The 115,343-nt window shown below is 67.9% G+C and carries 89 protein-coding genes, 3 pseudogenes and 1 riboswitch (2 of these 93 running past the window's edge); of the genes and pseudogenes, 52 read left to right on the top strand and 40 right to left on the bottom strand.

The window, feature by feature from the left end:
- On the top strand, positions 1–385 hold the end of the coding sequence (gene hflC / locus HS104_17060; protein MBE7481676.1) for a protease modulator HflC. 467 nt of this gene lie to the left of the window's left edge; only the last 385 of its 852 coding nucleotides appear in the window; its start codon lies beyond the left edge, outside the window; it ends in the stop codon at positions 383–385.
- A gap of 10 nt (positions 386–395) precedes the next feature.
- Here hflC and HS104_17055 read toward each other — a convergent pair whose 3' ends face one another.
- The 4 genes and pseudogenes from HS104_17055 to HS104_17040 form a co-directional block, all read right to left on the bottom strand.
- The gene (locus tag HS104_17055; GenBank protein MBE7481675.1) at positions 396–1,169 is read right to left on the bottom strand and encodes a hypothetical protein; all 774 of its coding nucleotides are present in this window, start codon (positions 1,167–1,169) and stop codon (positions 396–398) included.
- Between the two features lie 134 nt (positions 1,170–1,303).
- Positions 1,304–2,449 (bottom strand): sigma-70 family RNA polymerase sigma factor, encoded by a 1,146-nt coding sequence (locus tag HS104_17050; GenBank protein ID MBE7481674.1) that lies wholly within the window; start codon positions 2,447–2,449, stop codon positions 1,304–1,306.
- A gap of 6 nt (positions 2,450–2,455) precedes the next feature.
- Positions 2,456–2,596, bottom strand: a pseudogene (locus tag HS104_17045) (hypothetical protein).
- Positions 2,593–2,958: a hypothetical protein gene (locus tag HS104_17040; GenBank protein ID MBE7481673.1), complete on the bottom strand. Its 366-nt coding sequence runs from the start codon at positions 2,956–2,958 to the stop codon at positions 2,593–2,595. Before HS104_17040 ends, HS104_17045 begins: the two are co-directional and overlap by 4 nt.
- 167 nt (positions 2,959–3,125) lie before the next feature.
- Between HS104_17040 and HS104_17035 the strand changes: the two genes are divergently transcribed.
- The 4 genes from HS104_17035 to HS104_17020 all read left to right on the top strand — a co-directional run bounded on the left by HS104_17035 (position 3,126) and on the right by HS104_17020 (position 5,903).
- Positions 3,126–3,470, top strand: a complete 345-nt coding sequence (locus HS104_17035) for a hypothetical protein (GenBank protein ID MBE7481672.1) — start codon at positions 3,126–3,128, stop codon at positions 3,468–3,470.
- Positions 3,471–3,499: 29 nt separating this feature from the next.
- On the top strand, positions 3,500–4,471 hold the full coding sequence (locus HS104_17030; GenBank protein MBE7481671.1) for a creatininase family protein: 972 nt from the start codon (positions 3,500–3,502) through the stop codon (positions 4,469–4,471).
- An 89-nt stretch (positions 4,472–4,560) separates the two neighbouring features.
- Entirely contained in the window at positions 4,561–4,920 is a 360-nt protein-coding gene (locus HS104_17025; GenBank protein ID MBE7481670.1) for a DUF4398 domain-containing protein, read from the top strand.
- 23 nt (positions 4,921–4,943) lie between these two features.
- The gene (locus tag HS104_17020) at positions 4,944–5,903 is read left to right on the top strand and encodes an OmpA family protein (GenBank protein ID MBE7481669.1); all 960 of its coding nucleotides are present in this window, start codon (positions 4,944–4,946) and stop codon (positions 5,901–5,903) included.
- Positions 5,904–5,906: 3 nt separating this feature from the next.
- Here the strand turns inward: HS104_17020 and HS104_17015 are convergent, their stop codons facing one another.
- The 5 genes from HS104_17015 to HS104_16995 all read right to left on the bottom strand — a co-directional run bounded on the left by HS104_17015 (position 5,907) and on the right by HS104_16995 (position 10,851).
- The gene (locus HS104_17015; GenBank protein ID MBE7481668.1) at positions 5,907–7,058 is read right to left on the bottom strand and encodes a hypothetical protein; all 1,152 of its coding nucleotides are present in this window, start codon (positions 7,056–7,058) and stop codon (positions 5,907–5,909) included.
- Positions 7,046–8,029 carry a hypothetical protein gene (locus HS104_17010; protein ID MBE7481667.1) on the bottom strand — a complete coding sequence of 328 codons (984 nt, stop codon included), beginning with the start codon at positions 8,027–8,029 and terminating at the stop codon, positions 7,046–7,048. The genes HS104_17015 and HS104_17010 overlap by 13 nt, the downstream gene beginning before the upstream one ends.
- A gap of 16 nt (positions 8,030–8,045) precedes the next feature.
- Positions 8,046–9,425 carry a serine/threonine protein kinase gene (locus HS104_17005; GenBank protein MBE7481666.1) on the bottom strand — a complete coding sequence of 460 codons (1,380 nt, stop codon included), beginning with the start codon at positions 9,423–9,425 and terminating at the stop codon, positions 8,046–8,048.
- Between the two features lie 63 nt (positions 9,426–9,488).
- Positions 9,489–10,499 (bottom strand): zinc-binding dehydrogenase, encoded by a 1,011-nt coding sequence (locus HS104_17000; protein ID MBE7481665.1) that lies wholly within the window; start codon positions 10,497–10,499, stop codon positions 9,489–9,491.
- Positions 10,500–10,557: 58 nt separating this feature from the next.
- Positions 10,558–10,851: a winged helix-turn-helix transcriptional regulator gene (locus HS104_16995; GenBank protein MBE7481664.1), complete on the bottom strand. Its 294-nt coding sequence runs from the start codon at positions 10,849–10,851 to the stop codon at positions 10,558–10,560.
- 81 nt (positions 10,852–10,932) lie between these two features.
- Between HS104_16995 and HS104_16990 the strand changes: the two genes are divergently transcribed.
- A complete protein-coding gene (locus HS104_16990; GenBank protein ID MBE7481663.1) occupies positions 10,933–12,096 on the top strand; it encodes a hypothetical protein in 1,164 nt (387 codons plus the stop codon).
- Here HS104_16990 and HS104_16985 read toward each other — a convergent pair whose 3' ends face one another.
- Genes HS104_16985 through HS104_16975 form a run of 3 tightly spaced genes read right to left on the bottom strand, consistent with a single transcriptional unit; the run spans position 12,097 to position 16,883 of the window.
- The gene (locus tag HS104_16985) at positions 12,097–13,254 is read right to left on the bottom strand and encodes an FAD-binding oxidoreductase (protein ID MBE7481662.1); all 1,158 of its coding nucleotides are present in this window, start codon (positions 13,252–13,254) and stop codon (positions 12,097–12,099) included. It abuts the gene before it with no gap.
- Positions 13,247–15,349, bottom strand: coding sequence for an FAD-dependent oxidoreductase (locus HS104_16980; GenBank protein MBE7481661.1), 2,103 nt, complete (start codon positions 15,347–15,349; stop codon positions 13,247–13,249). Before HS104_16980 ends, HS104_16985 begins: the two co-directional genes overlap by 8 nt.
- The gene (locus HS104_16975) at positions 15,333–16,883 is read right to left on the bottom strand and encodes a response regulator (GenBank protein MBE7481660.1); all 1,551 of its coding nucleotides are present in this window, start codon (positions 16,881–16,883) and stop codon (positions 15,333–15,335) included. Before HS104_16975 ends, HS104_16980 begins: the two co-directional genes overlap by 17 nt.
- 113 nt (positions 16,884–16,996) lie before the next feature.
- Between HS104_16975 and HS104_16970 the strand changes: the two genes are divergently transcribed.
- The 6 genes from HS104_16970 (at position 16,997) to HS104_16945 (ending at position 25,933) form a co-directional block, all read left to right on the top strand.
- Positions 16,997–17,854: a hypothetical protein gene (locus tag HS104_16970; protein MBE7481659.1), complete on the top strand. Its 858-nt coding sequence runs from the start codon at positions 16,997–16,999 to the stop codon at positions 17,852–17,854.
- A 76-nt stretch (positions 17,855–17,930) separates the two neighbouring features.
- On the top strand, positions 17,931–19,685 hold the full coding sequence (locus HS104_16965) for an IgGFc-binding protein (protein ID MBE7481658.1): 1,755 nt from the start codon (positions 17,931–17,933) through the stop codon (positions 19,683–19,685).
- 412 nt (positions 19,686–20,097) lie between these two features.
- Positions 20,098–20,457, top strand: a complete 360-nt coding sequence (locus HS104_16960; protein ID MBE7481657.1) for a DUF559 domain-containing protein — start codon at positions 20,098–20,100, stop codon at positions 20,455–20,457.
- Positions 20,458–20,662: 205 nt separating this feature from the next.
- Entirely contained in the window at positions 20,663–22,144 is a 1,482-nt protein-coding gene (locus HS104_16955; GenBank protein MBE7481656.1) for a transposase, read from the top strand.
- Positions 22,145–22,301: 157 nt separating this feature from the next.
- On the top strand, positions 22,302–24,623 hold the full coding sequence (locus HS104_16950) for a VWA domain-containing protein (protein MBE7481655.1): 2,322 nt from the start codon (positions 22,302–22,304) through the stop codon (positions 24,621–24,623).
- On the top strand, positions 24,620–25,933 hold the full coding sequence (locus HS104_16945) for a hypothetical protein (protein ID MBE7481654.1): 1,314 nt from the start codon (positions 24,620–24,622) through the stop codon (positions 25,931–25,933). Before HS104_16950 ends, HS104_16945 begins: the two co-directional genes overlap by 4 nt.
- Positions 25,934–25,981: 48 nt before the next feature.
- Here HS104_16945 and HS104_16940 read toward each other — a convergent pair whose 3' ends face one another.
- From HS104_16940 to HS104_16930, 3 genes are all read right to left on the bottom strand, one after another.
- Positions 25,982–26,629, bottom strand: coding sequence for a recombinase family protein (locus tag HS104_16940; protein MBE7481653.1), 648 nt, complete (start codon positions 26,627–26,629; stop codon positions 25,982–25,984).
- A 45-nt stretch (positions 26,630–26,674) separates the two neighbouring features.
- Positions 26,675–26,935, bottom strand: coding sequence for a hypothetical protein (locus HS104_16935; GenBank protein ID MBE7481652.1), 261 nt, complete (start codon positions 26,933–26,935; stop codon positions 26,675–26,677).
- Positions 26,936–27,026: 91 nt separating this feature from the next.
- Complete coding sequence (locus HS104_16930) at positions 27,027–27,314, bottom strand: hypothetical protein (GenBank protein ID MBE7481651.1); 288 nt, start codon at positions 27,312–27,314, stop codon at positions 27,027–27,029.
- Positions 27,315–27,625: 311 nt separating this feature from the next.
- Between HS104_16930 and HS104_16925 the strand changes: the two genes are divergently transcribed.
- The 3 genes from HS104_16925 to HS104_16915 all read left to right on the top strand — a co-directional run bounded on the left by HS104_16925 (position 27,626) and on the right by HS104_16915 (position 30,910).
- On the top strand, positions 27,626–28,435 hold the full coding sequence (locus HS104_16925) for a hypothetical protein (GenBank protein MBE7481650.1): 810 nt from the start codon (positions 27,626–27,628) through the stop codon (positions 28,433–28,435).
- Between the two features lie 290 nt (positions 28,436–28,725).
- The gene (locus HS104_16920) at positions 28,726–30,207 is read left to right on the top strand and encodes a transposase (GenBank protein MBE7481649.1); all 1,482 of its coding nucleotides are present in this window, start codon (positions 28,726–28,728) and stop codon (positions 30,205–30,207) included.
- A 244-nt stretch (positions 30,208–30,451) separates the two neighbouring features.
- Positions 30,452–30,910 carry a hypothetical protein gene (locus tag HS104_16915; protein ID MBE7481648.1) on the top strand — a complete coding sequence of 153 codons (459 nt, stop codon included), beginning with the start codon at positions 30,452–30,454 and terminating at the stop codon, positions 30,908–30,910.
- A gap of 156 nt (positions 30,911–31,066) precedes the next feature.
- Here the strand turns inward: HS104_16915 and HS104_16910 are convergent, their stop codons facing one another.
- Positions 31,067–35,545 carry an ATP-binding protein gene (locus HS104_16910; GenBank protein MBE7481647.1) on the bottom strand — a complete coding sequence of 1,493 codons (4,479 nt, stop codon included), beginning with the start codon at positions 35,543–35,545 and terminating at the stop codon, positions 31,067–31,069.
- A 160-nt stretch (positions 35,546–35,705) separates the two neighbouring features.
- Between HS104_16910 and HS104_16905 the strand changes: the two genes are divergently transcribed.
- From HS104_16905 to HS104_16895, 3 genes are all read left to right on the top strand, one after another.
- Positions 35,706–37,187, top strand: coding sequence for a transposase (locus HS104_16905; protein ID MBE7481646.1), 1,482 nt, complete (start codon positions 35,706–35,708; stop codon positions 37,185–37,187).
- Between the two features lie 331 nt (positions 37,188–37,518).
- A complete protein-coding gene (locus tag HS104_16900) occupies positions 37,519–38,994 on the top strand; it encodes a hypothetical protein (protein MBE7481645.1) in 1,476 nt (491 codons plus the stop codon).
- Positions 38,995–39,054: 60 nt separating this feature from the next.
- On the top strand, positions 39,055–40,167 hold the full coding sequence (locus HS104_16895; protein ID MBE7481644.1) for a hypothetical protein: 1,113 nt from the start codon (positions 39,055–39,057) through the stop codon (positions 40,165–40,167).
- A gap of 5 nt (positions 40,168–40,172) precedes the next feature.
- On the opposite strand, the gene HS104_16890 is transcribed toward HS104_16895, so the two are convergent.
- Positions 40,173–41,768 carry a hypothetical protein gene (locus tag HS104_16890; protein ID MBE7481643.1) on the bottom strand — a complete coding sequence of 532 codons (1,596 nt, stop codon included), beginning with the start codon at positions 41,766–41,768 and terminating at the stop codon, positions 40,173–40,175.
- A gap of 231 nt (positions 41,769–41,999) precedes the next feature.
- Between HS104_16890 and HS104_16885 the strand changes: the two genes are divergently transcribed.
- Complete coding sequence (locus tag HS104_16885; protein MBE7481642.1) at positions 42,000–42,539, top strand: lecithin retinol acyltransferase family protein; 540 nt, start codon at positions 42,000–42,002, stop codon at positions 42,537–42,539.
- Between the two features lie 8 nt (positions 42,540–42,547).
- Positions 42,548–43,537, top strand: coding sequence for a hypothetical protein (locus HS104_16880; GenBank protein ID MBE7481641.1), 990 nt, complete (start codon positions 42,548–42,550; stop codon positions 43,535–43,537).
- Positions 43,538–43,560: 23 nt separating this feature from the next.
- Here the strand turns inward: HS104_16880 and HS104_16875 are convergent, their stop codons facing one another.
- Positions 43,561–43,884: a hypothetical protein gene (locus HS104_16875; GenBank protein ID MBE7481640.1), complete on the bottom strand. Its 324-nt coding sequence runs from the start codon at positions 43,882–43,884 to the stop codon at positions 43,561–43,563.
- Between the two features lie 155 nt (positions 43,885–44,039).
- Here HS104_16875 and HS104_16870 point away from each other — a divergent pair, with 155 nt between their 5' ends.
- The 8 genes and pseudogenes from HS104_16870 (at position 44,040) to HS104_16835 (ending at position 50,650) form a co-directional block, all read left to right on the top strand.
- The gene (locus HS104_16870; protein MBE7481639.1) at positions 44,040–44,195 is read left to right on the top strand and encodes a hypothetical protein; all 156 of its coding nucleotides are present in this window, start codon (positions 44,040–44,042) and stop codon (positions 44,193–44,195) included.
- Between the two features lie 1,329 nt (positions 44,196–45,524).
- Positions 45,525–46,484, top strand: a pseudogene (locus tag HS104_16865) (transcription elongation factor GreAB).
- 147 nt (positions 46,485–46,631) lie between these two features.
- A complete protein-coding gene (locus HS104_16860) occupies positions 46,632–46,991 on the top strand; it encodes a DUF559 domain-containing protein (GenBank protein MBE7481638.1) in 360 nt (119 codons plus the stop codon).
- A gap of 127 nt (positions 46,992–47,118) precedes the next feature.
- Complete coding sequence (locus HS104_16855) at positions 47,119–48,231, top strand: transposase zinc-binding domain-containing protein (GenBank protein ID MBE7481637.1); 1,113 nt, start codon at positions 47,119–47,121, stop codon at positions 48,229–48,231.
- The gene (locus HS104_16850) at positions 48,215–48,646 is read left to right on the top strand and encodes a hypothetical protein (protein MBE7481636.1); all 432 of its coding nucleotides are present in this window, start codon (positions 48,215–48,217) and stop codon (positions 48,644–48,646) included. The genes HS104_16855 and HS104_16850 overlap by 17 nt, the downstream gene beginning before the upstream one ends.
- A 183-nt stretch (positions 48,647–48,829) precedes the next feature.
- On the top strand, positions 48,830–49,039 hold the full coding sequence (locus HS104_16845; protein MBE7481635.1) for a hypothetical protein: 210 nt from the start codon (positions 48,830–48,832) through the stop codon (positions 49,037–49,039).
- 194 nt (positions 49,040–49,233) lie between these two features.
- On the top strand, positions 49,234–49,641 hold the full coding sequence (locus HS104_16840; protein ID MBE7481634.1) for a hypothetical protein: 408 nt from the start codon (positions 49,234–49,236) through the stop codon (positions 49,639–49,641).
- A complete protein-coding gene (locus HS104_16835; GenBank protein MBE7481633.1) occupies positions 49,622–50,650 on the top strand; it encodes a WYL domain-containing protein in 1,029 nt (342 codons plus the stop codon). The genes HS104_16840 and HS104_16835 overlap by 20 nt, the downstream gene beginning before the upstream one ends.
- Positions 50,651–50,892: 242 nt before the next feature.
- Positions 50,893–51,002, top strand: a riboswitch (SAM riboswitch).
- Between the two features lie 153 nt (positions 51,003–51,155).
- Here the strand turns inward: HS104_16835 and HS104_16830 are convergent.
- Genes HS104_16830 through HS104_16820 form a run of 3 tightly spaced genes read right to left on the bottom strand, consistent with a single transcriptional unit; the run spans position 51,156 to position 53,347 of the window.
- Complete coding sequence (locus tag HS104_16830; protein MBE7481632.1) at positions 51,156–52,640, bottom strand: IS66 family transposase; 1,485 nt, start codon at positions 52,638–52,640, stop codon at positions 51,156–51,158.
- Positions 52,641–52,694: 54 nt separating this feature from the next.
- Complete coding sequence (gene tnpB / locus HS104_16825; protein ID MBE7481631.1) at positions 52,695–53,030, bottom strand: IS66 family insertion sequence element accessory protein TnpB; 336 nt, start codon at positions 53,028–53,030, stop codon at positions 52,695–52,697.
- Between the two features lie 50 nt (positions 53,031–53,080).
- Positions 53,081–53,347: a hypothetical protein gene (locus tag HS104_16820; GenBank protein MBE7481630.1), complete on the bottom strand. Its 267-nt coding sequence runs from the start codon at positions 53,345–53,347 to the stop codon at positions 53,081–53,083.
- Between the two features lie 79 nt (positions 53,348–53,426).
- Here HS104_16820 and HS104_16815 point away from each other — a divergent pair, with 79 nt between their 5' ends.
- On the top strand, positions 53,427–53,846 hold the full coding sequence (locus tag HS104_16815) for a hypothetical protein (protein ID MBE7481629.1): 420 nt from the start codon (positions 53,427–53,429) through the stop codon (positions 53,844–53,846).
- Positions 53,847–54,122: 276 nt separating this feature from the next.
- Here the strand turns inward: HS104_16815 and HS104_16810 are convergent, their stop codons facing one another.
- The 8 genes from HS104_16810 to HS104_16775 form a co-directional block, all read right to left on the bottom strand.
- Positions 54,123–54,497: a hypothetical protein gene (locus HS104_16810; protein ID MBE7481628.1), complete on the bottom strand. Its 375-nt coding sequence runs from the start codon at positions 54,495–54,497 to the stop codon at positions 54,123–54,125.
- A gap of 22 nt (positions 54,498–54,519) precedes the next feature.
- Positions 54,520–62,025 carry a hypothetical protein gene (locus HS104_16805; GenBank protein MBE7481627.1) on the bottom strand — a complete coding sequence of 2,502 codons (7,506 nt, stop codon included), beginning with the start codon at positions 62,023–62,025 and terminating at the stop codon, positions 54,520–54,522.
- Complete coding sequence (locus HS104_16800) at positions 62,022–63,644, bottom strand: hypothetical protein (GenBank protein MBE7481626.1); 1,623 nt, start codon at positions 63,642–63,644, stop codon at positions 62,022–62,024. Before HS104_16800 ends, HS104_16805 begins: the two co-directional genes overlap by 4 nt.
- A 64-nt stretch (positions 63,645–63,708) precedes the next feature.
- Positions 63,709–68,427 (bottom strand): hypothetical protein, encoded by a 4,719-nt coding sequence (locus tag HS104_16795; protein ID MBE7481625.1) that lies wholly within the window; start codon positions 68,425–68,427, stop codon positions 63,709–63,711.
- A 12-nt stretch (positions 68,428–68,439) separates the two neighbouring features.
- Positions 68,440–69,351, bottom strand: a complete 912-nt coding sequence (locus tag HS104_16790; protein MBE7481624.1) for an SUMF1/EgtB/PvdO family nonheme iron enzyme — start codon at positions 69,349–69,351, stop codon at positions 68,440–68,442.
- 5 nt (positions 69,352–69,356) lie between these two features.
- Complete coding sequence (locus HS104_16785; protein ID MBE7481623.1) at positions 69,357–70,088, bottom strand: SUMF1/EgtB/PvdO family nonheme iron enzyme; 732 nt, start codon at positions 70,086–70,088, stop codon at positions 69,357–69,359.
- Positions 70,089–70,577: 489 nt separating this feature from the next.
- A complete protein-coding gene (locus HS104_16780) occupies positions 70,578–71,462 on the bottom strand; it encodes a hypothetical protein (protein MBE7481622.1) in 885 nt (294 codons plus the stop codon).
- A 45-nt stretch (positions 71,463–71,507) separates the two neighbouring features.
- Complete coding sequence (locus HS104_16775) at positions 71,508–71,765, bottom strand: hypothetical protein (GenBank protein MBE7481621.1); 258 nt, start codon at positions 71,763–71,765, stop codon at positions 71,508–71,510.
- A gap of 347 nt (positions 71,766–72,112) precedes the next feature.
- Here HS104_16775 and HS104_16770 point away from each other — a divergent pair, with 347 nt between their 5' ends.
- The gene (locus HS104_16770) at positions 72,113–72,472 is read left to right on the top strand and encodes a DUF559 domain-containing protein (GenBank protein MBE7481620.1); all 360 of its coding nucleotides are present in this window, start codon (positions 72,113–72,115) and stop codon (positions 72,470–72,472) included.
- Between the two features lie 205 nt (positions 72,473–72,677).
- Positions 72,678–74,159, top strand: a complete 1,482-nt coding sequence (locus HS104_16765) for a transposase (protein ID MBE7481619.1) — start codon at positions 72,678–72,680, stop codon at positions 74,157–74,159.
- Here the strand turns inward: HS104_16765 and HS104_16760 are convergent.
- From HS104_16760 to HS104_16745, 4 genes are read right to left on the bottom strand one after another with little or no spacing between them, the layout of a single operon-like run.
- Positions 74,116–75,390 carry an SUMF1/EgtB/PvdO family nonheme iron enzyme gene (locus HS104_16760; GenBank protein MBE7481618.1) on the bottom strand — a complete coding sequence of 425 codons (1,275 nt, stop codon included), beginning with the start codon at positions 75,388–75,390 and terminating at the stop codon, positions 74,116–74,118. The genes HS104_16765 and HS104_16760 overlap by 44 nt on opposite strands.
- Before the next feature lie 52 nt (positions 75,391–75,442).
- A complete protein-coding gene (locus HS104_16755) occupies positions 75,443–78,463 on the bottom strand; it encodes a hypothetical protein (GenBank protein MBE7481617.1) in 3,021 nt (1,006 codons plus the stop codon).
- 13 nt (positions 78,464–78,476) lie between these two features.
- Complete coding sequence (locus HS104_16750) at positions 78,477–79,310, bottom strand: hypothetical protein (GenBank protein MBE7481616.1); 834 nt, start codon at positions 79,308–79,310, stop codon at positions 78,477–78,479.
- Positions 79,307–79,627: a hypothetical protein gene (locus HS104_16745; GenBank protein MBE7481615.1), complete on the bottom strand. Its 321-nt coding sequence runs from the start codon at positions 79,625–79,627 to the stop codon at positions 79,307–79,309. The genes HS104_16750 and HS104_16745 overlap by 4 nt, the downstream gene beginning before the upstream one ends.
- Positions 79,628–79,896: 269 nt before the next feature.
- On the opposite strand from HS104_16745, the gene HS104_16740 reads away from it, so the two are divergent.
- Complete coding sequence (locus HS104_16740; protein ID MBE7481614.1) at positions 79,897–81,285, top strand: sigma-54-dependent Fis family transcriptional regulator; 1,389 nt, start codon at positions 79,897–79,899, stop codon at positions 81,283–81,285.
- Between the two features lie 18 nt (positions 81,286–81,303).
- Positions 81,304–83,202 carry a response regulator gene (locus tag HS104_16735; protein MBE7481613.1) on the top strand — a complete coding sequence of 633 codons (1,899 nt, stop codon included), beginning with the start codon at positions 81,304–81,306 and terminating at the stop codon, positions 83,200–83,202.
- Here HS104_16735 and HS104_16730 read toward each other — a convergent pair.
- Positions 83,199–84,206 carry a PDZ domain-containing protein gene (locus tag HS104_16730; GenBank protein ID MBE7481612.1) on the bottom strand — a complete coding sequence of 336 codons (1,008 nt, stop codon included), beginning with the start codon at positions 84,204–84,206 and terminating at the stop codon, positions 83,199–83,201. The two genes, HS104_16735 and HS104_16730, sit on opposite strands and share 4 nt — an antisense overlap.
- A gap of 569 nt (positions 84,207–84,775) precedes the next feature.
- Here HS104_16730 and HS104_16725 point away from each other — a divergent pair.
- The 7 genes from HS104_16725 (at position 84,776) to HS104_16695 (ending at position 92,662) form a co-directional block, all read left to right on the top strand.
- Positions 84,776–85,252, top strand: coding sequence for a transposase (locus HS104_16725; GenBank protein MBE7481611.1), 477 nt, complete (start codon positions 84,776–84,778; stop codon positions 85,250–85,252).
- A gap of 253 nt (positions 85,253–85,505) precedes the next feature.
- Positions 85,506–85,718, top strand: coding sequence for a transposase (locus HS104_16720; protein MBE7481610.1), 213 nt, complete (start codon positions 85,506–85,508; stop codon positions 85,716–85,718).
- A gap of 104 nt (positions 85,719–85,822) precedes the next feature.
- A complete protein-coding gene (locus HS104_16715; protein MBE7481609.1) occupies positions 85,823–85,966 on the top strand; it encodes a hypothetical protein in 144 nt (47 codons plus the stop codon).
- A 164-nt stretch (positions 85,967–86,130) separates the two neighbouring features.
- Positions 86,131–86,550, top strand: a complete 420-nt coding sequence (locus HS104_16710) for a hypothetical protein (protein ID MBE7481608.1) — start codon at positions 86,131–86,133, stop codon at positions 86,548–86,550.
- A 2,266-nt stretch (positions 86,551–88,816) separates the two neighbouring features.
- Positions 88,817–89,815: a hypothetical protein gene (locus HS104_16705; GenBank protein ID MBE7481607.1), complete on the top strand. Its 999-nt coding sequence runs from the start codon at positions 88,817–88,819 to the stop codon at positions 89,813–89,815.
- Positions 89,816–89,919: 104 nt separating this feature from the next.
- Positions 89,920–91,506: a hypothetical protein gene (locus HS104_16700; GenBank protein MBE7481606.1), complete on the top strand. Its 1,587-nt coding sequence runs from the start codon at positions 89,920–89,922 to the stop codon at positions 91,504–91,506.
- A 442-nt stretch (positions 91,507–91,948) separates the two neighbouring features.
- On the top strand, positions 91,949–92,662 hold the full coding sequence (locus tag HS104_16695; protein ID MBE7481605.1) for a response regulator: 714 nt from the start codon (positions 91,949–91,951) through the stop codon (positions 92,660–92,662).
- Here HS104_16695 and HS104_16690 read toward each other — a convergent pair.
- Together HS104_16690 and HS104_16685 are read right to left on the bottom strand one after the other, a co-directional pair.
- Complete coding sequence (locus HS104_16690; protein MBE7481604.1) at positions 92,627–93,043, bottom strand: PDZ domain-containing protein; 417 nt, start codon at positions 93,041–93,043, stop codon at positions 92,627–92,629. The two genes, HS104_16695 and HS104_16690, sit on opposite strands and share 36 nt — an antisense overlap.
- Positions 93,040–93,513, bottom strand: coding sequence for a hypothetical protein (locus HS104_16685; GenBank protein MBE7481603.1), 474 nt, complete (start codon positions 93,511–93,513; stop codon positions 93,040–93,042). The genes HS104_16690 and HS104_16685 overlap by 4 nt, the downstream gene beginning before the upstream one ends.
- A gap of 453 nt (positions 93,514–93,966) precedes the next feature.
- Here HS104_16685 and HS104_16680 point away from each other — a divergent pair, with 453 nt between their 5' ends.
- Positions 93,967–94,254, top strand: coding sequence for a transposase zinc-binding domain-containing protein (locus tag HS104_16680; GenBank protein ID MBE7481602.1), 288 nt, complete (start codon positions 93,967–93,969; stop codon positions 94,252–94,254).
- Positions 94,251–95,024: a transposase gene (locus HS104_16675; protein ID MBE7481601.1), complete on the top strand. Its 774-nt coding sequence runs from the start codon at positions 94,251–94,253 to the stop codon at positions 95,022–95,024. Before HS104_16680 ends, HS104_16675 begins: the two co-directional genes overlap by 4 nt.
- 220 nt (positions 95,025–95,244) lie before the next feature.
- On the opposite strand, the gene HS104_16670 is transcribed toward HS104_16675, so the two are convergent.
- Positions 95,245–96,489: a serine/threonine protein kinase gene (locus HS104_16670; GenBank protein MBE7481600.1), complete on the bottom strand. Its 1,245-nt coding sequence runs from the start codon at positions 96,487–96,489 to the stop codon at positions 95,245–95,247.
- Between the two features lie 450 nt (positions 96,490–96,939).
- Between HS104_16670 and HS104_16665 the strand changes: the two genes are divergently transcribed.
- Positions 96,940–97,626: a hypothetical protein gene (locus tag HS104_16665; protein ID MBE7481599.1), complete on the top strand. Its 687-nt coding sequence runs from the start codon at positions 96,940–96,942 to the stop codon at positions 97,624–97,626.
- Positions 97,627–97,750: 124 nt separating this feature from the next.
- Here the strand turns inward: HS104_16665 and HS104_16660 are convergent, their stop codons facing one another.
- Complete coding sequence (locus tag HS104_16660) at positions 97,751–98,044, bottom strand: tyrosine-type recombinase/integrase (GenBank protein ID MBE7481598.1); 294 nt, start codon at positions 98,042–98,044, stop codon at positions 97,751–97,753.
- Between the two features lie 20 nt (positions 98,045–98,064).
- Here HS104_16660 and HS104_16655 point away from each other — a divergent pair, with 20 nt between their 5' ends.
- Positions 98,065–99,228, top strand: a complete 1,164-nt coding sequence (locus tag HS104_16655) for a transposase (GenBank protein ID MBE7481597.1) — start codon at positions 98,065–98,067, stop codon at positions 99,226–99,228.
- Positions 99,229–99,385: 157 nt separating this feature from the next.
- Positions 99,386–99,790, top strand: coding sequence for a hypothetical protein (locus tag HS104_16650; protein MBE7481596.1), 405 nt, complete (start codon positions 99,386–99,388; stop codon positions 99,788–99,790).
- Between the two features lie 10 nt (positions 99,791–99,800).
- Here HS104_16650 and HS104_16645 read toward each other — a convergent pair whose 3' ends face one another.
- Together HS104_16645 and HS104_16640 are read right to left on the bottom strand one after the other, a co-directional pair.
- On the bottom strand, positions 99,801–100,982 hold the full coding sequence (locus HS104_16645) for a hypothetical protein (GenBank protein ID MBE7481595.1): 1,182 nt from the start codon (positions 100,980–100,982) through the stop codon (positions 99,801–99,803).
- Between the two features lie 14 nt (positions 100,983–100,996).
- Positions 100,997–102,478 carry a hypothetical protein gene (locus tag HS104_16640; GenBank protein MBE7481594.1) on the bottom strand — a complete coding sequence of 494 codons (1,482 nt, stop codon included), beginning with the start codon at positions 102,476–102,478 and terminating at the stop codon, positions 100,997–100,999.
- Between the two features lie 279 nt (positions 102,479–102,757).
- Here HS104_16640 and HS104_16635 point away from each other — a divergent pair, with 279 nt between their 5' ends.
- From HS104_16635 to tgt, 7 genes and pseudogenes are all read left to right on the top strand, one after another.
- The gene (locus HS104_16635) at positions 102,758–104,833 is read left to right on the top strand and encodes a transposase (protein MBE7481593.1); all 2,076 of its coding nucleotides are present in this window, start codon (positions 102,758–102,760) and stop codon (positions 104,831–104,833) included.
- Between the two features lie 2,035 nt (positions 104,834–106,868).
- Positions 106,869–107,225, top strand: a complete 357-nt coding sequence (locus HS104_16630) for a hypothetical protein (protein ID MBE7481592.1) — start codon at positions 106,869–106,871, stop codon at positions 107,223–107,225.
- 85 nt (positions 107,226–107,310) lie between these two features.
- Entirely contained in the window at positions 107,311–108,555 is a 1,245-nt protein-coding gene (locus tag HS104_16625) for a TolC family protein (protein ID MBE7481591.1), read from the top strand.
- Positions 108,552–109,721, top strand: coding sequence for an efflux RND transporter periplasmic adaptor subunit (locus HS104_16620; GenBank protein ID MBE7481590.1), 1,170 nt, complete (start codon positions 108,552–108,554; stop codon positions 109,719–109,721). The genes HS104_16625 and HS104_16620 overlap by 4 nt, the downstream gene beginning before the upstream one ends.
- Position 109,722: 1 nt before the next feature.
- Positions 109,723–112,824, top strand: coding sequence for an efflux RND transporter permease subunit (locus tag HS104_16615; GenBank protein ID MBE7481589.1), 3,102 nt, complete (start codon positions 109,723–109,725; stop codon positions 112,822–112,824).
- 37 nt (positions 112,825–112,861) lie between these two features.
- A complete protein-coding gene (locus HS104_16610; protein ID MBE7481588.1) occupies positions 112,862–113,359 on the top strand; it encodes a hypothetical protein in 498 nt (165 codons plus the stop codon).
- A gap of 19 nt (positions 113,360–113,378) precedes the next feature.
- Positions 113,379–115,343: pseudogene (gene tgt, locus HS104_16605) on the top strand (tRNA guanosine(34) transglycosylase Tgt) (it continues 11 nt past the right edge of the window).

Genomic DNA, 115,343 nt, shown 5'->3' with positions numbered 1-115,343 from the left:
CGAGATCGTGGACGTGCGCATCAAGCGCGCGGATCTGCCCAAGGAGGTCCAGGAGAGCGTGTTCGCCCGCATGCGCGCCGAGCGCGATCGGGTCGCCAAGCAGTACCGCTCGGAGGGCGAGGAGGAGGCCGCCAAGATCCGCGCGGACTCCGACAAGGAAAAGACCATCTTGCTGGCGAAGGCCTACGAGACGTCGCAGAAGCTGCGAGGCGAAGGCGACGCAGAGAGCACGAAGATCTACGCGCAGGCCTTCGGCAAGTCGCCCGAGTTCTACTCCTTCGTCCGCAGCCTGGAGACCTACGAGAAGGCCCTTGGCGAGCAGTCGAGCCTGGTGCTCTCCACGGGCTCGGACCTGTTCCGCTACCTGGGGCAGCCGAAGGAGTGACAGCCGCGAATCAGTACGAGCCACGGGCCAGGCCGAGTACCACCAACACGAAGCCCGACGCCGCCACGCCCAGGAACACCAGCGTCAAGACCAGGGCCAGCTTGCCTTCGCTTCGGGTGAGCCGGCGCAGGTCCGGTTCGGAGTAGGTCGAGAGCACCAGCTCGTGAGCGACGCTCGAGCGCAGGACCAGCGTGCCGTCCGCTGCTCGCTCTCCCAGGCCGACCGCGAGCAGCCGCTCGCCAGGCGCGATCAGCTGCTCCTCCACCAGCAACGGCCGATCTCCTCCCACCTCCGCACGCATCCGGGCGTACAGCTCGTCGGACATCTGCGTGAGGCGGTACCGACCCTGGAGGGTGTCGCCGCCGAGATGTCCCGGGGCGTAGCGCGTGATGGGGACGACGACCCTCCCCCGCTCGGGCAAGATGCGCGCGCGCGATCCGAGCTGGTCATCGAGCCAGAACTCGCGGCGATCCTGGAGCGTCTTCTCCAGTGAGACGGTGCCGGCGGTGTCGTAGATCTCGGTCGAAAACACCACGGCCGGCCGCTCACTCGCTGGCGCGATGCTGGTGCCTTGCTCACTCGGCACCACGGTGCCTTCTAGCTCGACGAGCTTGCCGTGCGCGGCGCTCGCGATGGGAGTCGTCGGCGTGACGACCAGCAGGCGGTGCTCCTTCCGCGCGCGGAGCAGCTGGAGGAGCGCGATGACGGCGAGCGGCGTACCCACCCCGAGCAAGATGACGCCGAGCACCAGCATGCGGGTCCAGAACGTAAGCGTTGGGGTCACGCCGCGTCCAGGGGCTTCGAGCATCCCTCCATCGGCGCGCCTTGGCGGCGAAGGAGGCTCGCAATGACCCGACACGTCGAGGAAAAGAGATGGACTTCACGGGCATTGGCGCGGGCATCGGTGCTCCAGGCGCGCTAGCCGTCGAGCAACGTGCGACAGCGACGGGCCGCGCTGCGCACGCGCAGTCGGCTCAAGGCCTTGGACTCGATCTGGCGGATCCGTTCTCGCGTGACGGAGAAGCGCTGGCCCACCTCCTCGAGCGTGCTCTCACCGTGCTCGTCGACGCCGAAGCGCATGCACAACACCTTGGCTTCGCGCGGACTGAGCGTCTCGAGCAGCCGCTTGGTCTGCGCCGCGAGGGTCGCGCGCATCGCCGCATCGAGCGGCGATGCGGCCGCGCGGTCTTCGACGAAGTCGCCGAGCGTCGCGCCCTGATCCTCGCCCACCGGGGTCTCCAGGCTCAGGGGCTGTCGCGCGCTGGCTTGGGCCGCCTCCACCCGCCCGGCGTCGATGCCGAGCCTCTCGGCGATTTCCTGCGCCGAAGGCTCGCGTCCGAGCTCCTGGACCAGCCCGCGGCTCACTCGCGTGATGCGCCGCACCAGTTCGAAGACGTTCACCGGCACGCGAATCGTCTGCGATTGGTCGGCGATCGACCGCGCGATCGACTGGCGTACCCACCAGGTCGCGTAGGTGCTGAACTTGTAGCCGCGCCGGTAGTCGAATTTCTCCACCGCCCGCATCAACCCGATGTTGCCCTCCTGGATCAAATCCAGGAACGGCATGCCGGCGCTCGAGTAGCGCTTCGCGATGGATACCACCAGGCGCAGGTTGGCCTCGACCAGCTCGGCCGACGCACGCGACTTGAGCTGGCTCGCTTCCGTGGCGGTGGCTAGCGCGGCGCGCAGGCTCTCGGCTTCGGCACGGGCGGTCCGGCTTGGCTCGTCGCCCTCGTCGAGGCTCGTCAGGCGCGCGCGCAGCGCGCTGATCCATCCGTCCACGACGCCGGGTCGGAGATCGGCCCGAGTCAGCTCCACGAACATCCCGTCCTCGAGCTTGGTGGCGTCAGCCGCGCGATCGAGCAGGCTCTCGCGCTGGCCGAGGCGGAGTAGCTTCGCCCAGAGCCTGTCGAGGCGCTTGCGCTGGGCGGCTTCCCACGCGGGGTCGTCGTCGGAAGCCGAGCGCAAGATCTCCGAGAGGCGCGTCGCCGGATCCCGCGCGAGGGCGGCGAACGCGCGCACCTCGTCCCGGCCCTCCGGGCACTTCACCACCGCGCGGAGCATGGCGTGCTCGGCGACCTCGATGCGCTTCGCGATCTCGACCTCGCCTTCGCGGGTCAAGAGCGGCACGCGCCCGATGCGTTGCAGGTAGATCTCGAGGGGGTCGCCCGCGCTGCCGCGGGAACGCCTCGCCTGAGGGCCCGCGCTCACCCAGCCCCAAGAGCGTGCGTCTTCACGTCGTCGAGAACCGAGCTGAGCTCTGCGCCTGCCTCACCCGCCGCGAAGCCGGTGGCGCCGACCTTCTTTCGGTATCCGAGGTAAGCGGTCTCGAGTCGGCGCATCGCGTCCGTCAGGGCGACTACGCGCGCCGTGTCTCCGACGGAGCCCTTGAACACGCCAGCCGCGAGTCGGTCTGCAGTCCCCAGTCGCGCGACCAGGCTGGAGGCGCTCTTCTCCAGCGGCTCCGGCACCGCCTCCACCGCGTCCCAGCTGGCCAGTCGAAGCGTTGCCTCGAGCGACTCGACGAGCTCCGCCAGGGCCGTGCGGAAGACCACAATCCGTTTGTCCTTCATATTCGTCTGGGACTCGTAGCACCGAATCGGCCAAAGTTCGCTCAATTCACCGGTCGTCACGCCGTCGTGACCGGCGCGCTGGTTGCAGCAGCTCGCTCCGCGGCCTATACCTCTGGAGCATCGAGAGCCGGCTCGTCGTCCTTCCGGAGCCATCGAAGGAGGCGATCATGCGGAATCATCGACAAACCGAGGCGGAGCGCGAAGCCGGCCTCGCGGCGCGGATAACCACACAGTTCCGTGATCATCGCAGCATGGTCTACGAGCTCGACTGCGGCACCGCGAAGCTCGCGCTGACCATGTCGGACGCGCCGCCGCACGGCGGGCTCTGGCAGGCCGGAGCGAGCGTGCGGCATGCCGACTCTGCGCCGGCGCTCAGCGCCTCGGGGCCGAGCCGCGGCGAAGCGCTCAGCGCCGTCGCGGCAGAGTGGCAAAAATTGGGCGAGCGGGCCGGCTACCCGCACCTGGACTGGACGGCGATCCGCGCCGCGCTGGTCGCGGTCCGCGCCGTCTGAGCGGCGGCTTCTGCTAACGTGGCTGCACGTTGGAAGTCGTCCCGCTCCTCGATCTGCCGCACTCCGAGATGATGCGGCTCTTGGCCAGCGGCGCGCCGGTGTACCTGCCGGTCAACCCGGTCGAGTACCACGGCCCGCACCTGTCGCTGCACAACGATCACCTGATCAGCATGGCCCTGGCCCGCGACGCGCACCGCGTGCTCGGCAAGGAAGAGGGCTGGCCCATGCTGGTGGCGGCCAGCATCGAGGCCGGCGCGGAGCCCGCGGCTGGTCCTGGCACTCGGGTCACGCCCTACCCGCTGGTGAAGGCGCTGGTGGAGCGCGCCTGCTCCGCGCTCGCCGATCTGGGCGTGCGGCGCGTCGTCCTGGCGACCTTCCACGGCTCTCCGCTGCACGCCGTCGCGCTGGACGCCGGAGTGAGGCTGCTCGAGCGGCGAGGCGTGCGAGCGGTGCAGCCGCTCAACCTGCTGATGGACCGCTTGGTGCGGTTGGACGTGTCCGAGCTCGGCGACGCGCTCGCCGCCCTGTCGGACGAAGAACGGCACGCGGTGACGCAGCTCTTTCCCCAGGACTTCCACGCAGGCTTCTTCGAGACCTCGCTGGCGCTCCACTACGTTCCCGAGACCGTGTCGCCCATCTACCGCGAGTTGCCGCCGTGCCCGGAGATCGAGCCGAATGCTGCCGTCGAGCGCCTCTCGGCGTTGGCGCGGCGAGCGGGGCGAGCGCGCTTGTCGGACGAGCTGCACCTGGCGGCGCTCGGTCTCGGTTGGGCCGCGCTGCGTCCGTTCCCGGGCTACACCAGCATGCCTGCGCTAGCGCGCGCCGACGTCGGCGCGTCTCTCGCCGCGCGCATCATGGAAGACTACGTCGAGTGCGTGCGGAGCGTGTTCGCCGGCGCCCCCGGCCCGCGCCCGGTGCTCGGTTGGCTCAAGACCGTGACGCTCGGCGGCCGCATCCCGACGCTCGGCGTTCCGCCCGAAGAGGTCGCTCGGTTCGACTGAGCTCGGAGTTCTCGCCCGAGGGGGACTACCCCATTGTGCGCCCGCGCAATCCCCACCTATAGTCCTCTCGGACCCGCCAGGGAGGTGACATGTCTATCCGCGTCGTCTGTTTTGGCTTGGCGCTCGCCTTGTTCGGCGCCGCTTGCGGAGGAGCCGCCGCGCCGAACGAGCGCGTGACGTCGGCGACCGCTGCCGTACGCGCCGCGGAGGTGGCTGGCGCGCCGGGCAACCCCGAGGCCAACCTGATGTTGAAGCGCGCCAAGGAGGGGCTGGCGCGAGCCAAGGAGCTCATGAGCGCCGGCGACAACGAGGAAGCGAGCTGGGTCTTGCAGCGTGCGGAGGCGGACGCTGACCTGGCGCTGCACATGGCGCGCGAGGCCGCCGCCAAGGCGGAGGCGCAAGCGGCCGTCGATCAAGTGAAGGCCTTCAAGGCGAAGGCGAACGAGTAGGCAGGGCGAGGAGGAGCAGCAGCATGACTCGAATTTCCAGGACCTTCGCTGGGCTGACGCTGAGCGCGGCTCTCGGCTCGCTCGCTTGTGGCACCACGTTGGCTCCGAAGGAGCTGATGGACGCGCGAGACGCCTACGATCGTGCCGCCAAGGGCCCAGCCGCGAAGCTGACTCCGGCGCAACTCGACACCGCGAAGCAGGCGCTCGACCAGGCCGAGACTTCGTTCAAGGACGACGGGGACGAAGAGGTCACCAAGACCTTGGCGTACATCGCCATGCGCAAGGCGCAGGTCGCCGCAGCACAAGGCGAGGTGGCCGCCGCGGCTCAGCGGCGCGACCAAGCAGCCCGGGATCTTCAGGCCGCTCAGCTGGCCGAAGGGGACAAGGCCAAGAAGAGCCTGGCCAAGACCAAGGCGGAGCTCGAAGAGGAGAAGCGCAAGCTGGATGCCGAGCGCAAGCAGGCCGAGGCCGACCGCAAGCTGACCGCCGCGGAGCTGGCGAAGAAGGACCAAGAGGTCAAGAAGACCCAGAAGCAGCTGGAGGAAGAGCAGAAGAAGCGCGCCGAGACCGAGAAGCGCCTGTCCGCCGCGATGGCCAGCCTGGCCGAGGTCGCGAAGATCAAGGAAGAGAAGCGCGGCGTGGTGATCACCATCTCCGGTGAGGTGCTGTTCGCTTCGGGCAAGTACGAGCTCTTGCCGATCGCGAAGTCGAAGCTCGACGACGTGGCGAAGGCGCTGAAGGAGCAGGGATTCAAGGCGATCTTGGTCGAGGGGCACACGGACTCGCGCGGCACCGCCAAGAAGAACGAGGAGCTTTCGTTCCAGCGCGCCGACGCGGTGCGCGCCTACCTGGTGTCGCAGGGGATCCCCTCGGACAAGATCAAGGCCACCGGCATCGGGCCCTCGCGGCCCATCGCGACGAACGACACGGCCGAAGGGCGCGCGAACAACCGGCGCGTCGAGCTCATCGTCACGCCGGAGTGAGGCTCAGCCGCCGTCGGCCGGCGCGCAGGTGTCCACCGCGGGGTCGGCGCCGGGGGGGCAGAGCTCCGGCTCGGGGGGAGTGTGCGCTTCGCCGAGCTTCACCTCGACGCCGTTGAAGCCGACGCCGACGCTCATGGCGTTGCAGCCGCTGCCCGCAGGAGTGCCGGGCAAGAGCGCCTCCGCCGAGGCGCAGACCCACGGCTTGATCTGCTGCGAGTAGGTCGAGATGTTCGCGCAGAGCGGGAATCCCAGGAGCGCCTGCGTGAACTTGGGCATCAGCCGCAGCATTTCGTCCGCCGCCGTGATGCCCGCGATCATGCCGCCCGAGAGCGTCCACTTGCCGTCCTGGCCGAGCTGGAGCTGGCCGGTGACGATCGCGTCCTGCAAGTCGAAGAAGGCGGTGGTGAGCGGGATCTTCGCCGTCGGGAAGCGCGCCACCAGGACGCGACCGGTCACGTAGGCCTTCTCGTCCACGAACTTGAGCGGCTCGCTCGAGCCCGTCGATTTCGAGAGCACCGGCCAGGTGTCGGAGCCGTCGAACTCCGGAGCGAAGGCTCCACTGGGCGCCAGGTTCGCCGGCAGCGCCACGTACCACTCGACGGTGACCTGCTCGTCGTCGTAGCCAGCGACCCAGTCCAGGACGCGCAAGATCAGCAGCGGGGAGAACTTCCCGCTCTTGACACCCGCCGTCGCGATGGCGCTGGTCAGCGGTGGATCTTGTTGCCCGAGCACCGACCACTGGTCTCCGACCATGGCGCAAGTGGCGTTGTCTTCGCCCTTCGGTCCGTCCGTGGGGTCGCCACCCTGCTGCGGCTGGCACGGCGGTGGATCACCACGATTCGCGCACAACCCGTCGAGGTCGTAGCCGATGCTCGGCGGTTTGGTCCCCTTGTCCGTGGTCTCTTCGCCGAAGATCACGTCCTTCGCGATCACCCACACGTCGGCGTCGCCGCCGCTGTTGGTCAGCGCGGGCGGCGGCGGTGGGCGGGCGAGCGCGCACTTGCCCGAGTCTGCGTCTGGCGCACCCGAGTCTGCGCTGCCTGTCTCGATGGGCGCGACGTCGTCGAAGTCCGCGCCGATCACCGCCTCGCAGGCGCCGCCGCCGGTGAGCAGGCCGGCGGCCAAGAGGGCGCGCGACGGAGTCAGAAGGCCCACGGTCCTCCCACGGTGAGCAGGCCGCCCCCGGGTGCCACCCCCGCGCCCACGCGGATGGGCTCGCCCTTGGCGGACACGATCAGGTACACGCCCAGGCCGGTGACGACCGCGCCGGCGGCGAAGGTCGCCGTGCTGATGGTCGCGAAGGTCTTGCCGCGGTCCGCGGCGTCCAGCCCTTCGCTGTCGCAGCGCTGCTTTCCGCCGACCGTGGCGCAGCGGTCGTCCATGGTCTGCTTCTGCCTCAGCGCGAAGTAGCCGGTGACCGCGCTCACCGCGAGCGTTGCGGCACCTGCCCCCGTCACCAGATACCCGAGCGTGCGATCTGGCGCTCGGTGCATCACGCGGTCCGCCGCCGGCACCGGCGTGACCGCCGCCACCGGGGGCGCCTTGGGCTCGAGCTCCTCCGTGGCGGAGCCGTCGGCTTCCCCGGCCTCCACCACGAGCTTCTCGGTTGCGCCTTCGGCCAGCGACACCTTGTAGCGCCGCGGCTTCCTGCCCGGGGCGGTCACCTCGATCTCGAGCTCCCCCGTGTCCACCGGGAGCGCGACGCCGAAGGCCGCGCGCCCGAGCTTCACGCCGCCGCGCTTGACCTCGATCCCGTCCGGCGCTCCGGCTGCGAGCTCGATGCTCAAGCGCGGCATGCGCTGCTCGATGTCCTTGGCACGGGCCAGCACCATAGGGCGGCGGGAGTCCCCAGCTGGAAGTGAGCGCAACGCTTCCTGCCAGCTCTCCCAGGCGCGCGCGAGCCGGCCGAGCTTCTCCTGACACGCCGCCAGGTTGATCAGCGTGCCCGCTCCCGGATCCAGCCGCTGGCTCTCGGCGAACTTCTGGCAAGCGCTCTCGTAGTTGCCGGCGTCGAACGCCCTGCGGCCCTCCTGGAACAGAGTCTCCGCGGCGGCGGCGTCCACGGTCTGGGCCCGCGCGGAGGAACACACCACCAACGTGGCCGAGAGCCCCACGACGCCGCGCATGCGCACAGGATACTGGTTACTTGCGCTGCTGGAAGATGTCGACGGCTGGACTGGCGGATGGCGCGGCCTTGGCGGGCCTCGGCGCGGCTTTTGTCGATGTTCTTGCGGCCCCCGGGGAGCTCGAGGCGGACGCTGGCGGAGCCGCGCTGGGCTCGGCGCTCGGCGGCACGGTCAGCGCCGGCTCGGGTCGCGCCGGCTCGGGCAGCGGGACCGCAGTGCTGGCGGCGGGCACGCCCTCCGCCGCGGCGGCTCGCGCTGGAGCGCCGCTCTCGTTGCCCCTCGATGCGAAGAGCCCGACGCTCGCCACGGCGATCACCGCCAGCGCAGCGACGGCCGCGACTAGTCGGCCTCGCGACCCCGGCGCGGGCGCGGCCCGCGGCACGCTCGAACCCTGCGACACCGGACGTGCGGTGCTGGAGCCGGTGTCCGGAGCCGCCACCGTCGGCGCGTCCGGGTGCACGCTGCGCGACTGGCGTACGCGCACGTTCACGCGCGGCGCTTCGCGGATCGGGCTGCCCACCTCGGCTTCGTACGCGCGCGCGATGGCGTCGCGCATCGAGCGCGCGTCCGGGTAACGCTCGTCGCGCTCGTAGCGGAGCGCCTTGTCCACGATGCGGGCCACCTCCGCCGGCAGCCCGCTCGCGTGCTCGGCGATGGGTGGAGCGGGCGCCGTCATCGCCAGCATGAGCTGCTCGTTCACTGTGTCTGCCTCGTGGACGTGGCGGCCGGTGAGCGCCGCGAACATCGTGGCGCCCATCCCGAACACGTCGCTCCGCGCATCCACCCAGTCGCTGCGTCCGCGTGCCTGCTCCGGCGGCATGAAACCCGGCGTTCCAAGCGCCTTGTCGTGGCCCGTCGCGCTCTTGCCCAGGTGCAGCTCTTGCAGCCGAGCAATGCCGAAATCCAGGACCTTCACTCCGCTCTCGACGTCGACGAACAGGTTTCCCGGCTTGATGTCGCGGTGGACGATGCCCTGCTCGTGCGCGGCGACCAGGACGTCGAGCGCCTGGTGCGCGATCACCAACATCTCCTCCCAGGGCAGGTTCCCCTGGCGAGCCCAGCGCTGCTCGAGCGTCTCGCCGTTCAGGAGCTCCATCACCAGGAACACGGTGCCGTCCTCGTCCGTGTCGTCGTCGAGGATGGACACCGCGCCCGGGTGCCCGACCTTGTTCGCCAGGTACCCTTCACGCAGGAAGCGAGCCTTGACGTCGGACAGGAGCGCGACCTCCGGCCGCAGCACCTTCACAGCGGCGCGCTTGCCGTTGCGGTGGGTGGCGGCATAGACCGCAGCCATGCCGCCCACGCCCAGGAGCTCGTCGAGGCGCCACTTGCCCCGGAGCACGCGGCCCAGCCGAGTCTCGGCCTCCGCGATCTGAGCCTTGTCGGCGTCCCCCATCGGAACCTGGATTATTGGCGCGATCCGCCGCGCCCACAAGCCCGGGCTCCGCCGCTTCGGAGATCACCACTCCAGCAGCACTTTGCCGGTGGCCTGGCGCGTCTCGAGATAGCGGTGCGCCTCCGCGGCGTCGCTCGCCGCGAACACCTTGCCGACGTGGGGCTCGAGCCGCATTCCGCCGGCGTTCTCCAGCGCGCCGGTCAGTCGTTCGACCCACTTCGGGTCTCTGAGCACGTGCAGCGCGTTCAGGCCGAACACGCCAATGTTCTTGTTCAACATCTCCAGCACGGAGAGCCGTGGGGTCTGCACCACCGCGGTGGCCAGGCGCAGAAAATCTCGCCGTCCGTCCTTCACGCCCGAGTTCAGGCCCATGCAGACCATGCGACCGGTCAGGCCCAGGCGCGGCAGCTGGCGCCGGATCTCCTTGCCGCCGGAGGCCTGGAGGATGAAGTCGAAGTTGGTGATGCTCTCGTCGGCGAAGAGCTCGTCGCGTGTGTATGGAGTCGCGCCCAGGCTGGCGATGTAGTCCTTCTTCGCCGCCGTCGTGGTCAGCCCCACCACCTCGGCGCCCAGGTGCTTCGCCATCTGCACGGCGATGGTCCCGACCCCACCCGTCGCGCACTCGATGAGCACGCGGTCACCGGCGCGGACTCGCCCCATCTCCACGAGCGCGAGGTGCGCCGTGAAGAAGCTCACGGGGAGCGCTGCGGCGCCGCGCAGGTCGGTGTTCTCGGGCAAGGGGAACGCCTGAATGGCTGGGATGGTGACCTCGGAAGCGTAGCCGCCGAAGTAGGTGCCAGCGACGACCGGATCGCCTACCTTGAAGCGCGACACGCTCTTGCCGACGCGCGCGACGGTGCCGCTCACCTCGTAGCCCGGAACGAACGGACGCTTTGGTGCGTCGGGGTAGAAGCCGAGCCGCATCTGGATGTCGGCGAAGTTGACGCCCGAGTACTTGACGGCGATCGCCACGTCGTCGTCGCCCACGGGCTCGAGCGGGCGCGCGCTCCGGGCCAGCACCTTGGCGGGACCGTACTTCTCGATGGCAATCACGTCGCGTTGGATCTGGGTCATCTTTGGTTCTCCTATAATTTGACAAGTATCGAAGTGTCAGTGCAAAAAAAGGGGCGCTTCAGCGCTCGGCCTCGAACACGGCGCGCAGCGCCTGCATGGCCTCGGGCTGGATGGTGCAGACCAGCTGCTTGCCTTCCCGTGCGGTCTGGATGAGCCCGGCGTCCTCCAGCTCCTTCACGTGGTGGCTCACGGTGGGCGCGCCGATATTCAGGTTCTTCAGCACGGTGGCCAGGAAACAGTCGTGCATGCGGCCTTTGGCCAGGTCGAGCCGGCTCTCCTCCAGCAGGTTCAGGAAGAGCTGGAGCCGATTCTCGTTCGCCAGGGCCTTGAACGCCCGGCTCAACTTCTTCACGTCGCGTTCTCGAGGCACCCGGCATCAATACGACAGTTGTCGAAGTGTGTCAATGGGCGGGTCGCGCTACCCTCGAAGGGCATGGCGCGGACGCGGGATGCAGCCGTGGCGTTGATCGGGACGGCACTCCTGGTCGGCTGCGCTGCCTTCGATGGCGCCGAGGAGCTGCTCGCCGACGACGGACTCGACGGCGGCAAGGGCTCCTGCGCCGACGGCGCCGCTGCCTGCCCCGGGATCGACGGAGGGACCTTTCCGGGCAGCGGCAGTAGCGGCGGGCAAGCCGGGAGCGGCGGCTGGCCGAGCAGCGGCGGCGGCGCGGCGGGCGGCGGCGGCTCGCCGGGCGGTGGCGGCACGCCAGGCGGTGGTGGTACGCCGGGAGGTGGCGGCACGCCGGGCGGTGGCGGCGGCTCACCCGGCGGCGGTGGCTCACCCGGTGGCGGTGGCTCACCCGGTGGCGGCGGCGGCGGTGGCACCCCGCAGTGCCAGACCAGCGCCGACTGCGCCGACGGCAACCCGTGTACGAACGAGAGCTGCACCTCCGGCGTCTGCAACAAGAGCTTCGTCGTGAGCGGCACCGCTTGCGACAACGCAACGGTGTGCGACGGGGTCGCGAAGTGTGACGGCAAGGGCAACTGTTTGCCCGGGACGCCGCCGCAGCAGGACGACGGCAACGCCTGCACGGTGGACTCGTGCGACCCGGTCACGGGGGTCAAGCACAGCGCCGTCAACGTGAACGACAACGACGCCTGCACCACCGACACTTGCAACACGCAGACCGGACAGATCACCCACACGCCGGTGAACATCGACGACGGCAACTCGTGCACCATCGACTCGTGCGATCCGAAGACTGGCGTCAAGCACCAGACCATGCAGTCGATCACCCAGTGCGGCCTGTCGTGCCCCAGCGGCTATCACCCGACGAGCTATGGCTGTAGCCTGAGCTGCGGATCGAGCTGCATCTCGAACAACCAGGCGAGCTGCGCGCCCAACTGCGGCAACAGCTTCTCGACCTGCGGCCTGTCGTGCCCGAGCGGCTACCACCCGACGAGCTACGGCTGCAGCCTGAGCTGCGGGTCGAGCTGCATCTCCAACAACCAGGCGAGCTGCGCCGTGAACGGCACGCAGTTCACCCAGTGCGGTCTGAGCTGCCCTGCGGGTTACTCGGTGATCTCGACGGGCTGCAGCCTGAGCTGCGGGTCGAGCTGCATCTCCAACAACCAGGCGACCTGCAAGAAGGTGTGATCAGCGCAGCCGCTCGGCGGGGCCGAAGGACCGCGCCGGCGAGAGCTCCGCGAGCACGCGGCGATCGGCATCGGTGCTCTGCCCCAGCAGCGCCCGCGCGGCGAGCTCTCCCACGGCGGGGCCGAGCATGAAGCCTTGCCCGCACATGCCTGCTGCCAGGAAGAGGCCCGGGACCTTCGGCGAGAAGCCCACGAACGGCGAGCCGTCGGGGGTCATCGGGTAGAGCCCGCGCCAGGTGCGGCGCACGCGCAGCCCGGCGAGGCGCGGCATCGCGGCAACCAGGCGGGCGGCGGCCAGGGGCAAGAAGCGGCTGGTCTCGCGGGTGTCGTCGCCCCACTCGAGCGGGGACGGCGTCAGGCAGAACACCAGCCGACCACTGGCGTGCTGGAAGAAGTACACGTTCGCGGAGCCCGGACCGGGCCGGATGTCCACCACCAGCGGCGCCAGGAACGGCGCCACCGGCTCGGTGATGCCGGCCTCGTGCGCGTCCGGGCGCACGGGCAGCGCTTCGCCCCAGCTCGCCGCGAGCTGGCGCGCCCACGCTCCGGCCGCGTGGAGCACCGCCCGCGTCGCGTAGCGCGCTCGATCGGTTCGCACGGCCACCACTCGATCGCCGTCGAGCTCGAGGCCGGTGACGGGCTCGTCGAAGTGGAAGCTGACCCCGGCGCGCTGGGCGTGAGCGCGAAACGCCTCCAGCGCCAGCAGGGGAGAGCAGTGGCCATCTCCCGGCGAGTGAGTCCCGCCGAGCAGGTCCCGCGGCTCGAGATCCGGCACCACCTCGAGCAGCTCCTTCGCGTCGAGCCAGCGGATGTCGAGGCCGAGCGCGCGCTGCGCCTCCGCCACCTCGCGCAAGGTCTGGGCTTCCGCCGGGCGCCAGGCGCCGAACACGTAGCCACCCTGGCGCCACTCGATGTCGTCGCCGCGCTGCTCGCGCCAGCGGGAGAAGATCTCGAGCGAGCGCAGGCAAAGCAGGACCTTCGCGGGTTGGGAGTGCGTGGCGCGCACGCCGCCGATGGCGGCTTTGTTGGAGCCGTGCCCGACGCCGTGGCGCGCGTCGAGCACCAGCACCCGAGCGCCGAGCTCCGCCAGGGCGAGCGCTGCCGGCGTGCCGACGCTGCCGGCGCCGATCACCACGGCATCGAAGCTCGGCTCAGGCACCGCCGCGCTCCGGGCCGGACTTGGCGTCGGCGAGGGCGCCCAGGCGAACCTCGAACAGCGGCGGTCGGTGGCGAGGCTCCACCACCTCTGTGACCGCCACGCCTGCGTCGCAGAGCAGGCGCTGCACCAACGGCCAGCACGTGCGCGCCCCGCAGGCGCCCATGCCGACGCGGGTGAGCACCTTGAGCACGTGCACGTCGTGCTCACCGGCGCGAACGCGGGCGCGGAGCTCGTCGGCGCTGACGCGTTCGCAACGGCACACGATGGCCTCGGGCGCCGGCTGCGGCACGAAGCGCTCGGGCTCGCCCTCCGCGGGCCAACCCCCGACGCGGACCCCGGCCACGCGCTGCGCGAGGTCGCGCGGCGCGCGCACGCGGATCGCCAGGGTGTGATCCGAGACCTTCGCGTCGCGCACGCGCACCACCTCGAGCTCGCCGAGCACGTGACCGTCGATGTCCAGCGCGGTGACCTTGCTGCCCGGACCGATCTCGGCTCGAGGCATCTCGAACGGCACGATCACCGTCGGGTGCTCGGGGTCGTGGCGATAGTCCACGAGGGTGACCGCCTGCCCGGGGCAGATGGTCACGCACTTCTCGCAGCCCACGCAGGGGCGGCCGAGCGCGTCGCCGACGAACCGCGGGAGGTGCCGGATGTCCTCGGGATCGATCACCAGCCCGCCTTGCTTGCAGACCGAGGCGCAGGGGTCGCAGGGGATCTCCTGGACGCAGTGGATCACCGGGACCACGCCGGCTTCCGGCGCGCCCTGCTCGCTGCCGCGTGGACCCGGGCGCGACCCGTGCACGATCAGCGAGCGCCGCCAGGCCTCCGGAACGTCTTCGGAGAGCAGGCCGACGGCGCGCGCCGCTTCGAGCGCGGCGATGCGGCCCGAAAACAGCGCCGCCGAAGCCTCCGCGACCTGGGCGGCGTCGCCGGCGGCGAAGACGCTGAAGCCGAGCTCGGAGGCCTTGCGAAACAGCTCGTTCTCCGGCTCCAGGCCCACCGCCAGGAGCACCGCGTCGCAGGCGATGGAGCGCTCCGTCCCGGGCAGCGGGTGACCGGCCTCGTCCACGCGAGCGACGCTCGCGCCCTCGACCGAGTCGCGGCCGTGCGCCGCGAGCAGCGTGTGCGAGGTGAGCACCTCCACGCCCAGCCGCGCGAGCTTGTCGTGGTGCACGGCGTAGCCACCGCACTCGGGCAGCGCCTCGATCAGCGCGGCCACGCGCACACCCGCTTGAAGCGCCTGGTACGCCACGATGAGCCCCACGTTGCCGCCGCCCACCACCAGCACCCGCTCGGCGGGCAGCACCCGGTCGCGGTTCATCAACGTCTGGAACGCCCCCGCTCCCATCACACCCGGCAGCGTGTTGCCCGGGAACGACAGCGAGCGCTCGCGAGCCCCGGTGGCGACCACGAGCGCGCGTGGTCGCACCAACACGTAGCTCCCGCGCTCGCCGCCGTGCAAGACGCCGACCACGCCGTCGCTGAACGCGCCGACCGCGGGGCTCTCGGTCCAGACGCGGACCGTCGGCTGCTCGCGCACCTCGCGCTCGAGCCGCGCGGCGATGTCGAAACCCCGAGTCCCGGCGTGCACTGCGTTGAACGAGCCGAAGAAGCGGTGCGTCTGAAGCACCAGCTTGCCGCCCAGGATGGGCTTGTCGTCGATCAACAGCGCGTCGATGCCCCGCTCGCCGAGCTCCTTCGCCGCGGAGAGCCCGGCGGGTCCGCCGCCCACGATCAAGACGTCGACGGCCAGCTCTTCCAGCGCGTGCGCTGACGTGGCCCCCGAGTCCTTCGGTAGCTCGGGCAAGCCGTCGGCCGGCTCGACCCGCATGCCTTCCCGCGCACGGGTCACGCAGGCCTTCTCGGGCCTTCCGTCCACCAGCACCAGACACTGCGCGCACTGCCCATTCGCGCAGAACAGGCTCTGCGCCGCGCCGTCCTTCGGGTGGTGCCCGAGCACGCGCTCGCCCGCCGCCCAGAGCGCCGACGACAGGGGCTCGCCGTCATGCGCGGGCAGGCTCCTGCCGCGCCATGAGATGGAAATCTCCGTCGCCGCCAGCGCAGGCAAGACCGGGTGGTCAGTCAGCCGCGGCATCTTCGGCGCCTCGGTCCAGGACCTCTCGGACGCGGGTCACGAGCTCAGTGGCAGTGAACGGCTTCTCGAGCAGCTCCACCGGGCCATCGCCGTCCCCCGGCGGCAGCGCCTCGTCGCGCGTGTAGCCGGACATGAACAGCACGGGCACGCCGATCCCTTCGGCGCGCAGCGCTCGGACCAGCTCGGGTCCGTTCATGCGGGGCATGACCACGTCGGTCACCAGGAGGTCGACGTCGCCGCGCCGCGCCAAACAGCGCTCGAGCGCCTGGGCTCCGTCGCTGGCCAGCTCGACCCGGTAGCCCCGCGCGGTGAGCGCGCGCACCACGACCTTCGCGACGGTCTCGTCGTCTTCGGCCACCAGGATGCGCTCGTCGCCGCCGCGCACCGGACGCGGCACCGCGGGGGGTTCGGGCGTCGCCGGCACGCCCTGCCGCAGCGGCAGGTAGACCTTCACCGTCGAGCCGTGGCCCACGCTGCTGTCGATGCGCAGCCCGCCGCCGCTCTGCTTGGCGATGCCATACACGGTGGACAGCCCGAGCCCGGTGCCGCGTCCCACGTCCTTGGTGGTGAAGAAGGGATCGATGGCGTGAGCCAGCACTTCGTCGCTCATGCCGTGCCCGGTGTCCGTGACGGAGAGCAGGGCGTACCGTCCCGGGTCGAGCTGCTCGACGGCGCCGATGCTGTCCTTCGCGATGCTCACCGGCTTGAGGCCGACGGTGATGGTGCCCCCGTTGGGCATGGCGTCCCGAGCGTTGGTCACCAGGTTGACGACGACTTGCTCGATGTGGCCGCGGGAGCTGCCCGTGAGCAACGGCTCGGGGTGGGACTCGATCACGAGGCGCACGTTCTCGCCGATCAGGCGCTCCAGCATGCGGTGCACGTCCCGGAGCACGGGGACCAGGTCGATGAGCTCGGCCGGGCTGTCTTGGGGCCGGCTGAAGAGCAGGAGCTGGCGGACCAGCGCGGCGCCGCGCCGGCCGGCCTTCACCATTTCTTCGACGAACACCACGAGCTCGGGCCGGTCCTGGAGCTTCCGCTGCAACAGCTCTCCGTTGCCCATGATGGCCACGAGCAGGTTGTTGAAGTCGTGCGCGATGCCGCCGGTGAGCTGGCCGATGATCTCCATCTTCTGGGAGTGCCGGAGCTGCTCCTCCAGGCGCTTGCGGTCGGTGATGTCGCGCCACACCACGTGCAGGATCCGCTTGTCGTCGCGCTGCACGGCGGTCAGGAGGACCTCGACCGGGAACACCTCGCCGTCGAAGCGGACGTGATCCCACTCGAAGCGATGGCTCCCGCGCTCGAAGGCGGTGGCCATCATCTCGTTGGCCTTCTCGAAGGAGCTCCTGCCGTCCGGCTGCCTCGGAGGGGACAGCTCCGAAGGGTGGGTGCGGAGCAGGTCCTCCTTGTTCTGGTAGCGCAGCATCGCGACCGTCGCGGCGTTGCAGTCCACGAAGCGGTTGTCCTCGATGATGAGGATGGCGTCCGCCGAGCGCTCGAAGAGCTCGCGATAGGGGTCCGGGCCTGAGTCCTTCACGGCGTGTCCACCGCCCAGGCGCCAGCTTCCCCCAGGCGCCGACCCCTGACAACGCGTCGCGCAGAAACTTCCGCCCGGACTTCCACGCGCGCGCCACCAGAGCAGGGAAGTCGATGAAAGCGGCCACAATCGCCTTGGTTTCCCTCGCCTGCAGCGCCTGTGCCGCCGGTGCCGGCGGGGGCTCGAGCCCAAGCTCGGATGCAGGTGCCTGGCCGACGCCAGGCCTCGGCGGCGCCGATGGCGGTGCGGCGGGAGGAGCCGCTGGTGGCGCGCCCGGGGGAGCCGGTGGCGGCGCGGCGGGCACGCCGGGCTCGGCGGGCGCCAGCGGCGTGCTCTCGATCGAGGTCGTCGCCGGCAACCACCAGATGGTGCCGGAGATGTACCCCGCGGGTGAGCCGATGCTGGTCGAGGTGCGCGCCGGTGGAGTGCCCGCGCCCAACGTCGCGCTTTCCTGGAAGGTCAGCGAGGGCTGGGGGAACCTCGGCAAGCTCGAGACCATCACCGACGCGAGCGGGCGCAGCGAGAACAACTTCGTCGGCAATTACGTGCCGCCGAACGTGTCGTTCACGCGGCAAAAGATCACGGTCGCGACCGGCGCGACCAGCGCCGAGCTCCGCATGACCACCTGCGACACGGGCACGGGACCTCCGACCATGCCGCTGGCGGTGCTCGAGGCGCCGGAGCAGAAGCACGCCGGCAGCGCCAAGGCGGGCACGATCTTGCCGGGAGCGGTGAAGGTGCGCGTGGTCAATCAGGCCGGTCCCTACGTGGGCAGCGCGCTCCCCGAAATCGGCGTCTGGCTGGACGGTCCGGCTGGCATCCAGTGCAAGGGCGGAGTCGTGTTGACCGACGACAAGGGTCTGGCGAGCTGCGACCTCGAGGTCGGTGCCCAGCCGGGATCACACACTTTCAGCGTGAAGATCGGCGGCGCGGTGAAGTTCGACGGCGTCCAGCTCGACGTCGTGCCCTAGTCTCCTCGCCCCGGCGATGTCAGAATTTCCCGCCCGTTCACCCCGCGGGCCGTCACCAGAGTGGGGAGAGCGCACCATGAAGACCTTGCACAAGCTCGGGATGCTGGTTCCAACCCTGATCGCGGCGGCCTGGGGCTGCTCCGCGACGGACGACGTCGTCGCCACCGGCGATCCGAACGCGGACAGCGGCGTGGGCGGCGCGGCGGGCAGCGGCGGCGCCACGGGCGGCACCGGCAATGCCGGCGGCAGCGACGCGGGCATCGACGTGAACGTCACGGACGCCCCGGTGACCGAGACCTGCGAGGCCGCCGCGCAGGCCGGCAGCACCTACGGCTGCGAGTACTTCGCGCTCCAGGTGGACACCATCAACGATCCCACCGGCGGCTACGGCCTGCCCGGCGCCTGCTACGCCGTGTTCGTCGCGAACCGCGGCCTCGGCCCCGTGAAGATCGACGTCGATCGCGCCGGCCAGCAGTTCACCAACACCGACTTCATCCGCATCCCGAAGGGCCAAGGCAAGGACATCACCTACGCGCCCTACGACGCGGCGAACGGTCTGCCTCCGAACGAGGTCGCCATTCTGTTCCTGTCCGAGGGCAACCCGCCCAAGAACATGAACTGCCCCGTCCCGACCGCGCTCAAGGCCGACACGGCGGTGCACGGCAGCGGGCTCGGCAAGGCCTTCCACATCAAGACCAGCGCGCCGGTCTCGGCCTACCAGATCTTCCCCTACGGCGGCGGCGCCGTGGCCGCGACCAGCGCCGCGCTGCTCCTGCCCACCAGCGCCTGGGACGGCAACTACGTCGCCATCAACGCCTACAAGCAGAGCGCGGTGCACCCGAAGTACGCGATGCCGTCCCTCGACATCGTCGCCCAGGAGGACGACACCACGGTGAAGATCAAGCCCGTGGCCGCCATCGAGCCGGGCGTGAACGTGAGCGCCACCGCCGCCGGGCAGGTCGCCGAGTACAAGCTCCAGCGCGGCGAATACGTGCAGTTCACCCAGGGCGCCGAGCTCACCGGCAGCGCCATCCAGGCCGACAAGCCCATCGGTGTGTTCGGCGGCGCCACCTGCATCAACGTGCCCGCGGACAAGGAGGCCTGCGACACCGCGCAGCAGCAGCTCCTGCCCGTGAAGCAGCTCGGCAGCGAATACGTCGCCGTGCGCCACAAGCCGCGCCGCCAGGGCTTCGATCCGGTGGACGAGGTCGTCCCCTGGCGCATCGTCGGCGCGGTGGACGGCACCACGCTGAGCTACACCCCCGCCGCCCCCGCCGGCGCGCCCACCACCTTGAAGCAAGGCGAGGTCGTCGAGTTCTGGAGCAAGGAGGCCTTCACGGTGAAGAGCCAGGACTCGAGCCACCCGTTCTACGTCGGCGCCTACATGACCGGCGGCAACGACTTCCTGGGCGAAGGCGATCCGGAGTGGGTCAACGTCGTCCCGGTCGGGCAGTATCTCGACTCTTACGTGTTCTTCACCGACCCGACCTACCCCGAGACCTCCCTGGTGGTCGTGCGCCAGAAGGATCAGTCCGGCGCGTTCCAGGACGTGGAGCTCGAGTGCCTGGGCACGCTCGGCGACTGGAAGCCCCTGGGCGACTACGAGTACACGCACACGACGCTGGTCACCGGCGCCTTCCAGGGCCAGGGCAACTGCTCGAACGGCCGCCAGTCGATGCAGAGCAAGGCGCCCTTCACCGCCACCGTCTGGGGCTGGGGCTCGGTGACCTTCGGCCCGAGCGACGTGTACACCGCGTACGTGTCGTACGCGTACCCAGCGGGGATGGGGACGAAGCTGATCAATACGGTCGAGATCCCGGTGGTGAAGTAGGTGCCCCCACTCGCGGCGCTGCGCGCCGCGGTCTCCCCCTTACGCGGCAGCGCGCGCCGGCTCACGTCTTGCCAAGACCACCGGCGCCCTGCCGATGGCGCGCGCTGCGCGCGTGGGGGAGACGCGTCGCTCCGAGACTGGCGCATCACTGTGACTCGAGGGCAGGCGACGCTCCGAGCTCGTGTCCGCTCGCTTCGATGACGGCGTCGTGAGCTTCCGCGCCGCTGGCTCCTGCCGGCACCGCGGCCGGGCTCTGCCCAGGTGGCGCACGAGTCGCGCCAGCCGCTGTGGCTTCACGCCGCGTTTTCCCGAGGTCGCCGCGCCGAGGCGCATCGCGAGGACCGAGGCGGCTGTCACGCCTCCTGCGCCGTGGGTGGGCAAAGCCCGGCCGCGGTGCCGGACAGGAGGCGCCATGTCTTGGAAGACCACTCACTCGCAAGTCATCGAAGCTCGGGCGCGCGCCATGCGCTTTGCGCAGACGCCCACGGAGGAGGCGCTGTGGCGGGAGCTGCGTGGCGGGAAGCTGGGCGCGGTCGTCCGACGTCAGTACGTCGTCGGCCGGTACATCGCGGACTTCGCCGTGCCCTCCGTGCGCGTCGTGATTGAGGTCGATGGCGCGTACCACGCCAGCCGGCGTGCGGCCGATGCGCGCCGGGACCGGGAGCTTGGTCGCCGCGGGTGGCGGGTGTTGCGGCTGCCGGCGGAGCTCGTTGCCCGGGACCTCGGGGAAGCGGTCGCGCGCGTGCGCGCGGTGCTCGGCAGCGATGGGTGACGGTGGCACCCCGCCGGGTGTCACGAAGCGCGTCGATCGCCACCTGAGTTCGCCACTTCGCCACCTTGTGAGCGAGCGAAACAGCGGGGTTTTGGGTTCACCTGGCTGGCACGCCGCTCGCTGAGGCGGCAGTGGCGTGGGCCACCCTGCACATGCGCTCGCACAGCCCGAGCGCTCGCGCTTCCGCCACCGGCCGGAGAGGACCGTGCTCTACCAGACGGTGGCGGAGCACTGGCCGGCGTTCCTCGAGCGCGCGGAGGAGCACGGCGGACTGCCGCGCTTCGTGGTGAAGGAGTTCGAGGAGTACCTTCGCTGCGGGCGTCTCGAGCACGGGTGTCTGCATCTGGTCTGTCGCGAGTGCGGCTACTCCGAGCTCGTCGCCTTCTCCTGCAAACAGCGCGGATTCTGCCCCTCCTGCCTCGGTCGGCGGATGGCGGACACCGCCGTCCACTTGGAGCAGAGCGTCCTGCCGCGCGTGCCCATTCGCCATTGGATCTGCTCACTGCCCTGGGGACTGCGAGCCTTGCTCGGCTACGACCGGAAGCTCTGCGCCGAGGTGGTGAGCGCGTTCATGGCAGAGGTGGACCGCTCACTGCGCTGGCGAGCGAAGCGCCAGCTCGGGCTAGCGAGCGTCGCAGACGCGCACACGGGCGGCGTGGCCGCGGTGCAGAGGACGGACAGCGCGCTGCGCCTGAACGTCCACTTCCACTCGCTGGTGCTCGACGGCGTTTACGTTCACGAGAACGACGACCCGCGCTCGCCGCTCGAGTTTCGCGAGCTCGACACGCCCACGCGAACCGACATCGCCGAGGTGGCCGCGCGCACCGCCGCTCGCGTCGAGAAGCTCCTCCGAGCGCACGGCAAGAGCCTCGACCCCGAGCTCGTCGAGGACACGCCACCAGAGCTCGCCCTCGACGAGCCTGGCCTGGCCGCCTGCTACGCCGCCGCCGCGCAGGGCCTCTCCGTGAGCGGCGACCGCGCTGGCCAGCCGCCGCTTCGCCTCATCGCCTCGCCCGACCCACCCGCGCGCCCCCGCGCCGTCGATGCGACCGACCAGCCCATCGCAGAGGTGCGCGGTATCAACATCCACGCCGTGCAGGTCGTGGACGGGCGGGACCGCCGTCGCGTGGAGCGGCTCTGCAAGTACATCACGCGCCCCCCCGTCGCGCAGGACCGCCTCGAGCGCCGCGCGGACGGCAAGCTCGAGCTGACGTTCAAGAAGGTGTGGCGCGACGGCACGCGAGCGCTCGTGTTCGAGCCAGCTGACCTCATCCCGCGGCTCGTCGCTGCTGTGCCCCCGCCGCGATTCCACTTGCTCCGGTACTTCGGCGTACTCTCGAGCCACTCCTCGCGCCGGCGTCTCGTCGTGCCCACGCCCGCGCTCGACGACGCGACCGCGAACAAGCCCCCGCCTGCTCGCGGCGATCAGCTCGAGCTGATCGGCGACACGGACGACGCGCCCGCACCCCGAAAGCGGTGGGCCTGGCTCCTCGCTCACGTCTTCGCCGCCGACGTGGAGACCTGCCCGCGCTGCTCGGGGCCCATGCGCTGGGCCGAGGTCGCCAACACCCGCGCCCAGATCACCCGCCTGCTCGCGGAGCATGGCCTCGGCCCGAGGGCCCCGCCTGCGACCCGTGTCGGCGTTAGCGTGCCCGAGCAGTTGATGTTGGGGTTCGGGAAGGAGTGAGACGTCGGTGAGCGCCTCGCCGAAGGCGGAGCTGTGCCCTGCGCAGCCGGCGACGCGGAGAATCTCTGCCGAGCTGCGTCGGACGCCCGCCGCGCGAGGGTTCGCGGGCAGCACTCGACCCGAGCTCCGCCGCCGCGTATCTTGGACTCGGTGGGTTTTGACAGATGGAAACTCCTACGCGCGCGAGAAAGCGAGCTTCTATTCCGCCATCCAGGGGATCTCCGCAGGCGGGCAGACGAGCATCGGCGATGCTTTGTATGAATCGCAGTCGATCCTGGCCAAGGCCTTCGATCATGACGACGCCTGGAAGTTGTTCGATCGGCAGACCATCGTACTGCTCTCGGACGGAATGAACTCGGCTGCTGCGCAGCCGGTGGACTACTACGGGGCCGCACTCGGCGGAGTTCCGACGAAGGACGACGATGGTCCTTGGTTCGCGCTGAGTCCGCTACATCGCCCGACGCGTTTGGGCCACAAGCTCCCTACGCCGGTGATCTCCGGAATCGCGATAGGCCAAGATGCCGACCTAACCGAGCTCGATCATCTCGCGCACCTCACCGGCGGGACCGTGCTGTACGCTCCGGCGGCGCCGCTCTTCTCTGCTCTCGTGGTCGATCAGGCAGATGCTCAGTTCCATGCGTACGCGGTTGGGGCGGGCTACGACCGCGTGCAGAGCGCCCGAGTGCCGCCCGGGGGTTCCCCAATTCAAGTCTCGGTCGAGCCAGGTGTGGTTGAGCTCAGAGTGAACCTCGTAAGCGGGGAGGAAAACGCTGCGCTGGCGGTGTTGACATCGCCCAACGGTGCAACCGTGGCGCCGACAGACGTCGCGCCCCAGGGCCAGTCGACAAGCTTCCGAGTGTTCGGCCCTGACCCCGGCACCTGGACGGTCCAGAGCGTCCCTGGCGGAGACCCCGCCGTAACGTCAACCTTCGTCGAGTCGGTCGTGCGCAGTCCGGTGCAGCTGTTTGCCACATTTGGGCCTCAGGATCGCCTGCCTCTTTCGGAGGGCGGCACGCCCGATCCGGACGAACTCGACGCTTGGGTCGGCTCGGACTTGTTCTTGCGGGCTGCGGTGTTTGAGGAAACGGCCGTCCGGGCATGCACGGTTCGCGCGACACTGCAGCGACCCGACGGCTCGAGCGCGGAGCTCGTGCTTCGCGATGACGGTACGCACGGGGACGAATCCACGAACGATGGGGTCTTCGGGGTTCGATACGCCCAGACCGCCCAGCCTGGTCTCTACACCGCAAAGCTTCGCGCGCGGTGCACGCTCGGCTCCGGCTTCGAGGTGTCCAGGGAGAAGTTGCTGGGCGTAACCCTAAACCGGCTCCCCGACTTGGATGCCGATGGACTGCCAGACCGATGGCAGGCGCGCCACGCGGTCTCGGATCCGAGCGCGGACACAGACGCGGACGGCTTATCGAACGCGTTGGAGCTCGAGCACGGCACCGACCCAAACCTGAGCGACACCGATGGCGGGGGCGAAGCCGATGGGTCCGAAGTCGCGGCCGGCCGCGACCCGCGCGAGGCGGTCGACGACGGTACCGACGCGCCGGAGCTGATTCCCGTTCCGGGGAACGGCGTAGTGTACCTGCCGAGCGCGATGACCACGGACGGACACGTCCTGGTTGTCGAACGCGGCGCGTCGCTCAACGGACCGTTCGATCGAATCCCGCCTGATTCGAGATCTGGCAACTGGTACGCGGTCGACGGAACCGTCCTCAACGACGAGACCTACTGTTACCGCATGCGCGCCGAGCTGGGGGCGATCCGGAGCGGTTGGTCGGCTCCGGCATGCACGCGTCCGCGGCTCGATCCAGTCCCGCCGACCGTGCAGGTGAGCGTCGCACCACGGCTGACGCACACCCGCGACGTCACCGTGGAGGTTCGCCTCACCGATCCAGCATCTCTGAGCGATGGCATCGTTGTACCAGTTGATCTGGGAGCGTTCACCAGCGGCGTCGAGGCCATGCGCGTTTGGTTCGATCCGGACTCGCGGGATGCTGTGCAGTGGCGACCGCCAGCCGAGCAACTCCAACTCAGACTTCCCGATCAGCCTTTCACAGTGATCAGGATCCAGTCTCGAGACTACGCGGGCAACCTGAGCGAGCCCGTCAGCGTGTGGATCGCCCGTCCTCTTGCTAGCGCGCTCGACCGGGCCATTGCCAGCGAAGAGCGCGCAGAGGACGCAATCGAGGCCAGCGACCTCGACGGCGCGCGCTCTCACGTTCTGGCTTCGCTACCTGAGATCTCGGCAGCGCTCGCGGCGAGCGTGAAGCGCCTGGCCGAACCAGGCTGCGACAAGGAAGTCGAGACGAGCATTCTCACGCGCCTCGCCAAGATTCACGGTCTGAAGGTGGCTGCCATCGCCCTGCTGAAGCCGCAGACAATTCATCTGGCCCGCGTGACGCTTGAGACTGCACTGAAGCTCGAGCTCGAAGTCGCCGGGCTAGCGGACGAAAAGGAGATCCGCCCTTGAGGGCGGCGCTGGGAGTGCTTGTCTTCGCAGTCGCCTGCGGTCCCGAAGACGAGCAACACGGAAACGGCAGCGGAACAGGCGGGGCTGGCAGTCAGGGTGGAGCCGCGGGATGCGTGGATGTGGCCTTTCGCACAAGCGATTTCGCCGACGCGAAGAAGTGGCTGCCCAAAGGAGACGTCGTTCGCGGAGGGCTGTGGGCCACGGCCACCGCGATGAGCTTCGCTTGGATTGCCTACCGGTTTTACCCTGAAGGCACCCCAGGTCAGTTCCTGGACGACACTGTGCCATGGCTCGCGCTTCACACGCTGAACCCCGAAAATGGCGCGGTCGTCTCGCAGCGAGTCGAGGCACTCATGCCGGAGGGCAGCCTTTCGACAAATTCGGTTATCACGTCCTTCGCGGGGCGAAAGGACGGTACTTTCGCTGTCGGCTTTGACTACGTTGAAGGCACTGAGCATCCTCAACGCGTCGCGCTCGGCAACATCGACTCTCCGGGGCTGAGCAAGTACCTTGTCCCTAGCGCCTCGGGCTCGGTAGCGGCCCAAACGTTTGCGGCTTGGGACGGCGAGTCGTTTGCGCTCCACGGCTACGGCACGCCGCCACAGTTCAGCTTGAAGTTGGCACGAGTGAACGACGCCGGTGAAGTGGTGCTGCCGTTTACCCAGTATGGCATCGCGTCGAATGTGCCGCCGCCAGTCTTCTCTCATCGAACCTCGACGAACCCGGAGAGCGGGCGGTCCTACTCCGCCGACGCAAGCGGGAGCGCGTTCCTTTCAGGCCATCTGCGCGACGGGACACCGCTACCTAAGACAGGTGGCGGCAATAAGGTCGTCAAGGCCAGCGGGCAGAGCACGGAGGTTGCCAATATGGCCGTGGTGTCTGCAGACTCCGATGGCGCGTGGCTGATGTGGCAGCAGAACATCGATGCCGCAGGGACATTGGGTCTCGTCGTTCAGCGCGTCGACCTGAACGGCGACGCCACCGGCGACGCCGGCATCATTCCCATCTTTCCTGTCGACGCCGAGGACGGCATCTGGCGTTGGGCCATTCTCTCGCACGGCGCATCGGCGACGATCATCGCAGCGTCGGATCGCTCCTTCTACCGGTTCGAGTACGACGGCAAGAAGGTGTCCTCGCCCGTGCTCTTCGTCGGTCCGGGCGAGCCCTACTCATTCGATCCCCGAGATATCGAGGTGATCCAGGCGCATGGGGACCTTTGGGTCAGCTATCTGAGCGGCTTCGACCTGCGTCTGCTCAAGGTCAAGAGTGGATGCCACTACCCCGCCAAACACGCCGGTCCGGAGCCATGAAGCAACGCTGCCTACGACATGGAAGGCGGCTCTTGTCCCAAAAGCAGACTACTGGGCCGAGGGGGGCTCGGAGGGCAGCTCCGACGAGTTCGAGAGCTGCTCGACGAGCCCACCATTCTGGGACGCCAACGCCCTGCCGACGGTGGAGCGTGGGACCTTGAGCGCCATAGCGATCTCTCGGACGCTGCGGCCGTCTGCTTGCATCGCGGCAGCTCGGGCTACCTCGTCTCGTGCCATGCGCCTCGGGCGGCCCCAGCGCCCGCCAGCGGCCTCCACGCGCTCCCTCGCAGCGGCGATGCGCTCGTTGATCGCGATGCGCTCCATCTTCGCCGCCCAGGCCATGACGGCCAACACGACCTCGGCGGCCGGGCCGTTCAGGTCGAAGCCATCGGCGACGCTCACGAGGTCCACGCCGTGGCCCCGCAGCTCCTCGATCAGCTCAAAAGTGTCCCGAATCCCTGAGCGGGTCAGGCGGTCGAGCCGGAACACGTAGAGCCGGCGCAGGTGGCCGGCACGCGCGTCAGCGCGAAGGCGCTGGAGCTCGGCGCGGGCCATGGTCTTGCCGGACAGCTTCTCCGCGTACCACGTGATGACGGCGTCGCCCCGAGCGGAGGCGGCCCGCTCGATGGCGGCGCGCTGGGTCGCGTGGTCCTGGCTCTTGGAGCTGACCCGAAGGTAGGCGGCGGACTCGGGCATTTTCGGCTGGGATTCGGCTCTTTCGTCCCCTGGGCGAGTGTCGATCTACTCGTCCTCGTCGTCCTCGTCCTCGTCGGGGTCGTCGTCGTCGTCACCGAGGTCGTCTTCATCGTCGTCGTCCCCGTCGTCCCCGTCGTCGTCGTCGTCCTCGTCGTCCTCGTCGTCGTCGTCGTCCTCGTCGTCCTCGTCGTCCTCGTCGTCTTCGAGGTCCTCGTCGTCGACCTCCTCGTCGTCGAAGTTGTCGACGAACTCGCTCGGCTCCACCAGCTTGTAGATGTCGCTGTAGCTGTACTCTCGCTCACCCATGGTCTGCACCTCTGCAGGCTTGCATCTAACCACTCGGACGTGGGGGTCAACGTGCGCGGGACAAGCATCGAGCTCACGCACGCGCTCGTGATCATCGGTCGACGGGTTCGACTACCTCGAGCGGGTCCGCTTCGGCAGCGGCGACACCATGCGCCGTCAGCTCGAAGACGAGTTCACCGAACGCATTTCGCCCCAATTTCTTCGCCAGTCCAGCACGCTCGAGTTGCGCGAGCATCGCGCCCGCGCCGGTGCGCTTTCGTCCGGTGCTCGAATCGAGCACCTGCTCGGTGAAGCACGGCAACGTGAATGTTTTTCCGCACGAGATCGCGGCTCTGCACCACCGATGTTCGCTCGCGGACGGTGTGTCGTGCATGGTCATCGTCGACCTCGCGGATCACCGCTCGGACCGCGGGACAGGATCGCGATAGGCATTGAACACGGCCTCTCTAGCAGCACAGCAGGGGCGGCGTTCGCTGCTGCACGAGCGGATTTTGAGCGGGATTTTCGCGCGATCCGCGCGTGCGCCGAGCGGGGCGCGGGCGGGGTCTGCGACGGGTTACCTGTCGCTATCATGTCGACAAGCGTAGCAACGGGAGAACACCTCTGCTTCGAGAAACGGCCGTCCCTCCAAGAAAGTCATCCAGATGCGCTGCGCGTCCATTGGTGTCGCATCTTTGGTACCTTCTTGCGATGCCGCGCAGGAAAGCGCACGAGACGCTGATCGAGAGGGTCCATGAGCTGGTGGTGGAGGGTGAAGCATCATTCGCCGACGCCGAAAGCCTCAGAAGAGAAACCCTTGCTGTCTGTGGCGAAAAGGTGACGCGCTCACTCGGCCTTCCAAACGGGGAACGCTACCTGGCCATGCGAATGCGCGAGCACTCCGATCCCCATCGAATCGAGAACACTCGCGAGCTGGTTGAGGCTCGGAATCCCGTCGCTTTGCCTATCATCCTGAGCATGCTCAAAGCAGCACTGCATGCTCCGGACGAGCCGAAATTCCGCCAGGCTGCCCTTGAGTTTCTGAGCTTGGCGATCCGGCGGAGCGGTGCCAACCGGCAGTGGACGACGGCGCGCCTACGCTTCGAGCTCATCGAACCTCGATTCGGCGTTCAAGATTGGTACGAGGTCGAGAAGACCCACGGCCAGGTGAACATCAGGCACCGCGGCGTTCGCGGTCCGACCGAGAAGGCCCGCGCCGACACGAAGAAGCTCGTGCACTTGATCTGCGAGCGCGGGGTGCTCTGCACCTACCGTGGGTGCGAGGGAGCACGACAGGGCCGGTGTCCACAGAGCGACCGGGGATGCACCCGCGAGGCCTCGGACGAGGTCGTCGCGGCGATCAGCCTGCTCCTTGCCCCGGCGGACCGCTTCGCTCAGGCGATCAAGAGGGGCAAGATGACCGTCTCGGCCGTGATCGCTGCGGAGGAGCAGGCGATCAAGAAGGTCCGCTCCAGGAAGGGGATCTCGCGAGCCAGGAAGGTCAAGAAGCGGGCGGACTGAGCGGAGACGCCCCGGGGACAAAATAAAATTGCTCCGTCCCCTTACGCGAGCGGGGGCCGACGCCCGACCTTGCGGCGCATGCGCGACACCAAGAGGCTCCCTCTATCACCCCAGGAAATCCGGCAGGCAAGCGTCATCGCGGTCTGCGACCCCTGAGCGAGCGAAACAGCGGGGTTTTGGGTTCACCTGGCTGGCACGCCGCTCGCTGAGGCGGCAGTGGCGTGGGCCACCCTGCACATGCGCTCGCACAGCCCGAGCGCTCGCGCTTCCGCCACCGGCCGGAGAGGACCGTGCTCTACCAGACGGTGGCGGAGCACTGGCCGGCGTTCCTCGAGCGCGCGGAGGAGCACGGCGGACTGCCGCGCTTCGTGGTGAAGGAGTTCGAGGAGTACCTTCGCTGCGGGCGTCTCGAGCACGGGTGTCTGCATCTGGTCTGTCGCGAGTGCGGCTACTCCGAGCTCGTCGCCTTCTCCTGCAAACAGCGCGGATTCTGCCCCTCCTGCCTCGGTCGGCGGATGGCGGACACCGCCGTCCACTTGGAGCAGAGCGTCCTGCCGCGCGTGCCCATTCGCCATTGGATCTGCTCACTGCCCTGGGGACTGCGAGCCTTGCTCGGCTACGACCGGAAGCTCTGCGCCGAGGTGGTGAGCGCGTTCATGGCAGAGGTGGACCGCTCACTGCGCTGGCGAGCGAAGCGCCAGCTCGGGCTAGCGAGCGTCGCAGACGCGCACACGGGCGGCGTGGCCGCGGTGCAGAGGACGGACAGCGCGCTGCGCCTGAACGTCCACTTCCACTCGCTGGTGCTCGACGGCGTTTACGTTCACGAGAACGACGACCCGCGCTCGCCGCTCGAGTTTCGCGAGCTCGACACGCCCACGCGAACCGACATCGCCGAGGTGGCCGCGCGCACCGCCGCTCGCGTCGAGAAGCTCCTCCGAGCGCACGGCAAGAGCCTCGACCCCGAGCTCGTCGAGGACACGCCACCAGAGCTCGCCCTCGACGAGCCTGGCCTGGCCGCCTGCTACGCCGCCGCCGCGCAGGGCCTCTCCGTGAGCGGCGACCGCGCTGGCCAGCCGCCGCTTCGCCTCATCGCCTCGCCCGACCCACCCGCGCGCCCCCGCGCCGTCGATGCGACCGACCAGCCCATCGCAGAGGTGCGCGGTATCAACATCCACGCCGTGCAGGTCGTGGACGGGCGGGACCGCCGTCGCGTGGAGCGGCTCTGCAAGTACATCACGCGCCCCCCCGTCGCGCAGGACCGCCTCGAGCGCCGCGCGGACGGCAAGCTCGAGCTGACGTTCAAGAAGGTGTGGCGCGACGGCACGCGAGCGCTCGTGTTCGAGCCAGCTGACCTCATCCCGCGGCTCGTCGCTGCTGTGCCCCCGCCGCGATTCCACTTGCTCCGGTACTTCGGCGTACTCTCGAGCCACTCCTCGCGCCGGCGTCTCGTCGTGCCCACGCCCGCGCTCGACGACGCGACCGCGAACAAGCCCCCGCCTGCTCGCGGCGATCAGCTCGAGCTGATCGGCGACACGGACGACGCGCCCGCACCCCGAAAGCGGTGGGCCTGGCTCCTCGCTCACGTCTTCGCCGCCGACGTGGAGACCTGCCCGCGCTGCTCGGGGCCCATGCGCTGGGCCGAGGTCGCCAACACCCGCGCCCAGATCACCCGCCTGCTCGCGGAGCATGGCCTCGGCCCGAGGGCCCCGCCTGCGACCCGTGTCGGCGTTAGCGTGCCCGAGCAGTTGATGTTGGGGTTCGGGAAGGAGTGAGACGTCGGTGAGCGCCTCGCCGAAGGCGGAGCTGTGCCCTGCGCAGCCGGCGACGCGGAGAATCTCTGCCGAGCTGCGTCGGACGCCCGCCGCGCGAGGGTTCGCGGGCAGCACTCGACCCGAGCTCCGCCGCCGCGTATCTTGGACTCGGTGGGTTTTGACAGATGGAAACTCCTACGCGCAGTGCTCCGATGAGTTGTTGGAATCTTGCGCTCCGCAACCGCTGCGGGACGTCCTCCCCGAGTTGTCGCAAAACCCTCGCGATCATGCGCGGGCGCGACCACTCTTCAGAATCGACGCGAAGGGCCTCGGCAACTGGCACCTCTTCGTCATCGTCGCCGAGGGCTGCGTCCTCCTCACCCTCATCATCGCCCCCGTCATCGCTGTCGTCATCGCTGTCGTCATCGCTGTCGTCATCGCTGTCGTCATCGCTGTCGTCATCGTTCGCGAGGGACGCCGCGAAGGCAATCGCCGCGGATACCTCCTCATCAGTGACCTCGTCGTCGTCCTCGTCGTCGGCGACGGGCGCGAATTCGCCTGGGATGCGAACCCGGCGGCCAGCAAATGCCCGAACGGCGAAGGCCTGGAGCTCGTCCAGGCGGTACTTTCCGGGGTTCGAAAGGTAGACCTCTTCGGAGCCTTGTTCGAACGTTACCTCGCGGAAGACATTGACGAGCTCCTGCCGCGTGAGGGACATGATTAAGGTCTCGACGTCCCCCCGATACGAGTGCGCCAACGACTTTCGCCGTTCGTCGTTCTCGCGCGTCGGAGTCAGGCCTCGTTCGCGCATGAGGCGAACGAGCGCGCCCCGGCCCAAGAGGTCCAAGATCTGTCGGGTTGAAACCGTCACGGCACCCCCTCACCGGACCGTTGCGCCTGCAACGGCCGTCTTGGTCCCTCCGCCGTGTTGCGTGAACCGCGGCCGGACGTGCAGCTTTTGGGGACGCAGCGAAAAGCGCTTGTCCGTCGCTCTCTGCGCCCAAATCAATGCCTCGCCGGGCGCCAACGCGGCCAAGTGGCCCTCGGAAACTCCCTCGAGCGCGACGATCGCGCTTTTCAGGTGCTTCAGCCACTGGGGTGACGTCATCCGATGGAGGATGAGAACGGAGGTGAGCTCGATCACAGCGCGGGGCACCGACAGCGGGTCCTGACTCGCGATCACAACGCTGGTGGCTTGGTGCCGCATCTCTCGGATCGTCTCGACCACCTGCCCGATCAGGTCCGATTCGGTAATGTACTTGTGCGCCTCGTCGAACACGACGAGCTTGTTGAACTCGTGCCCATCGAACTTCGTCGCCGCGAAGATCCTGAGCATTACGACGAAGAGGCCAAGCGCCTCATCCTTTTCGATCCACTCGTCGCGCAGGTCAACGATGACGGTGCGGCCGGGCCGCAGCAGCACACCGAGTCGCTTGCTGTCGTCAATGTACGGTTCTGCGAGGTTAATCCGATCATCGGCGAGCCGTTGCGCGGCAGGCGCGAGCTGAGCTGCGGCAACATCTTGACGGAATTTGTCTAGCGTCAGCGCATTCCGGTGACGCCGCATGATCGCGACGAGCTGCCGGATGTAGAGGGAGTCGTTGCCGTAGGCTCCGAGCAGGAACTTCCATGCCTCGGTGTCGAGCTCTGCAGAAGCGAACGTGATTGGCTCAACCGTCACCCCAGGGTACTCGCGACGCCTCTGCTCGACCTTGGCTGTTGGCACGAGCAGCACCACGTCCCGGAGTCCGGCTGGGCGGGCACCGTACTCGAGCAGAAGTCGATCGACTTCGCTCTGCTTTCGATTCGGTGCGACCGCCGACGCGTACTCGGGTTCGTAGGCGTCGCTCTTGTGGTAGTGAAAGATGACGGTCGCGAGCGGCGACGGCAGCACGTTGATGCCCGGCACCGAAACAGATGCCATCTCCGCAATCACCCCCAAAGTGTAGGACTTCCCGAAGCCCTGAACGCCGAACAAGCTGATCGTGTTGCAGCCATTCAGGTCCACCGCGACTTTGTGCGAACCGCTCGCGCCAATCACGCCATATTGTGGCGAAAACTCGGTGGCCCCGATGAGGATGTCGGCAATGCTCGCGGGTGCGGTCGCTGGTTCGACGGGGTGTGGGGTTGGTTCTGGCTGTGCAGCGGGCGCCGCGGGTGGAGCCTGAGCTGGGGGTGCCTCCGCCGACGGCAGGGTCCCGACCGAGCAGGGTGGGCCTGGCGACATAGGAGGTTGGGTGGGGCCGAGGGACACGGCGGAAGCAGCCGGAGCAGGCGGTGGCGGGGCTGCGCTCGGGGTCGAAATCTCCGGCGGGGCCTTCGGTTGGTACGCCGGTGCACGTTGGCTGTCGCGGATGGACGGCGCGGCCGTGCGCGGCGGCGCGGGGTAGGCAGCTTGCGCCACCCCGGTGACCAGTGCGTTGCGGAATAGCGTCAGTTCGTCATCGCGGAGGGCAGCAGCCTCGGCACTGCGGTCCACGGACGACGGTGGAGGTCGGTAGGACCCGCCCTGGCGCTCGCTGAGGCGGGAGTTGCGGTCGACCAGACGCCCCGCAGCATCCGCCAAAAGTTGCCGCGCTTTGTCCCCACCGAAACGATGGACTGTGAAGCCAGGCTCCTCCTCATCGACGTGGAGGCCGTGGCCCTTGTGCTCGAAGACGACGCCGAGGGAGCGAATGTCGAGCTCATACCCTTCGTCCAAGCGCTCGAGCATGCTGAGCGCTCGCTCGGTCTCCTCCGGCGACAGCAGCTCATAGCGCCTCGCGCGTCGAACATAGAAGGAAAGCGCACTGGCGAGCTCCTTGGAGCGCAGCGCTCCGTCGGCGCGGGGCTGTGGGTACAGGTCCTGCGCGAACAGCGTGCGGAGCTGCTCGGCCGTACTCTCTGTCTGGCGGCGCATCGAAGCGTACAGATCGCTCCGCGCACTTGGATTCAGCTCCTCACGAAGTTTCACCTCGACGATGTCGAAGCGCAGCATGTTCGGCTCCTGAAACCCGACCAGCAGCAGGTCCGCTCGTCGTTGCGCGGTACCGTCGTCGTCGAACCAGGATCGATGTGCATCGAGCGGTATTACAACACGCTGTTCGAGGAGCCCGACGCGTTCCAGCAACCACCTAGCAAGCAACAGTCCAACCACCTCCGCCGCCTGGTTACGTCCCCCCTCAAGCTTGAGGGCAAGCCGACCTGAGAGCGACCGGAGCGTCTCCAACACCAGCACCTCATCGCCCGGTTCGACTGGAAGTCCGTAACGGGTCATGATCGGGCGAACGAGGTTCTCGAGCTCGACGTGACTTCGCGTCGTGAGCAGGATGCGCTGCCGGTCTTCGTGAAGATACTCCGGCGCGAAGTCCAAGAGATACCCAGCTTCTCGTGCAGACGAGGGGCTGTCGAAGTAGTCGAGGCCGAGGTTTCGGTCGAGTGTGAGCACCCAATCTGAAACATCGTGAACCTGTTTCAGGAGGGCTTGCCCAGCCGGGTCCAGTTGAAGCGCAACGACTGGGGCAAGTGTCGCATCGACCGGGAGCCCCGTGGCGAGACTGGCCTGAACGCGCTGCGCACCCGCAACGGCCGACTGAAGCAACGCTTCCTGATCAGTCGCCCCCGGTCGCGCCAGCGGACAAAGGCCTTTCACCCAACCGAAATGGGACGGGGCCTGGTGTTCCACACGCGTCTCCGGCTCCTGCACCAGCCCACCGACGTAGGAACCGCGGCGGAGGTCGTCGACACGCCCGACTCGGCTGTGCACCACGAACTGCTCGAGCAGAATCGAAACGTGCGCCGGGAAGCGCTCGGGATTCTGGAGAAACTCACCCACCGGGCAACGAGCGAAGACCAACTTCGGCAAAAGATGATTGTTGGTTCCGAGTGTGAACTCGTCATCGCTGCCGACCTGCCGTTCAGGGTCAAGCAATCCCTCGAGACCGTCTCCCGTCGTGTCCACGAACTCCGCGGCCGCGAACAGCTGCACGGCGTATCGCAGCGACGGGGGGGTTGGACGAAGCTGACCTTTATCGTCGTAGAGGCGAATCTCCTCCAGGTACCGGAGCACGTCGGCAACAAGCCGACCGTCGCCAGGATTGAACACGTTTAACCTCAACTGGTCGACGTACGGATGCTGCTCCAGGTACTCGTAGAGGCGGGACGCGACATCCCACGTGTCCACCGTAGTCAGCGCGATATTCCGGTCTCGCACGCCCATGTGCGACAGCACTCGGTCCCGCGTCGCGACTGCATCAATCGGAAGATCTCCCTCTCCGCGATCGGGTAGGTAGAGCGGCCAGAACTGCGTGAGCGGAGTGTGCTCGACATATCCACGCCCGCGCCGGTCGAAGAGCACCATCGGAAGATTCATTGGAAGCAAGTCTTCTCGCAGCTGATCGGTGAGCTGACGCCAGTCCGGCGCCTGCTTGGTCTGCTCTTCCCACGCCTGGACTGCGTCGGCACAGACCTGGGTATGCCGAAAGTGCCACAGCAGCCGAACGGGATGCGTCGGGGCGACCAGCAGCGCCCTGCCAGGGTCGCCAGGGCTGTGGCGCCACCGCAGCTCGATGACGTCAAGGTGTCCGAGTGCTCGCACAACACTGGCAGCGGAAGCCGCTCGATCAGCGGCGACGGACAGCCCTGCGAGTTTCACATACGCCTCGGCATAACGCTCAACCAGCTCGCGGAGTGGGCCAAGATCGACACTCTCGACGAGACCCGCTCGGCGGGCGATGTCCTCGCCGGCGTCACCGTCGCGCTGAAGGTGATGCTCGCTTATGGCCAGGAACAGGGCCTCACGACTCTCGAGGAAGACCGCGGCCTCGGGGCTGTCGCCGAGGGACACCACTTCTTTCCTTCTCACCTCCACGTCCGAAAGAGAACGGGCGTCAACGAAGGACAGCGTGTAGACCCCAAGCTGACCTGGATGCTGGAGGATCTCCTTCTCGATTCGACGGAGCAGCGAGGGCACAATCACCGAAAAACCAGTGAATCCATCACCGCGAAGCTCGAAGTGCACGTCGCCCTTGAGCGGTGCACCCATGGGCTCATCCCATTCGCCCCTCACCTCCGCGCGGTTGGGGACCAACTCCCTCTGCTTCGGCCCGAGCGACCGCTGGGCAACTCGCACCCAGGCGTCGAGCAACGACGCTGCGAAGGTTGCACGTACCTCATCGGGCTCGACGCCTTCAGCGCCCCGAACGACGAGAAACCTCTCCGTTTCGTTCTCCGCGCGGCTGCTTGGATCGTTCGCGTCCACTCGCCGAGGCGCATGCGTCAGCAGGGCGCCGTCGGTGTCGTAGCCGTCGATCCTCACGTAGTAGGTCCCCTCTTCAAGGGACTGAAGATCCGCTACCTTGATGGAGCGCGTGACCTTCACGTGTTTCTGGGGCTTCGGAAAACTGAGCGAGCGAAACAGCGGGGTTTTGGGTTCACCTGGCTGGCACGCCGCTCGCTGAGGCGGCAGTGGCGTGGGCCACCCTGCACATGCGCTCGCACAGCCCGAGCGCTCGCGCTTCCGCCACCGGCCGGAGAGGACCGTGCTCTACCAGACGGTGGCGGAGCACTGGCCGGCGTTCCTCGAGCGCGCGGAGGAGCACGGCGGACTGCCGCGCTTCGTGGTGAAGGAGTTCGAGGAGTACCTTCGCTGCGGGCGTCTCGAGCACGGGTGTCTGCATCTGGTCTGTCGCGAGTGCGGCTACTCCGAGCTCGTCGCCTTCTCCTGCAAACAGCGCGGATTCTGCCCCTCCTGCCTCGGTCGGCGGATGGCGGACACCGCCGTCCACTTGGAGCAGAGCGTCCTGCCGCGCGTGCCCATTCGCCATTGGATCTGCTCACTGCCCTGGGGACTGCGAGCCTTGCTCGGCTACGACCGGAAGCTCTGCGCCGAGGTGGTGAGCGCGTTCATGGCAGAGGTGGACCGCTCACTGCGCTGGCGAGCGAAGCGCCAGCTCGGGCTAGCGAGCGTCGCAGACGCGCACACGGGCGGCGTGGCCGCGGTGCAGAGGACGGACAGCGCGCTGCGCCTGAACGTCCACTTCCACTCGCTGGTGCTCGACGGCGTTTACGTTCACGAGAACGACGACCCGCGCTCGCCGCTCGAGTTTCGCGAGCTCGACACGCCCACGCGAACCGACATCGCCGAGGTGGCCGCGCGCACCGCCGCTCGCGTCGAGAAGCTCCTCCGAGCGCACGGCAAGAGCCTCGACCCCGAGCTCGTCGAGGACACGCCACCAGAGCTCGCCCTCGACGAGCCTGGCCTGGCCGCCTGCTACGCCGCCGCCGCGCAGGGCCTCTCCGTGAGCGGCGACCGCGCTGGCCAGCCGCCGCTTCGCCTCATCGCCTCGCCCGACCCACCCGCGCGCCCCCGCGCCGTCGATGCGACCGACCAGCCCATCGCAGAGGTGCGCGGTATCAACATCCACGCCGTGCAGGTCGTGGACGGGCGGGACCGCCGTCGCGTGGAGCGGCTCTGCAAGTACATCACGCGCCCCCCCGTCGCGCAGGACCGCCTCGAGCGCCGCGCGGACGGCAAGCTCGAGCTGACGTTCAAGAAGGTGTGGCGCGACGGCACGCGAGCGCTCGTGTTCGAGCCAGCTGACCTCATCCCGCGGCTCGTCGCTGCTGTGCCCCCGCCGCGATTCCACTTGCTCCGGTACTTCGGCGTACTCTCGAGCCACTCCTCGCGCCGGCGTCTCGTCGTGCCCACGCCCGCGCTCGACGACGCGACCGCGAACAAGCCCCCGCCTGCTCGCGGCGATCAGCTCGAGCTGATCGGCGACACGGACGACGCGCCCGCACCCCGAAAGCGGTGGGCCTGGCTCCTCGCTCACGTCTTCGCCGCCGACGTGGAGACCTGCCCGCGCTGCTCGGGGCCCATGCGCTGGGCCGAGGTCGCCAACACCCGCGCCCAGATCACCCGCCTGCTCGCGGAGCATGGCCTCGGCCCGAGGGCCCCGCCTGCGACCCGTGTCGGCGTTAGCGTGCCCGAGCAGTTGATGTTGGGGTTCGGGAAGGAGTGAGACGTCGGTGAGCGCCTCGCCGAAGGCGGAGCTGTGCCCTGCGCAGCCGGCGACGCGGAGAATCTCTGCCGAGCTGCGTCGGACGCCCGCCGCGCGAGGGTTCGCGGGCAGCACTCGACCCGAGCTCCGCCGCCGCGTATCTTGGACTCGGTGGGTTTTGACAGATGGAAACTCCTACGCGCTTGCTTTCCTCCACCTCACGGAACGCAGTGTACCGAGTTTCCTGAAAGGTTTTGATCGCGTTTTCGGCCGGGGCAAACAGGGGGCGGCCGGACAGACATCTTCCCGCGCGAGGCCCATCCATGGCTGCTCACAGTGGTATCCTTCGCTCGTGCCCCATCCGCGCAGACCGAGGAGGTTCAGCGAAGCGGCAGTGCTCGCCATCGGCGTCCTGACCACCCAATGCGTCGAGTCCCTGCCGGCCGCGAGCCCCGACACCTACTCCGCTATCTGCGACGGAGACGGCGAATGCGCGCGCTTCTGCGCCAGCGTCGAGCACCGGAAGCGAGAGAAGTGCGAGAGCGACCAACAGTGCGAGGCGCGCGCTCAGGATTCCGTCAAGGCCCAATGCATCGAGGGGTGGAACAGCAGCCGTCCTCGCACCGCTGCCGCGAAAAGCGAACCGCTAGTCGATGAGTCGTTCGCGGGGTGCGTGAAGCGCGAGAAGCGCGACTGCAAACACACCTGCAAGGTCTCGGAGACGGGCGACATCAAGGGTTGCACATCGTCATGTGAATCCTCCGTTCCGCTCATGTGCGCGCACCGGCTCGTGAAGGAGTGCGGTACAGCCGAGGACCGCGACACCTGCGAGAGCCGCATCAAGGCGGACGTGAAGCTGGCGGATCCAAGTTTGGCTCAACAGATCTGGCCGGAGCCTGCGCCGCCAACGCCAAAAGAACCGGCGTGCCCCGATCTTCCACGGAGCACTGACCCGCAGCTCGAAGCGAAGATCACCGAGACGGGAGCGGCGGCCGCTGCCGATTGGCGCGCGACCAAACGTACCGACCTGCCGGGGGACATGGGTGCCATCGTCGAGTACGAGCCAACCGAAACCAACAAGGGGCCTGAGGGACTGGGCCTGCCGATCCACTACGCTCGCACGGACATCATGACTCGTGACCGGGTCATCACACTCCTCGGCACTCAAGAGCAGGAGTGGAGGGCTTGCCGGCCCGTGCTCTCGCTAACCGGAGGTGAACCCGACACGCTCGTGTTCCAAGACATCATCTGTGGCGCGAACTGTTCGGGTCGCAGAGACGACGACATCGTGCTGAGATTTTCGAACGGCCGATGGTCGCGCCCCAAGGCCGTGCCGAAACGCCCCTACACACACCAGGACTGGGACGGTGACGGCGTACCTGAGTTCACCTACCCGATTCTTTCGATGAAAGCGTACGATTGCTCGGACACCATGTGCCGCTCATTGGCCGCCAACATCGTCGAGGTACGCGGAATCGAGCAATGGGATGGCGTGCGGTTCACGGCCAACTTGAGCGCGCTCCTGCCCTGGTACAAACGGGAGGCGGAAAGAGCCCGAGCCCAGGCAACGAACAACGAGGGGGAAACGCAGGCGAAGGAACCCGATGACTGCCCCGCAAACGCCCTCTCGCTCGCAGCCGCCCGCTACATCTACGGCGTGGTAGACGGGGAAGCGAAGGCGGACGCAATGGCTGCGGCTGACCGATTCGCGAGGAGACTTGATACGTCGGCGTGCACGATCGATTGGTCGGCATTGCGGTCTCGCGCGATGGCTGCCAAGTTGCCCCGTTTTGGCGCATCGACCTCGAAGATGAAGCCACTAAGGTAGCCTCCTCGCCATTAGTTCAACTCTCGCGAGCCGGTGATATCCTTTGGCGTAGGTGGGTTAATGCCCGGCTGGTACGTTCGTAGCGGCAATTCGGAGCCCGTTGGCCCGGTCGATGATGAGCTGGTCTTGCGGGGCATCAGAGCGGGCAAGATTCCTACAGACGCGGAGGTCTGCCGACTCGGAGACGCCTGGTGCCCGATCCTCAGCGTAGAGGTGTTCCGCGCAGCATTCGCGTCTGGCGCGAGCGCTGCGCTTGCCGCGCACGAAGCACTGCCTGCGCAGGCCGCGCCCGCTCCAATGGACTTCGTGCAACCCGCCACGCCGGCCTATGTACCGGCACCGTATGTGGCGGGGTCGCCGGCAACGGCCAAGTCAAGTTCATCGCGCCTTGTTGTCGTGGCAATCGCAGCATCCGTGCTGCTCGTGCTGCTCGTCTGCGGCATGACGACCGGACTTGGAGCTTATCGCGAGAGCGACTTCTACCAGCGCAGAGATGCATACCGGCGCGCCGAGTTGGCTACGGTCGCAACGGAGCGCCTTGAGTGGTACGCAGTCGCGTACGAACGTGAGTCCAGCGAGTCGCGACGCGTCGAAGTGCGCGTGAAGATGACCAGCATCGCCACCGAGCGCGTCCGGTCGGATCTTCGGCAAGATCGCGTGGCCGAAGCAGTCGAGTTCATCGAGACGAGGGCGGGTCTTCTGCGGCGCGCGGGGCTAAACGACCTGGTGGGACAGCTTCAGTCCGAGATTCGCGCCAATCCCGGTTTTGCGAAGCTGATGCAAGCTCGCGCTGCGGCGCAGGCTGAAGCGGCTCGACGGGGCACCCCGAAAGATCACGAAGACGCGATTGCGGACGCCAAACAGCTCCTTCTGGAGAGCCTCAAAGCACCAGGGTCTGCTTCGTTCGAGAAGGCCCGCATCGTCTACGCAGATCACCCAAGGTACATCGTGCACCTGATCGTGGACGCCCAGAACAGCTTCGGGGCGTACATTCGCGAGGGCTACCTCGTTGCGCTTAAGCTGAATCCGGGCACAGACCAGTTCTCCTACAACAAGTTGTTTGCGGTGCAGCGGACGGAGGGTCGCGAGCCAACCAACGAAGAGGTGACCGCCACGAAAGGACTGAATTGGTCGCCGTCGCCCGATCCATCCGCCGACCCGCCGTCGAAGTAGCCCAGCTAGTCGTCGTCGGCAGCCCGTGCGGCTTCTTCATCCCGCCTCCGACCCACACTGCGAAGCACGCTTCCCTCCAGCTGCTGCTCGAACACGGGCTTCAACGAAAACCGGATGTTGCCTCCGTCGAAGGTGCCTGTTCGGCTGTATCGATCCCAGTTCACCATCCTCACGGGGCCAGGTTCTTCCCCGTTGAAAGTGGTGGCGTCGAAGCGCATCAACCAGCCCGCCCCAATGTCGGCCAGCACCGAGACCGAGTTCTTGTCGGCGACGTGAGCCAACGGTGCCGAGCGAATGGCCTGCAACAAGAACACAGTCGGAGCTTGCTCGTTGGGAAGAATGAACTCGCGCGCCAAGATGTCATCGAGCAACGCGCGCACGCTTTGATCTGCCTCCGGCGAGACTCGAACCGACTCACCGTCCGCGAACCTGGCCGGGCCGTTCGGGGCCAGCACTTTGCGGACGTCGCTCATCTGGATGTCGAGCGCGATGCCGGCCTCGGCTTCGAACGCCTCCAGCTCGCGCGCGAGGTCGAGCGTCCCGCCATCGCCGTCGGGGTTCAGCGTGGGCGTCACCTTGGCCAACGCAGCCACCAGCGGCTCGAAGCTCTCCACTTGGAGGAGCTGATGGTGCTTCGCGATGGCCTTCACCGCCGCAGTCTCGGGCCCAAGGATGAGCACGGCACGGCCCTTGGCCCATACCCACTGTTCTTCTTGGCGCTTCTCGTGCGAGTGGTAGCTGCTCCGCTCTTTCGCCCTCTCGGGGAACACACGCTCAAAGGCGTCTTGGAGGGCGCGGGTCTTGACCTGCTCCGGCGACGGCTGCCACCCGTATCGACGCTGTACGCTTTCGAGTCGGAACGTAACGAGCCGTCCTTCGGCGTCGGCTTCGCGGATCGCGCGAACACACGGGTCGTCTTCACTCGGTCGCTCACGAGGCCGTCCATAGGGATCGCGGGAGGCTGGGTTCAAGCTCTCTCGGTACGACTGCTCGATCGCCTGGTCGGGCACCATCGGCATCCCGTCGTCGTCGTGCAGCTTCGGTGCGAGCGGTTGGATGAGATCGGGTAAAGCCACAAGCTTGTAGCCGGGGTTCGCGGGCTCGACTCGTGTGGTTCGGACGCCGGCCCCCTCGAAAAAGTCGTGATCGCGGCTGCTGTCCGGGATGACCACGAAAGCGTTTCGAACGCTCTTGGCCGCGTCCTTGAGCACTTCTCGGACGCCGCCATTGCTGTCGGCCCCGTCTACCTGAGTGCACTTGTGCGCACCCGACTCTTGGCGCTTGAGCAAGAACGCTGCGACCGCTTCGGGCAGCGCCGGGTGGAGAATCAGCGTCGTGCTGACCAAAGCGGCGTCGATCAGCGAGCGTAGCTTCTCCGGCGTCCAGTCGAGCACACCGGCCAAAGCGGAGAGTCGATCCTCCTTGTCATCCAGGACGAAGTCGTAGCCCTCCTGATCGTCGTTCACGAGCTTGGAAAGCCGGGTCTCGTAGGTTGCGCCGCTCCCTTTGCCGACCCGCTGGCACCACTCGTGCGCCAACATCTTCTGCTGCCATCCCAGTTCTACGAGCCGCTCCTGAATCGCCTTTGCCAAAGCCGTCATGAAAGTCTCCCTTCCCCGAGCAATCTGACTTGCCCGCAAGCTGAGCGCGAGTCGAAACTCTTGCTCGCAACTTGAACGCGGCCGGCGCTCTCGGGCATTCCGTACGGTCGTGTTGCTCGCTACCGGAGGCGGCGTGACGCGTCGCGTGCAGGCGGGCTGGCGGTCACCGTTGACCCAGGGGGTGCTGTGGTTAGGTTGTCGCCCTCACTGCCAGGTTGGGCCGTGTGTTTCGTGGATGGTGCCAGGCGATCCGCCTTCGCGGCCGTAGCCAACAGCCCCGTCGAGGAGGGTATTCAAGTGAGCATGGTTCTGAAGAGAGGCGACAAGATTCGAGTTCGTGGCCCCTACGCGACTTGGCACTACGGCATGTACATCGGCCGGTACTTCGATGATCGGCGCGGCTTGATCGAGCACGCCGTCGTCCACAATTCGAAAGTGCAGCACGGCGTGGTCATCGATGGCCTCGCGCGTTTCTCCGGCGGGAAGCAGGTCCAGATCGAGCGGCGCGCGGTTCCGGGCTATGAAAACGTCGTTGCGCAGCGCGCTCTCAGGTTGGTGGGCTCCGAGTACAACCTGCTCAAGTTCAACTGCGAGCACATGGTGAACGTGGCGCAGACTGGCGAGCACAAGAGCCAGCAGCTCCGAAACGCCGCTGGGCTTTCGGCGTTGGGTCTGTTCGCGCTTGCCCTGGTGGGCTCCAGCGACCGGCCGCGCTACGACAGGACCGTCGGTCGATACCGCGACAAGCAGGGTCGCTTCGCTTCCAGGTGAGTGGTCCGATGAGTGATGGAAATGCGCTCGCCCGCCTGGGAGAGTACGAAGTCGCCCGCGCCGTCGAGAAACTCCGCGAATCGCCGCTTCGCTCGCGTGCTGAAACCGCCATCTTGGCCGTACTGAACGTCATTCCCTACGCCGGAGGCTCTATCGCCAGCGTGCTGTCTGCCTACTCGACTGAGAAGAAGTTCGAACGGGTCTTTGGCACGCTCGATGCACTCAGCAGTGCCATCAAGGATACGCACACGAAGGTCGAGGAGATCCTGACGAAGGACCAGGTCAGCGAACTGCTTGACGAGGCGCTGCCCCAGATCGCGACGGTGAGCGATGACGGGAAGCTCCGGTATCTCCGCACCGGTTTGATCACGAGCTTCACCTCCAAGACATTGCCCTACGACACCAAGCACTTCTTCCTCACGGTGCTGGCTGGACTAACGTACTTGGAACTGCGCGTGCTGCGCGTGTTGTACTGCGACGGAGACCCATACGAGCATGTCGTTTACGAACAGCCCGACCCTCCGCAGGATCTGAGTGAATCTGGACTCCGGATCGCATGCTCGTTTCGTGGAGAAGTCCTCGCGGGCCTCCACGCGGCCACGGTGTCCGGCCCAGCGGCTGGGCGCATAGTGGTCGGCGGCCTCACGGGCGGGCACAGGTCGCTCAAGGAGTGGAGGGACGACGGTCAGAGGCCCAGACTGATAGAACACATCGGGCTTCGTATCGCTGACGACCCTGAGATGGTGCGATTGGTCGCGGCGCGCCTCGATGCGTCTGGGCTCACCAAGATGTTGCCGGTGCTCCAACATCGGCAGTATCGCGTGCTCGAACAGCGTCGGGAGGCATATGTGGCCCCCGGCTCCGCGCTGACCCTGACACATGCTCACCTGCCGAGCGCTGGGACAGTTCTGCTTGCTGATGCGCCTAAGTTCACGCCGATCGAAGAAGCTCGGACGACCCTCGGCGAGCGTCTGGTCAAGTTCGCGATGAGCGCTTGACGCGGCGTGGGCAGTCGGGGGGGTCAGCCCGAGAACGCCCGCTCAACCTCGCCGAAGATCTCCCGCGCCCTGACCAGCCCGAGCTGAGCAATCGCCTGACGGAGCTGCGCGTCGAGGCCGATTGAGGCTGCGCGACGAGGTGTCCTACGCGCAGCGGCCTTCTTGGTGGCGCGCTTCGCCTTGCCCGCCTTGTCCTTCGACCGAATCACGTAGACGTACCTGTCGGAGAGCTTGATGCCCCTCTTCTTCGCGGCGGCAACTATCTCCTGCGCTGAGGCGTTGGGCAGGGTGCGGACGAACTCGGTCTTGGAGATCCTGGTTTTGCGGCGAGCTTTCTTGGAGGCCATCTTGCCGCGGTACCAGCCATGGCGGCCTGCGACAAGATCTGACGTTACTGCGGAGTCGTCCAAGACGAGCCTTCGGCGGATGCCCTCTGGCTACTTTTCGCGGGCCTCTTCGGTAGTTTCCCGACTGCCACACCCAGCGGTCGCCGTCGATTCCGATGCAGAGCAAGGCGCCCTTCACCGCCACCGTCTGGGGCTGGGGCTCGGTGACCTTCGGCCCGAGCGACGTGTACACCGCGTACGTGTCGTACGCGTACCCAGCGGGGATGGGGACGAAGCTGATCAATACGGTCGAGATCCCGGTGGTGAAGTAGGTGCCCCCACTCGCGGCGCTGCGCGCCGCGGTCTCCCCCTTACGCGGCAGCGCGCGCCGGCTCACGTCTTGCCAAGACCACCGGCGCCCTGCCGATGGCGCGCGCTGCGCGCGTGGGGGAGACGCGTCGCTCCGAGACTGGCGCATCACTGTGACTCGAGGGCAGGCGACGCTCCGAGCTCGTGTCCGCTCGCTTCGATGACGGCGTCGTGAGCTTCCGCGCCGCTGGCTCCTGCCGGCACCGCGGCCGGGCTCTGCCCAGGTGGCGCACGAGTCGCGCCAGCCGCTGTGGCTTCACGCCGCGTTTTCCCGAGGTCGCCGCGCCGAGGCGCATCGCGAGGACCGAGGCGGCTGTCACGCCTCCTGCTTGCGTTGGGAAAGCTTGGATGAGGAGGATGCCATGTAGACACAGCTGAAACTTCATTTGGGACCCTGCGGGTTCGAGTCCCGCACGGCAAAGGTTGGCCACCACCCGGAAGCGAGTCTTGCGTGGCCCTACGACCGCGAGAGCGGGAAGGAAGGCTGCGAAGCGTAGACAGCGAGGGCGTGGGCCGCGTGATCGAGCTTCGAGAGAGTGAACGTTGTCGAAGCTGGCGTGGTGCAAGACATCGCCGGCAACATCGATGCGCCGCGAGGCGGCGAGACCGCGAACGATGGTGAGGACTGAGGCACCGGCACGAAGGCGAGAGCCGCCGGCAACAGCAACTCCGCACCACAGTTCGTCCTCAGGGCTAGGCGCGGAGATTCGACCGGAGTCAAGAGCGCGGCATGCGTCCGAGGGTCCCAGGAACCAAGAGACCCCATCGTCTCCGGGGCGCTGCGCGTCAGCGCCACCGGTACCGTCGAGCCAAGGGACAACCGAAGCGAAGCGGGACGGCCGGTGGAGTCGGAGTCGCACATAGTACCGAAGAAGCGGGGACAGTCGCCCGAACGACCCCGCGGAGGAAGGAGCGGCCGGGTCACGGAACCGTTTGGAGGAAAGAATGACCGGACACCGAATCCGGAATCAGTCTCAACGAAAATCGAACGGATAGCGAAACGCGCGAGGAGATGCGCGGCGTGGGACTGAACACGCTCGCGCATTTCATCGACATCGATTGGCTACGCGAAGCGCATCGGCGCACTCGCAAGGATGGCGCCTCGGGCGTCGATGGACGGACTGCGGAAGAATATGCGGCGACTTGGAGGTAACCTCCGCTCGCTGCTCGACCGCGCGAAGTCCGGCGACGCCTATCGCGCGCCCCCGTGCGGCGTGCACATCCGAAACCGGGTGGGTCGAAGACTCGCCCGATCGGCATCCACCTTCGAGGACAAGGTCCTTCAACGGGCGGTGATGATGGTGCTCGAAGCTGTGTACGAGCAGGACTTCTGGACTGCTCGTTCGGGTTTCGGCCGGGGCGCGGCGCACGACGCACTGTACATGCTGCGTGAGAGCCTGATGTCGATGGCTGGGGCTGGGTGCTCGAAGCGGACATCGAGAGCTTTTCGATTCCGTGGACCGCACCAAGCTCCGAGAAATCCTCGAGCGGAGGGTGCGCGATGGGGTGCTTTGCGACTCATCGGCAAGTGGCTGAATGCTGGTGTGATGGAGGACGGGCATGTCTACCGCCCGGACTCCGGCACGCCGCAAGGTGGAGTGATCTCGCCACTCCTGGCGAACGTCTACCTGCAGAGGTGCTCGACGAATGGTTCGAGTGTCAGGTCAAGCCACGGCTGAAAGGCCGGCGGTTTTGATCCGATACGCGGATGACTTCGTCATCGTCTTCGAGCAGGAAGAGGACGCTCGTCGCGTTCTGGACGTACTGCCAAAGCGATTGGCAAGTACAACCTACGCCTCCACCCAGAGAAGACCCGGCTGGTTCCGTTCCGCAGGCCGCCTCGGCGTCGAGTCCCTCGTGGACCCGACCATCGGCGGCCGGGGACCTTCAACCTGCTCGGCTTCACGCACTTCTGGTGTCGGTCACGGAAGGGCTTCTGGGTTGTACTGAGGAAAACCGAGACATCCCGCCTCAGCCGGGCGCTCAAGGGCATCTCGCTCTGGTTGCGCCAGAACCGGCACGAGCCGATTCGCAGACAGCATCGAGCGCTGGTGAAGAAGGTCAGCGGCCACTACGCGTACTACGGTGTCACCGGGAACTACTTGGCGCTGGACTCGTTCCGGTACTGGGTCCGGGTGCTGTGGTGCAAGTGGTTGTCGCGTCGTTCCGACACCAGCGGCGGAATGCAGGCGATGAACGTGCTGTTGGAAGCGTACCCGCTTCCTCGGCCGGTCATCTCGCATGCGATCTGATCAAGCGCAGTGAACCCGTGGCCTGACGAGCCGGATGCAGGAAATCTGCACGTCCGGATCCGTGGGAGCCCTGGAGGAGCAATCCTCCAGGGCCACCCGGCGCCGTGGGTGGGCAAAGCCCGGCCGCGGTGCCGGACAGGAGGCGCCATGTCTTGGAAGACCACTCACTCGCAAGTCATCGAAGCTCGGGCGCGCGCCATGCGCTTTGCGCAGACGCCCACGGAGGAGGCGCTGTGGCGGGAGCTGCGTGGCGGGAAGCTGGGCGCGGTCGTCCGACGTCAGTACGTCGTCGGCCGGTACATCGCGGACTTCGCCGTGCCCTCCGTGCGCGTCGTGATTGAGGTCGATGGCGCGTACCACGCCAGCCGGCGTGCGGCCGATGCGCGCCGGGACCGGGAGCTTGGTCGCCGCGGGTGGCGGGTGTTGCGGCTGCCGGCGGAGCTCGTTGCCCGGGACCTCAGGGAAGCGGTCGCGCGCGTGCGCGCGGTGCTCGGCAGCGATGGGTGACGGTGGCACCCGCCGGGTGTCACGAAGCGCGTCGATCGCCACCTGAGTTCGCCACTCGCCACCTTGGAGCGAGCGAAACAGCAGGTTTTGGGTTCACCTGGCTGGCACGCCGCTCGCTGAGGCGGCAGTGGCGTGGCCACCTGCACTGCGCTCGCACAGCCGAGCGCTCGCGCTCCGCCACCGGCCGGAAGGACCGTGCTCTACCAGACGGTGGCGGAGCACTGGCGGCGTTCCTCGAGCGCGCGGAGGAGCACGGCGGACTGCCGCGCTTCGTGGTGAAGGAGTTCGAGGAGCACTTCGCTGCGGGCGTCTCGAGCACGGGTGTCTGCATCTGGTCTGTCGCGAGTGCGGCTACTCCGAGCTCGTCGCCTTCTCCTGCAAACAGCGCGGATTCTGCCCTCCTGCCTCGGTCGGCGGATGGCGGACACCGCCGTCCACTTGGAGCAGAGCGTCCTGCCGCGCGTGCCCATTCGCCATTGGATCTGCTCACTGCCCTGGGGACTGCGAGCCTTGCTCGGCTACGACCGGGCTCTGCGCCGAGGTGGTGAGCGCGTTCATGGCAGAGGTGGACCGCTCACTGCGCTGGCGAGCGAAGCGCCAGCTCGGGCTAGCGAGCGTCGCAGACGCGCACACGGGCGGCGTGGCCGCGGTGCAGAGGACGGACAGCGCGCTGCGCCTGAACGTCCACTTCCACTCGCTGGTGCTCGACGGCGTTTACGTTCACGAGAACGACGACCCGCGCTCGCCGCTCGAGTTTCGCGAGCTCGACACGCCCACGCGAACCGACATCGCCGAGGTGGCCGCGCGCACCGCCGCTCGCGTCGAGAGCTCCTCGAGCGCACGGCAAGAGCCTCGACCCGAGCTCGTCGAGGACACGCCACCAGAGCTCGCCCTCGACGAGCCTGGCCTGGCCGCCTGCTACGCCGCCGCCGCGCAGGGCCTCCGTGAGCGGCGACCGCGCTGGCCAGCCGCCGCTTCGCCTCATCGCCTCGCCCGACCCACCGCGCGCCCCGCGCCGTCGATGCGACCGACCAGCCCATCGCAGAGGTGCGCGGTATCAACATCCACGCCGTGCAGGTCGTGGACGGGCGGGACCGCCGTCGCGTGGAGCGGCTCTGCAAGTACATCACGCGCCCCCGTCGCGCAGGACCGCCTCGAGCGCCGCGCGGACGGCAAGCTCGAGCTGACGTTCAGAGGTGTGGCGCGACGGCACGCGAGCGCTCGTGTTCGAGCCAGCTGACCTCATCCGCGGCTCGTCGCTGCTGTGCCCCGCCGCGATTCCACTTGCTCCGGTACTCGGCGTACTCTCGAGCCACTCTCGCGCCGGCGTCTCGTCGTGCCCCGCCCGCGCTCGACGACGCGACCGCGAACAAGCCCCGCCTGCTCGCGGCGATCAGCTCGAGCTGATCGGCGACACGGACGACGCGCCCGCACCCCGAAAGCGGTGGGCCTGGCTCCTCGCTCACGTCTTCGCCGCCGACGTGGAGACCTGCCCGCGCTGCTCGGGGCCCATGCGCTGGGCCGAGGTCGCCAACACCCGCGCCCAGATCACCCGCCTGCTCGCGGAGCATGGCCTCGGCCCGAGGGCCCCGCCTGCGACCCGTGTCGGCGTTAGCGTGCCCGAGCAGTTGATGTTGGGGTTCGGGAAGGAGTGAGACGTCGGTGAGCGCCTCGCCGAAGGCGGAGCTGTGCCCTGCGCAGCCGGCGACGCGGAGAATCTCTGCCGAGCTGCGTCGGACGCCCGCCGCGCGAGGGTTCGCGGGCAGCACTCGACCCGAGCTCCGCCGCCGCGTATCTTGGACTCGGTGGGTTTTGACAGATGGAAACTCCTACGCGCCGTGGACACTGCGACGCTGGCACGCAGGTTGAAGGACCACGGGATCAGCGTGACTCGACGCACCATCCAGCGGGACCTCGAGCGGCTGTCGTCGCGCCTGCCTTTGCACTGCAATGACACGAGCAAGCCCTACGCTTGGGCCTGGCACGAGGGCGGTGGCGAGTCATTCCGCGCGCTCGTGCTGCGCGTGGCGAAGCACGTCGAACGCTGACCCGTATCTGCTTGACGCGCTCCCGCACGCGCTCGAGGCGATCTGCGGCCATCAAGGAGCTCGACCGCGCCAGCGCCGACGTGCTGCATCACTTGGAGGCCGACCACGGGATCGCCGCGAGCTACGGACCAGAGGGCTCCCGCCGCGTGATCGACGCGCAGCGCAAGCTGCTGCGTGCGGTGAGGCTGTCACCCATGCTCGATGCCTGTCGAGACTGGCTCGCCGCTCGACCTGGGCGCTTCGTCCTCGGCGAAAACGTGGACGGTGAGCCCCTGCGGGCGGACCTGTCGGAGCCGACTTCGTGCCACCTCCTGATCGGCGGCACGACGGGCAGCGGGAAGTCGGTCCTTCTCCGCTCGATCGCCGCCGGGTCGGTCGAGTCAGGCCACGGACTCCCTGGTCGTGCTCGGCACCCGCGGCGCCGAGAAGCTCCTCGGCAACGGAGATCTGCTGGCGGACTTGGGACGCGGTGTCGTGCGGGCGCAGGGCGCGTTGCCTTGACACGCGGCCCAACCTGCGACAGCTTGCGTCGCACCCCGCGAACGATGACCGGCTGGCCAACAACCGGGGTATCGTTCGCGAATGCCGCGTCCTGGTCCTGAAGCAGAGACGGTCCACCGGCTGTGGACCTTGCTCCGGCTCATCCCCCGCCGGCCGCGCCGCGCCGACACCGGAGCGCTCAAGCGCCAGCTCGACACGGAGGGCATCGAGGTCACGCCGCGCAGCCTTCAGCGCGACCTGAAGCACCTCGCTGCGCGGTTTCCCAACCTCCATTGCGACGAGCGCTCCAAGCCCTACGGCTGGAGCTGGGACGGTGACGTGCCCTTGCTCGAAATCCCGGGCATGGGCCTCGGCTCCGCGGTGACCTTCGAGCTCGTGCAAGCCCATCTGACCCACACGCTCCCGCGCAGCACGCTCAGGACCCTCGACCCCTACTTCGCTCGGGCGCGCGAGGTGATCCGCAACACGGAGAACGCGAAGCTCGCGCGCTGGCCCAGCAAGGTGCGGGTGTTGCCGCGGGGCCTGTCAATGCGGGCGCCCGAGGTGTCGCCCCGCGTGCTGGACGTGGTCTACAGCGCCTTGCTCGAGGATCGCCGCCTGCGCGCGCACTACCGGCCCAGGCACGCGCCCGAAGCCAAGAAATACGAGCTGAACCCGCTCGGGTTGGTGGTGCGCGACGGGACCTTGGCGCTGGTGTGCACGTTCTTCGACTACGACGATCCCCACTACGTGCTCTTGCATCGAATGACGCAGGCCGAGCTGCTGGAGACGGCAGCGCGGCGGCCGAAGGGCTTCGACCTCGACGCCTTCCTGGCACGCGGCGGGGTCGGCTTCGTGCACGGCGATCCCATCGCGCTCGAGGCGCTGGTGGCCCGCGAGGTCGCCATCACCCTGCACGAGACGCCGCTCAGCTCCGACCAAGAGCTCACCCCCGCGGGCGACGAGCACGAGCTCCTACGCGCGACGGTGCCGAACACGCTCGACTTGCGCGGGTGGCTCCAGAGTTACGGCCCGCTCATCGAGGTGAAGAAGCCCGTGGCGTTGCGCAAAGAGCTGGCGGAGCGCGCGCGGCAGCTCGCTCGTATGTACGGGAAGCGCGGGGGGAAGTAGGTCAGGTCAGCCCGCCGCCGCCAACCTGGCGTCCCCTTCGATCCCTCCCGCGTCGCGAGCACCACGCTCCGCACCGTCGCGCGCGTCAGGGCGACTGTCCAACCGGCAAACTCTGGATCGTCGAGGAATCTCGTATCCGCATTCGTGGATGACTGCGGACCCACGTGGGCGAGGGCGGTGCGCCGTACGCTCCAGGAACCCTTCACCTGCGACCACCTGCGTCGCTACCCGGTGCTAGGCTTGCCTCATCCATCCAGACGGGCAGAGGGACCCGGCCCATCGAAGCCCGGCCAACCTACCTCACCAGGCAAGGTGGCAACGCCGGACGCGGCTCTGCCGCTCGCGATGAGGTGACCGATGCCCATTCACATCCCGACTGACGTTCCCAGGCTCGTAGCCAGCAAGAAGCGCGAGGCTCGGGTTCGGAAGGCCCAATCGTAACGCCTCGCCGCGCCCCGTCTTGACGGCTTGATTCGGGGACCACGCCCCGCTGCGCGGCGACCAGCTAGACGAGCTCGTGCGGCAAGAGCACGGAGCCGTCGCGTAGCGCAGCGTTCGTGGCGGCGCGGAGGTACGTGTGCGGGCCGACGCCAGCTAGTTTAGCGCTCTCAATCAAGCTGTAGAGCAGGGACGCGACCTCGGTGCCGCGCAGCGAGCGCGAGCCGTAGTGGTTCTTCCGCCCGACGACGACGCCGCGCAGGCAGCGCTCGGCGCCGTTGTTGTCGAGGGGCACATTGGGGTCATCGAGGAAGCGCAGCAGGCCGCCATCCCACATGCCGCCCATGTACTCGACGGCCTTGCGCAGTCCACTGCCCGGCAATGCCTCGACGCCGAGCGCCCACTTCTCGATGTTCTTCACCACGGCTCGTGATTCTGCGGCACGCAGGTGCGCACGGAGCTCGGGAGGTTCCGTCGCTGCTCGCCGCTCGATCTCGTAGAGCTGCCCGATCAGGTTGAGCACCTCCCCGCATTCCCTTGGGTGCTCCGCCTCGGCTTCGAGGAATTTTCGCCGCACATGGGCCCAGCAGTGCGCGATTTGATACTTGCCGCCGCGTTTGCGGAGCGATTTGTACGCGCTGTAGTCGTCGCACACGACGGTGCCGGCGTAGTCGCCGAGCAGATTCCGCGCCGCCTCGGTCGAGCGGCTGTCTTGGATCTGGTAGCAGACCGCGTCGGGCGCGGCGGCAGTCCAGACTTGCCACTTCTTCGCGTCGCCGCCGCTCTTCTTGCCCTTGGCGCCCATCAAGCGCCAGGTCGTTTCGTCAGCGCCGATGACCGGCTGACTGAGCACGTACGCGCAGAGAGCTGTGTACGTGGGACCGAGCACCTTAGCGAGCGCGTTGATCTGGTCCCAGAGCGTCTGCGAGTCGACGTCGAGCCCGTGCCGCGCGGCCATCTTCACCTGTCGCTCGAGCGGCAGGTGGTCGGCGTACTTCGCGATCGCCACGTTGATTGCGAAGCCGACCGAGTAGCGCGCACCCGGGAAGAGCTTGATCGGGCCGGGAGCAGTCTCGATGCAGGCGCCGCAGCCACAGCGATACTTCTGCCGGCGGTGCTTCTTCAGGACGTACTTCAGCTCGACGACGTCGACCTCTTCGCTCTCCTCGAATTGTCCTTCCCAGGCATCGAGCTGACCTCCGCACTTCGTGCAGACCTTGTCTGCCTCGTCGAGCACATGGATCTGCTCGACCTCTGGCAGCAGCGCTTGTGCGCGCGGGCCGTGCCCAGTCTGCGCGGGTCTCTCGCCGCTCGACTTCTCGCTGCGCCCGCGTTTCTCGCTCTTGTCGCCGAAGAGGAGGTGATTCCGCTTCGCGAGCTGCTGCTCGAGGTCCGCGACCTGGAGCTTCAGCTGCTCGGGGTCGCCGCCTTTGAGCGCGTGCAGCTCCTTCTTCAGCTTGGCGAGCAGACGCATCAGCTTCTTGTTGTCCTCTTGGAGCAACAGCGCCGCCTTGCGGAGCAGCTCGATGTCGTCGATATCGTCCAGCGTCACGTCACATTGGACGTAGCGCAGATCCACAAATTCATCACGCGATCGATTTTTCTTTCAGGCCGTCGTCTTCTTCTGCGGCCAGCGCGGAGTCAGATCCGCGAGCGTGAGCAGCGGCGGGCTGAGCTCGACACGGACGGCAGCGCTGCCTTCGATGAAGAGCGCGAGCTCGCTCGGTGTCATGCGCACGACGCCATCGCTCGCCCGCTCGTACACGGGCGCGAATCGGCCCTTTTCCAGGCGCTTTGCGAAAAGGCAGAGCCCGGTGCCGTCGAAGAAGAGCACCTTCGCTCGCTTCCGATCCCGGCTCACGAAGAGGAAGAAGTGTCCGCTGAGCACGTCCTTCCCGAGCGCCACCACCAGCGCTGAGAGCGTGTTGAAGCTCTTGCGCATGTCGACCGGCTCGCCGAAGGCGTAGACCGCGATCTGCCGCGCAGAGCCAATCACTCGTCGAGCCTCTGCACGAGCTCGACCACGCCATCGATGTCGAGCCCCTCGATGACGATTCCGTGCGGGCCGCGCACCACCAGCGCGCTCGCGCGGGGTTGGACCACGCGCACCGGCTGGAATCCCCCGCTCGACGAGGCAGCTCGCTCCCCCAGCCACCGAGACAACGAGCGCCAGCTGATGCCGATCTCGCCCCCGATCGCGAGCAGCGTGGCGCCCTGCGCTCGCCGCTCGGCGGCGTACGACACCAACTTCGCGAGCAACTCCTGCGGATACGCGCGACCGCGTCCTCGCGGGCCCAGTGTCGCGATCGCCCGCTGCAGCTCTTGGCGCTTATCTTCCATGCGCCGAGTCTCCGCGACCCGGCCGATCACGTCACGACGGGGGACGGCGAGGTCTTACGCCCAATCCGACGCGCTCGAGAGGACGAAGGCGCGGGCCAAAGCCCTCGAGAGAGCCGGCGCTGCCGAGCCCGCACGACGCGCGCTCGGGTTTGCGCGCGCCCTGGCCAAGAAGCTCGCCCTGCCGCCGGGCGGGCTTCAGATCTTCAAGGCCCACCGCGGGCGCTGCGTCACCCGCGCGTGGGTGATGCCAGATGGCTCGTTGTACATCCAGCACCTCGTCCAGCCCTTCGCCGCGTTCAACGTCCACGCACGCCGCAAGTCCGACCTGCTCGACAGGACTCCTGCAGACTTCATCCACGCGCTGGCCGCAGCCATCGACAGCGGCGAGGTATGGAAGCACGTGCGCGGCAACGGGTAGCGGGAGTGCAACAGCTCGCGTCGCTTGGAAAAACGCCGGCTGAGCTTCAGGGCCCAACCGGCGGAATTCGCACTCGATCTTTCGGAGCGGGAGAAGGGATTTGAACCCTCGACGTCCACCTTGGCAAGGAGCCGAAGAGGGTGACGGGCCGTGTCGACCCGTTACAAATCCGCGAGGTTACGTGACCACGCGTGCCTGGGCGTTCCGTCCCGTTTCGAAAGGTGGGTGTGCATCGGGGTGTGCACGCACGAAGCAACCGAAGCCCACCGGGAAGGCTCACTCGGCACTCGCCTCGCCGAGAAAAGTCACGGTCCACTCGCCGTTCTCGAACCGGAGGTCAGCGTCTGACTCAGCGTATCCGAGCGCCTGCCACGTTGCGATAGCTGCGGCACAGCGGACCGCGTCGTCCTTGGTGTCCGACACCGTTTCGTCCAGAGCGGTTACCCGGACGCTTGGCGCCGAACCACCTCGCCGCTCGTGTTCCGCAAGGGCGTGTCCCACTCCGGCGTTCAGTGCTTTCTCGAACCGTATCCGAGTCGGTTCCTCAAGCGCGTTAAGGTCCACGCCTGAGGGGACGTTCGCGTCCGTCTCAATCGCAACACCCGCAAACGCAGTGATCCCTCCCCGAGTCTTTCGCAATCTGAAGTACACGTGGTTTCTCTCCCGGAGACACCTAGAACTTGAAGCTTGAGAACACGTCCGCGGAGAAGTAGTGCTCCGAGCCGAAATTTCCGGTCTCACGGATTACGTGCTGGAAGGGGTGTGGCAGTCCTTCACCATACTGCGAGTGGGTCGCCATCCACTCCTCTACTGCCGCGTCGTCGAGCCTCCGCAGGTCAAGGGTACGCAGTCTGCGGTATTCGACGGCGCTCATCCTCCCCTCCATGATCCTTAATCCGGTCGCTCCACGGGCTTCCAGCGCTGCTTTGTACGCCTCGGCTTGGCCCCTCGCCCCCCACGTGTACAGGCCTTCGCCCAGGTTCGCTCGGCTCATGCCAGAGGGCCACGGGGTCCCTCCTGCGAGCAATCGCGACGCATCGCCCTCACCCTGCACTGTAAAGAACGACCTTGTTTGGACAGAGCGAAACGCTTGAACCGTTGCGCCACTCAACGCGAGGGCGTCTCCTACTGAACCAAGGGCAAACAAGCCAAGAGTTGAACCGTACTCGACGTCCGCAGCCGAACCGCCGAGAAGTGGCTTGCTTGGAAGTCGCGGCTCTTCATGTGCCCAATCGAACGTGGCGATGCTGAGTGCACCGTTGGCGAACGCAGCGGCCATGTCTGGCTCGGGTTTGGGCGGCGGAGCTGCGCTGCGACCGAACAAGATGTCTGCTGCCCGCTCCTTGTCGCCCGCCTCCATCGCTCGAAACGCCTCCAGCATTTCCGCGTTTGAGCTGAGCTGTTCATCCGACTGGTCAAATGGTGCAGGCGCGCCCTCGATCGTCACGTCGTCGATTGTCGTTTGGCGACTGGGATCGCAGTCCGGGTGAGAACCTCCTCCACAGTCAAGTCCACGCGGGTCAGTCGCTTTCAGCGCTTGGCCACGAACGTAGGCGTACAGATTGAGGTCAGCCCGTCCGGGTGCGTGTATTCCGAGCGGATCCGCACTCACCCACCGGTTCAAGAGCGGCGCGTAGTACCTCTTGCCGAAGTACTGCAGGCCGACCTCGACATCTTCCTCTTTCCCTGTGAACCGATAGTCCTCCCTGAACCCCGCCCACCGCGGCGGCCTGTAGTCGCTCTCCGCCGCGCCGTAAGCCTGGAACGTACTCTTCTCGACGAGCTCGCTCGTTGCCCGGTCGAGCACCACGCTCGTCGAGCCGAGGTGGTCGCCGAGCTCGAAGAGGACGTGGAGATGTGACTGCCCGATGCTCGGGACGTCGAGGTCTTCCCACGCGACGCGCGCGAGCCGGACGCCGTTCGCGAAGAGGTACGGGACCTCGGTCGTCTTCGAGAGCTCGTAGTCGGCGTCATCGACACTTCCGAAGACCCCGTACGCCGCCCTCCGCAGCTCCAGCGAGCCGAACACGTAAACCGTGTGGCGCTCCGCGCCGCTCGAATCAATCGCCGTCTTCAGGACACGCTCGTCGCCTGCGTCGTAGGCGTGACGCAGCTTCGCCCCGAGCACCGCACCCGTCGGGATGCCGTCGGCCGGCGGCGCCGTGCCCGTGGGCAGGTCCCAGCGCGCGGCCTCGGCGAGGCGGCCGACCTCGTCCCACTGGTACTCGAAGATCTGATTGCAGCCGCCGGGGGTTGGCAGGCACGGCCCGGTGCGCTCGAGAGCTAGGCGGACGAGATGCCCAGCAGCGTCATACTTCGCGCTGAGCTCGCCCTTGTGCGTAGAAGTGCCACTCTTGTTGCTGGCGGCTGCGAGCTGGTACGGCTTGCCGTTCGTCAGGTTGTTGGTGATCGAACCGAGCGAGCGGTCGTAGAAGCCGCCAACGTCGTCGTCGGTCTTGGACGTGTTGCCGAGCCAGTCGTATTCGAACGCTTGCCAGAGCGGGCGCTTGGCAAACGACGAGTGCGGGCTCGGCGTTGCGCGGCGCGGATCCAGGAGGGCGGCGGTGCCGCTGTTCTCCGCCTCGAACGGCGAGGTCCACGTGTCGTCGCCGGCCGCGTACTGGTAGTCCACACGCCGCACGCGGTTCAGGTCGTCGTACTGGACCTTGCGCGTGACGGGCTTCGCGCCGGCGGGCCACTCGTCGGCGATGCGCCAGTCGCGGATCTCGACGGGATTGTTGACCGAGTCGTATGCGAAATCCTCGTCCTGCAGCAGGAGCTGGAAGGTCGGCAGTGAGCCCGAGATCGGCGCGGGCTGGATGACCGCGGGCAACGCCGACCACTGGGGTGGAGGACCGCGGTAGGTTTGAACGTTCTTGAGGCGCCGGCGATTGTCGAAGAAGAAGTCGGTGGTGGTCTTCGCGATATCCCCGTACTCGATCGACTCGATGAGCCCGTCGGCTGTTCGGTGAACCTTGTTCACCAGCGAGCCGTAGCTCCCGGCCACGCCGCCGACAGCGCCACGGTTCGTGTAGGTCGTCTCGACCGCGCTCTCGCCGTTCGTCCCGAGCAGGTCCGCGACGGTGGCGCCCGTGCTGGCCTTGACCTCGCGGTCCGCGGCGTCGAACGCGACAGTCTTGTAGTACCACCGGGGCGCGTATCGGCCTGCGAGTGGCCCTGTCATGTTCGGTCGCGTGACCCGGACGGCTTCTTCAATCTTCCGGCCCACGCCGTCATACCGACTCCAGACCGCCGAACCTCGATCGAACACGGCGACGGGGCGACCGACCGAGAACCCGGTCGAGAAGCCTGCGGGCGGTTCTAGCCCGGTGACCGGAGTCGCTGGTGCGCCGTCATAGAGGTAGATGACCTCGAGCCCGGTCAGAGTGGAGACGGTGGGCGCGCTGTAGGCCTCATGCTGGCCCGCGACGCAAGGCGCGTAATCCTCGCCGGCCAGGCGCCCGGCACCATCATAGAAGAAGCTCGAGCCGCACCCTCGCGCGTCACTGGTCGCGCGGAGCTCGCCCTGATCGTTGTACGCGTACCGCCACGCCTTGACGCCCTGTCCGACGTCGGGGTTTGCCGTCGGGTCGGCCGTGAACCCGACCGTGGTGTGGGGCTCGACGTTGAGCACCATGCGCCCGAGGGTGTCGTAGCGCATCCAGCGCACGACCTTGTCGTTCGTGCCGGCGCGCACCCGCTCGATGACCTCGGGCTCGCCGGTCGGCAGGTAGGTCGTGCGGGTCTCGCGCGCGATGATCGAGCCGTTTTCGCGGAAGCGTTCGATCGCGACCGCGGCGCGGCCGTGTCCGTCGCGGCGTTCCGTGGCCGGCGTGCCCTGGTGTGGCCCTGGAAGGATGTCGGCCGCGTCGAAGAGGTCGGTGCTCAGCGCGTGGTAGACGCTCTGAAGCGTGACCGTGCCGTCAATGTCAAAGGTCTGGAGCTGCCGGCCGAAGGCGTCGTAGCGCTGGCGGCCATAGGGTGTGCTCGGGGCAACGCTCACGTCGAAGGACTGCCAAGCTCCGGTGTAGAAGACTTCGAGGTACTTCCTGCGAAGCGCACCCTTCGAGTCGAAGTCCACGAACCCGCCCGCGACCCAGTTGCCGCCATCGCCAGCGGCCTGGTCGGCTTCCTTCAACGTCGCGCGCGTACGGCCCATCCCATCCACGAACGAGACCGACTCGAGGTACTTCGCCTCCGCAGGCCCGCCGCCGTCCTGAGTCATGGAGTGGATCGCCGAGTAGGGCTTGTTCAGATCGGGCGGCAGGAAATAGGCCAGCTTGACGGTCTCGACTGTGCCCGCGCCGCCCCCCGGCAGCGGGCGGGTGAGCGCCGTCAGGCGCCCGAAGTGGTCGTAGGTCATCCTCGCGGGTTGCGCGTTCCAGTCCCTCACCTCTGAGGCGAGCTCGAGTCCGCGGTCGAAGTCGGCCTGCGTCGTCAGCGGGGCGGTGCCGCAGCCGCCGCGGAAGATGGTCTCGGTGACCGGCAGGTCGGCAAAGGCAGTGTCGTAGGAGATCTGCCGGCAACGCTCGGTCTGCCCGCCGCCGACGGGCGCAACGTCGTCGGTGACGTTTCCGAACTGGTCGTAGGTCTTGTTGGCGATGAGCTTGAGGCCGTCCGTGGAGAGACCTGTTGGCACTGAACCGGCGACCGAACGGTCCACGCCCAAGGACCCAGCGAGCTGGGCATGGACGTAGATGAGATCTCCGTTCGCGTCATACGTGTTCCGTGTGTCCTTCCACTCCGTCATGCCGTGGTTCTTGCCGGTCACGAAGGTCCGACTCGTGCGCCAATTCCACTTCGTCGGATCTCCCGGCGGCAGCACTGCGAGAGTGTGCTGCCAGATCTCCTCGTCTGCCGCCAGACACGCATCCCCGCTCTCGCACCCGAAGGCCTTTGCGAGCGTCCGGTTGCCGAATCCATCCACGACAAAGGTCGAGCGTGTCCGAGCCAAGCCCGAGGCCGCTCGAGTCGGAACGTTCACGGCGGTGTCGTCCGTGGTGGTGCCATTGACCTCCAGCGTCACGGCGTTCACGGAGGTCAGCGTGGACGCGGTGGTGGGCTGGGCGGTGTCGTAGAGGGTCTGGCTGGTCTCCGCCACGTGGGCGTGTCGAACGACCCGCCCGTCCAGCCCCTTGTAGAGCTCGCGCAGCACGTACCGGTTCGATTCGGTCTGCAGATAGCGCCCGCTCTCGTCGCGGCGCTCGGTCAGCCATGGCAGGCCCTTCAGTGCTTCGCGGGGATTGTCTCGCCACCGTTCGGGCAGGCTGCACTCGGGAGTTGCGTTGGTGGGCGTTTCGTCCAGGCACTCGCCCAGCAAGAAGCGCGAGTCCGTCACGTCGGTCGGGCTGTTCACGTCGCCTAGGCGGCGGGCCGACGCGCGCGCGAAGCCCCGGAATTCCCGCTGCTGCCCATCGAAACCCGGGTCTCCGTAGGTGTACTCGGTCACGTACGCGCCGCCGAGCCCGTCTTGCTCCGTCACCTTCTTGACGACGTGCGCCACGGTCGGCATGCGCGTAGCCCACGTCGCCGGAGTCGCCTCGGCCGCGAGCATCTCGGCCGTCGAGGTCGAATACTCGACCGCAGTCGTCTTTCCGAGCCCGTTCTGGACCTTGGCCAGCAGCCACGGGCGCACGCCGCCCGCCAGGTCGATGTACTTGTAGTCATAGCCGTCACCCCAGAGGATGTCCCGGGTGCCCGAGCCGTCGACGTCCACCAAGCGCACGCGGTCCGTCGCGGCGGGCTTGGGCGGCGTGTTGTAGAGGATGTGCCGGTCGGTCCAGGACTCGCCGTTCACGTTCAGGTAGACGTCCACGGCGTTGAACCGGACCTCGACCAGATCCGAGAGCCCGTCGCCGTTCACGTCGTCGAGCAGGAGCTTGCCGTCGCCGACGACCCCGAAGTTTGGGCTCGACGTCATGGCGATGTGCCGGTCTTGACCGAACGTCCCGGAGGGGCAGTTGTTGCGAATTCCCGTTCCCCAGAACCCGTTCCCACGCCCCGGCCAGTACCGGATCTCCCCGGCGCGCACCCGCACGATGTCGGTGATGCCGTCCCCGTTCATGTCGCCGAGGAAGACATCCGGATCGCTGAACTGGATCGGCGTTGCGCTCCACGGGAGACAGGAGGTCACCGGATCGTTCGATGCCGTGGCGCTTTCCGGCCCAGTGCGCGTGCCTTTGCCGAACTGGCCGTCCTGCGACGGGTAGCGTCCAAGGGCGAAGAACGTCTGCATCTGGGTGCCGGTCGTGACGACGACGTCCACGAGGCCGTCGGAATCGACGTCGAAGACCCGGATCTTCGAGCTTTCGTTCGTGAAGTCGATCTTCACGTCCTGCGCGGACGCCGTACTGATCGACCGGCCCTTCCATTGCCACGCGCCGTTCACGAGCTCCGGCGCCAGCACCTCGTACTTCTTGGCGATCGGCATGTGCACGAGGTTCGCGCGCCCGTCGCCGTCCAGATCGAACACCGAGACGTTCGTGTTCGAGAGCTTGAGTATGTTCTCGTCCGTGCCCGCAGGGATTCCGGCAGGATCGAGCGCAATCGTCGTCGCGCTGAACCCCAAGCCGAGCGGGTTCGTCGTCGCGCCGGCAGCGCCGCTGACGAAAAGGCCGTGCTTGCCGCTGAATAGGGCCGGTGCCGTGACCACCACGTCCGGCAACGCGTCCGAGTTGACGTCGAACAGGTCAGTGAGCGCCTCGTCGAGGGAGTACTTCGGGCTCGAACCGAGGGAGAGCTGCTTCTCCACAAAGTCTTCGAATCCAAGCTTCCCGGGCTGCGGCTTGACGTGCGTGTACTCGAACGTCATCGGTGGCAGCTTCGCGCATGCTTGCGCGGCGCCCTCGCCAGGCGCAGACGCCTCACTGCCTGCGCAGCGGCCCTCGACCTCGACCTTCTCGAGCAGCGAGACGTGGAACGAGTCGTTGTAGGTCAGGTGATACTTGCGGACGCGCTTGAATCCACCGGCATTGTCGAAGGTCTTGCTGGCGACCTCCACCGTCGCGAGACGCCAGCGCTGGTCGATGCGCCAACCGGGGCGGAACGAGAACGTCGGATCGGGGCGGACTTGCCAGACGAGGTGCGTGTGATGCGCGAAATCGGCGAAGGTGGTCGTGGTTGGGTTCGCCTTCGGCGTCGTGTCGTAGATGTCCGTCAGGTAGGCGCGGCCGGAATTTTGGGTGTAGCGATACACCACGACGTTCTTGGGATTGGCGTCGCCATGAGTGTCGTACTGCCGGACGAGGTGCCAGCGATAGATCTCGGCTAAAGCATCGGGGTTGCGCTCGAGCCCGGCTGTATACGTGGTCTCGTTCAGTGGAACGCCAAGCTCCATCGTGACGCCGGTCTTGCTCTGCACGCGCCACGTACTGCTGCCGTTCCAGAAGAATCGGAGGAACGACCCTTCAACGCGAGGACGGTAGTACTCCCACCCGGTAGCCCACGCCGGGAGCTCCTCGCCTGCCTGGAGCTTGCCCGCGCACCCGAGCGTCGCGTGACCGACGGTGCAAATCGGAATCAGCTCCTGCCCACCGTTGAACACCAAGCGGTCTCGCTCTGGGTGCCAACCCGTCCCATCGTTGTACTTGGGGGTTCCGCGATCCGTTTGCCGCGCGATGAACGGCACGGGAAGATCCCAGCCGACGCCCGCCGCGCCGAACCCCGCGCTCGAGCTGTACGAGAGGCCGAGCGATGGCTGAGCCGCGCCGCGCGCCGAGGGCAGCGAGAAAGGTACGCTGAACGTGGCGATGCCCGTCGAGAGCTGGGCGGAGAAGCTCTCGCCCATGCCCTGGATGCTCCCGCTGGTGCTGGGGAGCGAGATGGCTTGGCTCGTGACGCCACTCTTGTCGGCGCCGCTCGGCAAGGATGCCGCTGGTATCGCGGGTGCCACCGGTGTCGAGGACACGTCCACGGCGGTGACGGGCTTGGCGCTGACCTTGGCCTCGCTCTTGTTCCGAACCGCCGGCTGTGAGCTCTGGCGCTTTGACGATTCCGCGACGGGCAGCTCGGACTCCGCCTGAGCCTCGGTCGAAGCCTCGTCCGCGGATTCCGCAGCGGGCGGTGACTTCTCGGGCGAGCTCGCGCGGGCGTCCGGACCGGTCGTGAGCGCCACGCACGCGCCGAGGACCGCCGCCGTGACGAGCGCGATGCGGCTCGCGACACCAGTTCGTCGGCTCATCCTGACCCCGCATCGAGCAAGGGGTTCTTCCGCACGATGGGGACTGGGATGAGCTCGACGACGACGTCGGGCGCGCCTTCATCCTTGCCGAAGACGAGACCGTAGTCGTCCCACGCGGTCACCAGCGCGCCCTCGGGCGCGAGGGGGCTGGCGGCGAGCGCGGGGAATCGCTGGTCCCCCGGCGTGTGTGTGTCCCACCTGGGCAAGCGCAGAGGCGTGCCCAACGTGATCGTCGAGCCGTTCCATAGCACTTCGCGAAGCCAGAGCTCCTCGGCCTTCGGATCACCGGACGCAGCGGCTTCGCGCCATGAGAGGAAGATGCGCGAGCCGACGCGCACCGCGTTCGGGTGGCTCTGCGCAGCGGTGGCGCCAGTGTCCAGCGCGATCGACGCCGTGGTACCGGGCACGGTCGAGCCCAGCAGCGCACCGCGCAGCTTCGAGCCGGCACCGGATCCAGCATCGCCAACCGTGAAGACAACGAGGAGCGTCGACGCGTCGAGCTCCGCCAGCGCCGGCTTGTCCTCGGTTCCAGGCGGCGCGTGCGGGCCAACTGACCAGGTCGTGGTACCGGACTTCGCTTCGAGGGTCTCCGAGCCGGTGCTGGTGGTCGCGCGCCAGGCAGCCGCCCAGGTCGAGCCGAACATGCCGAGCGCCACGTTGGCTTCTGCGTTCGCGGAGTCGGCGAGCGTTTGGTCACTTGTCGACTTGGGATTGAGCGCGGCGTCAAAGGCCCGGTAGCGCAGGTCGGGGCCCTTCACCGCATCGGAGTCGTCGACCCAAGCGACCACGAGCTCCGTCCCGGTCCAGAGCACATCCGGGTCCGACTGTGAGAACACTGTCGTCTTGTTGGCATGGGCGGGCTCGCCCGATGGTGCGTTGGGAGGCTCGACCAACCGGATCGCGACGCCAAGCGAATCGCCATCTCCGTCGAAATCCGTCCACGCCATTGCGTACTTCGCACCGGGAAGCGCCGCCACGACCGGCGAGCTGAAGAGAAGCGGCGTCGACTTGGTGCCCGTGCTGACCAGCAGCGGAGAACCGACGCGCACGCCTTTCGGATCGAAGGCGTTCAGCGCGATGCGCGGCGGGGCAAAGCCTGGCTCGACGTAAGCCACGGCGAAGCCATCGGCGTCGGCGGCAACGGGATGCCGGCCTTCGCCGAGATAGCGACCGGATGCGGGCTTGCCGGAGTCGTTGACCGCCGGCGCGACGGAGAGGAAGTCGTTGACGAAGCAGGATGTAGTGCAAGCGTCGTCGTTGGCCGCGTTGCCGTCGTCGCACTCTTCGTCGAGGCCGCGGATGCCGTCGCCGCAGACTGTCGAAACAGGGCCGCTGTCGGCGGCGTCAGAGGGTGCGTCTACCGAGGCGTCTGGCGCGCCGCCAGTACCGCCGTCGCCGGGGTTGATGCCGCCGGAGCCACCGGTCACAGACCCTGCAACGCCGCCGCCGCCGGCTGCGCCGCCCAGCCCACCTGCGCCAGCCGCACCCGCAACGCCTCCCGACCCAGCAGCGCCGGCCTGCCCTCCTGAGCCAGCAACTCCACCGGTCCCCCCGCCACCACCTCCGCAGCCGGTCGGACCGCAGGCTGCCGTGACCGTGATGCCCAGCAAGGCCAGCACGGGCGCCCAGCGAAGGCGCCGACGCGGCGGCAATACACGGCGAGCACCCACAGCCGTCCTCCCGTCAGTTCTGCTTCACCCAGTAGCTCGATCCGACGAAGAGCTGGACGCGTTCGAGGCGATCCAGCCGAACTTCGGGCCCGGTCTCAATTTCCAGGGTGTAGGACCCGCCTAGCGGTCGCCAGTAGAGCTCCGTGCGAGCTACCGGCTTGATGTAACTCGTGTCCCACCCATCCTTCAGAGGATCCAGCCAGAGCTCGGCCGCCAGCGCCTTGGCGCCTTCGATGCGCGCCGGCGGCACTTCCAGCACCTTCCACTGACCCGCGTAGTCGGTCAGCCATGCACGGCCCACCTGGCGTAAGTCGTAGCGCAGGAAGCCCTCCGAGTAGCAGCCCAGCGGGTCCGGCGCGAGCTTGCAGTCACGAATGCCCGTGCCAACCAGGTTCACGGCGAGACGGCCCCAGCGCGCGTTGTATCGCGCGTCGAACGGCTCGGCGAAACCGCTCTTGTTCAAGCGACCCCAGCCGTCCAAATAGAAGACCGTACGGGCTGCCGTGGGTCGCGGGATCGAACACTGATTCTGCGAGATGCACGACATGTCCCCGACAGGGCAACCGCAAGCGGCAAAGTCCACGCATGCCGCTTCAACGCCACCGCTCGCGATGGGCGGCGCGGCCACCCACTCGCCGGGATGCGGCGATGCCGTCGGGCAGCGCAGCTGCCATGTGCCGTAGTCCGGGTGGGTCGTGATCGGGCCACCAGGGTCGCTGAACGTTTCGGGCTGCCCGGCCGCGAGGCCCTTCAGGGTGATGACCTCTACGTCCTCCGCCGCAATTGCCGTAGGACGCGTCACCGCGAAACCATCCACGAAGGAGTTCAGGTTCGAGACGTAGTCGCTGACGCGGTTGCTGAAGATCCCACCCGAACTCTCGGTTCCGATCGTGAGACCCACGGCAGCCGGAAGGCTCAGATCGTACTCGTATGCCTCGTTCGACCAAGTCGCAGGGCTCGCAACGAAAGCCTCCTTCTGGGAGAGCCGCGACAGGTCCACCGCGTAGTGCGCTTCGACCCCGCGCCGGGCGGCCAACGCGTAGAGGCGGGCGTTGTCGAGCAGTGCTTTCGCGCGCCATGCATCGTAGCTGCGATAGCGACGGTACAGCCCGAACGAAGTGGTCAGCTGCTGCTCTTGGGCCTGGATGTCGGTCTTGAACAGCTCGAGCTCGAGCTTGTAGCGCTCTTGCTCGAGGCGTGCCTGATTCATCAGCTGCTGAAGCCTCACGCCGCTCTGGACGATCGCTGCCCTGTCGTTCAGGATCCCGTTGACCGCGCCGGTCACGTTGCCGACGCCTTCCATCGCGGTCTGGAATTGCTTTGCTAGCGAGATGTTCAGTGACTCCTTGAGTTCTGCGCACCTCTCCACCGCCTCCGTTGACACGCCGTCGCCGAACAGGAGGCTGCCACCAGCCGTGATGACGGTGCCGTAAACCGAACCCGTTCCAAAAAACAGATCCTTGATCATGTCATCGAAGCCGCACTTGTGCTTCAAGACCAGCTGGTCCTTGTAGACGACAGCTGCGGCGGTCTTCATGGCTGCCGTCGCAGCCTCCACCTGCGCCTTGGCCAGTTTGAATCGTTCTTCAGGCGCTTTCACCGCACGCCACTGCTCGACCATGGCCGATTGGAGCTGTCCGCCCGCGTAGTTGGGGAAACTGGGTACTGACGACGAACTGATCTGCGCCTCGACTTCCGGCGCGAGCGCAAACGGAGTTGAGAGCACGTCCGCTGCGGCGGCGCTGATGATGCAGTTCAGGAGCAGGGCTGCCGAAGCCACTGCATTATTCGGGTCGGTCTCCTGTGGCGCGTTGGCCGCTTGTTGGCATTGGGGCGAGAGGTAGGAGTTGTTGAGCGGGACCGGGATTGGGAAGGCGTTGAGCGACGGGTACCACTCCTTCTTTGGGGTAGCGTCGTTGAGGGCAACGTTCGTGGGACACGTCGGATTGTCGTAGCCGCAAAGCTCCTGCGCACTCTCCTTCTGCGACGCCAGCGACTTCGTCGTCTCGTTCGCCAGCTTGGTCTTCAGCTCCTGAAACTTCGCCTCGTCAGCTGTTTGCTCGAGCATGCCGTCGATCGCGGTCTGCACCGCGTCTGAGGCTTCCTTCGCGGACTTGTCGGCCGCGTCGAGGTAGTATCGGAACGCGGGCGTTGCTGGTGACCCGCCGAGCAGTTCAGCGCTGAACGGAGGTACCCAGCTTCGCGGCAGGCCGTAGCCATCGTACGCGGGCTCGCTCGGCAGCCGTCCATCGGGCTGGACTTGCCGCGCGAGCCACGAGCCAAAGGCGCCGTCCTGGGCGAAGTAGTCCGCCTGCTTCACGTCGGTGGTGTCGAGCTCCACGCCGCTGGTCAGGAGGCGCGCGGTCCCGAACAACGTCGGGTTGGGCACTGTCTCAGCGTTGGGTGGGAATATGGACTCGAAAGTCTGTACGAGCTCTTGAACGGTGCCCCTCCATGCAAAGAACGTCCAAGTCCGCGCAGCGGTGCTCAGCGGTATCCCAGGCGCTGTTACCCATCGCCGCAGCCCATCAAGAGTTGTGCCTCCGCCGGCGGTTGGGATCAGGAACGAGGCGTAACCCTGAATCGCGGCGTTGACGACCACGTGCGGGGCGCCACGCCCGAACACTCGCGACTGGGGGTGGGTGATGAGATTCCCGGCCCAGCCATCATCAGGAACCGCGGCGACGACAAGCCACGTGCCGTCGGGTGGCGGTGCCCAGAACGACTCGCTCGCGTCGGCTGTTACGGTCACGGCCCAAGCAGGCCGACCTGGCGACGTCTCGAACACCGACAACTCGCTCGTACCCGTCGTGACAGGAGTGACCGCGATCGCCTCCCCGACTCCTGCTCCGGTGACGGATACGACTGACTCACCCTGCTGAAAGTAGTCGTCGAGGCGCGCCTTTTCCGGCGTGCCCGTAGGCAGGGACTCGAGGCGTTCGAGGGCAGAGCCAACCAGTTCTCGCGTGACCGCGAGCGCGCGGATCGACCCCATGGTGCGCTGCTGTTCGGCGGCCACGCCAGCGCCAAGAACGGGTATGCAGACGCCGTTGACGAGCACACAGACTCCGTCGGTCGAGAATCCCTGCTGCCACGACGGCGCCGTGTCGGACATCTGCCACGCTGTGGCAAACCGAGTGTTGGAGTAACGACCGAAGGGCCCAGCCGTGGAGCGCAGGGGGCGGGCAGCAAACTTCGCCCCGCGTGCGACGTGAAGCTTGCCGCCGTTCAAGGTCAGCGCCCCGGCGAGGTCGTGGCTCCCGAAACGCTTGACGGCGCACGCGTTGCCGGACTGCGAGGTGTCGATTTCGGGGCCAACCAGATCGGCGGCGAGCTCAACCGCGGTCGCGACGTGGTGCTGCCGGACGCGATAGTACCGGTAGAGCGCGTGCTGGTCCGGGTCCGACGGCATGGAGACCGGTGTGCAGAGCTGCGTCGTGGGGTTGTAGTCCGAACAAAGCACTTCGCGGAGCTTCAGTTCTAGAGCAGAGTAGACTGGCAACACGCTGCCCGCAGGGTCGATCGTCGGGCATTGGCTGCCGCTGGGCGTCAGCGTCAAATCGAGAACGTCATGCGAGAGCAGGAGCGAGAGCGCCGACAGCACCTGGGGCTCGTCGAGCTCTTGTCGCACGTAGGGGAACTCCTGGCGCGTGGGCCAGTCCAGGGTCGTACCCGGCGTCGACTGTCCGTTCGGGTGCTGCCAGGGGCTCTTGGCGTCCGCTGCGAGAGCATCCCCGCCGTAAGTACTCGCCATCAGGCGTTGCTGCCACGACCCGGGTCCCCAGGTCTCGTCGCTTCGCGAGGTCGCCTCGCCGCCTCGAGGCAGCACAGCGCTCCTGCTGCGCGCCAGAAGCGAGTTGAGCTCCTGGGTCACCGTCGTGTGGAGCTGAACCGCTGTCGCGAAGTCACGGCCCATGCTTCGAAGCGTGCTCGCAGGTGCGTTTCGTCCGAACCATTGAAGGTTCCCGACACGCAGGTGTCGACTCGGACAGATCTGGCACAGCGGGTTGTTTGGGTCATCGCAGCACGGCGTGGTCTGCGGTGCCGTTCCGGCGCCGCCGGAGGCGAAGACGCTGCCGAGTAGCGCGTACTGCAGCATGGCGATTTGTGCGCGCTCTCGAATCGTCTCCAGCAGCTCACGCTGCTCCGCGTTGGACATCAACAGCGCTTCGGCGCCGGCGGTCCCCGGTGAGAGCTCGCGCATCCGCAACGCCATGCAGAGGTTCAGACCGGCCCAGCGGAGGTCCATGTCCGCGAGCTCGACTACCCACGGCCGTCCTACCAGCACCCCCGACAGGTTCAGCGTCTCCTTGATCTCGCTCTCGTGGATCTCGATCGATGCTGGCTGCTTTGGATTGGTCGGGTCACAGTTCTTCGTCGGCTCGGCCCGGTAGGCCCGCCACTGCTTCGCCAGGAAATCAGTCGTGTTGGGGAGAACCTCATCCATATGCACGAGCACTCCCTTGAGCGATGAATCGGCAGTCGGAAACCCGCCGGTGGCGAAGTAGTCATCGTACACGGAGGCGCTGCAGCCGGCGAACGCGTCGGCCAGAAGGAGCTCGGACTTCGTCCCGTCCCATGTGTACTCGCCGCTCATGCACGGCACTGGAGTTTGCCCCGGCGCGGACAATGCGCTCCCGCGCTGGCTGACAGCGTTCTCGCCGTCCCCAACACACGCCACAGGCAGGAGGAGGAGCACGAGCAGGGAGGTCATCCACTTCAGCGTCGTCATGGTGTCGGCCTTTCATGTACCGTCATGGCAGCACCTGAATCCCTTCGTGGCATGAACGTGGAACCAGGAGGGCTTCGACGAACTCGCACACGGATCGCCCGATCGCACGCGGCATGCGTCGCCCTGAGCAACGGAGAGGCACGAGTCTTCCCACTCCTCGGCGTTGCCGCTCAGATCGAAAAGTCCGGGATACGGACCCGTGCACGCCGCGCGAGTCGCCACCGCGGCCCGGGGGTATTTCTCCCAGCACTCGGACACGCCCTCGTCCCCGTATGCATACATGCGAGTTCCCCCGGCGCTGCACGCGTTGAACCACTGGCTGTCGATTGCGTCGGCCGGCTTCGTGATGTCCGCCGCGCCTCCCCCGATCTTCCCGCAGAGACGCTTCCCAGCCCATTTGCAGTACCCGACCGCGTCGCACCACGTCACGCAGCCCACGGGAGCTGACGCAGAGGTGTTCTCCATCGCTTGCCGGCACGAGAGGAATTGGGGTGACGAGAAGACGTTCTGTTGCAAGCACTGCCCTTGCTGGGTCTTCGGATCCACCTTCGCGGCAAGGAACTCGTCGTACTGGCCGAACGTCACCTCCGTTGCGTCGATGCAGTACGCGACGCCCGTCGGCGACTTCACTTCGACGAGCGCCGGCCCGGGCAAGCCCGTCGGGCAGACGCTGGCGGAGCCGGCAGATCCGTCGGGCGGTCCGCCGCCGCTTCCACCGACACCCGCACCGCAGTCACAGGGACCGTAGGCGCTTCCGTCCGCCTTGCAGGCCTGGCCCCCCTTGCAGGCACCCGGTCCGACGCAGGCTTGCGACATGCCCGGAGTGCACGCTCTCTGGTCCGCGGCGGGCTCCTCCGAGCCACAGCCGAGCACCAGCATCGCCACCGCCAGGGGCATTGCAATCAAAGAGGTCGTCCTGACCACGCGCTTCACTCCTCCCACACGCAACGAAACGCCCACGCGGGCACCGACCAGCTCGCGTCGCCCGCCGCGGGCCCCGAGGTGATCGCGTCGATCGAGGCGCCCGAGAGCGTCGAGGCGAAGCAACCCTTCTTGGCGTCGCGGCACGCAGGCCAGGGTGAGCTCGAGTCCGCTGCCAGGAGCTCCGCAGGGGCAAGCAGAACATCTTCGACCCCCGCAGGTGAGCTCCCTGCGGGGTGCTTGCCAACGAGCACGACCTGTTCGGCAGAGCATCCCCCTGCGGGACAGCATGTCTTGGTTCCCAAGACCGCGATCGCAGCGGGATGCTTGTCGCACTCTAGCCGCTGGTCAGCCCACGCGTAGCGGCGCACGCTGGGACCGCGCGACGCCCCGAGCCACTCCTCGACTCGGGGGAGGCGTCCGCCTACCCACTCGCAGTACTTGGCGGCTTGCCCGAGCGCGGCGCACGTGACCGGGGCGTCGTCGAGCGCTCCAGCCTCCGAATAAGTTCGACCCGCCGGGCCCTGATCAGATGCGGTGCAGGCTCCGGTCGTGCGCGCGGGCGGCGTGCACGCGCGCGCTGCAACACACTCGCGGTACTGCGCGACGGTAGTCGGATAACGCGACATGCGGAACGAAGGGACCTGAACGTGCTTGCGTATGGTGCCGATAGCGGTCCCGACTTCGACTTGCGCTGCCGAGACGCTGACGCTCTCCGGAATCGATATCGGCCGTTTCACGCGCGATCCTGCTTCGCCGTCCGCACACGCGATGACGCTCATCGCAGCCAGCGCGACCAACGGAGCTAGCGGCGCAGCTCGCACGGCGGCCGACAATTCCTTATCTCGGTGCGTCTGCACCAAGGACACGCCCCTGTTCGGATCAAGACGCATTTTCTCCACCTTCCTCTCCGCCCTTGCGCCCGCAGCCACGCTCCGCAGCTTCCGCCGAGAACTGCACCAGGGTCTCCGGCGACAGCGAGGCGTCAACCGACAAGATCCGACATTCATACGACAGTGTGCGCGCGGGTGTTCTTGTGCACCGCGGCACGCCCTCCCCGCCTTGCGACACGGGCGGGCTCCAGAGCGCCGTGGACACGGGCACGCGGCAGTCCAGGCGATGGTCCTGCACATCTGCACTCACCCGTCAGCGAGGTCGCGTATCCCCTCACTGATCGAGCGCGCTCGTTTCTCACTCCCCGTCCGGCCCGACTACCGAGGGGCCTGCGGTCAGCACTTACAGGACCCCCACTGGCACCCGCTAGCGGCGGTCACCGCCTGGATCACGCTGGAGTAGGTGGATGCACATCCCCCCTCGCAGGCGGAGGTGGTGCAGGCGTACAAGCAGTCCAGGTACGACGACAATTGCGGGTGGGTGTAGGAGCTCTGAAACTGCGCGCAGCACTTCGTCTTGCTGCAAGACTCACAGGTCGTGTCGCTCGGGGTTACGACGCACCCCGCGCACTTCAGGAACGCCGCCCATTCGGTGTTGCAGCCCGAGTGCTTCAGGTACCCCATCGAATTGCAGGCGGTCGTGGCCGTCGAGTTGAAGCACGCGTACCAAGCGGTCGTCTCGGTGGCGCACGCGGCCTTGTAGGTCGAGAGATCCGCGACACAACTCGAGTAGCAAGCTGCGTACGGCTCGTCCTTCGGGCACTTCGGGGCAGCTTTCTTCTGACAAAACACCGAGCAGGTGGCCGCATCGCCTCCCCCACCACCTGTCCCGGTTCCGCCGGTTCCGCCAACGGCCGATCCCCCGGTGCCACCCGCGGGTGCTCCGCCGGTGCCGCCGCTGGCGCCGCCGCCGCCCACGCCTCCTACTCCGGCAACGCCTCCGCCGTCCGGCGCCGAGCCTCCGCCACCGCTCGTGCCACCGCTGCCAGACATTCCGGCGCTCCCGCCCGAGCCGGCATCCCCACAGTCGCACGCGGAGTAGCCGCTCCCGTCTGCGGCGCACACCTGGTAGCCGCTGCAGCTCCCCGGACCCGTGCAACCCACGCTCGCATTCGGCACGCATGCCTGCGGCTTGCCCGCGGAATCGTCACCGCCGCCGCATCCCGCGGCGACCAGCACGACGCAGAGCAAACCCACGCTGAATCGACTGAACGAAGCCACTCGCCCACTCCTGGTACGGAGTGTCCGCCATCGATGTTGCGAAAGCTAGCGGATTTCCGCGGCGCCAGGAGTGCCTGGGTAGCGCCAGAGCAAGGCGCCCTTCACCGCCACCGTCTGGGGCTGGGGCTCGGTGACCTTCGGCCCGAGCGACGTGTACACCGCGTACGTGTCGTACGCGTACCCAGCGGGGATGGGGACGAAGCTGATCAATACGGTCGAGATCCCGGTGGTGAAGTAGGTGCCCCCACTCGCGGCGCTGCGCGCCGCGGTCTCCCCCTTACGCGGCAGCGCGCGCCGGCTCACGTCTTGCCAAGACCACCGGCGCCCTGCCGATGGCGCGCGCTGCGCGCGTGGGGGAGACGCGTCGCTCCGAGACTGGCGCATCACTGTGACTCGAGGGCAGGCGACGCTCCGAGCTCGTGTCCGCTCGCTTCGATGACGGCGTCGTGAGCTTCCGCGCCGCTGGCTCCTGCCGGCACCGCGGCCGGGCTCTGCCCAGGTGGCGCACGAGTCGCGCCAGCCGCTGTGGCTTCACGCCGCGTTTTCCCGAGGTCGCCGCGCCGAGGCGCATCGCGAGGACCGAGGCGGCTGTCACGCCTCCTGCGCCGTGGGTGGGCAAAGCCCGGCCGCGGTGCCGGACAGGAGGCGCCATGTCTTGGAAGACCACTCACTCGCAAGTCATCGAAGCTCGGGCGCGCGCCATGCGCTTTGCGCAGACGCCCACGGAGGAGGCGCTGTGGCGGGAGCTGCGTGGCGGGAAGCTGGGCGCGGTCGTCCGACGTCAGTACGTCGTCGGCCGGTACATCGCGGACTTCGCCGTGCCCTCCGTGCGCGTCGTGATTGAGGTCGATGGCGCGTACCACGCCAGCCGGCGTGCGGCCGATGCGCGCCGGGACCGGGAGCTTGGTCGCCGCGGGTGGCGGGTGTTGCGGCTGCCGGCGGAGCTCGTTGCCCGGGACCTCGGGGAAGCGGTCGCGCGCGTGCGCGCGGTGCTCGGCAGCGATGGGTGACGGTGGCACCCCGCCGGGTGTCACGAAGCGCGTCGATCGCCACCTGAGTTCGCCACTTCGCCACCTTGTGAGCGAGCGAAACAGCGGGGTTTTGGGTTCACCTGGCTGGCACGCCGCTCGCTGAGGCGGCAGTGGCGTGGGCCACCCTGCACATGCGCTCGCACAGCCCGAGCGCTCGCGCTTCCGCCACCGGCCGGAGAGGACCGTGCTCTACCAGACGGTGGCGGAGCACTGGCCGGCGTTCCTCGAGCGCGCGGAGGAGCACGGCGGACTGCCGCGCTTCGTGGTGAAGGAGTTCGAGGAGTACCTTCGCTGCGGGCGTCTCGAGCACGGGTGTCTGCATCTGGTCTGTCGCGAGTGCGGCTACTCCGAGCTCGTCGCCTTCTCCTGCAAACAGCGCGGATTCTGCCCCTCCTGCCTCGGTCGGCGGATGGCGGACACCGCCGTCCACTTGGAGCAGAGCGTCCTGCCGCGCGTGCCCATTCGCCATTGGATCTGCTCACTGCCCTGGGGACTGCGAGCCTTGCTCGGCTACGACCGGAAGCTCTGCGCCGAGGTGGTGAGCGCGTTCATGGCAGAGGTGGACCGCTCACTGCGCTGGCGAGCGAAGCGCCAGCTCGGGCTAGCGAGCGTCGCAGACGCGCACACGGGCGGCGTGGCCGCGGTGCAGAGGACGGACAGCGCGCTGCGCCTGAACGTCCACTTCCACTCGCTGGTGCTCGACGGCGTTTACGTTCACGAGAACGACGACCCGCGCTCGCCGCTCGAGTTTCGCGAGCTCGACACGCCCACGCGAACCGACATCGCCGAGGTGGCCGCGCGCACCGCCGCTCGCGTCGAGAAGCTCCTCCGAGCGCACGGCAAGAGCCTCGACCCCGAGCTCGTCGAGGACACGCCACCAGAGCTCGCCCTCGACGAGCCTGGCCTGGCCGCCTGCTACGCCGCCGCCGCGCAGGGCCTCTCCGTGAGCGGCGACCGCGCTGGCCAGCCGCCGCTTCGCCTCATCGCCTCGCCCGACCCACCCGCGCGCCCCCGCGCCGTCGATGCGACCGACCAGCCCATCGCAGAGGTGCGCGGTATCAACATCCACGCCGTGCAGGTCGTGGACGGGCGGGACCGCCGTCGCGTGGAGCGGCTCTGCAAGTACATCACGCGCCCCCCCGTCGCGCAGGACCGCCTCGAGCGCCGCGCGGACGGCAAGCTCGAGCTGACGTTCAAGAAGGTGTGGCGCGACGGCACGCGAGCGCTCGTGTTCGAGCCAGCTGACCTCATCCCGCGGCTCGTCGCTGCTGTGCCCCCGCCGCGATTCCACTTGCTCCGGTACTTCGGCGTACTCTCGAGCCACTCCTCGCGCCGGCGTCTCGTCGTGCCCACGCCCGCGCTCGACGACGCGACCGCGAACAAGCCCCCGCCTGCTCGCGGCGATCAGCTCGAGCTGATCGGCGACACGGACGACGCGCCCGCACCCCGAAAGCGGTGGGCCTGGCTCCTCGCTCACGTCTTCGCCGCCGACGTGGAGACCTGCCCGCGCTGCTCGGGGCCCATGCGCTGGGCCGAGGTCGCCAACACCCGCGCCCAGATCACCCGCCTGCTCGCGGAGCATGGCCTCGGCCCGAGGGCCCCGCCTGCGACCCGTGTCGGCGTTAGCGTGCCCGAGCAGTTGATGTTGGGGTTCGGGAAGGAGTGAGACGTCGGTGAGCGCCTCGCCGAAGGCGGAGCTGTGCCCTGCGCAGCCGGCGACGCGGAGAATCTCTGCCGAGCTGCGTCGGACGCCCGCCGCGCGAGGGTTCGCGGGCAGCACTCGACCCGAGCTCCGCCGCCGCGTATCTTGGACTCGGTGGGTTTTGACAGATGGAAACTCCTACGCGCCGCTGCGCGGTCGGATCCGTAGAGAGCTTCACGCAGTCGGCGCACGGGGTCTTGGGGTAGCTTGCCGTTTGGTCGAAGTGATCGAGGGTGAACTCGAACATGCTCCCGAACAGGTCATAGTGCCCCAGCGGGCTCACCCCCTTGGCGCCCGTGCCGACCGGCGGCGGAGCGAGCTGCGGGCTGATTCCGAACGTGGCGTGCTCTGCATCGTACGGCGCGCTGCCCCACGGATACTTCCGCGGCGCGCTGCCAGGCCCGACCCACGCGTAGCTGAGCTCTGCTTCCGTCGGCAGATATCCACCGTCCCAGATGCAGAAGGCGTACGCCTGAGAATAGCTCACGCAGTTCATCGGAAGTGAGTCGCTGGTCCCAGGGTCCGGCGACCAGGTGGAGGTGCCGCCCCCCGAGGCAGGGCACTTGGACACGTTCGCATTCCACTCGCTCAGCGACGGCCAGAGATCACCCGCCAGCGCTGCCTGCCACCCGAGCTCCCCCGCCAGAGGTTGGGGCTGGTGCTTGCCCGAGCCGACCGCAGGCGCCCACTGGTCGTTGACTACCGCCCCGACGAAGTTCCGGAAGCGACCCACGGTGACCTCGAAAGCGTCCAGGCGAAACGCGCTGACCGTCGCCGCGAAGTTCGCGCCCGACTTCCCGTCGCGCTGGAAGTCCGCTTTCGGTAGCTGCGGACTCTCACAGCAGCTGTGCCCGCCCCCGCACGGCGCCAGGCCCTTGCAGCTGGGCGGCTCGGCGCCTCCGTCGGCGCCGCCCGATGCTGCCGTGCCGCCGCCGCCCGCGCTGCCGCTGCCGCCCGCGCTGCCACCGCCGCCCGCGCTGCCACCGCCGCCCGCGCTGCCACCGCCGCCGGCGTCGCCGCACTGGCATGCGCCGAACGTGCCGCTCTCACATTGCCGTGTACCGGTGCCGCCGTTCGGACACGTGCACTGCTTCAGCTCGCCGACGTCGCAGCTGGCGGCCGGGTTGGTGGATGACGAGCTGCACGCGCCGAGCGCGAGGCTGAGCAGTCCCACGTACCAGGCACGAAGTCGCATCGGGCCGCATTCTGGAGCTATTCCGGTCGCCGGGCAACCGCCCCGGCAGGCGTCATTCCCCCGGCTTGCAGCTCACCTCGAGGTTCCAGGCGTGAAGCGTGGGCGCGCTCAGCTTGTCGGACGCGGGCACGAGCCGCGACCGGATCTGAACGAAGCGGCGGCTCGTGATCTCGCCCTTCTTCGCGAGCGTGGTGTTCACCACCGCCGAACCGTTCTGCGTGTCCCAAGGCGACGTCTTCGCCGCCGCCTGCTGTCCGACCAGCGCGGCAGGCCCCGGCGGATTGCTGAATTCGAGCGGGTGCTCGGTGGCGGTGGCAAGTGCCGCAGCGGTGGACGCGGTCTTGACGAAGTACTCGACCCTCGAGTCGTTCGGAGTCGTGGCCGTCCACGACCAGTGGCCCCAGACCGGCGTCGCGCCGCCCGAGCAGGCCTCGTCTGCGTCGTACACCCGCGTGAAGCTGCCCTCACCGAAGGTGGGGGGCGGCGGGGGCGGCAGGCTGGGTTGCGTCGTGATGGTCGACGTCTGCGGCGACCACTGGAAGCGGTCCATGAGGACCGTCGAGTCCCACACGTGGTCGCCGGTGTCCCAGATCGAGTAGTGCAGCTTGATGGTCTCGCCGGGGTTCACCGGCGCGCTGGTGGTGAGCCACCCGGTCGCCCCGCCGCACACCCCGTTCGGCTTGCCGTACATGCTGTTCGTGCACGCGCCGCCAAAGCCGGTGCCGTCCAGGTGGGGGTGTGAGGTCGTGGTGGGGTTGCCCGGGATCGAGAAGAACCCGACGTTCACGCTGACCGGATTCAGCTTCGAGTCGAACGAGATGTTCTTGTCGGCGTACGGGTTGAGCGCGCCAGAGTAGAGCGCGATGAACGAATCGTTGTACGCCGTGCAGACCCACTCGGAATACTCGCTGGAGAAGAAGTCGAAGTCGAACGAGAAGCTCTTGGCGTTGGTGGGCGCGCGGACCTGGAGGAGCAGGCCGCACGAGTCGTACGCCGCCGTGCCGTTGGGGCAGCCCACCGCGTTCTTCGGGAACCCGGCCGGGGGGGTCGCGAAGGTGTTTGCGTTGTAGCTGCTGGCTTGTCCGTTCGGGTTCACGTATCCCGGGTCGTTGGTGTCGCGAGCGGTGCCGGAAGAGAACACGGCCATGGACGAACCGGCCTTGGGGAAGTTGTTGGTCCCGAACTGGGGCGTGACAGCCCGCTGCAGCGAGTTGGTGCAGTCCGAGCCGTTGGCCTGCGCCAGAGACGCGCCGAGCACACCCCAGGTCTTCGACTTGCCCGTCGCGCCGCTGCTCGAGAAGCGGCAGAGCTCCATCGCCTTCGCGTAGGCGGTGGGGTCGTTGCTGGCAAACGCCAGCCCCGTGTCGCACGCCGTCAGCTCGTCGTCGGCGGTGCCGCTGCAGTCTTCGTCCAGGCCGTTGCCGGGGAAGTCGAACGCGCCGGGGTTCACCAGAGGGTCACAGTCTTTGCAGTCGCCCGCGGTGAACGAATAGCCGTCACCGTCGTGGTCCATGCCGTCGGCGAAGCAGAGCACGCACGCGTTGCCCGTGGTGAGCGCGCACGACGCCCCGCCGCAATGGGTCGCGACGGCGTTGACGCAGGCCGTGCTCCAGTTGCCCGCGCAGCAGCCGGGGATGGCTGCGCAGATGGCGCTCACGCAGCTCGCGGGCGGCGGCGAGCCGCACTTCCCCGCGTCGCACACCGGCGAGTTGCAGCACGCCTCGCCCTTGGCGCACGAGCCCCCGGCGGCCTGGCAGCTGGTCGCGTCGGCGAGGATCTGCACGTCGTCCAGGTTCCAGCTGGACGCCTTCTTGGCACCGGACGACCCGATCCGCACGCCGAAGCGAACGCGCATCTGACTTGCCTTCATGGCGGTGATGTCGTGTTCGACCAGTTGCCACGCCGAGTCCGACACGGCGGCGGTGTTCTGCCACACCAGGCTCCAGCTCGAGCCGCCGTTGGTCGAGATCTCGACGCGACTGGTCATCCACGGGGGGGCATCCGAGTTGAGCCAGCGCCGGTACGACAGCTTCATCGCGCCCGCCGCCGCCGAGGTGTCGATGTTCGGGCTCGTGAGCCAGTAGTAGTTGTGCACCGTGGTCGTGGCGTTGCCGCCGATCACCACCCCGGCGACCTTGTCGTCGCTCGTGCCCGGCGTGAAGTCCTGGGCGGGGTCGGGGTTACCCGTCGTGTGGCCGGCAGATGCGGCTGCGTGATCCACCTGCCACTCGGTCCCGAGCGTCCAGCCCTTGCTGGCGCCGCTGGTGAAGTCGTCGTCCCACAGCGGAACTTGCCCGGTGACCTGGCAGGTGCCAGCCACGCACGCCAGCCCGTGGCAGCACGGGGCGGAGCCGTTGCACGCCGTGCCGACCGCACTGCAGGCGTAGCCTCCGGCCGGTACGTCGCAACCGGGCGTCAACGCCGCGCCCGGCTGGCAGACGTGATGCGAGCACGTCCCGCTGGAGCCGCCGGTGCAACTCGCTGCCGGTGGGGAGCCGCCATCGGCGCCCGGCAGCGTGACGCCGCCGTCGGTGGCGATGGTGCCGCCGTCGTCGGCCGGGAGCCCGGGCGGAGTGTCCGGCCACTGCTGGCAGTACGGGTCGCAGGGGTTTGCCTGACATGGCCCGGGCGGCGCCAGCGACTGCGCCTTCTGCTTCGGATCACCCCCCGGAATGAGGGTGACCGAATTGTTGACGATGCACTCGCTCCATTTGCCGCCCTGGCAGACGGTCTCTCCATACCCGCACGCCGTCTGGTCTCCTACCTGACTCTCGACCTGTCCGCACGGGGCGCGCTCGCCCTGGGTGTCACAGGGGCAACCCGGACGCGGCTTCGAGCAGAAGTTGCACGCGGTCACCTTTGGATCGGAGTCATTGCAGTCCGGGCCCGCCGCGCAGCCCAGACCGTGGCCGTCGCCGTCCTTGTCCGTGCACTCGCTGGCGCCGCCCGAGCCGCCCGTCGAGGTCAGCGGGGGCAGCGGACGATCGTCGTCGCCGCAGGCGGCCGCGATCGACGCGACCACAATCGCAAGGAGGCCGGAGAGCCGAGCGTGGCGTGCGGAGAAGTCAGTCATCGGTCCGTTCTCCTCAAGTCGAGCCGAAGTCGAAGTCCGTCGACGCCGCGGTGAACAGGACCTTCAGGTCCCAGGCCCCACCGTTCGAGGGCCCGGCGAGCTGGCCGAGCGTCGTCGACTCGGCGGGCAGCTCGATCGACAGGCCGCCTTCGGAAGCTGGGATGACCGCGGTCAAGGCGACCAGCGCGGTGGAGCACCCCGAGCTGGTCGATGCGCTGAACGCGACGTTCTCGAGCTTCACGTACTTGTCGCCGCCCTTGTCCGTGAGCACCAGCCAGGCGTCTTTCTGCTGGCTGCTGGTGGTGAAGCCGCCGGCCTTCACCGTTGCCGGTGCCAGGTCGGGCTTCATCGAGTCGGGGTAGGAATGCGCGAGCCCTCCCTCGACCACGTGGCTCGCGCTCGCGGCGGTGACCGCGGTGCCATCCCCCTTGACCGCCAACACCACCGTGAGCGGATGGGTCGTGGCGTCATACGCGAGGGCACCGAGCGCGCCGGCGAGGGCGGGTGGCGTCGGAAACACATAGGCCGCGCCGTTCGCCACGAATGCCTTGTTGCCCGTGCATGGCGTGTCGATCGCGCCGGTCGCATCACCGGATGCGTCGGGGCCGCCATCCGACCCGCCATCGGGGGACACGCCCGCGCCCCCGCCCGATCCGCCCGCAGCGTCTGCGGAGCCCGCGGCCCCCGCGACACCGGCGCTACCGCCCGAGGCCGCGCCGCCCACGCTCCCGCCGCTGCCGGCCGCGCCGCCCTTTCCCGACAGCGGCGTCAGACGCTCTTCGCTCGAGCACGCGAACAGGCCGAAGGCGAGGACGGCCGCGGCACACGACGGCGATCGATGCTTCACGAGCCCCCGAGGTACTTCTCGACCAGAGCGTCTTCGTCGCCGCACTCCGACCACACACCGTCGACGCAGAGGTTCACGCCCAGGTAACAGGTCTCGATCGACCCATGGGTCGGCAGCTGCACCTTGCACGAGCGGGTCGCGCCGGTCTCGCACGCGCCAGAGCTGGGAGTGTCGACCGTGCCATCGCCGGTGTCGGGCGCCTCGGGCGCGGCAGCGGCGGTTTCGTTCTCGGCCGGCGGCGGCGGACGCTCGGGCGCACCGGAGCACGCGGAAGCGAGAAGCACACCCATCACCGCGATGCCGAGCCGAGCATTCATGCCGACCCCCTGAGCAGCGTTCGTGCCAAGCGGATTGCGCGTAGTTGGAGCCGAAAGGCTCGCGTCCAGGACGCCTGAACGACTCAAATTGCGACGGACCCGCGTCCGGGCGTCTCACGCCGGGACGGCAGGCCCACGGAAACCCTGGCTTCGGCACGTATCCTGCTGGATCCCCGCCGATGACTCGATCTGAGACAAAACTGGCCGAGGTAGAGGACGATCCGCCGGGCAGTGCGCCTCAACCGTCTCAAAATGGTACGCTTCCCGCCATGCGCCCGGACCTCAAGCGGGTGGTCGCGGTGGTCGACGACGACCCCACCACCCGACGGATCCTCCGGCATTGGCTCGGCGGGGAAGGGTACGAGGTGCGCGAGTACGCCGACGCGGCCGGCGCGCTCTCGCTCGACGCCAGCGATCTCGCGCTGGCCTGCGTGGACCTCACCTTGGGCGACGCCTCCGGGCTCGACGTGATGAAGCAGCTGCTCGAGCGCGATGCCGAGCTGCCGGTGGTGATGGTGACCGCCTCGCAAGAGGTCGAGCCCGCCGTGGGTGCGCTCCGCGCGGGCGCCTACGACTACGTCACCAAGCCGCTCGATCGCGAACGCCTGCTGGGCTCGGTGCGGCGCGCCGCCGAACGGCGCAACCTGGCGCTCTCGGTGCGTCGGCTCGAGACCGAGCTGCGCGGCTCGCGGGGGCTCGGGTCGCTGGTTGGATCGAGCTCGGCCATGCGCCTGCTGACCGACCAGGTCCGGCGCGTGCTCGAGAGCGACGTGCCCGTCTGCGTGTTCGGAGAGAGCGGAACCGGCAAAGAGCTGGTGGCCCGCGCCATCCACGACTCGGGGCATCGTCACGTCGGGCCGTTCGTGGCGGTCAACTGCGGCGCCATTCCCCAAAGCTTGCAGGCCTCGGAGCTCTTCGGTCACGAGCGCGGCGCGTTCACGGGCGCGCAATCGCAGCACCGAGGCCGCTTCGAGCAGGCCATCGGCGGAACGCTCTTCCTCGACGAGATCGGCGAGATGAGCCCCGGCACCCAGACCGCGCTGCTCCGTGCCCTGCAAGAGCGCACCATTCAGCGCGTGGGCGGGCGCACCGACATCCCGGTGGATACCCGGGTGATCTGCGCCACCCACCGCAAGCTGGACGAGCTGGTGACTGCCGGTCAGTTCCGAGAAGATCTGTACTATCGGTTGGTGGTCTTCCCGATTCAGGTGCCCCCGCTGCGCGAGCGCAAGACCGACATCCCCGAGCTGGTGGTGCACTTTCTCCACAAGCTTGCGCCGGACACCCGGCGCAGCGTGACCCGGGTCAGCCCCGAGGCCCTCGAGGCCCTGATCGCCTACGACTGGCCCGGAAACGTGCGCGAGCTGGGGAACGTGCTTCACCGGGCCCTTCTGTGTTGCGACGGCGAGCAGATCGAGCTCGGGCACCTGCCCCAAGAGCTGTGGCGGGGCAAGCAGAGCGACATCGTTCCGGCACTGCACGTGGCCCAGGGAACGGCGCTGCCCGAGCCCGAGACGTTCGAGCTGGCGCAGATCGAGCGGCGAGCCATCGAGCGCGCCGTGAAGAAGACCGGCGGCAACATCACCGAGGCCGCGCGGCTGCTCGGCATCGGCCGCGCCACGCTGTACCGCAAGCTCACCACGTACTCGGACGGGTGACCGGGTATAGTCGTGCCGGTGGAGAAGCGGCTGCTCGATCACCTGCCGACGCCCGTCGTGTGCGAGGACGGCGAGCGACGCGTGGTCTACACCAACCGCGCCTTCCGGCGGCTGTGGAAGCCCGAGCTGCCGGCCGGTCGGGTCGTGCAGCGCTTCTTCGACCTGGTGAGTGAACCCGGGGCCCTGTTCGTCGACGCGCTCGCCCTTCGACAGCAAGCGTCCGAGCTGCTGGCCGAGCACGAGGCCGGGTCGGTGTTCGGCGTACTGCTTGCGGACGGGCGCGAGCTGGTTTGCGACTATGTTCCCCTGTTCGACGGCGGGCGCGTGACGGCCCACGTGTGGAGCTTCCGCGACGTCAGCGAGGCGCGGCGCGAGGCAGCAGACGATCGTGCCGCCCGCGAAGTCAGCGAAGCGGCCATCGTCGCGCGCGACTCGTTCCTGGCCCGGATGAGCCACGATCTGCGCTCGCCGCTCGGTGTGGTGCTGGGCGCGGCGCAGCTGCTTGCCTCGGGCGACGCCAGCGAAGAGCAACGCGAGTCGCTGGAGGCGATCTTCAACGCCAGCCACATGCTGCTGCAGCTGATCGACGACGTGCTCGACTATTCGAAGCTGCGGGCGGGGCGCTTCGTGCTCACCCCGCGGGTGGTGGACCTGTGGGCGCTGCTCGACGAGGCCGCCAGCGCGTTGAAGAGCCTGGCGGCGGGAAAGGGACTGGAATTCGAGCACAGCATCGACCCCGACCTTCCGCGCTGGGCGCGGGTGGATCCGGCGCGGCTCAGGCAGCTGGTGATGAACGTGGGTGCGAACGCGGTCAAGTACACCGACGCCGGCGCGGTGAGGTTGCACGCGGGTAGGTCGCCGCCGCCCGCCCCGCCCATGCTGACCATTCGCGTCGAGGACACGGGGCAGGGGATGAGCAAGGACACCCTCCCCGGTTTGTTCGACGCGTATTCCCAGGGCGCCGGGCACGAATCTCGCGGCACGGGGCTGGGCCTCGCCATCACTCGCGAGCTGGTCGAGCTGATGGGCGGGACGGTGCAGGTCGAGAGCACCCCAGGGGTGGGCACCACCTTCGCGCTCTCGGTGCGCGTGGACCCGGCTCGGCCCAGTCACGTGATGAAGCCCAGCCGGCCGCCGCCACCGCTCACCCCCAGCAGCGGTGCTCGGAGGCGGATCTTGATCGCCGAAGACAACTTCTTCACCCAGGTGATTCTGAAGAAGACGATCGAGCGCCTGGGTCACGCGGTGGAAATCGCCCACAACGGTCTGGAGGTGATCGACGCCCTGGGGGTCGGTACGTTCGACGCGGTGATCATGGACTGCCAGATGCCGCTGCTCGACGGCTATTCGACCACCGCACGGCTGCGCGAGCTGGGCTACGACAGGACTGCGCTGCCGGTGATCGCGCTGACCGCCAGCGCCGTGCCCGGGGACCGCGAGAAATGCCTGCGCTCGGGCATGAACGACTATCTGACCAAGCCCTTCACCCTAGCCGAAGTCGGCGCCACGCTCGAGCGGTGGCTCGCGGCGGGGCCGGCCCCCAAGGTCTCGAAGCCCGCGCTGCCCGAAGACCCCGGCAGCGACGCTCTGGACGTTCGGCGGCTCGAGGATCTGAGCGGCGGAGACGCGGCGGTGCTGGCCGACGTTTGCGCCGTGTTCGTCGAGGACATGGGCGCGCGGCTCAGCGACCTGGAGCGGGCGGCCGAGAGCGCCGACGCGGTGGCCCTGCGCCGCATCGCCCACGTGGTCGCTGGCTCGGCCTCGAACGTCGGCGCGCGCACGCTGGAGTCACTGGCGCGCGACGTCGAGCTCGAGCGGGTACGGCAGAATGGGCTCGTCGCCCACGTGGCCGAGCTACGGAACCAGCTCGACCGCGTGCGCGGGGCAATGACACGCCTGTGCGGCGGTGCACTCTAGTCCAGCTTCGGATCGGTGAGCAGCTTGCGGGTCTCGAGCGTGACCGAGATCGTCTTGCCTGCTCGGAGCACCGTCACCGGCACGGCGGTGTGCTCGCTCTGATCGATCATCGCCCACGGGCGCTGATAGGGCGTCAGGCTGGCGAAGTCCGCGCCGCCGACCTTCACCAGCTCGTCGCCGACGGCGATGCCTTCGTCCGCGGCGCTGCTGCCCGGCAGCACCTGCGTCACATGGATGGGTGGCGAGGTCACCTGCTCGAACCCGATGCCCAGCGCGAAGAAGCTGTCGGGCTCCCGCGGCGGCAGGTCCGCATACCCGTCGAGCCGCAGCTTGCCGGCGGGGTAGTCGACGGTCATGAGGAAATGCCGCAAATACCCGGTGGGAAGCACGCCCAGAAAGGGCGCGTCCAGCTGGGGGGTCGGAATCATCGCGTCGTCGATGGTGCGCGTCACGATGTGCTCGACCTTGTGCCCCGCGACCTCGAGGGCGCCGACGGCGGTCAGCTGCGCCCAGAAAGTGCCGACGGCAGCCGGAGTGTAGAAGCCGTCCAGCGCCGGCCGGGGGTGAGCCTTCTGCAGCTCGGCGAAGACCGACTTGGGCATCGCCCCGAGAGAGGCCCCGGTGTCGACCAAGAACCACCCGGGTTTGTGCTCGGCCTTGCCGGGCACGAACAAGTAGTCCGCTTCGACGTAAGAGACTTCGGCCGGGGCAGCCTTGGCATGCGTGCAGGCGAGCAGCGCGCTTTCGTCCCGTTGGTCGTCGAGCCAGAACCTGGAGCGTGCGTCGTCGAGTGTCACCGCGAAGTTGCGCATCACGTTGGCGCCGATCACACCCCACACCGCCTTGGAGTTCAGGTATTGCTGCACGGGGAACGTGATCAGCGAGTCGAGCTCGACCTGCTTGCCGCCCAGCTTCACCGTGTAGGGGCCACCCCCCACCTTGTCCGCGAGCGCCGGACACCGAGGGGATGGGCTGCCAGGGCTCGAACCGCTGCTGTCCCCCATGAGCGACTTCCCTCAAGACCTGATGCCGGCCATCGCACAGGCCCTCGTGGGGCTTGATGTTGGGAAGCCGTTCAGAATCAAGGTGACCACCAGCCCGGGTGTCACGAAGCGCGTCGATCGCCACCTGAGTTCGCCACTTCGCCACCTTGTGAGCGAGCGAAACAGCGGGGTTTTGGGTTCACCTGGCTGGCACGCCGCTCGCTGAGGCGGCAGTGGCGTGGGCCACCCTGCACATGCGCTCGCACAGCCCGAGCGCTCGCGCTTCCGCCACCGGCCGGAGAGGACCGTGCTCTACCAGACGGTGGCGGAGCACTGGCCGGCGTTCCTCGAGCGCGCGGAGGAGCACGGCGGACTGCCGCGCTTCGTGGTGAAGGAGTTCGAGGAGTACCTTCGCTGCGGGCGTCTCGAGCACGGGTGTCTGCATCTGGTCTGTCGCGAGTGCGGCTACCTGAGCTCGTCGCCTTCTCCTGCAAACAGCGCGGATTCTGCCCTCCTGCCTCGGTCGGCGGATGGCGGACACCGCCGTCCACTCTGGAGCAGAGCGTCCTGCCGCGCGTGCCCATTCGCCATTGGATCTGCTCACCGCCCTGGGACTGCGAGCCTTGCTCGGCTACGACCGGAAGCTCTGCGCCGAGGTGGTGAGCGCGTTCATGGCAGAGGTGGACCGCTCACTGCGCTGGCGAGCGAAGCGCCAGCTCGGGCTAGCGAGCGTCGCAGACGCGCACACGGGCGGCGTGGCCGCGGTGCAGAGGACGGACAGCGCGCTGCGCCTGAACGTCCACTTCCACTCGCTGGTGCTCGACGGCGTTTACGTTCACGAGAACGACGACCCGCGCTCGCCGCTCGAGTTTCGCGAGCTCGACACGCCCACGCGAACCGACATCGCCGAGGTGGCTGCGCGCACCGCCGCTCGCGTCGAGAAGCTCCTCCGAGCGCACGGCAAGAGCCTCGACCCCGAGCTCGTCGAGGACACGCCACCAGAGCTCGCCCTCGACGAGCCTGGCCTGGCCGCCTGCTACGCCGCCGCCGCGCAGGGCCTCCCGTGAGCGGCGACCGCGCTGGCCAGCCGCCGCTTCGCCTCATCGCCTCGCCCGACCCACCCGCGCGCCCCGCGCCGTCGATGCGACCGACCAGCCCATCGCAGAGGTGCGCGGTATCAACATCCACGCCGTGCAGGTCGTGGACGGCGGGACCGCCGTCGCGTGGAGCGGCTCTGCAAGTACATCACGCGCCCCCCGTCGCGCAGGACCGCCTCGAGCGCCGCGCGGACGGCAAGCTCGAGCTGACGTTCAAGCTGAAGTGTGGCGCGACGGCACGCGAGCGCTCGTGTTCGAGCCAGCTGACCTCATCCCGCGGCTCGTCGCTGCTGTGCCCCCGCCGCGATTCCACTTGCTCCGGTACTGGCGTACTCTCGAGCCACCACTCGCGCCGGCGTCCGTCGTGCCCACGCCCGCGCTCGACGACGCGACCGCGAACAAGCCCCGCCTGCTCGCGGCGATCAGCTCGAGCTGATCGGCGACACGGACGACGCGCCCGCACCCCGAAAGCGGTGGGCCTGGCTCCTCGCTCACGTCTTCGCCGCCGACGTGGAGACCTGCCCGCGCTGCTCGGGGCCCATGCGCTGGGCCGAGGTCGCCAACACCCGCGCCCAGATCACCCGCCTGCTCGCGGAGCATGGCCTCGGCCCGAGGGCCCCGCCTGCGACCCGTGTCGGCGTTAGCGTGCCCGAGCAGTTGATGTTGGGGTTCGGGAAGGAGTGAGACGTCGGTGAGCGCCTCGCCGAAGGCGGAGCTGTGCCCTGCGCAGCCGGCGACGCGGAGAATCTCTGCCGAGCTGCGTCGGACGCCCGCCGCGCGAGGGTTCGCGGGCAGCACTCGACCCGAGCTCCGCCGCCGCGTATCTTGGACTCGGTGGGTTTTGACAGATGGAAACTCCTACGCGCGTCGAGGAGCGCATCGCATTTTCTAATACCCATCGCGCCAACCTTGAACGAAAAATACTTCTCCGTCGCGTCCGCGAAGCGGAGCTTATGGAAGTACGACGAATGCGCATTGGTCCGCAGGACATCGAGCGCATGATGCGCGCCATGCAGGAGGCGATAGATATCGGGGAAAAGCTTCCTCCTCCCTTACAAAATCAGCATGACCAAATGGTTGCACAAGCCGAGCTTCAGCATGCCAAGCTTATCGAACGCGTCCTTTCTGCCGGCGGGAACGGAGAGAATGCCAAGGTTGAGCGTCTTATGAAACGGGGAGCTCGGAGAAATTTGGGAGAACGCATTGAAAAATGGATGAACGGCGTCGGAGGACATATGAGAATCTTCTTATTCGTCGAGCAGCAATGATGCGGAAGATGCCGTGGAAAATCGAGGACGACGGCGTGTATATTACCCTCCGGGAATGATTGAATTCGCGCCGACATCCGTACGCGATTTTGAAACAAGAGTATTGCAGACTGATTCCACGGAATCCGTTCACCTACCCATAGGTGAGGTGCAGCCTATACGGATTGAAGAATCGGATTCAGGTTTCGAGTGGCAGACGGCGGAGGTACGTGAGCGTGAATTTTAAGAATACATGAATGATGGTTTTCGTTCCCCATACAGGACTGCAACAAATGACATCCTTGCGTTGTTCTGACCTACATTCGTGGAATTGCATTCGGGGATTGATGGGATATGAAAAACCGCCCTGTTAACGGGCGGTTTTTTACTGCGCATCTGATGGACTGCTCCCCTGTTCGAATGTCCGTATCCGGATTCGGCGGCACGGTATTGTTTGTGCAGAGGAAGGTTTTCAATCGGTTCCGGCGGGTTCGGGTCAGGTTTTACGGGAGGCGGCGTTTGACCTGCCTGGTCGATATATTTTGAAGATTCGCATCAGGCGCCGGGGACTCTGTTTCGCCGACGTCTTGGGGAACTTGGTTTCCCACCGTTCCTTGCTTGAGGATTGTGCTCTGAAGAATAACAAGCACAAGAGCAACGATAATAAAAGAAGCGCGAGCACGATAAGGATTTTCGTGATGCGCTGGATGATGATTCGCCATTCATATAAAACAGTATAGCAGAAAGTAGGGTAGCGCGTAGGTTGTGAGTCGTGGGGTATGAGGGGGTGGGAGTCGGAAGAAGGGTACGTTGGACGTTGACGTGGGTCATGAGTCATGCGCCTGAAACCCGTAACCCCTAACTACTCATCATTTCCTACGTACTACCATTAGCGAAAGACTTCCACATTACCAAATAAACGACAATGGTATATTGAATATGCGTAGCAGGCGGCGAGAATGGCAAACTGATGACATTTTCACAAAAACCTGATGAAATGCGCTATCTGCCTTTAAGTAGGGGCAGGTATGGGTCCCGACCAATCGGGATATGTCCGGATAAGCCGGACAGCCGCCGAAAAAGCGGTTTACCTTCACAACAACACAGGTTTCGAAAATCAACGGAGGCAATCGTGACGAACAAGTATCAGACGACGATGAGCGCAAAAGCGCTTTGGGCCGTCGCATTCGGCTTGGTCGCCTGGGCTTGCTCTGGCGACGATCCGGCGGATGCGACGAAACCGGACGGGAGCGGCGGCATTGCCGGCTCTTCCGTGGGGGCGCGGGCGGAAGCTCGGCAAGCGGCGGCACAGGGGCGCGCAATGCACCCTGTCCAATGGCTGTGAAGCAGGCGTCGGCGGAACCCCGAGCGGCGGGGGAGCGGCGGCATTTCCGGTCAGGCCGGTACAGGCGCAACAGGCGGCATTGCCGGGTCGGATTCCGGCACCGGCGGCGAGCCCCGGACGGGGAGGAAGCGGCGGAAGCCCGACAGCGGCACGGATGCCGATGCGGATGCGAGCGCCGTTCAATGGACGCTTTGCACAAGCTGCGCGAATACGGGCAACTGCGCGTCAAAGGTGTACGACCCCGAGTCATTCTTCGACAAAAAGCCGTGCGCTCTTCAGGACTACCAAAACTGCCACTACTGCAGCGAAGGCGTTCCCGGAACGCTCTCATGCAATGGCACGGTCTGGTCATGGTCATCCACCGGTACGCAGGGACCTCCCTGCAGCTCAACGGATGCCGGAACTGGCGGAACCTCTGGGTCGGGTGGAAGCTCGGGCGCAGGCGGTTCGTCCACAGGCGGCACTGGTGGAAACACCGGAGGCACTGGCGGCACGTCAGGGAGCGGTGGTACTTCCGGCACTGGCGGTTCGACAGGTGGCGCCTCGGGATCCGGGGGGTCAACTGGTGGTACCTCCGGGTCGGGCGGAACGTCCGGATCCGGCGGAAACACCGGAGGCACTGGCGGCACGTCAGGGAGCGGTGGTACTTCCGGCACTGGCGGTTCGACAGGTGGCGCCTCGGGATCCGGGGGGTCAACTGGTGGTACCTCCGGGTCAGGCGGAACGTCTGGATCCGGTGGAAACACCGGAGGCACTGGTGGCGACGCTGGTGGTACAGGCGGAACGTCCGGATCCGGCGGAAACACCGGAGGCACCGGTGGCGACGCTGGTGGTACAGGCGGAACGTCGGGAACGGGCGGCACGGGAGGCAGCGGCGGTTCGCCGCAGGCCTTCAGCTGCTCCTCCTTCACGCGCGACACATCCTTCCCTTCGGGGCTGGATGTGACGGGCGACATCTGGGCTTCCTCGGCCAACGACATGTACGTGGTCGGCTACGACTATGCGACGAGCCCGTCGCAGGGCCGCATCGTCCACTTCAACGGGTCTAGCTGGTCGTTCATGACCCTGCCTGCAACAAGCGGTACCTGGAGCAACTTCCAGGCCGTGTACGGTACCAGCGTGAACGACGTCTGGTTCGGCGGCTCGTGGGCGCCAACGATTGGAGCAGCTCGTGCGAAGCTTCTGCACCGTGTGAACCAGGGTGCATTGGTCGAGGATACGACGTTCCCCTGGGCAGTCGGTGATGGGCTGGTGCGGTCGATCTGGGCGGCGGACGGACAGAACGTCTTCGTTTCGGTCGATCACTACATCAGCTCAAAGCAGGACGTAAAGATCTTGCGTTTGTCAGGATCGACCTGGAAGGAGACGACGCTTCCCACGCACAGCCCTCCGACGGTCGTGTATCGCCTCTGGGGCAGAAATGCTTCGGATGTATATGCGGCTGGAGGGACGCAGGCCTGCGTCGGCTCGGTCTGTGACTGGAACGGTGCACTGTTGTGGCATTGGAACGGCTCAAGCTGGACGGACGTTTCTGCGAACATCCCGTTCGACGTAAAAGTCTTCGGGGCTGTCAGCGGGACGAACAGCCAGGTCATGGTGGTCGGCGCGTACGGCAATCAGCCCAATCTCAAGGGCGTTCGCCTTTCGACGTCCGATCTTCAGAACTGGTCGCGCTACAACAGCAGCGTGACCGAGATCGAGAGTGCGGCGTGGATGCCGCATGACGGCGCGTGCCTTGTGGGCGGTACGGTCAAGCCCCAGCAGGCGGGTTCCGCCAGGTTGAGCGAGCTGAGCCTCGGCTCCTGGACGGAGAAGTCCGTCGATAGCATCGCCATGGCGGTGACGAGCGTGTTCCCGGTTCCGGGAACGAACTCTGTCATCGTTGCGAGCTACGGCGAGAATCCAGACCAGGGCATGGTATCCACGGGGACCTGTCAGTAATCCCCCCTACGTTCGGCTTCGCCGAACTGCGGGGGACTCTCCTCAAATGGGGCGGCACACCGAAAGGTGAGCCGCCCCATTCTTTATGGTATACTTTCGCCAATATGAAATCCCGTCTTTTTATATCGACGATGGTCATGGCATTTGGTTTAGGCGCGGCTACGATGGCTCACGCGGCATGGGTAGGAGCACCCTCGAATCCGCCTTCGGGTAATACGCTGGGCCCCGTGTGGCTTCAGCCGGGTGCGCCAACACAGCAAGCCGGAAATTTCAGAGTAAGTGGTCAGGGCACGGCAGATGAGTTTATTGGGGTAAATACTGGAAATTCTGTTCAGGCCGCAGGTAACATTTCATTTATCAACAGCGGAAAGGCGGTTCAGGCCAACGGCTCTGGAAGTACACTTATTAATATGGGGAACTGGGGGACTGGCGCTACTGGTTTTACATTGGGGCTTTATGGCGACATTGATGTCAAAGGAAAGTCCGGAGGTTATCTTGACGGGAAGGTCAGCGTGAATCAGATCTGTTTAGTGAATGATCCTACGACTCCCTGCCGCACCACATGGCCCACAGGAACAGCGGTTTCAGATATTTGGGTTGATACGGCGGGGGATACGATGACCGGAGACCTTCTGGTCCCCAATAACCAGGTCGTTGCAAAAACGCTCTGGGCCGGAGGCAATTTTCAGGTTCAGCGGCCGGCATCCACGAATGTATTCCGGACGGGCAGCTGGGACGGAACGTACGATAACTTCATGGAATTCATTTCTGATCCAGCGGAAACGCAAACGCTCAAATTCTTTACGGACGCGGTTGGACCGAATGTGGGTCAAAATGCCATGCAGATTCGCTTAAACAATACGGCGGGGCCATCGTGGCGGGCAGCGTATATGGACGGAAGACGCAGCGGAATCGTGGACCGTTCGCTTACCTTTATTCCGCAGATCGGAGCCTTGAGTTTTACGGCGAATACATCGGGCACAGGAAATCAGCGCGTAGGGGGTTATGTGGGCTATTGTCCGGATGGCGATACCACCCCGTGCAGAGGCCTTAATATATCCGCGCAGAACCAAGGTTCACTCGTTTCCCAAGGTGCTCTGTTTACGCACACCTCTAATAACAGTGTTCTTTTGGCCGATCCGAATTATGCAATTCTCGCGAATGCGGGCGACGCTACGCTTACAACGGGAGCATTCTTGAATACTGCCGTGTCAGGAACAGCTCTTCAGGCGGTGGCGACGAATGGAGCTTTGGCAAAAGCAGGGCAGTTCTATGGCCCTTTCGGCTATAACGGCGAGCTTGGCGTGCTGGGAGCCGGAGTTTCCGGAACAGGGGCAACAGCCGGCGTGTTTAACGGACAGGGTACGGGTATTTGGGCCGAGACCAACCAAAATAACTCCATCGCTGTTCGGGCGCGTGCGTTGCCGTCCGGCAGTATCGGCGTGTATGCGGAAGGAAATCTGATCGCTGGAGATTTTCGGCCTACAGGCGGCGCAGGATCCTTTGGCGTGCGCGCATACGGCGGAGGGACAGGGTTTGTCTCATATGGCGGAACGAATGGGGCGTATATTGAAGGTACGCAAAACGGTCTTGCCGCATATACAACCGATCAATGCGGAGGAGCGGGGACCTGCGCAGCTGGCATTGCCGGTTCCGCGCTTTTGGCAGAGGATCATCGTACGGATCCGTAACGTATGGAAATGTGTACGGCGCATTCGGTTCGGAATCGGATACGGGCGCATGGGGCGCCCTTGGAGGTAACGGGTATGGCGTGTACAGCGGAACAGACATTTATTCGAGCGGGTATCGCGGCGTTGTGTTGAATGCTGCGGACAGCCCGCTTATTACGCGCGGCTGGGACGCGTTTACATCGGGAGCATATGCGGGTCTGGGTCGTTGGGGTGTGTTTATGGAACCGCACACTCTTATCCTCGGTATCCCCAATGTCGGAGGAAAGACCATTCGTTTTTCTCGGTATGAGGCCACGAGCGCCAGAACCGATCTCCTTACCGTGGACACGGGCGGAAACCTTACGATTATCGGCAATGCATATAAACCGGGCGGAGGATCGTGGCTAGCCTCATCCGGCCGCCGCCACCGCTCACCCCCAGCAGCGGTGCTCGGAGGCGGATCTTGATCGCCGAAGACAACTTCTTCACCCAGGTGATTCTGAAGAAGACGATCGAGCGCCTGGGTCACGCGGTGGAAATCGCCCACAACGGTCTGGAGGTGATCGACGCCCTGGGGGTCGGTACGTTCGACGCGGTGATCATGGACTGCCAGATGCCGCTGCTCGACGGCTATTCGACCACCGCACGGCTGCGCGAGCTGGGCTACGACAGGACTGCGCTGCCGGTGATCGCGCTGACCGCCAGCGCCGTGCCCGGGGACCGCGAGAAATGCCTGCGCTCGGGCATGAACGACTATCTGACCAAGCCCTTCACCCTAGCCGAAGTCGGCGCCACGCTCGAGCGGTGGCTCGCGGCGGGGCCGGCCCCTGCTGTCTCGAAGCCCGCGCTGCCCGAAGACCCTGGCAGCGACGCTCTGGACGTTCGGCGGCTCGAGGATCTGAGCGGCGGAGACGCGGCGGTGCTGGCCGACGTTTGCGCCGTGTTCGTCGAGGACATGGGCGCGCGGCTCAGCGACCTGGAGCGGGCGGCCGAGAGCGCCGACGCGGTGGCCCTGCGCCGCATCGCCCACGTGGTCGCTGGCTCGGCCTCGAACGTCGGCGCGCGCACGCTGGAGTCACTGGCGCGCGACGTCGAGCCTCGAGCGGGTACGGCAGAATGGGCTCGTCGCCCACGGGCCGAGCTACGGAACCAGCTCGACCGCGTGCGCGGGCAATGACACGCCTGTGCGGCGGTGCACTCTAGTCCAGCTTCGGATCGGTGAGCAGCTTGCGGGTCTCGAGCGTGACCGAGATCGTCTTGCCTGCTCGGGCACCGTCACCGGCACGGCGGTGTGCTCGCTCTGATCGATCATCGCCCACGGGCGCTGATAGGGCGTCAGGCTGGCGAAGTCCGCGCCGCCGACCTTCACCAGCTCGTCGCCGACGGCGATGCCTTCGTCCGCGGCGCTGCTGCCCGGCAGCACCTGCGTCACATGGATGGGTGGCGAGGTCACCTGCTCGAACCCGATGCCCAGCGCGAAGAAGCTGTCGGGCTCCCGCGGCGGCAGGTCCGCATACCCGTCGAGCCGCAGCTTGCCGGCGGGGTAGTCGACGGTCATGAGGAAATGCCGCAAATACCTGGTGGGAAGCACGCCCAGAAAGGGCGCGTCCAGCTGGGGGTCGGAATCATCGCGTCGTCGATGGTGCGCGTCACGATGTGCTCGACCTTGTGCCCCGCGACCTCGAGGGCGCCGACGGCGGTCAGCTGCGCCCAGAAAGTGCCGACGGCAGCCGGAGGTAGAAGCCGTCCAGCGCCGGCCGGGGTGAGCCTTCTGCAGCTCGGCGAAGACCGACTTGGGCATCGCCCCGAGAGAGGCCCCGGTGTCGACCAAGAACCACCTGGTTTGTGCTCGGCCTTGCCGGGCACGAACAAGTAGTCCGCTTCGACGTAAGAGACTTCGGCCGGGGCAGCCTTGGCATGCGTGCAGGCGAGCAGCGCGCTTTCGTCCCGTTGGTCGTCGAGCCAGAACCTGGAGCGTGCGTCGTCGAGTGTCACCGCGAAGTTGCGCATCACGTTGGCGCCGATCACACCCCACACCGCCTTGGTTCAGGTATTGCTGCACGGGGAACGTGATCAGCGAGTCGAGCTCGACCTGCTTGCCGCCCAGCTTCACCGTGTAGGGGCCACCCCCACCTTGTCCGCGAGCGCCGGACACCGAGGGGATGGGCTGCCAGGGCTCGAACCGCTGCTGTCCCCATGAGCGACTTCCTCAAGACCTGATGCCGGCCATCGCACAGGCCCTCGTGGGGCTTGATGTTGGGAAGCCGTTCAGAATCAAGGTGACCACCAGCCCGGGTGTCACGAAGCGCGTCGATCGCCACCTGAGTTCGCCACTTCGCCACCTTGTGAGCGAGCGAAACAGCGGGGTTTTGGGTTCACCTGGCTGGCACGCCGCTCGCTGAGGCGGCAGTGGCGTGGGCCCCTGCACATGCGCTCGCACAGCCCGAGCGCTCGCGCTTCCGCCACCGGCCGGAGAGGACCGTGCTCTACCAGACGGTGGCGGAGCACTGGCCGGCGTTCCTCGAGCGCGCGGAGGAGCACGGCGGACTGCCGCGCTTCGTGGTGAAGGAGTTCGAGGAGTACCTTCGCTGCGGGCGTCTCGAGCACGGGTGTCTGCATCTGGTCTGTCGCGAGTGCGGCTACTCCGAGCTCGTCGCCTTCTCCTGCAAACAGCGCGGATTCTGCCCCTCCTGCCTCGGTCGGCGGATGGCGGACACCGCCGTCCACCTGGAGCAGAGCGTCCTGCCGCGCGTGCCCATTCGCCATTGATCTGCTCACTGCCCTGGGGACTGCGAGCCTTGCTCGGCTACGACCGGAAGCTCTGCGCCGAGGTGGTGAGCGCGTTCATGGCAGAGGTGGACCGCTCACTGCGCTGGCGAGCGAAGCGCCAGCTCGGGCTAGCGAGCGTCGCAGACGCGCACACGGGCGGCGTGGCCGCGGTGCAGAGGACGGACAGCGCGCTGCGCCTGAACGTCCACTTCCACTCGCTGGTGCTCGACGGCGTTTACGTTCACGAGAACGACGACCCGCGCTCGCCGCTCGAGTTTCGCGAGCTCGACACGCCCACGCGAACCGACATCGCCGAGGTGGCCGCGCGCACCGCCGCTCGCGTCGAGAAGCTCCTCCGAGCGCACGGCAAGAGCCTCGACCCCGAGCTCGTCGAGGACACGCCACCAGAGCTCGCCCTCGACGAGCCTGGCCTGGCCGCCTGCTACGCCGCCGCCGCGCAGGGGCTCTCCGTGAGCGGCGACCGCGCTGGCCAGCCGCCGCTTCGCCTCATCGCCTCGCCCGACCCACCCGCGCGCCCCGCGCCGTCGATGCGACCGACCAGCCCATCGCAGAGGTGCGCGGTATCAACATCCACGCCGTGCAGGTCGTGGACGGGCGGGACCGCCGTCGCGTGGAGCGGCTCTGCAAGTACATCACGCGCCCCCCGTCGCGCAGGACCGCCTCGAGCGCCGCGCGGACGGCAAGCTCGAGCTGACGTTCAAGAAGGTGTGGCGCGACGGCACGCGAGCGCTCGTGTTCGAGCCAGCTGACCTCATCCGCGGCTCGTCGCTGCTGTGCCCCGCCGCGATTCCACTTGCTCCGGTACTTCGGCGTACTCGAGCCACCTCGCGCCGGCGTCTCGTCGTGCCCACGCCCGCGCTCGACGACGCGACCGCGAACAAGCCCCGCCTGCTCGCGGCGATCAGCTCGAGCTGATCGGCGACACGGACGACGCGCCCGCACCCCAAAGCGGTGGGCCTGGCTCCTCGCTCACGTCTTCGCCGCCGACGTGGAGACCTGCCCGCGCTGCTCGGGGCCCATGCGCTGGGCCGAGGTCGCCAACACCCGCGCCCAGATCACCCGCCTGCTCGCGGAGCATGGCCTCGGCCCGAGGGCCCCGCCTGCGACCCGTGTCGGCGTTAGCGTGCCCGAGCAGTTGATGTTGGGGTTCGGGAAGGAGTGAGACGTCGGTGAGCGCCTCGCCGAAGGCGGAGCTGTGCCCTGCGCAGCCGGCGACGCGGAGAATCTCTGCCGAGCTGCGTCGGACGCCCGCCGCGCGAGGGTTCGCGGGCAGCACTCGACCCGAGCTCCGCCGCCGCGTATCTTGGACTCGGTGGGTTTTGACAGATGGAAACTCCTACGCGCCGTCGGACGCCCGCCGCGCGAGGGTTCGCGGGCAGCACTCGACCCGAGCTCCGCCGCCGCGTATCTTGGACTCGGTGGGTTTTGACAGATGGAAACTCCTACGCGCCACTGGTCGAATCCGGGAGGCAGGAAATCGGGGGCGCCGAGCTCCCGCGCGCGCTCGCTTGCAGGGATGATGATGCCTTGCTTGATTTCGTCGGCGATGGCCCCCAACCCCGCCGGCCCCTGCGCTGTCAGCCAGTACTCTTTGGCCGTCAGCAGTTCAAAGGCGATGAGGCCCAGTGCCCACACGTCGGTCGCCGGGCAAATTCCGTGTCCACGCAGTTGCTCGGGAGCCATGTAGAGCAGAGTGCCGATCGGCTCCGTCATCGTGGTCGTATCGGCGACAGCTTTCGCGAGACCGAAGTCCAGAACCTTGACGGTGAAGGCGACGTCCGCGCGGTTGCTCCGGGAGAGGAAGATGTTCGCGGGCTTCAGATCACGGTGAACGATGCCCACGCCGTGGGCCGCACCGAGCGCGTGACAGACCTGCCTGAGAACATCAAGCACTTCCGAAGAACCGAGCGGTCCGCGCTTCCCCAGGTGTGCCCAGAGGTCCTCGCCCTCAAGGTACTCCATTGCGAGCCAGGGGAACCCGGTCTTCTCGTCGAGCCCCGCGGCGACCACCTCAACGACGTGTTCGCTCTTGATCCGAGAACCGACCGACGCTTCCTGGGCGAACCGCCCCCGCAGCTTCGGGTCATCGGCAAGGTCGACTTGCATGAGCTTCAAAGCTCGCTTACGCCCAGTGCTCAGCTGTCGCGCGAGATAGATGGCCCCCATTCCCCCGGCGCCGACCAAGCGCTCGACCCTGAAGTCGTCGCCGATCACCTGACCACGGGACAGCCTCGGGAGCCCCACGGCTTGATACTACCAGTCATTCCGCGCGAACGAGCTCGGGCAGCGCCACGTTTCTACGCATGCGTCGGGGCTCCTGATAGGCTTCGACATGCCTTCCAAGAGGTACCGTCCAGAACCCGTAGCGCCTGGCGACCTACGTTCGTGGACCGAATACGCCGCGGCTGCGACTACCGGGCTACTCCACCATGATGACGGCGGGCGCTTTCTTGGCACCAGCGTCGACGCGCTGAAGCAACTTGCGGAGACGGCAGCAGCGATCGCAGACCTCCTTCTCAAGGAAGAACAGCGCCGGCGCAACCCAAGGGACGACCCGCCGACCGCCGCGGAAGAGTAGCCGAGCGGACCGTTTGACGGACTTGCCTGGTGTGCGACGTGTCCATTGGCCGGAATCGCGTCATTGGGTGATAATGCTGCACGCCAATGCGGACCGCGCTGATTGACACGGAACCTTGGGTGGCGGGGTTCGCGCTGGCTTGTGAGTCAGATCCAGCCGCGGCGCTTGCGCTCGCGATTCCGAAGGTGCGCGACTACGACATCGCAGGGTACAAGACCCTGGTTCGGCTGCTGCAATCGCTGGTGGTCCTGCCCGCGGAGCCGCCGTACCCTGACGAGGAGATCGCAGCAAGCGTGACACTCGCCGGCGACGCACTGACGTACGCTTCATTTGGCTCGCGTCTAGTATGTCAGCTGCTCCGCTCTCATCTCCCCGACGAATCCAAGTCGCCACCGCTGGAAACTGCGGCAGAGAGGACCGCGATCATTGAGAGAGAGGTGCGGGGTCGGGGTCCTGCGGGCGCGCTCGGGCACCACCTGGACGCACTCTTCGAAGTCGCACAGCTGACCGCAGACAGGCTCTACGCGGTCGTGGACAACTCTTTCCCACTCGACGATTCTCTGCCTCGTGAGATCATCCAACCACTGCTTGCTGCAGATGAGTGCCTTCCGCTAGCACTGTCGATCTGCGATCGCACGGATGTCTTGCTTCGACTTGCGAAAGGGGCCGTTTCAGTCGGGCAGTTCACCCGCTGGCGATGTCGCTGCGGCATTGTCAATCGAGCCGATTCCCACCGCTGCGGTAGCTGTGGCGATGCGCGTTCATCCCGGTAGCGTCGGCGCAAGTGGATCTCTGCGAGGTGTCGTCAGCTCGACTGCCGGAGTTTCGCGCATGCCTGTGCCCGCTGGCATGGGAGTTGTGGAGCTGAGCTGTTTCTGGCAGACCGCTGTCACGCTGTCACGCCGCAATTCGGCCTGAAAGCGTCCACTGCAGCACCGCCGAGTCCTTCACGCCCAGCACCCTCCTCGCCGCCGCCTCGTTTGGCCTCGTGTACCGATTCGTGGTGCTGATGTGCTTGTGCCCGAGCAAGAATGCGACGCCGACCAGGTTCCCCGACTCCGCCCACTCCGTCGCCCGCGAGTGTCGGAGATCGTACGGGGTGAACGTCGCCGCCTTCTCCGGCGAAAGCACCGCTCGAGCGGCCGCCGTGAGCCGGTCCCGGCAGTGGTGGCGCCCGAAGATGATGCTCACTGCCCTGGGGACTGCGAGCCTTGCTCGGCTACGACCGGAAGCTCTGCGCCGAGGTGGTGAGCGCGTTCATGGCAGAGGTGGACCGCTCACTGCGCTGGCGAGCGAAGCGCCAGCTCGGGCTAGCGAGCGTCGCAGACGCGCACACGGGCGGCGTGGCCGCGGTGCAGAGGACGGACAGCGCGCTGCGCCTGAACGTCCACTTCCACTCGCTGGTGCTCGACGGCGTTTACGTTCACGAGAACGACGACCCGCGCTCGCCGCTCGAGTTTCGCGAGCTCGACACGCCCACGCGAACCGACATCGCCGAGGTGGCCGCGCGCACCGCCGCTCGCGTCGAGAAGCTCCTCCGAGCGCACGGCAAGAGCCTCGACCCCGAGCTCGTCGAGGACACGCCACCAGAGCTCGCCCTCGACGAGCCTGGCCTGGCCGCCTGCTACGCCGCCGCCGCGCAGGGCCTCTCCGTGAGCGGCGACCGCGCTGGCCAGCCGCCGCTTCGCCTCATCGCCTCGCCCGACCCACCCGCGCGCCCCCGCGCCGTCGATGCGACCGACCAGCCCATCGCAGAGGTGCGCGGTATCAACATCCACGCCGTGCAGGTCGTGGACGGGCGGGACCGCCGTCGCGTGGAGCGGCTCTGCAAGTACATCACGCGCCCCCCCGTCGCGCAGGACCGCCTCGAGCGCCGCGCGGACGGCAAGCTCGAGCTGACGTTCAAGAAGGTGTGGCGCGACGGCACGCGAGCGCTCGTGTTCGAGCCAGCTGACCTCATCCCGCGGCTCGTCGCTGCTGTGCCCCCGCCGCGATTCCACTTGCTCCGGTACTTCGGCGTACTCTCGAGCCACTCCTCGCGCCGGCGTCTCGTCGTGCCCACGCCCGCGCTCGACGACGCGACCGCGAACAAGCCCCCGCCTGCTCGCGGCGATCAGCTCGAGCTGATCGGCGACACGGACGACGCGCCCGCACCCCGAAAGCGGTGGGCCTGGCTCCTCGCTCACGTCTTCGCCGCCGACGTGGAGACCTGCCCGCGCTGCTCGGGGCCCATGCGCTGGGCCGAGGTCGCCAACACCCGCGCCCAGATCACCCGCCTGCTCGCGGAGCATGGCCTCGGCCCGAGGGCCCCGCCTGCGACCCGTGTCGGCGTTAGCGTGCCCGAGCAGTTGATGTTGGGGTTCGGGAAGGAGTGAGACGTCGGTGAGCGCCTCGCCGAAGGCGGAGCTGTGCCCTGCGCAGCCGGCGACGCGGAGAATCTCTGCCGAGCTGCGTCGGACGCCCGCCGCGCGAGGGTTCGCGGGCAGCACTCGACCCGAGCTCCGCCGCCGCGTATCTTGGACTCGGTGGGTTTTGACAGATGGAAACTCCTACGCGCCGCCGCCCAGCCCCGCCGAGCGACGCGCGCTGTTCAAGGTGCGCTGGAGCGAGGCGACCGGCTTGCGCGGCGTGCCAGCCTTCGCGCCCACCGCCAACGAGCTCAGGATCTACTATCGGTTCCTGCTGGCGCACCCGGATCGCGCGCGCCGCGTCGAGAGCGACCTACGCCACGTGACCGCCGTCGAGAAGCTGGATCTCGAGTACCCCGGGCTGTTCGCGAGGGGCGTGATCCACTACCGCGGCGGACAGTGGGCCACGGCGGCGCAGCTGTTCCGGGCGCACCTGGCCAAGCACCCGCGCGGGCCCTGGAGCCTGCGCGCCCAGAATCATCTGCTTGCGGCCGCCGAGCGAACACGCGAGACCACGCCGGAGCCGTGACCGACGTCTCTCAGTCGTCGAGTGTAAGGACCCAGCCTTGTTCGGGAGGAAGCTCCAGGCCATTTCCCGTTCCGCCCCAAACCAGGGCCCGCCGCCCATCCCCGAAGACAGTGGTCGTGTGCATCCATCGTGGAGGCGGTAGGCAGGTGTCGGTCGGCAGCGGGAGCCAGGTGTCCGTGGCCAAGTCGTAGAGGCCGCCAGTGTTGCTGGCCGGCTGGGTCGAGGCCGTTCCGCCGCCGAACACCACGAGCCGGCCGGATGCACCAGAGCCCGGTAGCACCGCCCCGCTCGCGTGGGCTCTGGCTGTTGGGGCACCGGCCGACGACATGACTCTCCACTTCCACTCTGGAATCGAGAACCGAACCCCGCTGTCCTGGTACGAGTCGGCGAGACCGCCCCAGATCAGCACTTCTTTGGTGGATGGTGACCAGGCCACCACCGCTCCCTCTCGATCGCCGAGTGCTGGCTCGTCGGGAAGCAGCTTCCACTGGCGCGTCTTCGCGTCGAAGAAATAGCCAGCCCAGGTCGATATCGCCTCACTCTTTCGGCCGTACGCGAAGACGCCTTGATCGCCCGCCGTGACCAACAGGGAGTTGTACTCGAGCGCGAACGGCGCGGAAGGGGCGTTGGTCCAACTATCCAGGTCGGGGTCGTAGAACGCGGCGTCCGTCAGGGGAAGTCCGTCAGTGTCACGGCTGCCCCATACCAACAGTTCCGTGCCGACGACTCCGAATAGGGGTAACCGAAGGCTGGGGTGGCCCTTCGAGGACATGGGTTTCCAGGCACCTTGGGTGAGCTCCAGTCGCGCCCCGTCCTCGAGCCCTGCCTCGACCCCTTCGCCACCCCAGATCACCAGGCTGTCTCCGATGGCAGCCAGTGCGTGGTTAACCCGGGGTGCCGGCGCGCCGGCCCCGGGAAGCACGGCGGCGGATGGCGTCTGCTCGAAACCGACGCGCACCCCATCTCCGCGGCGTAGAACCTCGCCGCGCCCGCCCCAAATGAGGACCTCGCCGTTGACCGCGACCGCCGGGTGTTCGATACGCGCTGACGCGCCCGTCGGAGGCGCGACCGATCGCCAGTGCTCGCCCGTGCACGCGGCCGCGCCACCCGCACCCGCGCTGCCTCCGCTGCCGCCATCGCCGGGCGGATCGACGCTGGTCTGGCCGCAGCCCAGCGCCGGCAGCGCGATCACGAAGAGCGCCCGCATCAGAGGCAGTACTCCCGGTCGATTGGAGTCCCTCCCGCGGCGAAGCACTCTGCCTGCGCGACAAGCTGGAAGGAGCCTCCATTGCTACAGCACACCGACGTGCACTTGCTCGCCTCCAAGATCGTCCCCCCGCATGAGCCCAACCTGACAAACTCGACATCCACTGGGCTCTCCGACAGCGTGCAGCACTCCGTGCAAGCGGCGTCCGGCAGGACCGTGCCCGGACACGAAGCTACTGACGCCCAGTACTTCGAGCCAAAGACCTCGCAACACGTGAAGGGGAAAGAAACGAGGCTGGGATCCACGATGTGGGGGTCCGGATAGTATACGGTGATCGGGTTGGAGGCCGGGATGCGCCCGAGCTTCCGGTTGTACTCCCGGAACCGGGAGGCAAACTCACCAGCTCTGGTCCGTGCGGCGTTGCACTGCTGCTGGGTGATCGTTCGGCCAGTGCAGTTTTCCTGCCCGCACATTAGGTTGGTCGACGTGCCGACGTGAGTTAGGCCGAGCACGTGGCCGAGTTCGTGTGCGACGAGCGGCGCCGGCCCGGAGTCGGCGCGATCGATGTGCAAACTGTGGGTGTCGCCGAGATCGCCCTTGCCTCGGAAGTTGGAGCACCCCAGGTAGCCGAAGTGTGCTCGAACGGGCGCGAGAAGTGTCAGCAGCTCCTCGGCTGCACCTGCGCCAATCTGACCGGCTATCAGGTTCTTGACGGCCCCGACTTCCGCGAACTCTTGAACGTTGCCAGTCTTGTTGCACGGAGGCGGCACTTTCTGCGCATCAAACTTGAACTCCGCTACGACCTGAAACTGGATCCCGCACTGCGTCCAGATGTCGTCGGGCGGATCATAGTACGGCTCGGGCGCGGCGGTGTTGGCCGCGTTCCATTGTGATGGCGCCGTGTTTGTGTAGGACCCCTTGAACGGGATGAAGTCGAAGAGGGCGCGTCCCCGCGCTCGGAAGTCCTGCTCGGCAGGCGGCCATTCGAGCCCGGGCCGGATCCACGACACCAGCACTACGGGGACGACCAACACACTTGGCGACAACTGGAACCACGTCGCGGACGGAGAGGTCGCCAGGCCGTCGTTGTTGCACAGGTGAGCTTGCGCGACGGCGTAGGAGTTCTCGGGCACGAGATTGCCCGAGCGCACGGCCCAGTTCAGCTGGCTGGCTCGGCTGTCTGTGTATTGGTAGCCAGCCACGGGACGCATCGGGGTCGCCCAGTCGTCGGTGTTGAATGGCGGCGACCAAAACTCGTAGGTTCGGATCGTTCCGTTACATGTGCCGGAATACTGATGCGAGTACTGCCCAATGCCGTTCCAGGAGTTCCCCGCGGTCGTGTTGAACCAGCCCTGGAGCCACGGGTTGTCTCGGTTGACCAAGATCGGCTCATCGACCGTCCCCGGGTTCCACTGTGCGATGTGAGTGACATCGACACCAACCGTGTTGCTGTTCCACCCAACGAGGCCAAGGGCAGCCACCGCAAGTCCAAGTTTCAGCGCGAACGCTTCGCGCGCCGGCCTGCCGCCTAGGCAATCAGTCTTGCCTGCCTGCCTGCCTGCCTGCCTGCCTGCGCAGTTTCTGTGCCATGCTTCGTGTCTATCGACTCCGCCGGCGGGCGTCAAACGGCCGCAGGTGCATCTTCCGGCGATCACTCCGCCCGAATGCGCTTCCTTCGCGTGCTCCACGATGCAGAAGCGCTGCGCCCAGAATCATCTGCTTGCGGCCGCCGAGCGAACACGCGAGACCACGCCGGAGCCGTGACCGAAGAGGAGCAGCCCGAATCCGAGCGCCTGCTCGACGCGCTGGCGCTGCCGGAAGGGCGAAAGGTGCTCAGCGCGCGCGAGGTGGCGGAGCTCGCCCGCGAGAGCCGGAACCTCCACGTCGTCGGCGCCGAGGGCTCGGCTCCCGCATTGGTCGCCCGCGCGCTCGCGCTCGCCGGAGCGCGCGTGCTCTACGTCGCGCCGGACGTGGACGCGGCGCGGCGGGCGCTCGCCGACTTGAGCTTCCTCGCCCGGGCGTTGCCCTTCGACCCGGCGCGCGTCGCCGACGGCGAAGCGGCGCTCGCGGTCTTGCCCGCGGAGTCCACGCCCTGGGCGGACGTCCGCCCCGACCGGCGCGCGCAGATGGCGCGGACGAGCGCGCTGTTCCACGTCGCCGAAGGGCTGCCCTGGCGTTTTCTGGTCACCACCGCCGCGGGGCTCGTGCGCCGCTTCGTGCCGCCTGCCCCGCTCCGCGACGCGGCGGTCGAGCTCGTCGCGGAAGACGAAATCGACGTGGGCCGGGTCGCGGCGAAGCTCGCGGCCGCCGGCTACCTGCGCGCTCCGGTCGTGGAAGATCCCGGAAGCTTCGCCGTCCGCGGCGGCGTGCTCGACGTGTGGCCGCCGAACGCGGAGCTGCCGGTGCGCGCGGAGCTGTACGGGGACATGATCCTCTCGCTCAAGTCCTTCGACCCGGAGTCGCAGCGCACCAACGAGGCGATCGCACGAGTCTGGCTGCCGCCGGCCCGTGAAGCCATCACCACTCCCGCGGCTTCCGAGCGCGCCCGCGTCATTCTGCGCTCGCTGTGCGACGCGGTGGACTGGCCTTCGACGAAAGCCCGAGCGCTGGAGGAGGACGTGGCCACCGCCCGCAGCCTGTTCGGCCTCGACGGTTTTCTGCCGGCCTTCCACCAGCTGGTCCCGCTCTGGGCGTACCTACCACCGGAGACTGTGCTCCTGGTCGAAGACCTGGACCGCTCACTGCGCTGGCGAGCGAAGCGCCAGCTCGGGCTAGCGAGCGTCGCAGACGCGCACACGGGCGGCGTGGCCGCGGTGCAGAGGACGGACAGCGCGCTGCGCCTGAACGTCCACTTCCACTCGCTGGTGCTCGACGGCGTTTACGTTCACGAGAACGACGACCCGCGCTCGCCGCTCGAGTTTCGCGAGCTCGACACGCCCACGCGAACCGACATCGCCGAGGTGGCCGCGCGCACCGCCGCTCGCGTCGAGAAGCTCCTCCGAGCGCACGGCAAGAGCCTCGACCCCGAGCTCGTCGAGGACACGCCACCAGAGCTCGCCCTCGACGAGCCTGGCCTGGCCGCCTGCTACGCCGCCGCCGCGCAGGGCCTCTCCGTGAGCGGCGACCGCGCTGGCCAGCCGCCGCTTCGCCTCATCGCCTCGCCCGACCCACCCGCGCGCCCCCGCGCCGTCGATGCGACCGACCAGCCCATCGCAGAGGTGCGCGGTATCAACATCCACGCCGTGCAGGTCGTGGACGGGCGGGACCGCCGTCGCGTGGAGCGGCTCTGCAAGTACATCACGCGCCCCCCCGTCGCGCAGGACCGCCTCGAGCGCCGCGCGGACGGCAAGCTCGAGCTGACGTTCAAGAAGGTGTGGCGCGACGGCACGCGAGCGCTCGTGTTCGAGCCAGCTGACCTCATCCCGCGGCTCGTCGCTGCTGTGCCCCCGCCGCGATTCCACTTGCTCCGGTACTTCGGCGTACTCTCGAGCCACTCCTCGCGCCGGCGTCTCGTCGTGCCCACGCCCGCGCTCGACGACGCGACCGCGAACAAGCCCCCGCCTGCTCGCGGCGATCAGCTCGAGCTGATCGGCGACACGGACGACGCGCCCGCACCCCGAAAGCGGTGGGCCTGGCTCCTCGCTCACGTCTTCGCCGCCGACGTGGAGACCTGCCCGCGCTGCTCGGGGCCCATGCGCTGGGCCGAGGTCGCCAACACCCGCGCCCAGATCACCCGCCTGCTCGCGGAGCATGGCCTCGGCCCGAGGGCCCCGCCTGCGACCCGTGTCGGCGTTAGCGTGCCCGAGCAGTTGATGTTGGGGTTCGGGAAGGAGTGAGACGTCGGTGAGCGCCTCGCCGAAGGCGGAGCTGTGCCCTGCGCAGCCGGCGACGCGGAGAATCTCTGCCGAGCTGCGTCGGACGCCCGCCGCGCGAGGGTTCGCGGGCAGCACTCGACCCGAGCTCCGCCGCCGCGTATCTTGGACTCGGTGGGTTTTGACAGATGGAAACTCCTACGCGCCGCCGCCCACCAGAGCTCGCCTTGCGCGCCGTAGCGCGTGGCAAAAAACTCGCCGGAGGAGTTCGCTTTCACCTCGGTCTGGAACACCAGGGCGTCGCCGCTCGGCAAGAACCAGGGCCAGCCGGGCCGGTGCGCGCCGGTGTACACGAGCTTCGGATTGCTGAACGCCTTGGTCGTGGCGTCGAAGTCCATGGTCACGAGCTTCTTGCCGTCGCCCGGGCCCACCGTCGCGTCGCCGGCGCCGGTCTGGAACAGGAACGCCACGCGCTTGGTGTCGTGCGAGAAGGCCGGCATGCCCGCGTGCGTGACGAAGCTCGAGAGGCCCGTGGTCGCGATGGGGCTGCCGTTCGTCATGTCGTAGAGCGCGGTGGTGGCGCCCGTGTTCGCGCCGCCGGGCAGCGGCACGGCGTTGCCCAGGCCCAGGCTGCCGTCCGGCGACAGGCCGATCCAGCCGAGCTTCGTGTTGGTGCTCGCCGGGTAGGCGCTCTCCGCGTAGGCGGCGTTCAGCGCGTAGCTCGAGCTCACCTGGTAGTCATTGCCGTGCTGCGCGATCATGCGCGCGCCGTCGCTGGCCACGGTGTGGCACACGCGGCACGCGCTGTGGTTGCCGTTGCCGCCGGCGACCAGCGTCGGGTCGGTGGCGCCGGGCTTGATGGCGAGCGTCGCGCCGCCGAATTGCCCGTCGCCGCCGATGGCGCCGGAGTAGTTCTTGGCCAGCTTCGTGCCGTACGACTGGTAGTAGACGGTGCCCTTGAGCCGGCCCTTGGCGACGGTCCAGGTCTGCGTCATCGGTCCGTAGGCCACGCCGCCCTTCGCGACCACGATGTTCAGGCTGAGCTGCCCGCCGGCAGCCGACAACGTCGCCGCGTCCCATGCTGCTTGCGGGATGGGATGGCGCACGAACGGCGCGCTGGGAGCCAAGGGCTTGGGGCGCGCGAAGTAACCCTTGTAGTCGTAGTTCGGAGCGGTCAGGTGGATGTACACGCCGTCCGCCACCGCCATGGAGCCGGCCGCCCACTGCATCAGCGGCGCCAGGAGGCCGAGCGGCCACACCGTCTTGTCGTACGGGTAGAGCATCTTCAGGCTCGCGTCGGAGGTCGGCGTGCCGAGCAAGATCGCCTTCAGCGCTGCGTCCACCGCGCCGCCTTCACCTTCTCCGCCCACGCCGCCGACACCACCACCCGTGGTGCCGCCGTCGCTCTCGATGCCGCCGTTCTGCTCGCACTCGAGCTTCACGGTCACCGTGGTGGTCGCCTTCTGCGTCCCGACGGTGGCTTCCACCGTGGCGATCCCTCCCGCCTTCCCGGAGGCGGTGAAGAGGCCGTTCTTGTCGATGGTGCCGATCTCCGCCTTGTCCACCAACCAGAGCGCGCTCGCCTTCTTGCCGCCGTCGAAGGCGTCGAGCTGCACGGTGGGCGCCGCCTCGCCGCACTTCGCGGTCAACACCGGGTTCTGCGGCGAGATCGACACCGATGAGCTGGTGTCCGTGTCCACGTCGAGCAGGAGCCCGCCGCTGCCGCTCGACGCCCCGGTGCCGCTCGACGCTCCGCTGCCGCTCGACGCTCCGCTGCCCTGGCCGCCGTTGTCTGCGGTCCCACCGTCGCTGCCACCACAGGCCCCGGCGACGGCGCTGGCGACCGACACGAGCCCCAAGCACAAAGCCCAACGACGTGCGCTCCGCATGGCCGACATTCTAGTCGATCGGCGACTGCTCGGCACGGCGGCGCCGGACCGCTGGCGAGCGCGCCGTGTGTGAGTGCGAGTGCGCGCCGGACTTCGATCCGGGCAAGTGTTACTGAAGTGAGCACGGGGGCTTCCTGGGGCCCATCCCCCACGTTAAGCTCGCCCCGTCCATGGGTCTCCGGCGCTGGCAATTTTCGCGGAAGCTCGCCGTGCTCGTGCGGCTCCTGCCGCTCGTCGCGCTGCTCGAGCTCTCGGGCTTTGCCCACGTACTGGCCGACTTCGTCGAGGTCGTGGTCCTGGGCGGGCACCACGAGTCTGACTGCGACGACGAGAAAGGCGGCCGCCCTTGCGACCCGGGCTGCGCGGGCTGTCACTGCGCCCACGGCGGCCCCACCGTTCCGTCGGCGAACCTACAAGCCACCGAGTCGCGCCTCGCGACGGGCGAGCTTCAGTGCCGGCCCCCGGACGCGCTCCGCGCTCCGAGCCCCGAGCGTACCCCGCCGTTCCGTCCGCCTCGTCTCGCCTGAGCTGGCTTTCCGGTTCGACTAGCTCAGGGACGTGCTGACGCCGCGGCGACATCGCCGCGCGGCGTCGGCCAATTGGAGGCTCTTCATGACGGGATTGGGACTTTTGTCCTGGGCCGGCGCGGCTCTGTTGCTGCTCGCCAGCGCGAGCGCCGCCGCCGCTCCAGGAGCTTGCAGAATACTGACGCGCGACAACGTCGCGGAGTGCGCCACTCGGGCGAGCCCTGCGCTGGCCTCGGCTGCTCACGCCGTGAGCGCCGCCGAAGGCCGCGTGACCGCCGCGACGCCCTGGTTGCCCTCGCGGCCGGTGCTCGGCTTGTCGGCCGGGCGCGCGACGCGCACCGGGAGCGGCAGCGCCCTGGCCTGGCGGGCCGAGCTGGCCCAGGAGCTCGAGCTCGGCGGGCAGCGCGGCGCCCGGGGCCAGCTGGCTCGCGCGGAGGCGTCTGCGCACAAGCACGCGGCCTCGGCCGTGTCTCGAGACATCGCCGCCAGCGCCCTGCTCTTCTACTTCGACGCGCTCGCGGCCGACGAGGAGGCCCGCCTCGAGCGCCGCGCCGAACGCGTCGCCGAGCGGGTAGCGCTCGCCGCCCAGGCCCTGGCCGAGCGCGGCGGCGCACCCCGCGTCGATGCCGACGTCGCAGCCGTGAGCGCGGCGCGTGCGACGCAAGCTCGGCTCGACGCCGAGCGGAGGGGCAAACGCGCGCGCACCGAGCTCGGCTCGCTGGTGGGACAGACAGAGGCGCAGGTCTCGGGTCTGCTCGAGCCGCTGCCTCGACCCCCGCGAGGGCAGGGCGATCCGGAGGCGCTGCCGGAGGTCGCCACGCTGCGCGCCGAGCAACGAGCCGAGCGGGCGCGCGCGGAGACGTTCCGCCGCCAGCGCGTGCCCAACGTGAGCGTGTCGCTGTTCGTGGAGCGCGACGGCTACGACGAGCAAGTGCTCGGGGGCGGTGTGCAGATCCCGCTGCCGGTGGCGCGGACCTACTCCGGAGAGATCCGCGAAGCGGAGGCGCTGGCGCTTCGGGCCTCGAGTCGGGCGCACGAGCGCACGCGCGAGGCGCGGCTGCGCTGGGCGACCGCAGCCCTGGAGTACGACGCGCGGGCGAAGGCGCTGGCGGCGTTCTCGCCGGAGCGCGTGGCGCGAGCGGAACGCAGCCTGGAGGACATGGCCACCGAGATCGAGCAGCAGCGGCTCGCCGCGCGGGACGCGCTGGTCGCGCAGCAGGCGCTGCTCGACTACCTCAGGTCCCACGTCGCGGCCAGACACGCCGTGTGCCGCGCTTCCGTCGAGCTTCTGCGCGCCTCCGGGCTGCCCGTGCGCGGAGGTGCTCGGTGAACCGGACCTGGATTCCGCTCGCGTGCGCGTTGTGCTTCGGCTGCTCCAAGCCCGCGCCCCACGACGAGCACGAGCGCCACGGCGAGCCGGGGGCCTCGGCTTCGTCACACGAAGGGCCGCACGGGGAGATCCCCAAGCAGGTGTCGCTCGCCAAGGAGGTGATCGCCGCCGCGCAGATCCGCAGCGAGCCGGCTCGCCGCGGGCGCATCGACGCGGGCGTCTCCCTGCCCGGGGAGGTCGTCGCCGATCCCGACAAGAGCGCGCGCATCGCCTCGCCGGTCGCCGGTCGCATCGAACGCGTGGAGTTTCGCGAGGGCGAGGTCGTCAAGAAGGGACAGCTTCTGGCGACGGTGCGCGTGCCGGAGATCGGGCGCCTCCGCGCAGGTCAGGCCGTGGCCACCGCCAAGAGCAAGGCGGCGCGTGCCAACGCCAAGCGCCTGCGGGCGCTCGTGGACAAGGGGCTCGCGTCCGAGCAACAGGCGCTGGACGCGGAGAGCGAGGCCGATGCGCTGGACGCGGAGGCGGCGGGGCTGCGCTCGCAGATCGGGGCGATGGGCGGCGGCGGGGCCTCCAGCGTGACGCTGCGGGCGTCCGTCGGCGGCACCGTGCTGTTCCGCGACGCCGTCGTGGGTCAGCCGCTCAGCGCGGAGCACACCATCGGCAGCATCGCCGATCTGTCCGAGGTCTGGTTCGTCGGCCGCGTGTTCGAGAAGGACCTGGGCAAGCTGCGCGTCGGAGCCAAGGCCGACGTGGAGCTCAATGCGTACGGCAAGCGGACCTTCTCCGGAAGCGTGGAATACATCGGGCAGCAGGTCGATCCGGTGGCGCGCACGTTGACCGCGCGCATCCGCCTGAAGAACCCGGACTCTGCGCTGCGCATCGGGCTGTTCGGCAGCGCTCGGGTCTCGGCCGAGGGCGGCGAGAGTGGCGGCGACGTGCTCGCGGTGCCCCACTCCGCGCTCACCGAGGTGGCCGGAAAGCCCGTGGTCTTCGTGCGCCACGGCGAGGGCGAGTTCGAGGTCCACGAGGTCGTGCTGGGTCGGGTGGGCGTCGGCAGCACCGAGATCGTCTCCGGTCTGCGCGAGGGCGAGCAGGTCGTCGTGGACGGGGTCTTCTCGGTGAAGAGTGCGCTCTTGCGCAGCACCTTCGCCGAAGAGGAACACTGAGATGAGCCTGCTCTCCCTCGTCGTCAGCTGGTCCTTGAAGAATCGCGCGGCGGTGATCGTCGCCACCGTGCTGTTGATCGTGGCCGGCCTGTGGTCGCTTCGGACCCTGCCCATCGACGCGGTGCCCGACGTGACGACCAAGCAGGTGCAGGTCATCACCTCGGCGCCCGCCCTCTCTCCCGTCGAGATCGAGCAGTACGTCACCACGCCGGTGGAGCGGGCAATGGCCGGCATCCCGCGCACGGCGGAGGTCCGCTCCACCTCGAAGTACGGCATCTCCGTGGTCACCGTGGTGTTCGACGACGACGTGGACGTGTACTTCGCGCGCCAGCTGGTCTCGGAGCGGATGCCGGAAGCCGCCGAGGCCGTCCCCGCGCAGTACGGGCGCCCGGAGATGGGCCCCATCTCCTCGGGCCTCGGCGAGATCTACCAGTTCACGGTCACCAACGAGCAGATGTCCCTGATGCAGCTCGAGGAGCTGCTCGACTGGCACATCGCTCCGGTCCTGCGCACGGTGCCGGGGGTCGTGGAGCTGAACAGCTTCGGCGGCGAGGACAAGCAGTACCAGGTGGTGCTGGATCCCAAGCGGCTGCAGGCGGCCGGCGTGTCCATCGCCGAGGTGGTGGCCGCGCTGGAGAAGTCCAACGCGAACGCCGGCGGCGGCTACATCGAGCACGCCCGCGAGCATTTCGTGATCGGGACGAACGGGCTGGTGAGGAGCCTCGACGATCTGCGCGGGGTCGTGATCGGGGCCACGCCGCAGGGGGTGCCCATCACTGTCGCCACCGTCGGCGACGTCCAGTTCGGGCCACGCCTGCGCCGTGGCGCCGCGTCCAAGGACGGCAAGGGCGAGGTGGTCGTCGGCGTCACCATGATGCTGATGGGCGAGAACTCCGGGCAGGTGACCGAGGCGGTGAAGAAGAAGCTCGCCGAGCTCGGTCCGTCGCTGCCGGCGGGCACGCAGGTGGAGGCCTTCTACGACCGCTCGACCCTGGTGGACCGCACCATCCGCACCGTGAGCGTGAACCTGGTCGAGGGGGCGGCGCTCGTCGTGCTCGTGCTGTTCCTCCTGCTCGGGGATCTCCGCGCGGGAGTCGTCGTCGCGACCACGATCCCGCTCTCGCTCTTGTTCGCGGTGATCGTGATGCGCGCCACGGGGCTCTCCGGCAACTTGATGAGCCTCGGGGCCATCGACTTCGGCCTGATCGTGGACGGGGCGGTGATCATCGTGGAGAACGCGGTGCGGCGGCTGAGCATGGCCCAGGGCGGGCTGGGCCGAACGCTGACGCCCGACGAACGGCTGGACGTGGTGCGCGACTCCGCGCTCGAGGTCCGCTCCGCGAGCGTGTTCGGCGAGCTGATCATCGCCGTCGTCTACCTGCCCATCCTGGCCTTGACCGGCATCGAGGGGAAGCTGTTCCGGCCGATGGCGACCACGGTGCTCCTGGCGCTCGCGGGTGCGTTCGTGCTCTCGCTCACGCTGGTGCCGGTGCTGACCAGCCTCCTGGTTCGCCCGCGGGCGGAGCACCGGGAGACCTGGCTGCTGCGCGCCGCGCAGCGGCTGTTCGTGCCCTTGCTGGGCGTGAGCTTGCGTCACCGCTTCTCGGTCGTCGGCGGTACGCTGCTGTTGCTCGCCCTGGGGGCGGTGGGGTTTTCGCGCCTGGGCGCGGAGTTCGTGCCGAAGCTCGACGAAGGCGACGTGCTGGTCGAGGCGCGCCGGTTGCCGGGCGTGGCGCTCTCCGAGTCCGTGGCGACCGACAAGCGGCTGCAGCAGGCCATCCTCACCGTGCCGGAGGTGTCCCACGTCGTGAGCAAGACCGGCGCGCCGGAGCTCGCGGTCGATCCCATGGGCATCGAGCAGACCGACGTGTACATCGCGCTCAAACCGCAGTCCGAGTGGCGCCCCGGGCTCGAGAAGGCGGATCTGGCCGAGCAGATCTCGCGCGCCATCGAGGTGGCAGTGCCGGACGTCGCGGGCTCCATCTCCCAGCCCATCGAGATGCGCACCAACGAGCTGGTGGCGGGGATCCGCTCGGATGCCGCGCTGCTCGTCTACGGCCACGACCTGGGCGAGCTGGCGCGCCTCGGCGAGGAGGCGGCTCGGCTCATCCGAGGCATCCCCGGCGCGGTGGACGTGCGGGTGGAGCAGGTCGCGGGACTGCGCTACCTCCGAGTCGTCCCCGACCGCAACAAGCTGGCGCGCTACGGCCTCACCATCGAGGACGTGAACCAGGCCACCGAGACCATCGCCGTCGGGCACCAGACCGGTCACGTGCTCGAAGGCGACCGGCGTTTCGGCATCGTGGTCAAGACTCGCCACGGCTTCCAAGGTGATCTGGCGCCGCTCCGGGCGCTGCCGCTGAAGTCGGTCAGCGGCCAGATCGTGCCGCTGGGCGACGTGGCGGAGCTCGAGTTCTCGACCGGCCCGGCGCAGATCAGCCGCGAAGCCCAGTCGCGCAGGCTGACCGTCGAGTTCAACGTGCGCGGTCGCGACCTGTCGTCGGTGGTGAAGGAGGCCCAGCACACGGTTTCGACGAAGCTCGGGAACCCCACCGGCTACCGCCTCGCGTGGGGCGGACAGTTTCGCCACTACGACGAGGCCAAGCTGCGCCTCTCGGTGGTGGTCCCGCTCGCGCTCGGCTTCATCCTGTTCCTCTTGTGGCTGGCTTTCCGCTCGGCGCGGGCCGCGGCCCTGATCTTCCTCGGGGTTCCGTTCGCCGTGGTCGGGGGCATCGGCGCGCTCTGGCTGCGCTCGATCCCGTTCTCGATCTCGGCGGGCGTTGGCTTCGTCGCCCTTTTCGGCGTCGCGGTGCTGAACGGTCTGGTGCTGGTGGCGTTCGCGCGCCAGGAGCAGGAGCGCGGCGCGAGCGCGGAGGTGGCCATCGAGGCCGCGGCGCGCATGCGCCTCCGGCCCGTGCTCACCACGGCGCTGGTGGCGGCGTTCGGCTTCCTGCCCATGGCGCTCTCCCGCGCGCCCGGCGCCGAGGTGCAGCGCCCGCTGGCCACCGTCGTCATCGGCGGGCTCGTCACCGCAACCGCGCTCACGCTGCTGGTCTTGCCGGTGCTCTACGCCTGGTGGGGTCAGCTCGGCAAGCGGAGCTAGTCTCCCGAGCCCGGTTTGGGGTAAACCCCGCGCGCTCATGAAAGCTCCCCTCGCCGCGTGTCTCGTTTTGGTGCTGGCCGGCTGCAGTGCGAGCTCGGCCCCGCCTCCAGCCGGGCCGGGGCCGGGGAAGGTGTGCACGGAGATGGGCTGCAAGAGCGGCCTCGACGTCGAGCTGGTGCGCCCCACCGGCTGGCCGCCGGGCAGCTACCGCATCACCCTCAGGATCGACGACAAGTCGGCGAGCTGCGAGGGCAAGCTCCCGCTCGAGCCGTGTGAGCGCGGGCCGACGTTTCGTTGCAGCGACGCGACGCTCAGCATCGCCGAGAGCGGCTGCGCGCTGCCGCCGGACCAGCACGCCATCGGCGGCCTGAGCTCGACCGTCACCGATGCGTCGAAGGCGTCCCTCGTCATCGAGCACCAGGGCGCGCTTCAGGCGACCGCGCAGCTCACCCCCGCGTTCCAGACCGTGCAGCCCAACGGGCCGGGGTGCGAGCCGGTGTGCCAGAGCGCTTCGCTCCGGCTCACGCTGCGCTGAGCCCGCTCACCTGAGGTCCATGCCGCTGCCTTTCTCCGTGATCGCGACCGACCCTGGGTCGCGCGCACGTCGCGGCTACCTCGACACCGCCCACGGTCGCGTGGAGACCCCGGTGTTCATGACGGTGGGCACCCGCGCCACCGTCACGGGCCTCGATCCGGCCGACCTGGCGGCGGTGGGGGCGGAGGTGCTCCTCGGCAACACCTACCATCTGATGCTGCGCCCCGGGCCCGAGCTATTTCGCCGTGTGGGCGGCATTCACCGCTTCATGGGCTGGTCGGGGCCGGTGCTCACCGACTCCGGCGGCTATCAGATCTTCTCGCTGCCGGGCGATCGCACGATCAGCGAGCGCGGCGCGCGCTTTCGGAGCTACGTCGACCGGCGCCAGCACCTGCTGTCGCCGGAGCGCTCGATCGAGGTCCAGACCGCCATCGGCGCCGACATCATGATGGTGCTCGACGAGTGCATCGACTCGAGCTCCGACGCGAGCGCCACGCGGGCTGCGATGGAGCGGACCCATCGCTGGGCGCTCCGCAGCCTGGCGGCGCGCACCAATCCCGCGCAGGCCCTCTTCGCCATCGTGCAGGGAGGCGTGGTTCCGGAGCTGCGCCGGGAGTCGGCCGCCTTCCTGACGGAGCAACCCTTCGACGGCTTCGCCATCGGCGGGCTCGCGGTGGGCGACCGCCGCTCGGAGCGTGAAGACATGACGGCGCTGTCGGCCGAGCTCTTGCCGGCGGATCGACCGCGCTACCTGATGGGAGTGGGGACGCCCCCCGATCTGCTTCAAGCCATGCTGGCGGGCGTGGACATGTTCGACTGCGTCCTGCCGACGCACCTGGGCTGGCAGGGCACTGCGTTCACCTCGACCGGGCGCGTGAAGCTCACCCGCGCGGCCCACGCGCACGCGGACCGCTCGCTCGACGAAGCCTGTGCGTGTGCGACCTGCCGCGGCTTTTCCCGCGCTTATCTGCACCACCTCTTCAAGTGCGGCGAGCCGCTCGGCCCGCGCCTGCTCTCGATGCACAACCTGCACCACTACCTGGCGCTGATGGTGGAGGCGCGGGCCGCCATCGAGCGCGGTGTGTACGCCGCCTACGCGAAGGTCAAGCTCGAGGCGATCGATCGCCACGAGCACAGCGACCGGCGAATCGGGGAGGAGGCGCCGGCGTGAGCGGGGAGGCCTTCGGCTGCGAGGTGGTGGTCACGCGGAGCGGCGCGCGGGCGATGCGCGACCGCGCGACCGGCGAGCTGATGCACCCGGTGGTGGGTCCGCGGGTGGAGGCCGAGCGGCTCTACGTGAAACCGTCGCGGCTCGAGGCGCGGCTCGGCGAAAGCAACGCGGAGCCGCTGGTGCTCCTCGACGTGGGCCTGGGCGCGGGCTCGAACGCCGCCCTTGCCTGGCAGGTCTCCGAGGCGCTGCCTCGGACGGCACGGCGCCTCGAGCTCGTGAGCTTCGAGCGCGATCTCTCGGCGCTCGAGCTGGCTCAGCGCCCTGAGCACGCCGCAGCGTTCGGCCTCGAAGGCGGCGCGGGCGCGGCGGTCCGACGGCTACTCGCCGAGGGACGCCACGAGAGCGCGCGCGGCGTCTGGCGGCTCTGTCTGGGGGAGCTGCCGGGCCAGTTCGGCCAGCTCACGCCGGGCTCTGCCGACATCGTGTTCTGGGACCCCTTCTCGCCAAGAGCGAACCCCGAGCTCTGGACGCTGGCCGCGTTCACGGCGCTCGTTCCGTTCTGCCGCCAAGGGGCGACGCTCCACACCTACAGCGCAGCGACCGCGACGCGTTCGGCGCTGCTCCTCGCGGGTTTTTCCGTGGGTAGCGGCCCGGTCACGGGCGCGGGCAAGCGGACCACCGAGGCGGCGCTCGGGGTGGGGCACCTCGCGCGGCCGCTCGAGCGGAGCTTCCTCGGGCGCCTCACGCGTTCTTCGGCGCCATTTCCACCGGACGCCCCGGCGGACGCGCTGGAGCGCATTGCCGCGCTCCCGC

Source organism: Polyangiaceae bacterium, assembly GCA_015075635.1.
Lineage (GTDB): Bacteria > Myxococcota_A > Polyangia > Polyangiales > Polyangiaceae > JADJKB01.
This window is presented reverse-complemented; position numbering and strand designations above follow the sequence as displayed.

Bases quoted from the DNA above. Each gene is read 5' to 3' on its own strand.
- HS104_17050 (MBE7481674.1), bottom strand. From the start codon at position 2,449: ATGCTCCGCGCGGTGGTGAAGTGCCCGGAGGGCCGGGACGAGGTGCGC.
- HS104_17040 (MBE7481673.1), bottom strand. From the start codon at position 2,958: ATGAAGGACAAACGGATTGTGGTCTTCCGCACGGCCCTGGCGGAGCTC.
- HS104_17035 (MBE7481672.1), top strand. From the start codon at position 3,126: ATGCGGAATCATCGACAAACCGAGGCGGAGCGCGAAGCCGGCCTCGCG.
- HS104_17025 (MBE7481670.1), top strand. From the start codon at position 4,561: ATGTCTATCCGCGTCGTCTGTTTTGGCTTGGCGCTCGCCTTGTTCGGC.
- HS104_17020 (MBE7481669.1), top strand. From the start codon at position 4,944: ATGACTCGAATTTCCAGGACCTTCGCTGGGCTGACGCTGAGCGCGGCT.
- HS104_17010 (MBE7481667.1), bottom strand. From the start codon at position 8,029: ATGCGCGGCGTCGTGGGGCTCTCGGCCACGTTGGTGGTGTGTTCCTCC.
- HS104_17005 (MBE7481666.1), bottom strand. From the start codon at position 9,425: ATGGGGGACGCCGACAAGGCTCAGATCGCGGAGGCCGAGACTCGGCTG.
- HS104_17000 (MBE7481665.1), bottom strand. From the start codon at position 10,499: ATGACCCAGATCCAACGCGACGTGATTGCCATCGAGAAGTACGGTCCC.
- HS104_16990 (MBE7481663.1), top strand. From the start codon at position 10,933: ATGGCGCGGACGCGGGATGCAGCCGTGGCGTTGATCGGGACGGCACTC.
- HS104_16980 (MBE7481661.1), bottom strand. From the start codon at position 15,349: ATGCCGCGGCTGACTGACCACCCGGTCTTGCCTGCGCTGGCGGCGACG.
- HS104_16970 (MBE7481659.1), top strand. From the start codon at position 16,997: ATGAAAGCGGCCACAATCGCCTTGGTTTCCCTCGCCTGCAGCGCCTGT.
- HS104_16965 (MBE7481658.1), top strand. From the start codon at position 17,931: ATGAAGACCTTGCACAAGCTCGGGATGCTGGTTCCAACCCTGATCGCG.
- HS104_16960 (MBE7481657.1), top strand. From the start codon at position 20,098: ATGTCTTGGAAGACCACTCACTCGCAAGTCATCGAAGCTCGGGCGCGC.
- HS104_16940 (MBE7481653.1), bottom strand. From the start codon at position 26,629: ATGCCCGAGTCCGCCGCCTACCTTCGGGTCAGCTCCAAGAGCCAGGAC.
- HS104_16935 (MBE7481652.1), bottom strand. From the start codon at position 26,935: ATGGGTGAGCGAGAGTACAGCTACAGCGACATCTACAAGCTGGTGGAG.
- HS104_16930 (MBE7481651.1), bottom strand. From the start codon at position 27,314: ATGACCATGCACGACACACCGTCCGCGAGCGAACATCGGTGGTGCAGA.
- HS104_16925 (MBE7481650.1), top strand. From the start codon at position 27,626: ATGCCGCGCAGGAAAGCGCACGAGACGCTGATCGAGAGGGTCCATGAG.
- HS104_16895 (MBE7481644.1), top strand. From the start codon at position 39,055: ATGCCCGGCTGGTACGTTCGTAGCGGCAATTCGGAGCCCGTTGGCCCG.
- HS104_16890 (MBE7481643.1), bottom strand. From the start codon at position 41,768: ATGACGGCTTTGGCAAAGGCGATTCAGGAGCGGCTCGTAGAACTGGGA.
- HS104_16880 (MBE7481641.1), top strand. From the start codon at position 42,548: ATGAGTGATGGAAATGCGCTCGCCCGCCTGGGAGAGTACGAAGTCGCC.
- HS104_16875 (MBE7481640.1), bottom strand. From the start codon at position 43,884: ATGGCCTCCAAGAAAGCTCGCCGCAAAACCAGGATCTCCAAGACCGAG.
- HS104_16870 (MBE7481639.1), top strand. From the start codon at position 44,040: ATGCAGAGCAAGGCGCCCTTCACCGCCACCGTCTGGGGCTGGGGCTCG.
- HS104_16860 (MBE7481638.1), top strand. From the start codon at position 46,632: ATGTCTTGGAAGACCACTCACTCGCAAGTCATCGAAGCTCGGGCGCGC.
- HS104_16840 (MBE7481634.1), top strand. From the start codon at position 49,234: ATGCTCGATGCCTGTCGAGACTGGCTCGCCGCTCGACCTGGGCGCTTC.
- HS104_16835 (MBE7481633.1), top strand. From the start codon at position 49,622: ATGCCGCGTCCTGGTCCTGAAGCAGAGACGGTCCACCGGCTGTGGACC.
- tnpB (MBE7481631.1), bottom strand. From the start codon at position 53,030: ATGCGCAAGAGCTTCAACACGCTCTCAGCGCTGGTGGTGGCGCTCGGG.
- HS104_16815 (MBE7481629.1), top strand. From the start codon at position 53,427: ATGCGCCGAGTCTCCGCGACCCGGCCGATCACGTCACGACGGGGGACG.
- HS104_16805 (MBE7481627.1), bottom strand. From the start codon at position 62,025: ATGAGCCGACGAACTGGTGTCGCGAGCCGCATCGCGCTCGTCACGGCG.
- HS104_16795 (MBE7481625.1), bottom strand. From the start codon at position 68,427: ATGACGACGCTGAAGTGGATGACCTCCCTGCTCGTGCTCCTCCTCCTG.
- HS104_16770 (MBE7481620.1), top strand. From the start codon at position 72,113: ATGTCTTGGAAGACCACTCACTCGCAAGTCATCGAAGCTCGGGCGCGC.
- HS104_16760 (MBE7481618.1), bottom strand. From the start codon at position 75,390: ATGCGACTTCGTGCCTGGTACGTGGGACTGCTCAGCCTCGCGCTCGGC.
- HS104_16755 (MBE7481617.1), bottom strand. From the start codon at position 78,463: ATGACTGACTTCTCCGCACGCCACGCTCGGCTCTCCGGCCTCCTTGCG.
- HS104_16745 (MBE7481615.1), bottom strand. From the start codon at position 79,627: ATGAATGCTCGGCTCGGCATCGCGGTGATGGGTGTGCTTCTCGCTTCC.
- HS104_16740 (MBE7481614.1), top strand. From the start codon at position 79,897: ATGCGCCCGGACCTCAAGCGGGTGGTCGCGGTGGTCGACGACGACCCC.
- HS104_16730 (MBE7481612.1), bottom strand. From the start codon at position 84,206: ATGGGGGACAGCAGCGGTTCGAGCCCTGGCAGCCCATCCCCTCGGTGT.
- HS104_16715 (MBE7481609.1), top strand. From the start codon at position 85,823: ATGCGCTGGGCCGAGGTCGCCAACACCCGCGCCCAGATCACCCGCCTG.
- HS104_16710 (MBE7481608.1), top strand. From the start codon at position 86,131: ATGGAAACTCCTACGCGCGTCGAGGAGCGCATCGCATTTTCTAATACC.
- HS104_16700 (MBE7481606.1), top strand. From the start codon at position 89,920: ATGAAATCCCGTCTTTTTATATCGACGATGGTCATGGCATTTGGTTTA.
- HS104_16690 (MBE7481604.1), bottom strand. From the start codon at position 93,043: ATGACCGTCGACTACCCCGCCGGCAAGCTGCGGCTCGACGGGTATGCG.
- HS104_16665 (MBE7481599.1), top strand. From the start codon at position 96,940: ATGCGGACCGCGCTGATTGACACGGAACCTTGGGTGGCGGGGTTCGCG.
- HS104_16630 (MBE7481592.1), top strand. From the start codon at position 106,869: ATGGGTCTCCGGCGCTGGCAATTTTCGCGGAAGCTCGCCGTGCTCGTG.
- HS104_16625 (MBE7481591.1), top strand. From the start codon at position 107,311: ATGACGGGATTGGGACTTTTGTCCTGGGCCGGCGCGGCTCTGTTGCTG.
- HS104_16615 (MBE7481589.1), top strand. From the start codon at position 109,723: ATGAGCCTGCTCTCCCTCGTCGTCAGCTGGTCCTTGAAGAATCGCGCG.
- HS104_16610 (MBE7481588.1), top strand. From the start codon at position 112,862: ATGAAAGCTCCCCTCGCCGCGTGTCTCGTTTTGGTGCTGGCCGGCTGC.